The sequence below is a fragment of the Bacillus paralicheniformis genome, assembly GCF_001042485.2.
GTDB classification, from domain to species: Bacteria; Bacillota; Bacilli; order Bacillales; family Bacillaceae; genus Bacillus; species Bacillus paralicheniformis.
Window position 1 is genome coordinate 113794 of record NZ_LBMN02000012.1, and the last position, 115343, is coordinate 229136.

The following is a 115343-nucleotide window of genomic DNA, read 5'->3' on the forward strand; positions in this document are numbered from 1 at the left end:
ACAGCTGTCAGATGAGACAATCATCATCAAGGATTCTTGCGATATCCGAGTCTCTACAGAGGATACTCAAGTTGTCGCATCTGTTATGACTGCGGTGCAGACGGCAATTGTTACAATCGTTCTGGCAATCATTGACGATGCTGATCTTGCCGAGCTTGTATCACAAGACTTGCTGCAGGTAACAGCAAACAAGCAAACAAACCGTCAAAAATTAATTATCGACAATTCACGCGATGTCACAGTTACAACAGAAGATACCGATGTCGCCGTCTTGGTCTCTACAGCTGTCCAAACGCTTACCGTTGTTATAGCAACACTTATCGTCGGACTCCTTTAATACAAAAAAGCAGAGCCATCAAGCTCTGCTTTTCTTCATTTTTATAGACGATTACCCACACCAACAAGGGCACGGGTACATATGTTGTTAAAGACTAAAGTCAAATATCCCTATAAAAAGGAGCTGAAATCCATGAGCTGCGGAAAACATCATGGCCGGCATGAAAATTGTGTATGCGATGCAGTAGAACAAATTATAAAAGAACAGGATGCAGTTGAAGAAACATGTCCGACGAGCTGCTTCGGCAATCTGCTGAGTCCGACGGTTTCCGGTAAAGACACCATTCCGTTCCTTTTGTACGACAAAAAAGGCGGTTTATTTTCAACATTTGGAAATGTCGGCGGATTTTCAGATGATATGCAGTGCTTCGAATCGATTTTCTTCCGGGCAGAAAGTCTAAAAGATTGCTGTGCAACGCTTTCAATCCTGAGGCCTGTGGACATAAACGGCGACACATTAAGCGTCTGCCATCCTTGTGACCCTGACTTTTTCGGGCTTGAAAAAACGGACTTTTGCATCGAGGTTGACTTAACTTGTTTCTGCGCAATTCAATGTCTGTCACCTGAACTAGTTGATCGCGCAACAGACAAAAAACACAATCAGCACCACGGTTAAAAGGTGTCGGACTGCATCAAGCCGGCCGTTATGATCGGCTTGATGCCAGTCTTTTCACGAAAGCTGCCGGCTTTCGGCAGCTCCTTTTACCAATAGAAAAGCCAGGCCGAAAAACGAAATTTTATATCCTGAACTGGGAGGGATCATAACATGACAAAATGTTCAGCTGAAAATTGCGTGTGCGAAGCCGTTGAAAACATTCACGATCTGCAAAACGCCATTGAGGAAGAAGGCTGCCCGACAAGCTGCTTCAGCAACCTGCTTTCCCCTTCGAGGCACTTAGGCGACACCATTCCATTTATTATATACACCTCAAAGTCTAAGCCGTTCGTAGCGTTTGGAAATGTCGGAGAACTTCAGGCAGGCCCTTGCTTCAGCACTGTGTTTTTCAGAGTTGAAGACATTAAGGACTGCTGTGCTACATTAAGACTGTTGATTGCCTTTGATGAAAATCGCCGCGTTCTCGATTTCACAGAAGAAAAAGACAAAATTTGCGATGTGTTCCGCTTGGAAAAAACAAATTTCTGCGTCGAAGTGGATCTGGAATGCTTCTGTGCGATCGAATGCTTAAATCCGCAACTGATCAATCGTTCAAATTAAAAAGTCCCTGAATCGGGACTTTTTTTATCATGTAATTTAAAAGCCAAGCGGGTGCAAGGAAGTAATACTCTCGATTTGCAGTTCCGCCGGAGCCCCTTTGCTCGACGTTTTGACAAATACGGAACCGCCTTTCTTTCCGGCGATCGTTCCTCTGTATGTCTTCCCGTCTGCTTCAATGAGGCAAAGGGTTTTCGGCATATTGCCGGGAAGGCTTGCCAAAAAGTCGATTTTCTCGGCGATGGTCATCTTGCTGAGCGGCTTTTTAATCGGTTTGACTCCTTTTTCTGACCGATTCGCCTCATCGCTAAGCACCGCTTCGGCGCCATCCTTTTCGTCTGGCCGGACGGCTTCATCCTGCTGTTCCTTTCGCCGGGCTTTTTGTTCGGAAGCGTCGGGTTTTGCTTTCTTCTTTCTTTTAATCAGAATATCCTGCATGTTCGCTTCTGCCTTATCATAGTCCGGCTGCACAATATACATGAGCGGCTTTTGCTCCGCATCGTTTTTTCTGCTAGACATCTTGATCCCTCCGATCTGTTCATGGTATATCTATATGCAAAAAAGGAGAAATCAGAAGAAAAGAAAAAGCAATCCTTTAACGGATTGCTTTTTAGCGTTATGTTATCGCGCGATGATATGATAGCCTGAATCAACATGCAGGTTTTCGCCGGTCATACCGCGGGAAAGGTCGCTGAACAGGAAAGCAGCCGTGTCGCCGACTTCTTCCGGAGTCGTCGTGCGGCGAAGCGGTGCGCGTTCTTCGATTTCTTTTAAAATCGAGTTGAAGTCGCTGATTCCTTTTGCGGACAATGTCCGGATCGGCCCTGCGGAAATGCTGTTGACGCGGATTCCGTCTTTTCCGAGATCGCTCGCCAAGTATTTGACGCTGGCATCAAGCGATGCTTTCGCAACACCCATGACATTGTAGTTGGATACAACGCGCTCGCCGCCAAGGTATGTCAGCGTGACGATGCTTCCGCCTTCAGTCATAATGCCGCGCGCCGCTTTAGCGACCGCTGTCAGTGAGTAAGAGCTGATATTGTGTGCGAGCAGAAAACCGTCGCGGGTGGTATTTAAGTATTCTCCAGCCAAGTCTTCTTTGTTTGCGAAAGCGATGCAGTGTGCAATGCCGTGGATGACCCCGACTTCTTTTTTGATGTCGGCGAAGCACGCTTCAATTTCCTGGTCATTTGTGACATCACAAGGAAGTACGATTGAATCGTTCCGCTCCAAAGAATCGGCCAGCTCCTTGACCGATTTTTCAAGCCGCTCACCCGCATACGTAAAAATCAGTCTTGCGCCTGCATTGTGAAGCGAGCGGGCGATTCCCCAAGCGATGCTTCGTTTATTTGCTACACCCATGACGACGATATTCCGGCCTTCCAGTGATAAATTCATATGTATGAAATCCTCCTAATGATTAACATTTTATTAGTACCTGATCATAATATATAGTATCACAATTAATAGCAGGCTGACAATTTCAGAATATAAAAAGCGGCAGAGACCGTTTTTGATGTCTGCCGCGATATTTTTCATTTTTATTGCGGGACTACAGTTCCAACCCTGCATTGGATATCTTTTGATATGCAAAATGGTTGGTCGGTCCGTGGCCGGCTCCGAAATCAAGGCTGTGTGCAACCGCTTCGTGGACGAAAGCCTCAGCGATGCTGAAAGCTCCTTGAATGCCGTTTCCTTTCGCTGTTTGCGCGGTAAGAGCGGCGGCAAATGTGCAGCCTGTTCCATGGGTATTTTTCGTCTTAATATAGGTGTTCGTTTTTTCCGTGAACACCTCTCCATCGAAGAGGAGATCGGTTACTTTGCCATCCTCGGGCTGATGCCCTCCCTTGATGATAATGTTGCGGACGCCCATTTCATGCAATTCACGAGCCGCTTTTTTGCGGTCTTCCATTGTTTGAATGCTTCTCCCTGTCAGCACTTCGGCTTCGGGTATGTTCGGCGTTACCGCATAAGCAAGCGGAAGCAAGTGCCGTTTCAATGTTTCAACTGCTTCCTCATTCAATAGTGAAGCGCCGCCTTTGGCGATCATGACAGGATCGACAATCACACGTTTAAGCTCGTATGTTGCAATTTTTTCAGCAATGACCTCAATCATCTCCGCGCTCCACAGCATCCCTGTTTTCACGGCGTCAGGTTTTAAATCTTCCGCCACTGCATCAATCTGCGTGCCGAGTGCTTCCGGAGATAGCGGGTAGACGCCGTGAACCCCTGTTGTATTTTGCGCAGTGACCGCTGTCAAAGCCGTCATGCCAAAGACGCCAAGCTCCTGAAATGTTTTAATGTCGGCTTGAATGCCGGCGCCGCCTCCTGAATCCGACCCGGCGATTGTTAATGCTTTGTATATGCTCATGATGTTTGCACTCCCTTCGGCCTTTAGCCAATCCACCTGTGATATATCGTTTTCGCGCGATTGATATCGTTCGTTCCGTGAATCAAAGCGCGTCCGTCCCGAAAAATCACGAACTTAAAATCCTCCGTACGGCAAGATAATAAATAAGGATTTCCCGTCACATCCAAACCGGCTTTTTTTAATCTGGCGGCAAGCGGCTCCAGCTCCGGCGGCTGTTCCGCGGCCGGCCTGATCTGAACCGTTTGTCTGCCGCAAAGAACGGCTGCTTTTGTTTCGTTTTCAGCTGAAAGAAACGGAAACTCGCCTTTTCCGCACGTCGGACACGAGCCATGTTTAAGCGCGTCAGCCCGGACTTCAGAGCGCTCATTTGTCCAAATATCAAATGAGCGAAGCATTCCTGACGGTTCATGCCCTGTCAGCAGCTTCAGGGCATCTGTTACCTGGTAAGCGGCAACCTGCTGAACAACCGGACCGATCACCCCTGCTGTGTCGCACGTCATGGTATTCGCGGGCAAATGCCCCAAAAGACAGTGAAGGCACGGCGTTTTCCCCGGAATGACGGTATATGTGATGCCATAGCTTGCGACACACGCGCCGTACAGAAAAGGGATGCCTAACTTGACCGCCGCATCGTTCATGATCAGCCGCGTTTCAAAATTATCGGTCGCATCGACGATCAGGGACGCTTTCTCCGCAAGCTCGAGCGCTTTTTCCGCGGTAACATCTGCTACAATGCCGGTCACTTGAACAGAGCTGTTAATCAGGCGCAGCCTTTTTTCGGCAGCGGCTGCCTTTGGCATATGATCAACCACATCCTGTTCCGTATAGAGCTGCTGCCGCTGGAGATTGCTCCATTCCACATAATCCCTGTCGGCAATCGTCAGCGAACCGACTCCGGCCCTCACCAGCATTTCTGCGCTGGCCGCGCCCAATGCCCCCGCACCGATCACCAGGACGCGGGCGCGACTTAATTTTTCCTGGCCGTCCGGTCCGATCGGGTGAAAAAGCTCCTGTCTTGAATACCTGCCTGTCAAATCGTCAACTTCCCTTCTTCAGGACTGCTGGCGATGCCGTAGTTCTTTTCCGGAATTCGTCCAGCAAGGTATCCGAGTCTGCCCGCTTCAACGGCGAGCTTCATAGCCTTCGCCATTTGGACCGGATCTTTCGCCCCGCTCACTGCCGTGTTCAAAAGCACTCCGTCAGCGCCGAGTTCCATTGCGTATGCCGCATCTTTCGGAGAACCGATTCCGGCATCCACGATTACGGGAACTTTAGCCTGTTCAATGATGAACGACAGGTTAAGCGGGTTGACGATTCCCTGTCCCGAACCGATTGGAGAGGCCCCGGGCATAATGGCGTGTACGCCGAGCTCTTCAAGCTTTCTCGCAAGGACGACATCGTCCGATGTATACGGCAGCACAATGAAGCCTTCTTCAAGCAAGGCTTCTGACGCCTTCAGCGTTTCTACCGGGTCAGGCAGAAGCGAACGGTCACAGCCGATCACTTCGACTTTGATCATGTCGCAAAGACCGCTCGCTTTAGCAAGCTTGGCGATCCGGACGGCTTCCTCAGCCGTTTTTGCTCCGGCCGTATTCGGCAAAAGCGTATAACGGCTTAAATCAAGCTGCTCCAAAAAATTAGGCTGAGACTCTTCAAAAATATTCATCCGTCTGACGGCAAAGGTCAGGATCTCCGATTCAGATGCACTGACAGCCTCTTTTTGAATTTCAAATGACGGATACTTCCCTGTGCCGAGCAATAATCTTGATGAGAATTGACGATCTGCGATTTTTAACATAACGGTTTATCCCCCTCCGACAAAATGAACGATTTCGATGACATCGTGTTCTTCCAGTTTGACTGTTTGATATTGGTCTTTTCCGATAATCTGCCTGTTTCTTTCAACAACGACAACACGATTTTCCAAACTGTAGGATGCGAGCAAATCGTAAATCGTGCCGCCGTCATCTCTCCACTCTATTTTCCGGCCGTTGAGCTGAATGTTCACCTGTGCACAGCCTCCTTTCGCTCCGCTTTAAACGCCTCGGCCCACTCTGTTTTGACCGGATTGCCGAGGATCATGTCAGCTATCATCTCACCGGTTGCAGGTGCCAGGAGGATGCCGTTTCTGAAATGTCCGGCAGCAAACAATATCCGGTCATTTTCAGGGTGTCTGCCGATATATGGATTGCCATCCCCTGTTTCCGGGCGCAATCCGGCCCAGCATTGGTCGATGTTCATGGATTCAATGTCAGGGAGCATCGACTTGGCCTTTCGGATCAACTCCTCGATTCCGCCAAGTTCCGGCTGTTCATTCCAATCCCCGGGCTTCATTGTCGCGCCGACGACAAGCTTTCCGCTATGGCGCGGAACGATGTAGCAATGATCATGGTAAAGCGTCCTCGTCAAAGGGATGCCGTCATTCCACACAGACAGGCACTCCCCTTTGACAGGATAAAAGCTTTTGTCTATGCCGATCTGTTTAAAGAAAGCACCGCTCCACACACCGCTTGCAATGACAACGTGCTCCGCCTCCGCGGTGCATGAAGCAGCAGTGACGCGGACGGCCCCCGCTTCAGATTCGATCGATAAAACGGGGGTAAACTCGAAGACCTCGGCACCGAGAATCCGGGCCCCCCTGGCAAATGCCCTGCACACTGCGGCCGGTTCGACATGGATGTCGTCCCGAATGAAATTAGCGCCGAGAATCCCTTTTCCGGCATGCGGTTCCAGCTCATATACTTCAGCGGCTTCAAGCCATTCCACTGAATCCAGTGCAGCCATTTGCATCAGGTGTTCGCGGTCGCTTTCTGAAAATGCCAGCTTTAATATCCCTCCGTCATGCTTTCTGATATCGATGCCGCTTAAGTCTTTCAATTCGCCCGTCAGCCGCTGATAGGCTTTTTGGCTGGCTCTGGCAAATTCGAAAAAGGTACCGGGTTTATCGCATTCCGCATGGGCGCCGAGCATGCCCGCCGCCGCGCTCGTCGCTTTTTTGCCGACTTCTCCGCTTTCAAACACGGCCGTTTTTTTCCCCGCTTTCGCAAGATGGTAAGCGATGGATGTCCCGATGATGCCTCCGCCGATCACGATCGTATCATAGCGCTTTCTCATATGAATCTCCCTTCGCGAGACAGGCAAGCCGCGCGGCCGCCTCATCCGGTCTGTCATGAGAAAAGATCCCCGACATCACGGCGATGCCGTCTGCCATTTTGACTTCCGCCAGTCGTTGTTCGGTAATACCCCCGATCGCAATGACCGGAATGCGGACAGCCGCCTTCACTTCAGCCAGACTGAGAGCTCCTCTTCCTTTCCGGCCCTTTTTACAGTCCGTTTCAAAAATGTGGCCGAACAGCACGTAATCTGCACCTTCAGTTTCAGCCTGAACCGCTTCTTCTGGCGAATGGACGGACTTTCCGATTTTCAAATGCGGAAAACGGCTCCTCACACTTTTGACGGAAAAGCCGTGTGAAGGCAGCTGAACCCGGTGAATGTGATGAAACAAAGCGATATCAACCCTGTCGTTGATGATCAGTTTCCGCTTATCAACCCCTTCTTTGGCAAGGCGGTCGATTAAACTTGATATTTCACTTACTTTTTTTGATCTTTCCCTGATATGGATAAAGTCAACGGCATTTTGAATCGAGATGATTTTTGCAGCAAGCTCTTCCACAGAGTGCTTGTCATCGGTGATCGCGTGCAGATGCAAGCTGATCCACCCCGCTTTTTGACCAGCTTTCTTTTTGGTAGGCCATATCCCAGAAGCTGTATTCGTAGAAGCTGGAGATGACGAAGTTCTCCTTCATCTTCGCGCGCGTTTTCTCATCGGCGTTTTCAGCCAGCTCATCGAAGCGGTTGATCTGTTCTGTCACAAGTTCTTTAAACCAGTCGCCTCCGTATGTCGCGATCCATTCCTGATAAATCGCGCTGTCAGGCCTGCACGTTTTTAACGTTTCGCCGACGTCATAATAGAGCCAATAGCAAGGAAGCAAAGCGGCCAGTATTTCCGCAAAACTGCCGCTCACGACAGAACGGTACATATGCGATGTGTACGCATACGCTGTCGGCGACGGCTGAAACGACTCCAGTTCTTCCTTTGTGATTCCCAATAGATCGGTGAATTTCCTATGGAGCGACATCTCGGCTTCATATGTGCCTTTCGCGTGTTCAGCCATCCGGCTTGTCGTATATAAATCGCGAGCATATGCCGCACCAAAGGATTGGACTTTGGCAAAGTGGGTCAAATAGTAGGAATCCTGCATGACATAGTATTTAAATCGATCAACCGGAAGTGTGCCGTCTCCAATCCCTTGAATAAACGGATGGACAAAACTGCCTTCCCACCATTTTGCAGCGCTGTTTCGGCATTCTTCTGAAAACTTCATTTCGAGGCTCCTCCTTCGATTCTGAACATAAAAAAACCACTTTCCCGCAAGGAAAGTGGTTTGGAATTTGCATAAATACATACTCAAATACCGTGCCACTTCCCTACGCAGGTTTGAACCTGTTCAGGTTATGAGGGTCTAAAAGTCACACTTTTATCTCAGCCCTTATCAAGGACTCCCCTAGTGGAAAACATTTCTTGTTCATTCAGTTTATACTTTTATCTTATCACGAATTGCAAAATGGTCAAGCATCAGTCTCCAAGCGTTTTTCTCAATTCCGCAATATATTCGCGCGAACCGGTGGCGATCAGCCTGTCACCCAATTGCAGCCTTGTATCCCCGTGGGGCACGATGCTGTCCACCCCGCGGAAAATTCGGACGAAGATAACATCTCCCGTAAACGGAAACTCCCTTAACAGAACACCGTCAAATCGCTCATTGCTCATATTGATCTGATACAGCGACGCATCCTGGTTCGTCAGGAGTTTCATAACGCCAGGCGCCTCGATAAGCGCGCGCAGCAGCGTTTTTGTAGAAAGCAGAATAGAGAATGTATCAATTCCGTTATCTTTCAGTCTGGATTCGGCGTCTGGAGAATCTGCGCTGGCGATAATTCTCGCGACTTTCTGCTCCTTCGCAAAAAGCGCGATCCCTGTATTGCGCTCTTCGCTGCCAGTGGCCACGACGAGTATATCCGTTTGGAAAACGCCGAATGATTGAAGCGTCTCGTATTCATAATCAGGCAAAACTTCAACATCAAACACCGGATCCGCCAGATTTTCTTCCTTTTTTTCCTGCCGGACATGCAGGATTCTGACGTGATAATCTTCCGGAGAAAGTTCGAGCGTGACTGGCAGCGTCATTTGATTTGCGCCGATAAAGGTGATCGTCTTTTTCTCTTTTTCGCTTTCCGTTTTCGGCATTAATTTTTTAAAGCCGGTCGGTGTGATGATGCATGTAATGACAGCGACCAGAATCAGCGCGCCGGACATCTGCGCGTCAATGACGCCGATGCGCTCGCCGATCGTTGTCGCCGCGATCACCAAAGAAAGCGTGGAAGTCAGGAGAAAACCGGAAGCCAGCACGGTTTTCATGTCATACCACTTTTTCAAAAACAGCACCGGAACGACTTTGCTGATTAACAGAGCCACAAACAGAAGCGGGATCATCACTAAAATTTTCGGATTGCCAAACAGTGACCAAATGTCCAATTTGACGCCTGTCATCACAAAGAAGATCGGGATGAGGAATCCGTATCCGAATGAATCGAGCTGCTGAACGAGCTCCTTGTTCGGCGAAAGCAGCGAAACAAGCACCCCGGCCAAAAACGCGCCAAGTATGTTTTCTGCACCGAGCGACTCGGACAGCGCCACAAGTACGATGATCAGCGTAAATATCGCCCTTGTGCCGATCTGGATCGTTCCTTTTGACAGCACTTCGACAAAAGGCCGCTTTTTAAATATCCTTCCGAACAGGTATAAAACGACGCCGGCGGCAAATAAGATCATCAGCAGCCACATATTGCTGTTTTCGTCCCCGTAGATTGAGGCGAACACTGCAAGCAGAATCATCGTGACAAGATCGGCAATGACGGCGACAAGCAAAATAATCTGGCCGATATTTGTCTTCATGAGACGCTCTTCTTTCAGCGTCGGAACGACAACCCCGAGCGAAATTGTCGAAATGATCAGCGTCATTAAAAAGGCGTTGTCAATAAATCCTGCCATGACAAAGCTGTAAGAAAGGCCGAGCGATAAAATAAAGACGGCAATAAAGATGACCGAAGCCGTTTTAAATGTATTCGGCGCTTCCTTTCCGCTTGGAAGCAGCTGCTTTTTCTTTCCTTTTTCAAATGCGGAAAAATCGATTTCAAGCCCGCTTAAAAACATTAAAAAGATAAATCCGAGCATCGATAAAGTTTCGAGCCATGTATCGTGCTGGGCGACCAGATCGAACCCGCTTTTTCCGATAATAAGACCCATGATAATTTCAGCGACAACCACCGGTATGCTTAACCTGAAACGGTGCAGCAGGATGGGCGTTAAAAATGCGATAATCAGTACGACAACTAAAGATGAGACAGATGTGTGCTCCATAAACTGGTACCTCCTCTAAAACCGGTTTCCGGGTATGATTAGCGTTCCCTTTTTTAAAAATAAAAGGGACATCTTTTTAGACATTTTCATGTGGGAAAAGAACCGTCTGAACTCTTTTCTCACAGGTGTAAAAATCGATTTTAACAATGCTCGCTCAGAAAAAAAAGTAATATGCCTGATTTTCTCCGGCGAAAGTCGCTGAAGCTTGATTTATATATGGACTGGGCAATGTATATACATACGCAGACAGGAGGCAGAAAACGCATGAAATATGATGTAATCGGCGATATTCACGGGTGCTATGACGAAATGATTGCGCTGATTGAAAAGCTCGGTTACTCGCTGTCATCGGGGTTTCCCGTTCATCCGGAAAACAGAACACTTGTCTTTCTCGGGGATTTAACAGACAGAGGGCCAAAATCGCTGGAGGTCGTTGAATTTGTAGGACGGGCCGTTGAAGAAGGAGCTGTGCGATATGTGCCCGGCAATCACTGCAATAAGCTGTACCGTTTTTTCAAAGGCAATCCGGTGAAGCTGCAGCACGGGCTGGAGACGACGGCGGCGGAATACAGAAACCTTCCGAAACATAAACAGAAGGATATCAGAGACCTTTTCATGCGCCTTTATGAAAACGCCCCTCTTTATGAGATCCTGCATAACGGCGAACTTGTCGTCGCACATGCCGGCATCAAAGCGGAAGACATCGGCAAAAAGCCTGTCGGAAAAGTAAAACAGTTTGTGCTATACGGAGATATTACAGGAGAAACGCTGCCTGACGGACGGCCGGTCAGGCGGGACTGGGCCGCTCATTACAAAGGCGATCCGTGGGTGGTGTACGGCCACACTCCTGTCAAACGTCCGCGAATGATACATCATACGATCAATATCGATACCGGTTGTGTATTCGGCAACAGGCTGACCGCTTTCAGATACCCCGAACTGACAACCGAATCTGTCCCCTCTTCATTGCCTTATGATGAGTCAAGATTCCGTATGGAGCCATAAAAAAAGAGAGCTTAATTCAGCTCTCTATCAACTGACTCATATCATGCGGAACCGGCGCTTGAAACGTCAGCTCTTCCATTGTGAAGGGATGAAAAAACGTCAGCGTCTCACTGTGGAGCGCCTGCCGATTGATGAAGCCACGGGTTCCTCCGTACAGCGTATCACCGCACAAAGGATATCCGATATGACTCATGTGAACTCGGATCTGATGGGTTCTCCCGGTTTCCAGACGGATGGAGACATCCGTCATACCGCTGAAGCGCCTGTTCACCCAAAAATGCGTCACCGCTTTTTGCCCGTCGGGGATCACCGCACGCTCGATGATGCTCGATGATTTTCTGCCGATTGGCGCATCGATCGTTCCCTGCTCTTCTGCGATCAAACCGTGGACGACCGCCCGATATTGCCGTTTGACGGCTCCCTTTTTTTGCAGTCCCGATAAAAGCGAGTGGGCGAAGCGGTGCTTGGCTACAAGCATGACACCCGATGTGTCGCGGTCAAGCCTGCTCACCAGGTGAACGGTCGCGCGCACGCCCGTCCGCTGGTAATAATGAATCAGACCGTTCGCCAAGCTGCCTGATGGATGCTCGCGCGAGGGAATCGACGACAGGCATGGCTGTTTATTTAATACGAGGACATGGTCATCTTCGAACAAAATATCAAGCGGAATTTCTTCCGGGCGCAAAGATTCGCTCATTTTTTCCGGAGGGAACTGTATGACGAGCTCGTCCCCTTTTTGAAGAACGTATCTGACCGTTACATGCCCGCCGTTTACCAAAAGATCCCCGCCGCCGAATTTGATGTCCGTCAGCATCCTTTTTGAAATGCCCAGCCGCTGGACGTATTCTTTCAAAAGAACCCCGCTGTCCTCTTCTGTTATGATCTGTTTCATCAAAAAATCGCTCACAGCAAACCTTCCTATTCTCCTTTTCCGATAAAGGAATCCTGGACCCTTTTCCAAAACGGAAACGGCCGAAAGCGGGCAAACCTGATATTTTCGTTTGCGACGCGGCATTGAATTGACTTGACGTCTTTATGCAGCAATGTCAAATGGTCAATCGCGACTTGAAACGTCACATCATTAATCGGTTTAATTAAACAAGTGTGGTGCTCAGGCAGAATGAGCGGCGATCCGACCGTCCGAAACACCCGGTTGTTGATCGACGCCATTTCAGCCAGCTGGACCGCTCTGATGGACGGATGAATAATCGCACCGCCGAGCGCCTTGTTATATGCCGTGCTTCCCGATGGGGTCGATAAGCAAAGGCCGTCGCCGCGGAACGTTTCGAAAAGTTCCCCTTTAATTTCGACATCTGTCACAAGCGTCCCTTCGATGCTCTTGATCGTACATTCGTTCAGCGCCAAATATCTCGCTTCATCGCTGCCGTCATTGTAGCGGACGATAACTTCCAAAACCGGATATTCAACAATTTGATACGGCGTTTTCGCAATCGCGATTACGAGTTTTTCAATCTCGGTCGGCACCCAGTCGGCATAAAAGCCGAGATGTCCTGTATGAACCCCGACAAAGGCCGTTTTGTCGAGGCGGCCGCTGTATTTGTGAAATGCGTATAAAAGCGTTCCGTCACCACCGACGGAAATGACGATATCCGGCTCTTCTTCATCGCATTCAAGACCGAAGTCGAGCAGATATGTTTGAATTTTGCTTTTTAATGAATCGGAAACATCATTTCCTTTGGACGATACCGCAAACTTCATCATTCCATCTCCTTTCCCCTAACCGTCATCCTCATCCTTTTTCTTGCGTGAAAATGCCACGTGAGCCTCCTGAATCTCGCCCCTGATCTCGGACATTTCCATATCGAGCCTTGATGCTGCTTCAGAAGCTCTTTGAAGCCTTAATTTTACTTTTTCCGGAATGTTGCCGCTGTATTTATAATTTAAAGAATGTTCGATTGTCGCCCAAAAATTCATCGCCAGCGTCCGGATTTGAATTTCAACCAAAATCTGTTTTTCCCCGTTGATTGTCTGCAAAGGGTACAGCACGACGAGGTGGTAGGAGCGGTAGCCGCTCTCTTTATGTTCCGCGATATAGTCGCGCTTATCCACGACCGTGAAGTCCTTTCTCGCCAGAAGCATATCGACGACAATGCGAATATCCTCAAAAAATTGGCACATGATTCTGAGCCCGGCAATATCTTGCATGCTTTCAATGTTGTGCAGAGGAATGTTTTTCCGCTTGGCCTTCTCAAGAATACTCGGAACAGGCTTCACCCGCCCTGTCACGAATTCGATCGGCGAATGTTCCTCCTCGTATTCGTAAAGGGTCCGGATCCCTTTCAGCTTCACTTTCAGCTCTTCAACAGCCTGCCGGTACGGCGCTAAAAATTGCTCCCATTGTTTTTCGTCCATAAACCTTCCCCCAATTTCATCGCCTTTTTTTCTAGAGGAATATCCGTTTCACTCTCTCTTCCATTTCTTCGCCATAATTTGCATTATCTTTAATATTCTCTATTAAATATCCGAGCTCATCATGGAACCCGTTAAGCTCCAGCTCCGTGTTTCCGATATGTAAAAACACAGGAAGATTGGCGTCGAGGGCCGCTTTAAGATCGGACCAGATGCCTTCGTTTAAAATGACGTATTCAAAGGAATCGTCCTGTTCAAGTATGTATACAAATGCAAAATGATCGGAGTCTGTCAGCATGCGTTCGGCCGGTTTCCGCTCCGCTCCGTCATTGATTTCGCTGGTCAACACCAGCCGGTCGTTTCGCAGATTGGCTTCTGTAATCTCAATTCTGTTCTGCATAATGCTCTCCTTTACAATAAAAGTACAGATTCATTTTATCATATCAGCTTCAATATTGATAAACGTTCCTTCTCAAGAGATAATAAGGAAAATGCAATTTTACCAGCTGAGAGGATGAAAAAATTAAAGAATGAGCCAGGAACTTGAAATCGAATTTAAAAATATGCTGACAAAAAAAGAATTTGAGAAAATCAAATCATATTATCAATTTACTTCCGAGCAATTTGTTATACAAAAAAACCATTATTACGATACGTCCTCCTTTTCTTTAAAAGAAAAAGGAGCGGCTTTAAGAATTCGCGAAAAACAGCAGCGATATGTACTGACATTAAAAGAGCCGGCACCTGTAGGTCTGATGGAAACCCACCAGGAGCTGACCGGGAATCCCGAATTTGAAACGTTCACGATTCCGCATGGACCGGTATACGATCGCCTGAAGCGCCTCGGCATTCAACCGGACGAGCTCATCCTTTTCGGAACGCTTGCGACAAGCCGTGCAGAAAAAAAATTGCCGCAGGGCTTAATTGTTTTGGATCACAGCCGATACTTAATGGTAGAAGACTTTGAAGTTGAATTCGAAGTGACAGACTATGAACGCGGAAAACGGGATTTCTCTGAACTGCTGAAATCGTTCGGCATCCCTGAGCGTGAAACCAAAAATAAAATCGTCCGATTTTATGAACAAAAACTTAAAGATCAATAAGGTGGGAAAACAATGAACGTCAACCATTTGGCCGCCCTCTTGGAACTCCAGGCGATACGGTCGTTTTATCCGGCTTCAGACAGCGGTCCCGAAGATGCTGGTTTTGATTTCAGCTCGATTTTAAACCAATATTTAAGCAATGTCGGCGGTTTGGAGTCTTCACAGCCCGCGGTTGTTCCGGCCGTGTCGACAGGGTCTCAGCTCCAGGCGCCGCTGACAGCCGAAAAGCCTGCGGCAATTGCGGCCGTCCCATCTGCCGCAGCGAAACCCGTCTCTTTCGGCGGCCAAAATCAGAGCATTGACCAGATCATCAAAAACGCCGCAGAAAAATACGGAGTCGATGAGAAGCTGATTCATGCCGTCGTCAAGCAGGAATCGCGCTACCAGGAAAAAGCGGTCAGCCCGGCCGGCGCCATGGGCCTGATGCAGCTCATGCCGTCAACGGCGAAAGCGCTCGGCGTGAATAACGCTTTTGACCCCGTACAAAATATAGAAGGCGGAACAAAATACTTAAAGCAGATGCTCGATAAATACAGCGGGAATGTGAACCTCGCATTAGCGGCCTACAATGCCGGACCGGGAAATGTCCAAAAATACGGAGGCATTCCCCCTTTTAAAGAAACGCAAAATTATGTAAAAAGAATCACCTCAAATTACTATGCTTAAGCCGGAAAGGATGCTTTCCGGCTCAGATTGTTGACAAAATCCCAAAACGACTTTTAGTTTTGGGATTTTGTCATCCTTTCAGCGTGATTGAAAACCCTTGCAGTCTAGGAAGGCCGAGCATCGGAGCGAATGTTGGAATTCGTGAGCACCGACGCGCAGGCCTGACAACGAATGCGAGGGTTTGTCGACACGCTGAGCTGGAAAGGACGCTTTCCGGCTTTTTTGTCCGCATTTACTTCCTCTTTGATCCTCCCGGTATTAAAAATACACATTTAAGAAGCGAATATGATATGATATTTGAAACAAAATCAGCGATTTTCGCCCGCAGGCAGAAGTCGGTTTGTTTGTAGAAATGGAACGAGGTTGCTAAAATAAGTATATACAATCGTGAAATAATAAATGATGCACAAGATAAATATTTTTTTGCGATAGGAATCGGTATATTTTCCTATTAGCCATATTAAAAGGAGTAGTCAACATGGGACAATCGTTTAACGCACCTTATGAAGCGATTGGAGAAGAGCTTCTATCGCAACTTGTTGATACTTTTTATGAGCGTGTAAAGCGGCATCCGCTGCTCTACCCGATTTTTCCGGACGACTTAACGGAAACGGCAAGAAAACAGAAGCAATTTTTAACGCAATATTTAGGCGGTCCGCCGCTTTATACAGAAGAACACGGACACCCGATGCTGAGGGCGCGGCACCTGCCGTTTCCAATCACACCGGAACGGGCGGACGCATGGCTTTCGTGTATGAAAGAGGCAATGGATCATGTCGGTTTAAAGGGCGAAATAAGGGAATTTCTTTTTGAAAGGCTGACATTGACAGCCAGACATATGGTAAATCAGCCTAAAATGGAGGATGGTTCACATTGACACTAAATCAGCGTGACCAATTTTTCTTCCATTGCCATGGACATCCGCAAAAACCGATGGAAATTTATATGTTTGTCGACCCTTTGTCTCCCGAATGCTGGGCTTTGGAGCCGGCGATCAAAAAGTTGAAAATCCGCTACGGCCGTTTTTTCACACTAAGGATCATCGCCGCATGCAGCATCACAGCGCTGAACGTTCAGAAACGTAAAAAGCACCGCCTCGCAGAGGCATGGGAAAAGATCGCATGCAGATCAGGCATGTCTTGTGACGGGACGCTCCTGCATGACAAAGCGCTCTCCGCACCATACCTCGCTTCACTCGCTTTAAAAGCGGCGGAACTGCAAGGCAGAAAAGCAGGGCTGCAGTTTTTGAGATGCATGCAGGAAAGCCTGTTTCTCAATCGGCAGGATATCACCGAAGAACAGGTGCTGCTGGCGATCGCAGAGCATACACAGCTCGATCTGGAGGAATTTAAAAGGGATCTTCATTCGCAGAGCGCCGTGAAAGCCCTGCAATGCGATTTGAAAATCGCTGCCGAAATGGAAGTGGCATCTGTCCCGACTCTTACGTTTTTTAACAGTCTCCGCGAAGGAGAAGGCTTAAAAGTAACCGGAAATTATTCATACGAGATTTACGAAGAAATATTGTTTGAGATGCTCGGTGATGAGCCGAAGCCTTCACAAACACCTCCGCTCGAACTTTTTATCGAATACTTTCAATTTGTAGCCGACAAAGAAATTGCCGTCGTTTACGACTGGACGCTGGAAGAGGTGGAACGGGAAATGAAAAAGCTCGCGTTCGCCCGCAAAGTCGAAAGAGTGGAAGCGAAACACGGCATGTTCTGGCGCTATATAAACGGACATCATGATGCCGGACCGCTTTATCAATGCGAAAAATAGCACGGGTTTCTCCCGTGTTTTTTTTCGCGCTAAAACGAACGCACGTTCCTATTTGAAGCAGTAAGAAACCGCGCCGGGATAAGCGCGGTTTCTAATTATGTCTTAACGACAACAAAGGGGATGGGAGAAATTTTTCACGGTCAAACAAAGGGGTAAATGTTTGTTTGTGATCAATTTCACATCTTTATAATATCAAATCATGTCGAGTTTTGACAACTGATTTCATTAGTTTTCACATTTTTGTCACAAAAACATAAAAAATAGATGTCCATCATATGATCAAAGTAACAAAGAAAACGAGCCCACCGCACGTTGCCATACCGCGATTTATGCGAACTGGCGCCCGGTTTTGCTGCCTTTTTGCGCCTCGTCTCCCCCTGTGAAATTTTATCAGTCCTTAGGAGGGTTTTTATGCTTCAGATCATTTTAGGACTTGCATCAATATTATTTTTTTTCGTCTTGAATATTTTAGGTATGATGAATATGTTTCCCCTTTATATTACGTCCCCTCTCTTATTTATATCAATCCTTTTTACGCTCAGCCGCCTCAACCACCGTAAAACATTTAAAGGTTTTTGACCTCATCGAAAACAAGGCTGCCGGTATAACCGGCAGCCTCTTCTATATACTCGCCTATTATGAATGATTGACTTTTTGCAAAAGTTCTTCCATTTCGTTCAGCTGCTCTTCAAACTTTTTGCACGCAGCTTCGATCGGCTCCGAAGATGTCATATCAACACCGGCTTTTTTCAGCACTTCAATCGGATAATCCGAGCTACCCGCTTTCAAGAACTCAATATAGCGGTCAACAGCCGATTTGCCTTCTTTTAAAATCTGCTGACTGAGTGCCTGAGCTGCACTGAAGCCTGTCGCATACTGATACACATAATAATTGTAATAGAAATGCGGTATTCTTGACCACTCAAGACCGATTTCCTTATCAATCTCAATATTGTCACCGAAATATTTCTTATTCAAATCATAGTAGATGCTCGTTAACAGCTCAGGTGTCAGCGGTTCCCCTTCCTGGGCTTTGCTATGGATCTCATGTTCAAATTCGGCAAACATCGTCTGTCTGAAAACCGTTCCTTTGAAGCCTTCAAGCATATGATTCAAAATGTAGAGCCGCTGTTTTTCATCGTCGATTGTATTCAGCAAGTATTCTCCCAAAAGTGCTTCATTCGTCGTAGAAGCTACTTCGGCTACGAAAATGCTGTAGTTTCCGTACGGGTAAGGCTGATATTTTCTCGTATAGTAGCTGTGCACGGAATGGCCGAATTCATGGACGAGCGTAAACAAATTATTGACGTTGTCCTGCCAGTTCATCAAAATATACGGATTTGTTCCGTAAGTTCCTGAAGAATAAGCGCCGCTGCGTTTTCCTTTGTTTTCATACACATCGACCCAGCGGTTGTTCAATCCTTCTTTCAGGATGGATGAATATTCTTCCCCTAAAGGCGTCAAACCTTTTAGCATATAGTCCTTGGCCTGCTCGTAGGTAACTTTCATTCCAGAGTCCTTTACCAGCGGAGTATACAGATCATACATGTGTACTTCATCAAGCTCAAGCACTTTTTTTCTAAGCTCAACATAGCGGTGAAGAAGCGGGAGATGCTTGTTGATCGTGCTGACAAGATTGTCATAGACTTCTTCAGGAATGCTGTTTCGCGACAAAGCAGCTTCCCGCGCCGATTTATAATGTTTAACCTTCGCATAAAAGTTGTCTTTTTTCACAGCTCCGCTGAGCGTGGAAGCGAGCGTGTTTTTAAAGCGGCCGTATGTTTCGTAAACCGCCTTGAATGCCGCGCGGCGGACATCGCGGTTCTCGCTTTCCAAAAAGGTGACATAATTGCCGTGTGTGAGCTGTACCTTTTCTCCATTTTCATCGGTGATCTCCGGAAATTCCATATCAGCGTTATTCAGCATGCCGAACGTGTTGGAAGAAGATGAAAGAACATCAGACGCTTCGGCCAAAATTCCTTCCTCCTCCTCGCTCAGTACGTGAGGACGCTCTTTATTGATTTCTTCGAGAGCATGCGAGTAAAGCTTTAACTCCTCTTTTTCCAGCAGGAACTGCTGAAGCTTTTCTTCTTGAATCGATAGTATTTCCGGCACCATGTAGGCCGTCGCGCTCGCAGCCTGGGTATAGAGGTTGGCCGCTTTATCATTGAGACCTTGGTAAAAAGAATTTCCAGTATCCTGATCATAGCGCATGTGAGCGTAAGTATACAGCTTCCCGAGACGCTCCATCACCTTATCCTGATAAGTCAGCGCTTCATATAGATCATCGGCGGAATGGCCGAGCCTGCCCTTGAATTCGGAAAGCTTGGGCAGCAGTTCTTTAACGGCTTGAAATTCCTCGCTCCAAGCATCATCTGACGGGAAGATATCCTCAAGTCTCCACGTGTCTTCTTGCTTCACCTCTTCTCTTGAAGGCAGTTTCTTCGATTTTTTTTCTTCAGCCACTGTCAATCCCCTCGCTTTCTTTACTCCAAGTCCATTGTTGTCCAATAAACTTGTATTGTGTTTATCTTCTGTTTTTTCACCGTCTTTTGTCAAATCATATGCGAAAAAAAAGACGCAAAATCCCGCCGTTAAAAAATAAAATACATATCTTTTGATCTGAAACAGCCCGGACACCACCTTCCTTTCTTTAGGTTGAACGAAAGGCTTGATAATCATTCGGAAAAATAATGTTCATCCCTTTTTAACAGCGCCTCCAGCCGCGGCTCCGGAGCAACAGGACCCGCGGAATAATAAAATTCCTCTTTCCTCTCTAAAAATCCTTTTTTATGCAAAAAACAAATGTATTCACAAACGGCATCAGCAGCCGTTTGCTGCCCGCTCCATCTCAGCTTCAGCCTTTTGCCCTTGACGAGCCAGTCCATATAATGAACCGCAGACTGCAGGCGAAACGTATCATGCTTCGTTATAAATAAGAAAAGGTGCCCTTGCCACACATAAACCGGGTGGGCAAAAATATAGCCTGACGGCACCGGGAGAAAGACTTCTGAGGGGAAAAAAGGGAGCGGGAGCCGGAACTTTTCATAAAAGAGCGCGGCCATCTGCTTCGCTTCTTTTGATAAAAAACGCACGGTCGACATTCGAAAGCTGCGGATGTTTTCTTTCCAACCTTTAAGCTGGAGAGGCGAACAGTTTTCCCATGCGGTTAAATCATGCCAGCCTGCTTCAGCAAGTGGGAGAAAACGCAAGGATGCGGATGTTTTGTTTGTTTGAAAGGGAATCAAGTGTTCGAGGATGATGAAAGCCTTTTGTTCGGGGCAAAAAAACAGGAGCTTAGGAGGCTTATCCCTTTTCTGAGCGAACTGCCAGTGAAACCCTGAAAGCTGAAAAAAACTCCTCGTCAAGCGTCTTACCCGGTTACCGCCCAGAATCCACAACGGCTCGATTCCCAGTTTGAGAAAGCCGTCCGTTCTTTTTCGGTACGCTGCTGCATCGAGATTCGCACATTGAAATTCAACTGCAACCTGGCGGGTTCCGTATTCCAGAAGCAAATCGGGCCTTTGTCTGATCTCTTGCAAATACGGTTCAAGCACCGGGTGGAAGCCTTGTCTGCCGAGCCATTCGTACAACAGCCGTTTTCCTTTCAGGTGATAGGAGCTCTCCGGTTCATGTTGCACCGGACATGCTGCACCCTGCTTATGAGCGAAGTGCGGGAGCTTGACAGCACCGACTTTCAGGTCGAGTTCACACCGGCAAACCGGACAGTAAAATAAATGTCTTTTTCTCAACCGCTTGAGATCTTCGGTTTTGTATCCGTCGGCAAGACAGATGATCTCTTCTTGATCGATCATTGCACTGAACATATTGTCTCTCTCCTTCCTGTTTGATCAAGTATTCAACATGCGCGGAAGCTTTCCTTTTTTTGAAAACGCTTCAAAATCAGGCCGATTTTATATAAAGTAGTATTATAGAACTCGAAATTTTTAGAAAAGGAGTTTTTGACATCAAACGGAAGCTGACCACCAAGCTTACATTGCTGATTCTCACCCTGCTATTCATCTTGCTTTCTGTTATGAGCGGCCTCTATTTAATCATTTTAGAAAATTCGTTAAAAACACAAATTCAAGCCAGAGCGCTCGATATGGCGAAAACGCTCGCCCAGATGCCTTCCGTCCAGGAAGCCTTTGAAACGGACGATCCGTCCCGAATCCTTCAGCCAATTGCAGAAAACGCGAGAAAGCAGTCCGGTGCGCAATACATTGTGATCGGCTCGGCGGATGCGATTCGCTATGCGCATCCGCACCCGGGAAAAATCGGCAAACCGATGGTCGGCGGAGACAATCAGCGCGCTCTTAAAAAAGGGGAAGCATATATTTCGGAAGCCGTCGGCACGCTTGGCCCGGCCATCAGGGGCAAAGCCCCGATCCTTAATGAAAACGGCAAAATCGTCGGAATCATCTCAGTCGGTTTTTTAAAAGAAAATATTCAGGATACCGTCTCGCAATATCAGACAAAATTAATATTTTTATTAGGATTTGTCGTGCTGATGGGGGTTTTGGGAGCCGTCTATATTTCCCGCAATGTCAAAAAGTCCATTTTCGGTCTTGAACCTTATGAAATTAATCAATTATATACTGAAAAACAGGCGATTACAGAATCTGTGCACGAGGCCTTGATCGCCATCAACAAACATGAAGAAATCACGCTCTTGAATAGAAAAGCGTGTGAGCTCCTTCGCGTCGAAAGCGAAGATCAGTGGCTCGGCAAACCGATTTCCGAGCTTCTTCCAGATACGCTGCTCCCCGAAGTGATGAAAACGAAAACGGCGCAAAAAGATCAGGAATTAACGATCGGAAATGAAGAATTAATCGTCAACAGAGTGCCGATTTTCGAAAACGAAAAAATCCGCGGGGCCGTTGCAAGCTTCAGGAGAAAGACGGACATTGACGAACTCTCCAAAAAGCTGGCGCAAACTTCGCAATACGCGGAAGGTCTGAGAGCCCAGACCCACGAATATTCAAACAAGCTGAACACAATCGCGGGACTGATCCAGCTGGAAAGCTATTCTGAAGCGCTCGAATTGATCCAAAAAGAGAACAAAAGCCATCAGGAAATGCTGCGATTTCTCATCCATTCGATTCCTGATCCGCTTCTTTCCGGGTTGCTGCTGGGAAAGGTCAACCGTGCAAAAGAGCTGCACATCAACCTGGAAATCGATGAAAGCTCAAAATTGGACGCTTTGCCGGACGAAATGGACAAAGGCAAATTCATTACGATTTTAGGAAATTTGATTGAGAATGCTTTTGACGCCGTTTCCCACAAAAAAGACCGCAGCATCCTTGTCTTCTTGTCAGACGGGGGAGATCACATCTTAATTGAAGTCGAAGACTCGGGAGACGGTATTCCCGAGGAGGAACAGGAGCGGATCTTTCAAAAGTTTTATTCGACAAAAGCGGCTAATCACCGCGGTCTCGGCCTCTTTTTAGTCAAAGAAGCCGTCAATGCGTTAAACGGACAAATCAAAGCGGATAAAAGCGACCTTGGCGGAGCATTGTTTACTGTCGTGATACCAAATAGAGAAACGCTGGGGGACTGACCTATGAAAGCATTACAAGTGTTTATCGTAGAGGATGACATCAGGAACGCTGACATACATCAAAAACTGATCAGCAAAATTGAAGGATTTTCTGTTATTGGAATCGCAGAAAATTTTCAAGATGCAAAGGATTTGCTTCCGGACGTGAAGCCCGATCTTGTCCTGCTCGACATTTTTCTGCCGGACGGCTCAGGCATGGAGCTTCTCTGGCTGATCAGACAAAAGCTCAGACATACAGACGTCATGATGATTACGGCTGCGAAAGAAGTTGAGTATGTCGAACAGGCGATTCGCGCGGGAGCCGTCGATTATTTGATCAAGCCGATTATGTTTTCCAGGCTGAAAGAAACGCTGTTAAACTATCGGTCCTACCGGCTCAAGGTAAATGAAATGTCTTCAATCGATCAGACAGACGTTGACAGCTTGATGGCAAAAAGGCGAAGCATCATGAAAGAAAAACAAACCGCTGAAGCCGATTATCCGAAAGGAATCGACGGCCTGACGCTGAAAAAAGTAGCCGGCGTTTTAAACAAAAGTGAAAACAGCGATGGCATCACCGCCGAAAATCTCGGGCGCACCATCGGTGTCAGCCGGACGACCGCAAGGCGCTATTTAGAATTTTTAGCTGCGGAAAAGCATGTAAAAACAGAACTTTTTTATGGAACCGTCGGACGTCCCGAACGCCGCTACAAGCCTGTGAAAAATGAAAGTCCGGAAACGTAGCGTTCCGGACATCAAAAGCTCAGCCTTCCAAATCGATCGACTTTTTATTTTTGTTCTTCATTGCCCGGGAAATCGGCGGTACGATGAGCGACAAAAGAGCCGTAATCAATAAACCGATTGTGACGGGACTTTCAATAAACACGGACAGGCTTCCTGATGACAGCGTCATCGCTTGTCTAAACGATTCTTCCATCAAACTTCCGAGAATAAAAGCTAAAATAAACGGAGCCGCCGGAAAAGACAGCACTCTCATAAAATACCCGAGGATTCCGAAGAACACCAGAATATAAAGATGCACGACATTAAATGTCACAGCATAGACGCCGATCAGGCAGAAAACAAATATGAGCGAAATTAAAAGCTGCTTCGGAATCAGAAGAATTTTTGACAAGAAAGGAATTAACGGCAAATTTAAAATCAGCAGAAATAAATTGCCGATATACATGCTTGCGATCACGCCCCAGAACACGTCGGGATGATCCGTCAGCATGAGCGGTCCCGGCTGAACGCCGACGACCAAAAGGGCGCCGAGCAGGACGGCCGTTGTTCCTGATCCGGGAATCCCGAGTGTCAGAAGGGGTACGAATGCGCCGCTCGTTGCCGCATTGTTCGAAGTCTCAGGTGCTGCGACCCCTTTGATATTTCCCTTGCCAAACGTTTCAGGATGTTTTGAGATTCTCTTCTCTGTAATATAAGAAATAAATGATGCAATTGTCGCCCCTGCACCGGGCAGGATGCCGAGCAAAAATCCGATGACCGAATGCCTTGCGATCGGTCCCGAAATCTCTTTCATTTCGCTTTTCGTCACCTTCAGGCTGCCGACCTGAGACGCTCCTTCCGTCATCGGCTTGTTCCGCGTCTTGATCAAGAACGCAACTTCAGCAAGTGCAAACAAACCGAGAGCCACGATCAGAAAATCGATGCCTTCCAGAAGGCTTGCCACACCGAATGTAAACCGTTCGGTCCCCGTCTGCGGATCAATCCCGATGGTAGCGGTCATAAAGCCCAATGTCGCAGAAATCAGCGCCTTGACTGTCGATCCTTCGGAAAGGCTTGAAATTGCCACCAAGCCGAGCATCATCAATGCAAAATATTCTGTCGGTCCAAATGTCACCGCAATGTTTGCCATTGTCGGTGCGACGAGCATCAGCGCAACTACGGTGATCGTTCCGCCTGCAAAGGAGCAAATTGCAGCGATGGCAAGGGCTTTTCCCGCTTTCCCCTGCTTTGCCATCGGATAGCCGTCAAACGATGTTGCGACAGTGCCCGCTACTCCGGGGGCATTTAACAGAATCGATGACGTCGAACCGCCAAAGACCGCTCCGTAATAGACACCCGCCATCAAAATTAACGCGGAGGCCGGGTCCATTCCGTAACTTAACGGGATCATAATGGCAATCGCAGTGATCGGCCCGAGCCCAGGCAGCATCCCGATAACCGTCCCGATCAGCACCCCGATAAAAGCGAACATGATATTCTGCGGAGTCAGCGCCACCTGAAATCCGTATAATATACTATCTAACATGCACTTTCCTCCTTATGTTCGATTAAAAAGGCATAACCCCCTGCGGAAGCATGATGTTGAGCACATAGTTGAATGAAAAATAAATTGTGCCGCTGAAAATCAGTGAAACGAGCGCAGCCGTTGTCCAATTTCGATATCCCAACACCGCGGGCAAAACGATCAGCAGCATTACCGTAGAAAGCAAAAATCCGATGAATTCCAAAATCGAAATGTAGATCAACAGAGAAGCAACACAGAGCATCATGACCTTGACGTCTTTTTTCTTCAGCTGAAACAGCTTTTTCACCGTTGTATCTTTTTGATCTTTTTCAAAAAACAGAAATACACCCAAAATGAGAAGCAATATGCCTAAACTTTTCGGCAGCACGTCCGCATCGATCACCGCGTACGGATAGCTGTCTAAATTATAGCTGAACGCCAGGTAAATGGCTGCCACAGCCAAAATGATGACAGAAACGGCCCGGTTTGTGATTCTCATGGTTTACACCAGCCTTTCTCGATTTCAGCTTGCCGGTCGCCGGCTGTGCCGGGCAAAGCTTTTAAGTCGCTTTTCCATACCGGCAACCGCGCGGAGACCATTTTATTTGCCACCTAATCCGATATCATCAAGGAGCGCTTCCATTTCTTTATATTGAGCGTCAAGATAGTTTTTGAATTCTTGATGGCCCATAAACTTATCCGTCCATCCATAGCTGTCCCGAATCGATTTCCAGCTGTCTTTTTCCATCATCTCTTTGATTTTTTCTTCATAATATTTTACGGCGGACTCGCTCATTCCCGGAGGTCCCATAAATCCTCTCCAGACCGTAAATTCATCATCGATTCCCTGCTCTTTTAAGGTCGGAAAATCTTTGACCGTATCTCCTTTCATGCGTTCGGGAGCGGTGATGGCCAGCACTCTGACTTTTCCGGCTCGCGCCTGTTCGGCCGCTTCACCGACACCCGTCGAGTAGACGTCGGCTTTTTTACCGAGCAGCATGCTCATCCCGGCGCCGTCTTGCGCCGTAATGTATTTCAGCTCTTTCGCATCAACGCCAGCCTTTTGAACAGCGCTGACAAATTGCATGTGGTCCATGCTTCCCGGAGAAGACGTCCCTACAATAGAGGCTTTTTTCGGATCTTTTTTCAGCGCATCCACAAGATCTGTCATCGACTGATAAGGCGAATCTTTATGAACGACAAACGCTCCGTAGTCGGCAATCACGCTTGCGATCGGCGTAAAATCATTGTGACCGTACTGGGATTGTCCGTTTAAAGGCACGAACAAAATCGGCGGAGATGTAACAAACAACGTATGGTTATCACCTTTTTTGCGGTGGACATACGACCATCCCGACGCTCCCCCGCCGCCCGGTTTATTGACGACAGCCATCTTTTCAATCAATTTTTCTTCACCCATAATTTTCGAGATCGTTCTGGCCGTTGTATCCCATCCCCCGCCGGCTCCGGCAGGCGCAACGACCTCAATTGCTTTCGAAGGTTTAAAGTCTTTTTCGTTCGCGGCTTTATTTGAAGCCGTGTTTCCGCCGCATCCTCCCAAAATCAGCGCAAACACAAGCAAAATTGTAAAGCCGTAACATCTACCCCTCTTTGTCATGTTGTGCTCCCCCTTCATTGTAATCGCTTTCATTATAGCTTCCCCGACTTTTCGTGCACAGTTTAACTGCATAATATTCTTTTTGTTCATAAAGTTCACAAAAAGTCTTCCTCAAATAGAGATGTAATTTTTGTTAAAGGATAATTACGGGATCAACTTCTGACCAATTAAAAACCCCTCTCCGCAGAGAAGGGTCAGTCTTTCAATTTGATATTACATTTTTTAAGGAAGGTACATCGCAAATTTGCCGTTTGCCACAAGGCTGTTCAGCATGTAAAGACATGATCCGTAATAATCTTCTGGAATATATGTGCTGTTAAACGCATTGGCAAATCCCGTCCTTAATGATGCATCGCTTGCTGCAGTCGCGCCGCCCGCATTGGCGGCGATCAGGCCAACCGGGCTTCCTTTTTTGACGGCCGTCCCATTCAGCGTATATTCATGGGCCGTTCTCCCATAGTTTTCCCGTTTCATAAACGTCAAGAACTTGTTAAGCGCTTTTTGCTCGCTGGCGCGATATGCGTTATCTGCCGAGGACCAAAGTGTATGATCCATAGCGATATGAGACACCGTCCGCCAAGCATCATAGCTGAAATTTCGGTCTGTTTCCGTTGAGGAATGAGCCGCATCGCTTACGCCGTCAAAGCCGGCTTCGTCGGGAAACAGTCCTGTGGCCGCATTGGTGACGGTTGATCCGTTATTTAACACGCTTTTAAACGTTGTTTCTGACAAGTATGTTCGAGATTTGTTTGCTGCATCTTTCCAAAAATACTGCTGGCTGCTTCTGGCGCTTTTAGCGAACAACTCGAAAAAAGCAGGAACGTGGTAGGATGGGTCCGTCCAATTGACATAAGGGCCGAATCGAACCATCGCATAGCGCTGATCCTTGGTGTTTTTAATAAACACTCGCGATTCCTTACCGGTGTTGGCGTATTCTCCATCACCGGCCAAAGCGTCAAGCATGTCTTGAGCCCGCTCTTTGTAATCATACGGGTATTTTTTATCTCCCCAGCGGCCAGATGCCATCATGAGCGCTGCCGCAAACCAGACCTCGCCGTCAGATGCAACATTCTGATCAATGGTTTGCACGTCTGAGCCGTTCGTTTTCATATGCCAGCTATGGTAGCCGTACAAACTGTCGTTTCTGTCGGAATGGCGCATATATTTACGGACGAAATCCCACAGCTTTTGGAACTTATACTCATCATTCATTTGCAGCGTAATCATCATCCCGTAACTCATACCCTCTGTTTTGACGCTGTAGTAGCCATTTCCCAGGTTATCGTCCGTCGGCGAAGCGATGTAAGCTGAACCGTCCTTCATATAATGAAACAGCGATCCGCCTTTACCATCGCCTTTTGTATCAAAGTATTTTTTATAGGCCTGATTCAAATTGTTTTTACCCGTTGTTCCGAGAATATCCGGAGTCTTGGAATGTACGGCTGCCATGGCTGTTTGAGAATAAGCGGCACAAAAACATGTTAAACCAATAAAGACAGCCATGATCCATTTTAAACTTTTTCGCATCAAATCAATCTCACCTTTCAAAATTTGTCATAACACCAATCCATCTTAATCAATGAAACTGGAAGTGTATAGATCAGATTGACCCTATTCGGTTTGGGCCGAAATGATCGTTTTCTTTTGAAAGTGGTGAGCCGTTTGAAAGATGTAGAACGGGAGGAGGGAAGTTGTGGAGAATTGAAGCTCTTTGTTATATTTGTTCCAGAAAGTTAAAGCCGGCTTCAAAAGAAACCGGCTTTTTTATGCGAAGTGCTTTTTTATTGTATGAAGAGCATGATCCGCTGCAATCAGTGTTCCATACTCTTTCAGCATATGAATCGTCGTCTTTGATTCTGAGGCATACTCCAGCAGAATGCTCAGCTGGTTTTCCACCTCTTCATCGGGCAGTTCACTGAAATCCACGAATAAATAATAGCGGTTCTCGTGAGAGTACAATGTCGTTTGGCAGCCGCTGATAGACATTTTTGACAGTGAGATTAAATCCTCAAAATCGTCAAACTTTAAAACAAACTGCAGTTTCTGCTCTTCTGCCTGCTCTTCTTTTTGAAAGTCGTCAAGCAAAGCATCAAGGCTTTCTTCTGCTACATGCTGTTTTTTATCTTCAGGAATCGGCAGTTCCAGCTTTTGTCCGTCTTTGGACAGCTGAGCTCTTGTCACAATGATTTCCAATCCCTTATCAAGGGCCTGCACTTGAATCCAAAGGGGGCCTTCAACGGCAAACTCTTCTTCTTCGTGCACTTCGTCCATCATTTCCCAAAAAAGCTCTTCACTGCGTTCTCGATTGTACCAAATTTCTTCTCTGTCAAACCCGCGGTCTTCGATATCACCGTAGGAAATATAAAACTTAACCGTATGTTCGTTTATTCTTTCGATTTCCATTTGCCAACCTTCCCTTCTTTGTAAGATGTTGAAGGGATAACTAAGCTCCCAATTAATTGTACTTTACTACACTTTACCCATTACGTCCACTTCTTAACCTTATCCATAATCAATCTTTATTTTCTATTTTATGATAAAAAAGGCGGAAAAGAAATAAAAACGCCTCCAAAGCCAAGCTAACATATTTTCCGGCCTGCTTCATATATTAGTTGTACAAGCAGCAGCTGTAGATGCGGGTGCCTTTTAGGCAAGTCCCGATGCAAAGGCAAAGCGAGGTGCCAGTTGATGGAACACGATGTACTGATGTCGTTCCTTGTGATCATCGGAATCGATCTCATACTTGGCGGCGACAACGCTGTTGTGATTGCAATGGCAAGCCGTCATTTGCCTCCACGGCAAAGACAAAAAGCGATCATCATCGGCACATTGATCGCCATCATGATGAGAATCGCGCTAACAATGGCAGCAGTGTACCTGCTCGCGGTTCCTTATCTGCAATTTATCGGAGGAATCTTCCTGTTGTACTTAGGATATCAGCTTTTGATTGAGAAAAAAGATGCCCAGCATGTCAAAGGCGGGACATCTTTATTTAAGGCGATCCGTATCATCGTGATTGCCGATTTGTTCATGTCGCTCGATAATGTGATTGCGGTCGCTGGAGCTTCGCACGGACGCCTGATGCTAGTCGTTGTCGGCTTGATGGTCTCCGTCCCGGTCATCATTTGGGGCAGCAGGCTGATTCAAGCGGCCCTTGCAAAGTTTCCGCTCTTCATATACGCGGGAAGCGGACTGCTCGCTTATACCGGCGGCGAAATGATCGTCAGGGAGCAGGAGTTGTCTTCCTTTATGGCGCAGCACAGCACCCTCGAAATGCTGCTGCCCGTCCTGACGGTGATTTTTGTGATTCTAGCCAGTATTTATTATGAACAGACGAGTGAAAAGCATTAAAAAAAGAAGGCTGAAAAATTCAGCCTTCTTTTAGTTTGCGAGACGCTGCGCTTCACGAAGCTGGAATGTGCGCACTTTGCGCGGCAGGAAGCGGCGGATTTCGTCTTCGTTGTATCCAACCTGCAGGCGCTTTTCGTCAATGATGATCGGACGGCGCAAAAGGCCCGGATGTTCATTGATGAGCTGGTACAGCTCTTGAAGCGGCATTGTTTCAAGGTTGACGTTCAGTTTTTGGAACACTTTGGAACGGGTTGAAATAATTTCGTCTGTTCCGTCCTCCGTCATTCGTAAAATCTCTTTTATTTCATCAATTGATAAAGGCTCTGAAAAAATATTTCTTTCCGTATACGGAATATCATGTTCTTCTAACCATGCGCGCGCCTTTCTGCAAGACGTGCAGCTTGGGGATGTATATAATGTAACCATATTGCTTCACTCCTTAAAAAGTAGAATGAAATTAGCGTATTCTTAAATTGAAATAAATCTAAAAAAGTAATCTTTATTGAGTATTATACTATAAAAAAGTAAGTGTGAACAGTCTGTAACAGAAATTTTTTGACAATCCAGCGACTTTTGCTTTTTTATGCCATCTGTTATTCTCATTTAGCTCAATTCATCGAAAATGTTCTTTTGTTTATGATCGTCAACAATCGTAAGGACGTCATCCACATCTTCATAAGATTCTCCATACCACTTCTCATCTTTGTATGTATGGATTTTTTCGTACGTTTCTTTCATCGCGTCAAACACTTCTTTCTCTGTGTTTGATTTTGGAGACCAATACAAAATCTCCATTTTGTTCACTTTGCCGGTTGCGAGTGACCGGCGACGGTAACCAATCGACTCAGCGTGTTTAAAGTTTTCCTTTTGATAAAATTTAAGACGTTTCGCCGTATCGGCATCATCTTCATCCACGGGCTCGACTTCGAGGAGGATCGGTTTGTTTTTCTTTTTCAGCTTCTCAATCAGCTTGGAACCAAGTCCCTGTCCTCGCGCGTCTTTAGAAACGAATAAATAGTCGATGAAAATAAAAGAGTCGAATTCGGCGTACATCAACACATGATGACGGCCTTCTTCTTTATGGTAAATATCGTTTTGTTCCTTTAACAATGCTTCCATGTGCTCTTTTGATTTCATTTCTTCAATTGGGAAATACTCGCTAAGCTTCTCATACCAGTTCATTGATTTGCTCCTTATGGATGTTCTAATTTCACACTTTAGATATACCCGCTTTCTTTTTAGTTTAAACAAAATCTTTTTAGAAAGGAGCTTCAGTGAAGCTGAGCATGTTACCTACATATACTAAGACGGTTGTCTCCCGCGAAGGTTTCAAATTTTTTCTCAAAAAATTGCCGGCGGTTGTTCGGCATAAAAAAAAAGACAGCCTTGTGACGGCTGTCTTCCTGCTTCGTTTATTTGGTTTGATAGGCTTTAAATTCTTCCTCTGTACACATGACGAAATGGCCGGGCTTTACTTCGCGAAGCTCCATCTGTTCGTCGCCTTTCAGCTGGTGGACGCTTGGATCATACGTCTTCCGCACGCGCGTGCGCTCATAATCCGGATCAGGGAGCGGAATGGCGGAAAGCAATGATTTCGTATACGGATGAAGCGGATTTTCATACAGTTCATCTGCCGGCGCCAATTCAACAAGCTTCCCAAAATACATGACGCCGATCCTGTCGCTGATATATTTGACCATCGACAGATCGTGAGCGATGAAAAGGTATGTAAGCCCTCTTTCCTTTTGCAAATCCTTCATTAAATTAACGACTTGCGCTTGAATGGACACGTCCAGAGCGGAGATCGGTTCATCGGCAATGATGAATTCCGGCTCGACCGCAAGCGCCCTTGCGATTCCGATCCGCTGGCGCTGTCCGCCGGAAAATTCGTGCGGATAGCGGTTCGCGTGCTCTTTATTTAAGCCGACGAGTTTGAGGAGTTCATGAACGCGCTCAAGCCGCTCTTTTTTCGTTTTGGCCAAACCGTGGATGTCAATTCCTTCTGCGATGATGTCGGCAACCGTCATCCGCGGGTTCAAGGAAGCATACGGGTCCTGAAAAATCATCTGCATCTTCCGGTTGAATTCGAGAAGGTCCTTGGCAGACTTTTTGTCGTGGACATTCTTTCCCTTAAACAAGACTTCTCCGGAAGTCGCTTGATACAAACGAATGATCGAACGGCCAGTCGTCGACTTTCCGCAGCCGGATTCACCGACAAGACCGAGCGTCTCTCCTTTGAAAATGTCAAAAGAGATTCCGTCAACAGCTTTCACAATCCCTTTCGGCGTTGAAAAGTGCTGTTTTAAATTCTTGATTTCGAGCAGTTTTTCTGCCACATCATTCACCTTCTTTCACTTCAACCGGTTTTTCATACTGATTTTTAAACTCCTTCATCTTGCTTTTGACAGCGGCCGGCGGCTCAACTTTTGGAGCGTCCGGGTGCAAAAGCCATGACTTCACATAGTGTGTATCAGATATTTTAAACATCGGCGGTTCTTGTTCAAAATCGATTTTCATTGCGTAAGGGCTTCTTAATGCAAAGGCATCGCCCTTCGGCGGATTGGTCAAATCAGGCGGAGAGCCCGGTATCGCCATTAATTCTTCATCACCGTCGTTGTCAAGGCTCGGCATTGATGCCAACAACCCCCATGTATACGGATGCTTAGGGTTGTAGAAAATCTCGTCGACCGTACCGATCTCCACAATTTGTCCCGCGTACATGACGGCGACTCTGTCTGCGACATTCGCGACAACGCCGAGATCGTGCGTAATAAAAATGATGGATGTCTCGATCTTTTTCTGCAATTCTTTCATCAGCTCTAAAATCTGCGCCTGAATCGTCACATCAAGAGCTGTCGTCGGTTCGTCCGCGATTAAAAGCTTTGGATTGGCTGCAAGCGCCATCGCGATGACGACGCGCTGCCGCATCCCGCCGCTGAATTCGTGCGGATACTGGTTGACGCGGCGTTCAGGCATCGGAATTCCGACCAGGCTGAGAAGCTCTACCGCCCGCTTATTGGCCTCTTCTTTTGAGATCTTTTCATGCTTAAACAGCACTTCTGTGATTTGACGGCCGACTTTCATCGTCGGGTTCAAAGAAGTCATCGGATCCTGAAAGATCATGCCGATCTCTTTTCCCCTGATTGACTGCATTTGTTTTTCCGTTTTCGGAACCAGATCTTGTCCGTCAAATAAAATTTGTCCGTTTTTAAAATAGCCCGGCGGCATCGGAATCAGTTTCATAATCGCCTGCGAAGTGACGCTTTTGCCTGATCCGGATTCTCCGACGATCGCAAGCGTCTCTCCTTTGTCAACATGAAAGTTGACGCCGCGGATCGCCTGTACTTCTCCGGCGTATGTTTTAAAAGAAATGGCTAAATCTTTCACTTCAAGTAAGTGTTTCATCTTTCTCACTCCTTTATTTACGCAGCTTCGGATCTAAAGCGTCGCGCAGTCCGTCGCCGATAACGTTGAATGCAAACATGGTCAGACAGATAAAAGTAGCCGGGAAGAACAGGCGCCATGGGTAATATTCCAATCCCTGCACACCGTCTGTAGCCATCGTTCCCCAGCTTGCAAGCGGCTGCGGAACCCCGAGGCCGAGGTAGCTTAAAAACGCTTCATAGAAAATAGCCGTAGGCACGGTTAATGTCATGGTGACCAAGATCGGGCTCATAATGTTCGGCAGCAAGTGCTTTCTGATGATGCGCGAGTTTTTCGCTCCCAAAGTTCTTGAGGCGAGCACAAACTCCTGATTTTTGAGCTGGAGTACTTGTCCACGGACGATTCTTGCCATGTTGATCCATCCCGTAATAACCATCGCGACGATCATCGTGATCAAGCCTTTTCCCATCACTACGAGCAGCAGGATCGTCATTAATAAGGAAGGAATCGCCCATAAAACATCTGCAATTCTCATCATAATTTCGTCAGTACGTCCGCCTCTGATGCCTGATATCGCACCCCATATCACACCGATCAAAACGTCGATCAGCGCGGCAGCCAGTCCGATTGTCAGCGAGATGCGTGCGCCGACCCATGTACGGACGAATACGTCCCTTCCAAGGTCATCTGTTCCAAACCAGTGCTCGCCGCTCGGCGGCTGGTTCGCATTCGTTAAATCCGTTTCTTCATATTGAAAGCTTGAGAATACCGGCGCGAAAATAGCCATCAGAGCGATCAGGATCAGAACCACCAGTCCAAACAGCGCCAGCTTGTTTTCTTTAAATCTCAAGAATACGTCTGTCCAAAATGAAAGGTTTTTCTTTGAGATCTTTTCGGCTTCGCTATGGTCAACAGCTGCAGGTTCAAACATGTCTTTTGGTATTTGCTGCATCCTATTACTCCCCTTTCTTAGCGCCAAACAGTTTAATGCGCGGATCAATTAAGCCGTATAAAAGATCGACAATCAAGACGCAAAGCAGCAAGATTGCCCCGAAGAAGACGGTAACACCCATGATCACCGTGTAGTCTCGGTTCGTAATGCTGGTGACAAAGTGCATGCCGAGTCCCGGTATACCGAATACTTTTTCGACGACAAACGTTCCTGTCAAAATGGACGCCGCCATTGGCCCCATATATGTAACAACCGGCATGATGGCATTTCGTATCGCATGCTTAAACGTAACGGCCGGTGTGCTCAAACCTTTTGCACGTGCCGTGCGGATATAGTCGCTGCTCAACACTTCAAGCATGCTCGAACGCGTCAAACGGGCGATAAACGCCATCGGCATCGAGGCGACTGCGATGGCAGGAAGCACAGTATGTCCCCATGACTCCCATTGTGCGACAGGGAACATGCCCAGCTTCATTGCCAGCACGTATTGAAGAAGTGCAGCCATGATGAAGTTCGGAACAGAGATCCCGACAACCGCAATGATCATCGCTGTGTAGTCCTGCCACTTGTTTCGCTTCAGCGCGGCGATCACGCCAAACAATACGCCGAAAGCGAGCGCAAGGCAAATCGCTTCCAATCCAAGTGTAAAAGAAATCGGAAAACCTGAGCTGATCAAGTCGTTCACAGTTTGTCCCTTATATTTAAATGACGGCCCGAAATCCCACTTTGCTACCGATACTAAATAATCGAGATATTGTTTAAAAAGAGGCTGGTCTAAACCATAGTAGGAATTGAGACTGGCTTCAATTGCAGGGGGAAGTTTCCTCTCGCCTGAAAAGGGTCCGCCCGGTATCGCTCTCATCAGGAAGAAGGTAGCTGTGACGATAACCCAGAGAGAAATTAACATATAAACAAGACGACGGCCTAAAAATTTAATCAATTTTACACACCTCCGAATATTCAGTCTATTAACTTCTTTTCATAAATAAAAGTATATGGGGGGAAAGTCTAAGCCCCATATACTTTCATGCAATTTTATTCAAAATGCGCGGTTTTGAAATAGATCTCACCAGTACCAGTTAGAACAAAGTCTTTTAAGCTTTCATCATGAAGATACGGCATTGTGTAGAAGTAGATCGGTGCGACCGGCAGCTCATCCATGATGATGCTTTCTGCTTCTTTCATCAGCTCGATGCGTTTCGCTGAATCAGTTTCTCTCGATGCTTTATTCAGCAGCTCTTTATACTTTGCGTTTTCCCAGTTCGTATCATTGTTTCCGCCTTCTTTGTCGCGGTATGTTTCAAGGAAGTTCATTCCGTCGTTAAAGTCGGCGGTCCAGCCTAAACGGCCGATTTGATAGTTTCCTGCATGGAGCTTATCGATGTATACGTTCCATTCTTCATTGCCTAATTCGACATCTAAGCCCAGTTCCTTGTTCCACATTTCCTGAACGGCTTGAGCGATTTTTTGGTGTGCTTCATCCGTGTTGAAGGAAAGCGTGATTTTCGGAAGGTCTGACGCTTTTTTCAAACCGAGCTCTTTCAAACCTTTTTCCAAGTATTCTTTCGCTTTATCAACATCATGGTCTTTGAAATAGCCTTTATTTGACTCAAAGCCGTGGACTGCCGGCGGCACTAATCCCATCGCAGGCAGCTGTTCCGCTTGCGTGATGTTTTTGACGATCGCTTCGCGGTTGATCGCGTATGTCAGCGCCTTACGGATGTTGACATTGTTCAGCGGAGCCGCTTCAGTGTTGAATTTGTACAGGTAAACCGATGCGAACGGATCAATGTTCAGGCCTTCTTTTTTCAGGCTTGGAATCGCATCCGTTGAAATCTGGTCAAGCGGCTGTCCTACAAAGTCTAGCTCGCCTTTTTTGTACATGTTCAGACCAGTGTTCGGATCGTTGACCATCGCCATATTGATTTTCTTCAGCTTAACAGCGTCTTTATCCCAGTACTGGTCGTTTTTCTCCAGTACGATGTTTCCGCTGTGCTTCCATTTCGCCATTTTGAAAGGTCCGTTAGATACGTAGTTCTCATCTGCGTTTGTGTACCATTTCGCATTCTTCTCTGCTACCTTTTTATTGACTGGCATATATGTGTAGAATGCTGTCAGTTCAGTAAAATACGGTGTCGGTTTTTCAAGCTCGACTTTTAAAGTCTTATCATTAACAGCTTTAACGCCGACATCTTCAATTTTCCCTTTGCCGGTGTTCGCTGCTTCTCCGCCTTTTAAGTAGTAAAGCTGATACGCATATTGCGATTCGTTTTTAGGGTCGAGCGCCCATTTCCATGCGTATTCAAAATCCTCTGCTGTTACAGGATCTCCATTTGACCATTTCGCGTCGCGGAGCGTGAATGTGTATGTTTTTTGGTCGTCGCTGACTTCGATTTTTTCGGCTGCCGCTTCAACCGGCTTTCCATCTTTACCGATTGTCGTCAATCCTTCAAAAGTCTGACGAAGCACGTTTGCAGACACCGAATCGTTTGCGAGTCCCGGATGTAGTGAAAACGGTTCTGTTTTAATGTTGACATTTAATGTGTCTTTCCCTTTGCTGTCTTTTTTACCGCCGTCACCGGAGCTTGAGCCGAAGCCGCAGGCGCTGAGGACGAGTGTGAAAATGAGCATTAAACTGATAAATGACAAACGCTTCTTCAAAGAGAAACCCCCCCAATTTCTTGTTTTTTTAGTTCCTTACTCCTGAACATTCAGATTTATCATAAAAAAGTAATAGGCCCACTTGCCATACTTTTTCCTCTGTTTCGTCTTTTCTGAATATTTGTTATGTAAGAAACCTGTAACACCGAGGTGAACAAATTCATTATAATTAATAGAATAATTTATTGCAATATTAATTTTCAATTATTTTTTTATTCAAACTATTTATGATTGTCAGGTTTTCTGCCAAATGTACAAATACACTTCTCTGTTTTAAAGCGTAACCACATTAAAAGGAAAGTTTATGTTTTACAGGTTAAAACGTTTTACACGTATAACATTAACCATTCTTTATATCGAACCAGATGCCGCCGCGCCAACTTTATTCAGCCCGGTATTCGTTTTCTTTTCCCCAAGGCTGTCGACTTTCATTTAAAATTTATATATAATAAAATTATGAATAACATGCGATGAAGAAGAAGAGTACACATTTCTTCCCATTTAAAGAGAGTCCGCGGTGCTGGGAGCGGATAATGGCGAATGTGGAATGGGCTTCGGAGCAGCTGACCGAACACGGATAAGTAGGCTCAGCCGGAGAAGACTCCGTTACAAACGTCTAAAGCGATTTCATTTTGACCATAATGAAATAATCAGGGTGGCACCACGGTTCATTCGTCCCTTTTCTTTTAAGGGAAGAATGGGCCTTTTTATTTTGAAATGGAAAGAGGGATTCACATGAAAAAAACGATTTTTTCCGGTATCCAGCCGAGCGGCTCTGTCACCCTCGGCAACTATATCGGAGCGATGAAGCAGTTTGTCGACTTGCAGGATGACTACAACTGTTACTTCTGCATCGTCGATCAGCACGCGATCACAGTACCGCAGGACCGGCTCGCGCTGAGAAAGAACATCTGGAACCTTGCCGCGCTGTATTTGGCGATCGGCCTCGATCCGAAAAAAGCGACGCTGTTTATCCAATCGGAAGTGCCTGCACACGCCCAGGCGGGATGGATGCTTCAGTGTGTCGCCTACATCGGCGAGCTTGAGCGCATGACGCAGTACAAAGATAAATCAGCCGGAAAAGAAGCTGTCGTCTCCGGGCTTTTGACATATCCTCCATTAATGGCTGCGGACATTCTGCTTTATGGAACAGACGTCGTCCCTGTCGGAGAAGATCAGAAGCAGCATCTTGAATTAACCCGGAACTTGGCGGAGCGTTTCAATAAGAAATATAATGACATTTTTACGGTTCCGGAGGTTAAAATACCGAAGGTCGGCGCCCGCATTATGTCACTTGCCGACCCGCTCAAAAAGATGAGCAAATCAGATCCGAACCAAAAAGCGTTCATCACCCTGCTCGACGAACCAAAACAGCTTGAGAAAAAAATCAAAAGCGCTGTCACGGATTCCGACGGAATCGTCAAATATGATAAAGAAAACAAACCCGGTGTATCCAACCTTCTGACGATCTATTCGATTCTCGGACAAGCCTCAATCGAAGAGCTTGAAGCAAAATACGAAGGCAAAGGCTACGGCGAATTTAAATCAGACCTTGCCGAAGTCGTCATCGGCGCGCTGAAACCGATTCAAGACCGTTACCACGAATTGATCGAATCTGAAGAGCTGGACCGGATTTTGGACGAAGGCGCCGAACGCGCAAATCAAACAGCAAACAAGATGCTAAAAAAAATGGAAAACGCGATGGGACTCGGCCGAAAAAGACGCTGATCCAAAAACACCTTCCGATTGTACGATAATCGGAAGGTGTTTTTCATAGAGAACAGCCGCAGCTCCGCATTCACTTGCCTCCGGATCACGATATTTCTATAATAAATGATTCAAAACACATGTCTCCAGTCCTTCATTGACCGCTTTGTCAGAAAGACAGCTCATATTTTTTATTTTTCAATATAGAATTTTCGCTTTTACAAATAAAAAGACCGCCGTACTTCCGGCAGTCTTGATTCTTAATTTAGTTGACTTTAGACTCATTCTCAATTTCCCAAAGCTTTTCAAAAAACGGCTGTCCTTTAATCAAATTTTCACAAAAGTCCCTGTGTTTGTCTGACCATCCGTCGATCGTCTCATTGAAAAGCATGTCCCAGATTTCTTCAAATGTCATGCGCTTGATCTGTTCATACATATACGGATTCCATTCGGTGTACCAATAAGCGATCTCGGCCCGATTTTGGAGCCCTTTGAGCTGATCGAGCGCCATGAACAGCAGCTGTTTGAGCTGGCGTTCTTTTCTCGTTAATCCTCTGACATGCTCCGGTGATAAAGATAAAATGTGGTATTCTTTGGAAGATTGCAGCTTCTCTGGTGCAAACTCGTAAGTTTCCGCTTCAACGTCCTTCACCATTTCATAAACGAGCTGCTCCTGTCTCGGAATGAGGCGGCTTTTTCTTACCGGTATTGTGTAACCGGCCGTATCGACCGCGAGAATACCAATGCCGTCCGTTACGACGAAACAATGATCAAGCTGTGTCCGCTCATGATTTTTACGAATATACGCTTTTTGATGAACCTCGTTCAATAATTCGGCCGGAAGCTCTGACAAATCATTTTCTATGTAGTGAAACAAAACGGACGACACCCTTAACAAAGGCACCTGGTCAAGCAATTCAACACTGTCTTCCTTCCGCCATTCATGAAAGTGGCAGACGTTGTAGCCATTTTCTTCTCCCTCAAACCAATTCACCCACACATCATGAAGAAACAACATTTCTAACCCCTCACTTTTAATAAAAACTGTTGTCCACAGTATAGGCAAGGGGGCAGGAATTTATTCCAAGCGGATGAGATTATGGCAATCGCCGTTAAAAAAAAGCCAAGGGCGGCAATCCCTCAGCTTTTTATTTCATATTCTTCGGATCAAGCGTATCGCGGAGTCCAGACAATGGGCAAAATCATGATGACTGAATGAAGCAATTCACACATTATTTATTCAACACGTTTGTAAAAAAGCTGTATTCTTTAGCGTTTATTTTTTCTGATGAAGGAATTGATCTTAAAGAAGACTGAAACACCCAATAAACAGATACAAACAGCATGGCAATTCCTCCTATAAAGAAAACCTTATCGCTGCCGATCAATGACGCGGTAAACCCTCCCAGCAAAGATCCAAAAGGAGCTGCTATGCTTGTCAAACTTGCGATAAAAGAAAAAACTCTCCCTATAAACTCTTCCGGCAGTATGCTTTGCAAAATGGACATGAAAATGACGTTTGTCACGCCGATGGATATTTGAGACAAACCAAATAAAATAATCGATATGTATGAAGAGGTGGCGATCGCCGAAATACTCCATAAAACCCCTGAAATGAAAAATCCGTATATCGTAAGTGATCCTATCGCGAATCGGCCAAACACTGTTGCGAATATTGAACCTAACAGTAAACCGCATGACATGGAAGCCAAATAATATCCATAGTATTCTTCTCCTCCTCTAATCGAAGAGAAGCTTGGCAAAATCACAATCGTCGCACTAAGCATGAAGTTAGAAATCATCGAGCCCAAGAGGATTTTTGGAATGAGGGAATGACGAATGAGTGTAAATCCCTCTTTTATATCCGTTGTATAATTGTGTATGACTTTTTTGAAGTGGAATCGGGGCTTATGTTCTATCTCATTTTTTTGTTCTAATTTTACGCACTTAAAAAACAGCGCCGCTAACAAAAAAGTGAAAGAGTCAACTAAGTATATGCTTATAGCTCCTGCCGAAGCAATCACAATACCTGCAATACCAGTAAATATAATATCTGTACCTTGATATGAAAATGACATAAGTGAGTTTGCTTTAACTAGATCTTGACTTTTGATTATTTTAGGCAGTGCGGCAGATTGCGCAGGATAAGTAAATTGCTCAATGAATACGATAAGAGGCATAATCATCATGATGATCCAAATGTTCAAATATCCAATGAAATAAAAAAGCGGAATAATCAACACCAAAATAGCTTGGATGAGTTGACTCCAAACCAAAACTTTATTTAATCTGACTTTATCAACAATCGGACCTGTTAAAAATTGCAAAACAGTTGGGAACATCGTCAAAAAACCAGCTAATCCGGAATAAAATGTACTTTTTGATAAATCAAACACAAGCCACATTGCCGCAACTGTATACATACTGTCCCCAATATTGGTTACCAAACGCCCTAATATCAAAAATAAAAAGTTTTTATTTTTCAATACGCTTAACATCGTTAAAACCTCTATTCATTTAACAAAGCGATTTATTTTTTTGCTACAGCACCCATTTGTTCATCTAACAGTTCCAAAAGATCTTCAGGAGTTGGAAGACCTGCTTCTGTTTGAACAAAGTGAGATACCAAAGATTTACGAATGATATTCCCTTTGGTACCTCATTTATGAAAGTGTTCTTTATCGACTAACAGGAAACATTCGTTCAATGTCCACTACATACATTCATTGAAACTAAATCTATTGACCTTCCATTTTGTTAAAATATTTCCTCTGTAATACACTGCATAAATCATTTAATATTCTTCGGATCAAGCGCATCGCGGAGTCCGTCGCCTAAGAAGTTAAAGCACAGCACAGTGAGCAGGATCATCAGGCCCGGGAACAGCGGATACCACCACGCCTGGATCATGATCGTAAAGTTCTGTGCATCCTGAAGCATGTTTCCCCAGCTTGCCATCGGCGGCTGAACCCCGAATCCAAGATAGCTTAATGCCGATTCCGCAAGGATTACGGTACCGACGGAAAGCGTCGCGGCAACGATAATCGGCCCCATCGCATTCGGAAGGATATGAGAAAAAATGATTTTGTAATTTCTTGTACCGATCGTTTTCGCCGCCAAGACGAACTCCCTCGACCTCAAGGACAAAAACTCGCTCCGGACAAGGCGCGCTGTCGTCGTCCATCTCGTCAAGGCGAATATTAAAATCAGTTTATCTATGCCCGGCTGGAAGATGGTGACCAGCGTGATTAACAGAAAGATGTCGGGTATGGATAATACAATATCCACCAGTCTCATCATAATAGCGTCGATTATTCCGCCAAAGTAGCCGGCGATTGCGCCGACCACCGTACCTATCGTAATCGATCCAAGTACAGAGGCAAAGCCTACAAGTAAAGAAACCCGAGCCCCATAAAGTAAACGGCTGAAAATATCTCGGCCAAACTTGTCTGTTCCCATTAGATGTTCACCACTTGGCGGTTTTAGCTTATTCAGAAGGTTTTGCTGTTCCGGCGGGTATGGAGCGATCACCGGAGCAAAAATCGCTGATAGGATAATAATAAATAATAAAACTCCTCCAATTACCGCCAGCTTGTTTTTATAAAACTTTTCAAAAAAGATTTTTGTCATTGTCTCGGGCTTTGGTGCGACATTTTCCTGCAATGTGATCTCCGGCGAAGGTGTCGATGGATTTGTCTGTGTCATGAATCAATTCCCTCCTTCATTAATACTCAATCCGCGGATCGACCATTGCATAAAGAATATCCGCAACTAAATTCCCAATGACAACAAGTGTGGCTGAAATAACCGTCATTGCCATAATGACAGGATAGTCCCTCTGGAAAGCAGAGTCGACAAACAGCTTTCCAAGTCCTGGCCAACTGAAAATCTGTTCAGTAACGACAGCTCCGCCGATGAAAGAAGGAATCATCAGACCAAAGATCGTAATAACCGGAAGCAAACCATTTCGAAGCCCATGCTTGTACACGACACGATTTTCTTTAAAACCCTTTGCTCTCGCTGTCCGCATGTAGTCTTGCCTGAGCACATCAAGCATGCTCGATCTCGTGTAGCGGGTGAGTCCCGCCATATCTGCGGTCGCCAGGACGAATGCAGGCAAAATTAGATGATGAATGCGATCCCATAAACTAAAATCGGCATTCAGAGTCATAACGCCCCCGGTTGGAAACCATCCTAAATTAACAGCAAGAAACATGATTAGAATCAGTCCAAGCCAAAAATTTGGGACAGCAAGACCGATAAATGATGTGAATGTGATGCCATAATCCAATTTAGAATATGGCCGCCTAGCTGAAAGCACTCCAAGCGGGATCGATATGAGGAGAGCCAAAATGGTTGAAACGAGCATTAACAATAACGTATTCGGCAGCCTCGCCATAATCAAATCAGTCACTGGCGTTCCTTTTCTAACGATTGAAGTACCGAAGTCACCTTGAACCATATTTCCGAGCCACTTTAAATATTGAACGTGTTCAGGTTCATCCAACCCGTATTTTTCAATGAATTTTTCACGGTCTCCCGCGCTGATGGTCGGATCCATCATCAATGCCATTGGATCTCCCGGCGCTGCTTTCATAATCGCAAATGACAAAATTGTAATACCAAATAATATTGGAATCGACATGAGCGTCCTTCGAATGATATATGTAATCATTTTTTATCCCCTTTTTTAAAAGTCATTAAGAAGGAAGGGAAGGAAGCTGCAAGCTACACTTCCCTCAAGGGATTCTCGTTATTTTTGATCCAGCCACCAGTCTTCGGCTTTATAGAAATCTTCTTTCGGATGGAATACGTAGCCTTTCATATTTTTAGGCATCGCTCTATGGTAATTCGTATAATACAAGAATGTATACGGCTGATCTTCCGCCAGAATTTCGTAAATATCTTCATACGCCTTTTTATATTCTTCACGGTCCTTCAACGTTTTAGCTTCATCCAGCAGTTTATCAAGCTTTTCATTTTGATACCAAACATAGTTTAGTCCTTTTTCAGCTTCTTTCGAATGGAAAATGTTGCTCTGATCAGGGAACGTAGCAAGGCTCCAGCCCATGATCATCGCATCAAAATCCCAATTCGGCGGGTTCATTTGTTCAATTAAAGCACTCCATTCAACAATCTGCGGTTTTGCTTGAATCCCAATTTCTTTTAATTGCTGCTGAACAACAACCGCGAGGTCTTCCCGTGTTTTGTTTCCTTGGTTCGTTTTAATAACGAAAGAAAACTTTTTGCCGTCCTTATCTAAAATCCCATCACCATCTGAGTCTGTCCATCCTGCTTCTTTGAGCAGTTTTTTTGCTTTCTCTGGATCGTATTCAAACGTTTTAAACTTATCTTTGTTATCCGGGTAGTTCCATGAAAGCGGGCTTTCCGGGATGTTCGCGATTTCCCCATCTCCATCTAGAACTTGGTCAACGAGCGCCTGGCGGTCAAGCGCATGTGTCAGCGCTTGGCGAACCTTTTTATCCTTAAACAGCTCATTTCTTTCGTTCCAGCCGATATACGTATAATTCAAACCTAAATCGGTTTCCATCTTCACATTGTTAAATTTCTCGGCCGTTTTATAGTCTGGTCCTGGTGTAACGACCAAGTAATCGACATCTCCAGCTTGCAGCTGTGACAGCGCTGCATTTGAATCCGGAATAATTTTATACGTGATCGAATCTAAATGAGGACGCCCGGCATAATAATCATCAAAAGCCTCAACCTTTACATATTGTCCTTCTTTCCATTCTTTAAATTTAAACGGTCCTGTTCCAATCGGATTCTTTCGATTGAATTCGTGTTCACCGAGTTTGCTGATTGGGACATCTTTTAAAATGTGCTTAGGCAGAATACCGTAACTGGCAAGTGTAACATTGTAAAAATACGGATCCTGCTTCTTTAATTTAAACTGCACTTCATATTTACCTTTTTTCGTGACAGACTCTATCATTTTAAAGTTTGAGCCGCGTTCTCCAACGTATTCATCACTCATCGGAATGCTGTAAGTAAAAACGACATCGTCGGCTGTCATTTCTTCACCGTCGTGAAACTTGACACCTTCTTTTAGCTTCACATCGAATGTTAACCCATCCTCCGATTCCTTTACTTCATCAGCGAGTTGGTTTTCCACTTCAAGTTTCTCATTAACGTCTAACAAAGTGTTGTAGATCAGTCTTTCAATATCTGAACTTGCTGTATCAGTTGAATACAGTGAATTAAACAGCGTCGGTTCACCTGTGGATCCAGCAATCAGATCTCCGCCCTGCTGCGGCTTCCCGTCAGATTTGCCTTCTTTTTCATCCCCTCCGACTTCGCCGCTGTTGCAGGCCGTTAGAAAAATCGATAAGATCAGCAGCAAGCTTAAAATTGAAAATCCTGTTTTGCGTTTATTCATTTTATGAATTCCCCCTTATTAAACTGTTGTCCTTCTTTCCACCCGATTGACCCCCGTTTTTTAAAGAAGACATTCCCCCTCTCAAGGATTTAATATGTGACGGCCTTCCCCTTTATTCGTAAAGGTGACATGCCACGAAATGGTTTGTTTTCACTTCCTTGAAAGCAGGTTCGGCTTCCGCGCAAATCGCTTTTGCGGCCGGACACCTCGTATGAAAGACACAGCCTTTCGGAGGGTTGGCGGGACTCGGCAGCTCGCCTTTTAAAACGATTCGCTCCCGCTTTGTTCCGCCTTTCTTCCTAGTGACGGGAACGGCGGACAGAAGCGCCTGCGTGTATGGATGAAGCGGGTTGCCGTACAGCTCATGCTTGTCTGTCAGCTCCATCATTTTGCCGAGATACATGACGCCGACCCTGTCGCTGATATGGCGGACGACGCTCAAGTCATGGGAAATGAACAAATATGTCAGATTGAATTCTTCCTGAAGCTCTTCCATCAGGTTGATCACTTGAGCCTGGATTGACACGTCCAATGCGGATACCGGTTCATCGGCGATAATAAGCTCCGGATTTAAAGCCAGCGCCCGCGCGATTCCGATCCGCTGGCGCTGCCCTCCGGAAAATTCGTGGGGATAGCGGTTCGCAAACGACGGGTGCAGCCCGACCTTAGCCAAAAGCTCTTCGGCTTTTTCGTTGCGCTCTTTGAAATTGTACATATGATGCGTGTTGAAGGGTTCTTTGATGATGGAACGCAGCGTTTTTCTCGGGTTCAGTGAGGCAAACGGATCTTGGAAAACCATCTGGATGTTTTTGCGGACGCTCTTTCTCAATGCTTCTTCCGACAAACTTGAAATGTCGCGGCCTTTGTAAAAGATCTGTCCTGTCGTCGGTTTATAAAGGCGGATCATCGTCCGTCCGGCGGTCGACTTTCCGCAGCCCGATTCACCGACAATGCCGAGCGTTTCGCCGCGTTTAAGCGAAAAGCTGATGCCGTCCACCGCTTTGACGTCGCCGATTTTTTTCTGAAATATCCCTGAGCGGATCGGAAAGTACTTTTTGACATCTTTCAGCTCCAGAAGGGATTCTTGCGGATTCATTTCCTCTCCGGGCTGTAATCGTTCAGCTGATGAAGTCATCCCTTATTCTCCCTCCTCATATAAAAAACATCTGACAGACCGGCCGTCCGGACGCGTCTTCAAGTCCGGCTGCGCGCCCCAGCATTTGTCGCCCGCACTCGGACACCTTGGAGCAAACCGGCAGCCGGCCGGAAGGTTGTCAGGTGTCGGCACATTTCCTTTAATGGCTGTTAATTTTTCAATGGAGCCTTCAATAACAGGGATGGAGTTTAACAGTCCTTTTGTGTAGGGATGCAGGGGTTCATCGAATAGTTCATCTACTGTGGCATTTTCAACAACTTGTCCGCAATACATGACGATCACGCGGTCCGCAATTTCGGACACAACGCCGAGATCGTGGGTAATGAGAAGTATGGAGGTATCGAATTTGTCGCATAGGTCTTTCATCAGTTCCAGCACTTGCGCTTGAATGGTGACGTCAAGCGCTGTAGTCGGTTCATCCGCGATGAGCAGCTTCGGATTGCAGCTTAAGGCAATGGCGATCATCACCCTCTGCCTCATGCCGCCCGACAGGCGGTGCGGATATTCTTTCATCAGCTCGCCTGCCCTCGAAAATCCGACAAGCTTTAATAATTCTACCGCTTTTTTGGCAGCTTCTTTTTTCGATAGCTTTTTATGATAGATCAGCACCTCTGTGATTTGTTCGCCGATCGTCAAAACCGGATTGAGCGAGGTCATCGGCTCCTGAAAAATCATCGAGATTTCATTTCCGCGGATCTTGCATAAATCTTGTTCTTTGTATGTAACGAGATCCCGTCCTTCGAGCTTGATGGAACCGTTCATGATCTTTCCGCCCGAGCCCTCGACGAGTCCCATGATTGACAGAGACGTGATGCTTTTACCGGATCCCGATTCACCGACCAGCGCCACGGTTTCTCCTTTTTTGATTGAAAAATCGACGCCGTCCACTGCGGGTATCGGCTGTTTTTTTCTGAAAAAATAAGTTTTTAAGTCATTGACTTCCAGCAATGCGCTCATCCAGATTCCCCTTCCATAGACCAGAAGTTAAATATTACGAAAAACTAATATATTACTTTTTTAGAATTTTCTTAATATGACTGAATTATCTTAAAATTTTATAGTTGTATATTATTACATAATCATTACAAAAGCAAGGAGTTTTTTTATTTTTTGTAATAATATTAATTTAATCCCATAATTTTAGTATTTTAAAGCGATAGCTTTATAAAGTCTTCTGACGGGAAGGATAAAATGTCGGCAACCTTCAAATTTCGAGCCGATAAATATTTTTTTACAATACTGTAACCGACAGCATATCCGAGCATGTCGGGGTAATGCCCTTTTCCAAATAAAATATTGGAGAATAGTCGGCTATCATGTCGGCGCAGCTCGAAATGAGGCTTTACGAACCGATCCTGAAAATGACGAAGCTGTTTTTCGGAGTAATATGACGTCCATGCAGCTGTTTCGGCTTCCCCCAACCGTTCGAAAACGGCATATTCCGCGATGCCTTCGAGAATGATTGTATCAAGCAGCGTCATCTTTTTTTCTTCTTTCGGCATATTTTCTAACCGGCAAACGTGATTATATTCGTGTGTCATGATCGCAGAAATCGATGAACGGGGAAGATCGGCCGATAAAAACAAAAATAATTTGTCGCTGAACGCAAGGCCTGATTTCGAGCCGAATTCGACGCGGATTTTGCGGTTTCTTTCATCGACCGGCAGGATGAAAATCGGAACATCCGGCCCATTCCATCTTTTGCAGAGCAGCTGTTCTTCCCGTCTGACATGCTGAAATACGCTGTTTTTCTTAAGCTGCTTCATCGTACGCTCGCCGTCCGTCCACGAACGGAACATGCCGTGGGTCTGCAGGTGGCTGACAATCGCCGCCGCATCCGCTTTTGAAGCGCCTTTAAAATACGGCAGGAGAAAGCTTGACAATTCCCGCACGGATGAAGCCTGTTCAAGCCATTCATACGTGCTTGCTATACTCATTTAGATCACACTCCTTTTTCATCTGTATGGTATGCACGCTAAAAAAAACGGCCACCATCTAAAATGGCAGCCGTTTATATTGCGGTTATTCATATTTTTTGAAAATCAGCGTTGCGTTGTGTCCGCCGAAACCGAGCGAGTTGCTGAGCACAACATTTACGTCCTGGCGGCGGGCTTGATCCGGTACATAGTCCAGATCGCAATCTTCATCAGGCGTTTCGATATTGATTGTCGGAGGAATGATGCCTTCCTTAATGGCAAGGACGGAGAAAATCGCTTCGATGCCTCCGGCAGCCCCGAGCAAGTGCCCTGTCATCGATTTTGTCGAGCTGACGGCAAGCTTGTAGGCATGCTCTCCGAACACTTCTTTAATGGCGATCGTTTCAAATTTATCATTGTACGGCGTGCTTGTTCCGTGCGCATTGATATAATCAATGCTATCAGGAGACAGACCCGCATCTTTGATCGCTTCTTTCATGGCTCTGACGCCGCCTTCCCCATTTGGCGCAGGGGCCGTGATATGATAGGCGTCTCCCGTTGATCCGTAGCCGACCACTTCCGCATAGATTGTCGCTCCGCGGTTTAACGCATGCTCAAGCTCCTCAAGAACGACGATTCCCGCTCCTTCTCCCATGACGAAGCCGTCGCGGTTTTTGTCAAACGGGCGGCTTGCCGTTTTCGGATCCGGATTAGTGGAGAGCGCTTTATTGGCGGAAAAGCCGGCAAACGACATTCTTGTAAGCGGGGCTTCCGTTCCTCCGGAGATCATGACATCTGCATCGCCGCGCTGAATGACTTTAAAGGCGTCGCCGATTGAGTTCGTACCCGTCGCGCAAGCCGTCACCGTACAAGAGTTGACACCTTTTGCACCGAGAGAAATCGAAATCTGGCCGGTCGCCATGTCAGGAATCATCATCGGTACAAAGAACGGGCTGACGCGCCGCGGTCCTTTTGTTAAAAATGTTTCGAACTGCTGTTCAAGCGTTTCAAGGCCGCCGATCCCGGAACCGACCCAGACGCCGACCCGGTCTGCGTTGCTCTCATTAATGTCGAGCCCCGCGTCTTCCACGGCCATTTTCGCCGACACAACGGCATATTGTGTGAAGCGGTCCATTTTTCTTGCGTCTTTTTTATCCATGTAATCTTCTATCTTAAAATCTTTCAGTTCCGCGGCTACTTTAGCTGGATACTCGTCCGCGTTCACCCTTGTAATCGGGCCGATTCCGGAAACCCCGTTAACCGCGTTGTTCCAGCTCGTTTTGACGTCATTACCAAGAGGTGATAAAGCTCCTAATCCGGTAATGACTACTCTTTTACTATTCATAAGTTGCACCTCACCTTTCTTTTATCGGCCCCAGCGCATGGCGATGGCTCCCCATGTCAAACCTCCGCCGAAGCCGACCATCACAATGACGTCACCGTCTTTTATTTTACCAGCTTCAAGCTCTTCCACAAGAGAAATCGGAATAGAAGCAGCTGATGTGTTTCCGTATTTATGAACCGTTTTAGACATTTTTTCGACTGGAAGCTCCAAACGTTCGCGCGCCGCTTCCATGATCCGGATGTTGGCTTGATGCGGCACCAAAAAGTCGACATCCTCTTTGGATAATCCGGCTTTTTCAATGACATTCACACTGGATTCACCCATTTGGCGGACGGCAAACTTGAACACTTCTCTGCCATTCATGATTGTATGATCTTTTTCATCCAAGTACAAGTGCTTTCCGCCTCTGCCGTCTGCACCGAGCTCAAAAGACAAAATCCCTTTATCGTCGCTGACAGGCCCGACAACTGCGGCGCCCGCTCCGTCTCCGAACAGAACAGCGGTATTGCGGTCATCCCAGTCCGTAATGCCTGAAAGCTTTTCAACTCCGATGACAAGCACATGCTTATACGTCCCGGCTTCGATAAACTGTTTTCCAGTGACTAAACCGTACATAAAACCGGCGCACGCTGCGCTGATATCCATTGCACAGGCATTGAATGCACCGAGCTTTTCTTGAATCATGCAGGACACTGTCGGGAATGCCTGGTCAGGAGTAACGGTGGCGACGAGAATCATATCAAGATCTTCCGCCTCGATGTTTGCGTCTTCCATCGCTCTTCTAGCGGCGGCCACAGCCATGTCGGATGTTTTCTCATCTTCAGCTGCGATTCTTCTTTCTTCTATGCCTGTTCTTGTACGAATCCACTCGTCAGAAGTTTCAACCATTTTTTCCAAGTCGAAATTGGTCAGCACCTTTTCAGGGATGTACCGGCCGATTCCAATAATTCCAGCTTTCATAGGAAAGACTCCTTTATTCATGATTTTTTCCAACTAATGTTATGAGTTATTATTAGTATCTGGTACTAATCCTACCCTATTTTTTTTTAGTTGGCAATATATTCGTCTAATCTAGCAGATCAAAACATTCATATAGTAGTGATATATATGAAAAAGGAGGGATGAAGAGTGGCGAACGACGATTTTTTCACAAAAATGATGTTTGGCGCAAACGCACCCGGCAGGCATGAAGAGACGGAGACGGATGCGGAAGCGGAAACCGTCGAAGACGCTGAAGTATCCCAGGAAGCCGATTATATGCACGTGTTGAATCAGGTTGGAGAAATTATGGATTCGCTCGATGAGCTGAAGCCTGTGTTTAAAGAAATCGGCTCAATGGTCAGCGCTTTGAAAAATAAGATTTCCATATAAAAAAGCCACTTCTTCTGAAAAGTGGCTTTTTAAGCGTTTGCGGGCGTTTAAGTCAGGCGTCTGAACCAGCTTCCGCTTTACCGAGCTCGTAAGCCTCGGCCATCACTTTCGTAAACAAGTTCATGAATGGCTCAAGCATTTCCGGGGAAAGTTCGATTCCCGCTTTTTCCATCTCTGCTTTCGCTTCCGGAACGTATTTCATGGCAATTTGCAAAAATTCCATTGATTTTTCGTGCATCTTGATCACCTCAATGTTCGTTTGGCAGTTTGTTTGTTTTTTTGTATTCGTCAATCAGCCGATTCATCTTTTCTTGAAATGACTGATCGACAACAGGGCTGAATTCTCCCATTTCGATGACGCCGTCTTGAATGTCAAATGAGCGCTTGCCGCCTTTAAGCGTTCCTTTATTAAACTCGTCGGCGGTGAGTTCATAAGCGTCGTCTACATGCTGTATGGTGCTTGTCAAAACGACATTCTCACCCAATTCCGACTGGTCGCTTACATAGCCGATAGCGTACAGCCCGTCCTTTTTGATTTGTTCAATGACAGGGACATTATACCCGTCTCCGGCCGGATACACAACATCCGCGCCTGCCTTCTTCATTTTTTCATACAGTTTGACGGCATTTTCGCTGTCGTCCCACTGGCCGACATATTCTGTCATCACCTCAATGTCCGGATCGAGGTATTTAGCCCCTTCGGAAAATCCTTCTACTTCAGGCTGCCATTTATACGTTGCGAGCACGCCGATTTTCTTTGTTTTTGACTGATGGGCCGCCGTCATTCCGCCGAAGAACCCCATCGCTTCTCCTTCAAGCGATATGCTTGTCACATTTGGGTGATCGGCTTTCGAGTTCATTAAAACAAAATGAATATCAGGATAATCTTTGCATATCTCATTAAAGGCTTTTTCATATTCGCTTCCGTGCCCGTAGATGAGGTTGACGCCTTTTTTGTGAAAATCTTCTACAGCCATTTTAATGGCAGCGTCATTATCGATTCCCTCTTTATAATAGACGTCGACATTGTAGACGGATTGTATTCTTAATAATCCTTTATATCCTTTGGTTCCCCATACTTGGTCATTTATCGTATCAGGGACAAGCAAACCGACTTTTTCAATTTTCCCTTTCAGCGGCGATTGTCCGCAGCCGCTTAGCGCCAGGAGAATGAAAAAAATCGCGACAAGCCTGTACACCATGCCATGTTCAACTCCCTTTCGAAAAACAGCAATTCAAATCTATCTTTATTGTATCCTTTCAAGTGTAAATTAGGAAGATCTTTCTTATTTTTTGTCGAAAAATGTAGACATTTGTCTGATCCATTCTTCAATGATCTCATCGGCTTTATCGTATGGCGTCTTCTGTACAAACTGCAAATCTGAAAAATCTTTTTCAACAGCACAGGCAGCGGCTTGTGCTGCCGCGTCGTTCACAAAAAGCGCTCCGTCCCTGTTTTGTTTATCCTCTGCCCTGACGTCCCACGGACCGAACAGATCCGGAAGCACGATCAGTTCAACACCCTTTTCCTCCATGCCGGCGCGTAAATCCTCTTCGAATTGTTCCTGGTAGACAAACAGAATAACAGGCTTGTTTTCAACGCCTGCAGCCAGCGCTTCTTCCGGCACTGAGCCTGTGTATTGGATGAAGACTTGTTCGTACGGGGCTTCAAGCTCTTTTTCGATGAGACGGAAATGCTCGTTTCTTCCCAGCCACATCAGCCGCTCTTCGAGGTACATCAGCTTTTTTTCGTCGCTTGTCTGTTCCAGCTTTACATCTATGTCAACACCCTCTTCAAGTAGATGTTCACAAAATGAAAGGCCGAAGAACTCATCTGCTCCATATACAAGTGCCGGCTTCATTCGATGGACCACCTTTCGTTTCAGCTTTTTTAACCAAGCAAAAAACAGCCCTTTTCATCATTTTCGGGCTGCTATTATTCTATTCTCTATAAGACTTTTTCATGCGTTTTGAAAAAGTTCGCGATTGCTGAATGAATGCGCTGAGGATGTTCGGACAGGTGCAAGGTAAGCCCCACGCTGTGACGGCCTTTAAGCTGGCGCTCCTCAAACGTTTTGGCATGGATCATATACGGATACGGTGAGCCGTTCAGTCTTTGCCAAATATGAACGGGTACGAGATTGTGGTAAGGGGATATGCTTTTGAACGGATAATCGGCTGCCTTCCGCTCCGTAATTCCGTAGCTTTCGGCAATTTCTTTAATAAACTGTTTGTAGAAAAACTTGTTTTCTTTTTCTCGTTTATGATGAGCCTGAAGATCGAGGCAAGGATTAACCATCGCTGCAGAACGTATTTGGTTCGGGATCGAGCGAAGGAGCTCATCTGCAATGAGGGCCCCTGTGCCTTCCGCCAATAAATGAATTTTTTCATTTAAAATCTCTTGTTTGAACACGTAATGAATCAGCTGTTTGGCGTATGCAACCGCTTTTTCGGAGCCCCAGTGCCTGCCGAACAAATTGCTGTTTACCAGGGTATAGCCTTTGTTTCTCAGGCTCGTTAGAAGCTGATTTCTTCCGTAATGCTGAAGCCAGAAGCTCGAATCTTCCCCGACAAAATGGTTCCGGTCGCCGAAAATGAACACCAGAAAACCGTTCGGCTTGTACGGAAGATGAACCACGTTCCATTCTGAATCCATTTGAAAAAAACGTTCGGTTATTTTCATCACTTGCCTGCCTCCTTCCTGCCGTAATCTGCTCATTATTTTATGTCGTACGTGCAGCAAACGAATAAGGAAAAGTCCCAGTCTTCATGATGAAAAGTAAACTTTAATGAAATACCCTTTCTGATATTTCTGAAAACAGAGTTGAAAGCCCTGTCTTGTTCACTAAAATGTCTTTTCCAGCTGGCTATGTATATGGTATGATAAGTTTTAGAATTGAATGAGAAGGACGAGGTGGGAAACGTGCGATTTGTGGTCGCTTTTTTCTGGACATTTCTTTTGACGCAGATGGCCTGCTATATTGTCGGCGCCATGAACGGTGCTGGGTATGACCTTCAAACCAGTGTCATTATGGGCTTTATCATCACCGCAGCCGTTATTGTTCTTGGAGAAATTATGCCTGTTAAACAGGATGCAAGTCAACATTAAAACCCCGGCTTTTGAAAGCGGGGTTTTTTGCTTTAGATAGACAGCCGTCCGACGGCTGTTTTTTTAAGGCTTTCTTTTATATGTCCAGAGCCGGTTATGGTTGGAGGTTTCAGGGAAGAACTCGCCGGCGCTCAATTTGATTTGTTGAGGGTTCTGAACCATGCTTCCCGTTTCGCCGATCTCCACATACACTCCATTATTGGGCGCTTTTTGGCCCGGCCGGAATTGACGCTGCTGTCCCATTTGCTTCACTCCCTTTTATTATTAGATTGCCCCACTCTCCCAAAAAACATGTCGATTTTATCTTTACATCTGTTTGCTTTGTATAGTTTAATGAGAAAAGTGTTCCGAAAATTAAAACGAACCGCCCGTTCATTCCGTCTTTTAAAAGGGCGTCACAACTTGTGGGAAACGGAGGAGTATCATGGATTTTTTAATGTTGATCAAGTATATCCTTTTAGGGTTGCTTCAGGGACTCACAGAGCCGATTCCTGTTTCTTCAAGCGGCCACTTGGTGCTGGCACAGCACTTTTTAGGCTTGAACATTGAAGGCTTCAGTTTTGAGCTTTTAATGAATGCCGGTTCTTTAATTGCCGTATTGCTCGTCTATAAAAACGATATTTTCAGGCTGGCGGTAAACGGACTGTCTTATGTCACATCAAAAAATGAAAAAGGAAAAGCGGACTTCAGGTTTATCATCTATCTGATCATCGCCACGATTCCTGCCGGTGTCATCGGTGTTTTATTTGATGATGAGATTTCGGCTTTCTTTAAAGACGGCGTCCGGATCACCGCGGTTACTTTGCTGATCACGGGTCTGGCATTGTTTCTCATTCGCAATTTGCGCGGCCGCAAAAACGACGGCGAAATCAGACTGAGAGACGCCGTGATCATCGGCTTGTCGCAAATGGTTGCACTTGTTCCCGGCATCAGCCGTTCGGGAGCGACGATCGTCCCTGCGATGGCGCTCGGCCTCAAATCTGAAACCGCGCTCAGGTTTTCATTTTTACTGTACATACCGGTCAGTCTTGGCGGGACCATTTTAAGCATTACCGATATTTTTCATGATCCGCGTTTAGGGGAGCTTTTCCTTCCTTATTTGTTTGCGTTCATCGCATCGATTATCGCTACATACTTTTCATTGCGCTGGTTCATGAATATTATGGCGAAAGGAAACTTGGTTTATTTCTCGATTTACTGCTTTGTCATCGGCATCGCCGTTTTGATATTCGCCTAAAAAAACAGCTGATCAATTGTGATCAGCTGTTTTTTATTTAAGATAACAGTGCTTTTAATAAAGCTTTTTGGACGTGCAGGCGGTTTTCAGCCTGCTGGAATACCGCTGAATTCGGGCCGTCGATGATCTCTGCGGTGACCTCTTCTTCCCTGTGGGCAGGAAGGCAGTGCAGAAAGACGTAATCCGGTTTGGCATGGGAGACAAGCGCTCTGTTGACCTGATAAGGAGCAAAGATATTCATCCGTTCTTCGGCTTCTTTCTCTTGGCCCATGCTTGTAAACACATCAGAATAGATGACATCCGCTTGTTGAACGGCTGACACGGGGTCATTTGTGATTGTGACGGCCGCTCCGGACTCTTCGGCGAATCCCTCGGCCAGTCTTACCACTTCCTGATTCGGCTCATACCCTTCAGGCGAAGCAACCGTAATGTCGCATCCCACTTTCGCACAGCCGATTAACAGCGAATGCGCGACATTGTTTCCGTCTCCAACATAAACGGCTTTCAGCCCTTTTAATGTTCCTTTCGTCTCTTGAATCGTCAAGAGGTCACTAAGCGCCTGACACGGATGGAAAAGATCGGTCAATCCGTTGATCACGGGAATCTCGGCGTGCTTGGCAAGCTCTTCGACTTTTTCGTGTTCGAATGTGCGGATCATAATCGCGTCGACATAACCCGAAAGCACTTTCGCGGTATCTGCGATCGTTTCCCCTCTGCCCAGCTGCATGTCTTTACTGCTTAAAAACAGGGCGTTTCCGCCGAGCTGCGCCATTCCGGCTTCAAACGATACGCGCGTTCTCGTCGACGACTTTTCAAAGATCATCGCCAATGTTTTTCCTTTAAAGATGTCTTGAATTTTATTTTGCTTCATCGCTGCTGCCTCTTTCAGCAAATAAACGATCTCTTCTTTTGAAAAGTCTTTCAGGCTTAAAAAATCCTTACCCGTCAGATTGATTTCCCGGGTCGCCCCGATGTTTACAGTAGACATGTCTCCACTTCCTTTTTATATAAATCTTTAAGCGACACGGCTTTAGTCGTTCCATGCCCGCTCGTCAAAAATGCCCGCACCGTCTCTTCCTCTGTCATCACCGCCACACCGTGGGTGACGGCTTCCATTCGCTGCTTGCTCGCCTCTTTTGATTCGGCTAAATGGATGTGCAGCGCTTTGTCTTTCCGTTTGATCCAGCCTGGAAAATCGTCCGACTGTACGGTGAAACCCGCCTGTTCTGCGAGAGAACGAAGCTCGCCGGCCCCTTCCATGTAAATGCAGCCTTTCGTTTGCCAGATTCCCGCAAAGATTTTCTTCAGGGCGCTTTCCGGATTGAAGCCGACATACATGCCTTCTCCGGTCGATTTCATTTCCGGTCCAAGCTTCAAATCGACATCCTGAATAGCGTGCGATGAAAAGACCGGAAACTTCACGGCAACGCCGCGTGAGTTTTTGGCGGCGGGCTTCAACTCTTTGAGTGACGAACCGGCCAACAGCTGCGCCGCAAGCGGGATCATCGGAACCCCCATCACCTTGCTGACAACCGGAACCGTCCGGCTCGCCCTCGGATTGACTTCAAGGATGAGCAGTTCATCCGCGTCCGCTATAAATTGAATGTTCATAATACCTTTAAATCCGAGCTTGCGGACGATTTTTGCGGCAGCATCCCGCGCGGCGCTTTTCATCTCCGGAGTGACCGAAGGCCCCGGCAAAATCGCGTAGCTGTCACCTGAATGCACGCCCGCTTTTTCAATATGCTCGATATAAGTCGGGATGTAGAGATCGTCGCCATCGCTGACAAGGTCGATTTCAAACTCTTTTCCCGATACGTATTGATCGATCAGAATCGGGTAAGGCATTTGCGACGCTCCGCCCAGCAGCTCTCTGAGCTCTGCTTCGGAGTGAACGATCATCATGCCCATGCCGCCGATCACATATGACGGCCTGATCAGCACAGGATAGCCGATTTCGTTTGCTTTCTGCACCGCTTCCGCTTTTGATGAAGCCGTTTCTCCTTTAGCATGAGAAATGCCGAGCTCGTCAAGAAGCTGATAAAATTGATCACGGTCTTCAAGTATGTCAAGGGTTTCCGATGATGTCCCAAGCAGGGTGATGCCCGCTTTTTCAATCGCTTCAGCCACATTGATGGCGGATTGGCCGCCGAATTGAACAATCGCAAAATCGATATCTTCCGCTTCAGCGACATTGAGAATATGCTCGGGTGTAATCGGTTCAAAGTACAGGCGGTCTGCCATTTCATAATCCGTGCTGACGGTTTCCGGGTTGTTGTTCAGCATGATCGTTTCAAACCCGAGGTTTTTCAGCGTCATGACGCCGTGCACGGCGCTGTAGTCAAACTCGACTCCCTGGCCGATCCGTATCGGGCCGGAACCGATGATCAGGGCGCGCTTTTTCGTTTTTTGAGAGATGTCTCCGTCGCTTTTCCCAAAATACGTCGAGTAAAAATAGTTTGTCTTCGCATCAAATTCAGCTGCGCATGTATCGACGATTTTAAAGGATGCGGCTATGCCCATTTTCTTGCGGAGCGCGCGCACTTCTTCTTCCGTCTTTCCGGTGAGGGAAGCGATCGTAAAGTCGGTAAATCCCTTTTCTTTTACCTTTTTCAAAAGGCTGACGGACAGCGCGTCTCCCTGTTCCATCAACATGTTTTCCAGCTGAATGATGTTAGAAAACACATGAAGGAAATAGTTATCGATTTTCGTTTTCTCGTGTATCTCGCTGATGGAAGCCCCCCTGCTCAGCAGCTCCATGACCGCAAAGAAACGGCGGTCATCAGGAGTCTCAAGCAGCTTCCACAACACTTCTGAAGATGCGCCGCCAAGTTCGGGCAAATGGGTTCCTGACGTTTTCAGCTCAAGGGATGCGACCGCTTTTTGCAGGGCCGCTTCAAGATTGCGGTCAATCGCCATGACTTCTCCCGTCGCTTTCATTTTCGTGCCGAGCTTACGGTCGGCTTGTTTGAATTTGTCGAACGGCCAGCGCGGAAATTTGACGACGACATAGTCAAGAGCAGGCTCGAAGCTGGCGTATGTCGAATCTGTGAGCGGATTTTTCAGCTCGGCAAGCGTGTAGCCGACAGCCAGTTTAGCCGCCATTTTTGCGATCGGATAGCCGGTCGCTTTTGAGGCGAGTGCCGATGAACGGCTTACTCTCGGATTCACCTCGATGACATAATAATTTTTGCTTTCCGGGTCCAGGGCGAATTGAATGTTGCAGCCGCCGACGACATCGAGCGCGGAAATGATCTTTAAGCTGGCAGAACGAAGCATTTGATAATCCGCATCCGTTAATGTCTGCGACGGGGCGACAACGATCGAATCCCCCGTATGGACGCCGACCGGATCGATGTTTTCCATATTGCAGACGGTAATGCATGTATTGTTTCTGTCACGCATGACTTCGTATTCGATTTCTTTAAAACCGGCAATGCTTTTTTCGACAAGACATTGGTGAATCGGGCTTGCGAGGAGGGCGCTTTCGATTAAAGGCAGGAACTCCTCTTTCGTCGCCGCGATGCCGCCTCCTTTTCCGCCCAATGTATAGGCCGGCCGCACGATAATCGGAAAACCGATTGAGAGCGCAAAACGAAGCGCATCATCTTGATTGTCAACAATTTCTGAATCCGGCACAGGTTCGTTCAGCTCCTTCATCAAGGCGCGGAACTTTTCCCTGTCTTCGCCCTTTTCGATCGTATCAACAGATGTTCCAAGCAGCTTTACCCCGTATGTTTTAAGAATGCCGGCCTTTTCGAGCTCGACAGCCAAATTCAGCGCTGTCTGTCCGCCCAGATTGGCGAGCAGTCCGTCCGGTTTTTCGCGCTTGATGATTTGTGTGAGGCTTTCCACTGTCAAGGGCTCAAAATAGATTTCATCTGCAAAAGATTCATCGGTCATGATGGTCGCCGGGTTGCTGTTGACGAGAATCACCCGGTAGCCTTCGCTTTTCAGCGCCATGCAGCCCTGGGTTCCGGAATAGTCGAATTCAGCGGCCTGCCCGATGATAATCGGCCCCGACCCGATAACGAGAATGCTTTTGATGGTTTGATCTTTAGGCATGGGCGATCTCTCTCCTTGCTTCGTTCAATTTCTGCAAATATTCGCCGAATATCCACTCGCTTTCAGCCGGTCCCGGATGGGCTTCCGGATGAAACTGAACGGATATGACAGGCAGTGTTTTATGCATCAGCCCTTCTACTGAACCGTCGTTGACATGATAAAATCTGACGGAAAATTCATTTTCGCTGATGGTGTCCCGATCGACGACATAGCTGTGGTTTTGGCTTGTCATGAACACGCGTCCGGTCTCTTTGTCCATGACCGGATGATTGGCTCCCCTGTGGCCGAACGGAAGCTTATACGTGTCGCTTCCGAATGCGAGCGCGATCAGCTGGTGCCCGAGACAGATGCCGAGAGTCGGATAGGAAGAGATGATATCCCGGAGTGCATCCATATATGGAAGGATCGCTTTCGGATCGCCCGGCCCGTTTGAAAGGACGATCCCGTCCGGATTCAGCTTTGAAATGCCGTCCATCTCTTGATAGGGAACGACCGTTACTTTACAGCCCCGGTTTGCAAGCGATGAAGCGATCGACTTTTTATAGCCGAAATCGATCACCGCAATATGCGTATTGCCTTCCCTAAAGGCGCCGTTTTCGTTTTGTCCGGCAACCTGTGCCGCATAGTTTTCCAGCTGGCGCGGAGCCGGAATGCCGTCCTTTTGTTTCGTCAGTCTGGCATTCAGCGTCCCCTTTGCCCTGATATGCTGAACAACTGCTCTTGTGTCCACGTGCGATAAAAGCGGAACATCCCACTTCGCCAAGTATTCCCGAAGGCTTTCTGTCGCCTGATGATGGGAAAACCTGTCGCACGCTTCATAGACGACAACCCCTTTCACCTGAGGCCGTTTGCTTTCATCATCGCTTTCGTTTATTCCGTAGTTGCCAATCAGCGGGTACGTAAAGACAATAATCTGGCCTTTATAAGAAGGGTCTGTCAAAACCTCCTGATAGCCGGTCATGCCCGTAAAAAAGACGACTTCACCGGTGCAGCCGTCAAGACCGTCCAGTTCACCGCTGAAGGATGTACCATCTTCAAGAACTAAATATCCTTCCATCTTATGCCCACCTTTGATGAATAAATAATGATATTCATGAATTTTTATACTTACATATCGAAAAAAAATTACTGTTTTACAGCTGAATGATCTGCCATGACAGCTTTCAGTTTTTCCACGGCCGCTTTGATTTCACTTTTCGCAACCGTCAATGGCGGCAGAAGTCTGATGACGTTCGGACCCGCGGGAAGAACGAGCAAACCTTCCTTTTGAAGCGCTTCGATCAGCGGCTGTACAGGTTCCTTGCACTCGATTCCGGCGATCAGCCCTTTCCCGCGGATATCTTTTACAAGCGGAAATTGAAGCTTTTCTTTCAGCTGTTGATGCAAAAATGCTCCTTTGGCGCTCACTTCTTCAAGAAAGCTGCTTTCAAAAATGGTCTCCAACGTGGCGTTTGCCGCAGCCATCGCCAGCATGTTCCCTCCGAATGTCGAGCCGTGGGAACCCGGAGAGAACGCTTCTGAAAGCTCTTTTTTCCCGATCACGGCTCCGACCGGAAAACCGCTGCCCAGTCCTTTCGCGACGGTGATGATATCAGGTGACAGCCCTTCGTATTCATATCCGAAAGCTTTACCGGTGCGTCCAATTCCTGTTTGAACTTCGTCGACGATAAGGAGAGCCTGCTTATCGCGGCAAAAATCTTGAACGCTCTGCAGAAATTCCCTGCTCGCAGGGATGACGCCGCCTTCGCCTTGAATCGGCTCGAGCATCACTGCCGCGATATCTTTTTCATCCTGCAATTCGGCAAATGCTTTCGGCTCGTTGTAAGGTAAGTAGTGGAATCCTTCAAGCATCGGTCCGAATCCGAGCTTGATCTTTTCCTGTCCGGTTGCGGCCATTCCCGCATACGTGCGTCCGTGGAACGATTGCTGAAACGTTATGATTTTTGTTTTTTGCGTATGTTTTCGTGCGAGCTTCACCGCCCCTTCATTCGCTTCTGCCCCGCTGTTGCAAAAGAAGACGAGATCGCCTGCACTGTTTTTGGCAAGAAGCTGTGCAACCTTTTCTTGAAGCTCATTTTGAAACAGATTGGAAACATGCCAGACATCATCAAGCTGTTTTTTGACAGCAGCTGTCACTGAATCGGGGCAATGCCCGAGATTGCAGACCGCGATTCCCTGGACGAAATCAAGATAAGCGTTCCCCTTCTCATCCTGAACGATCGTGCCTTTCGCTTTTTTAATATTGATATTCCAGCGGCTGTACGTCTGAAATAAATGACTCACGATACGGCCTCCTTTTGTTTAATGATTTTCGTGCCGATGAAATCGTCTTTCGTGAGGAAAGATCCTTTTCCGCTCACGATCATCACTTCATCCACTTCATCTGTGAGGGCTTCTTTTGCAGAATGCACTTTTGGTATCATGCCTCCCGAGATCACGCCTTCAGCAATCAGGCTTTCGATGTCTGCCGGCGTCAGCTCTTTCAGCATTTCTTCGTTTTTCATAATCCCTTTAACGTCTGTCACAAACATTAATTTGTCAGCGTGCAAGGCTGCCGCAACAGCCGACGCCGCCAAATCGGCGTTCACATTCAAAGTCTCACAGCCATCCGTCATCGAGAGGGGGGCGATAACCGGAATAAAGCCTTTTTCCATGAGCGCTTCGGCCATTCGGCCGTTTACTTTTTTAATGCGCCCGACCTGACCGTATTCTTTTTCATTTAAATAGTCGGCAAGGAGCAGTCCCCCGTCTTTTCCTGATACGCCGACAGCCGGAAGGCCGTGCTTTGTCAGCTCGGCAACGAAAAATTTGTTGATCGAACCGGATAAGACCATTTCAGCGACTTCAAGAACCGCTTTTGTCGTCTTGCGCTGTCCGTTGACGAATTCGCTTCGAATATTGAGTTTCTTCAGCATCTTTGTAATATCAGGCCCGCCCCCGTGGACGAGTGCGATTTTCCAGCCGCTTTCGGTCAGCTCTTTCAGATTTTGAAAAAATTCGTCCGATAGTTCGCGGATGACGCTTCCGCCGCATTTAAAAACGATTGTTTTATCCATTGTGATCCCCTTTTTACGTCCGATAGCTCGCATTGATTTTGACGTATTCATAAGTTAAATCGCAGCCCCAAGCCGTACCCTTTCCGTCACCTTCCTGCAAGCGAACCTCGATTTTCACTTCGCTGTTTTCTAAATATGTTTTGGCCAGCTCTTCTGAAAACGGCTGCGGTTCGTTATTTTTAAAAAGGCATTGGCTGCCCAGGTAGATTTCTACCTTCTCCGGTGTCACAGCAGCCATGCTGTCTCCGATCGCGACAATGATTCTGCCCCAGTTCGCATCCGTTCCGTAAACCGCGGTTTTTACAAGGTTTGAGCCGACGATTTTTTTGGCGATGATTTGCGCTTCAAGATTGCTTTTCGCACCGTTCACTTCAACCTCGATCAGCTTTGTCGCCCCTTCCCCGTCTCTCGCGATTTGTTTGGCGAGGTCTGTGCAGGCAAGCTGCAGGCCTTTTTTGAAAACCGGCCAATCTTCGTGTTCTTCATGGAGGCGCTCATTTCCGGCGCATCCGTTCGCCATGACGAGCACCATATCGTTAGTCGATGTGTCGCCGTCGACTGTGATCTGGTTGAATGAAACGTCCGTAATTTCCCTTAATGCCCTTTGCAGCGCGCTTTCTTCGATGCATGCATCTGTTGTGACAAAGCCGAGCATCGTCGCCATATTCGGGTGGATCATCCCCGACCCTTTGGCTGCTCCGCCAATCGTCACTCTTTGACCGCCGATCATCAGTTCATAGCACGTTTGTTTGATCACCGTGTCTGTCGTTAAGATCGCTTCTTCGAAATCGCCTTCGGCAGGCTCAGTCTCGGCGAGAAGGCTGATGCCTTTTGTAATGCTCTCCATATTGAGGTATTCGCCGATGACGCCGGTTGAGGACACGGCCACCAGTTCCGGCTCGATCCCAAGCATATCAGCGCTTTGACGGCGCATCTCATATGCATCTTTTAAGCCCTGCTCTCCCGTACATGCGTTGGCATTTGCGCTGTTGACGATGACGGCTTGCAGATGCGCGCTTTTTTTGAGACTTTCCTGCGTCACCTTGATCGGCGCAGCCTGAAAGTGGCTTTGCGTATAAACGGCGGCGCTCACCGCCGGTCTTGAGCTGATGATAATTCCAAGATCCTTTTTTGAATAGCGGAGGCCGCAGTGAACCCCTTTTGCCAAATAGCCTTTAGGCGAAGCGACATTTCCGTCTGTTTTTTTTATGCTGTCTTGACTCACCTGAATCATATGTTTGTTCTCTCCCGTCTTATGGATAAATTGGCGTAAATTCAAGCCCGGCGGTTTCGCTCCAGCCATTCATAATGTTGAAGTTTTGAACAGCCTGACCCGCGGCTCCCTTCATCAAGTTATCGATCACTGACACAATTGTCACTCTGTTCGTCCGTTCATCAACGGTAACGCCGATATCGCAAAAATTGCTGCCGTACACCTCTTTAGTTGCAGGGAACGAACCGGGTTCTCTCACTCTGACAAAGTATGAATCTTTATAAAATTTTGAAAAAATAAGTTGGAGCTGTTCGGCATCCATGCTGTCTTTCAGTTCTGTGTAGATGGTCGCCATAATGCCCCTTGTCATCGGAACTAAATGCGTGCTGAATGTGATCGGTTTAAATGCGGAGTCCCATTGTTTAACAATCTGCTCGATTTCAGGCGTATGCTGGTGTTCGTTTACCTTATATATTTTGAAATTGTCATTGATCTCTGAAAAGTGAGTGCCCATCGACGCCTTTCTGCCTGCTCCCGATACCCCTGTTTTCGCATCGATGATGACAAAAGATTCGTTGATGCTGCCGCTTTTGACGAGCGGCGCCAAGCCGAGAAGAACCGCTGTCGGGAAACAACCTGGATTGGCTATGTACTGCGCCGTTTTAATGTCTTCCCGATTCAGCTCAGACAGTCCGTATACCGCTTTTTGAAGCACGTGTTCAGGCGCGGCTTCCCTTTTATACCACTTTTCATAGACGCTCGGGTTCTGCAGCCTGAGATCGCCGGACAGGTCAATGATCGGTATGTCATATGCATCAAACTGTGGCGTCAGCCGGCTGGATACCCCCGGAGGCGCAGCCATAAATAAAAAATCGATTTCGTTCGCAATTTTCTTTACTTCGATCGGTTGCAGGTGTTGATCTGTCAGTTTCATAAGGTGCGGGTATGCGGCATCATAGCGGGCTCCCTCATCACTCGATGAATACAATATGCATTCATCTGCATAAGGGTGCAACTTCATAATCCTCATAATCTCTGCCCCTCCATAGCCAGTAGCACCTATAATACCTATTTTCAAAACAAGTTCACCTTCTTGGTCTTTGTGAAATTATTTAACATTATAACATGAATAAAAATTAATTCAATTGTATATTTAATATTTTTTGTTCATCTTTCATATTGGTTCTTTCCTCCCGCCGGCGGTCCTTTTTCAGCGGCTTGGTCGTGCTCCGTTCCCATCTTCCCGGATTCTCCGCTTTTCAAACCGGAGAATGTGCCGGCTGGCGTTTTTGCAATAAAAAAAGAACGCTTGTACAAGCGTTCTTTTTATAACGGGAGTAGCGATCTGCCTTGATACGCCCGTGTTATCTATTACGGCGGCTCCCTTTTCAAAACAGAAAGAGCCTGTCAACGGTTGAGCAGGCTCTGGAAACGTTTATTGGATGCCAAGTGCGATTTTCGCATATCGCGACATTTTGTCCCGTGTCCAAGGCGGATTCCAGACGATATGAACGTCAACTTCCTTGACTTCGGGAATATCTGCGAGCGCTTTTTTGACTTCATCCACAATGATCGGCGCCAGCGGACAGCCCATTGAAGTCAAAGTCATAGTCACGTCAGTTTTGCCGTTTTCATCCATATCCACGTCATATACAAGGCCGAGATTGACGATATCGACGCCCAGTTCAGGGTCAACGACCTGTTCAAGGGCACCCATGATGTTCTCTTTTAATGCTTCATCCACTCTTCCTCACTCCTTTTTTCATCAGTATAACGCACTTCTTTCATTTTCTAAACCGATAGCACTTAAAGGTGCGCATCAAACCATTCGACTGTTTTCAAAAGGCCTTCCCTTGATACTTTATGCCCGGCCCGCTCATCTTCGATAAAATGCAGCAAATCAGGCCGAGTTTCATACAGCGGAATCGTCGATTCATAGAAGCGGCGCGCCAAAGCAAACGGAACGGTGCCATCCTGTTTGCCGTGCCAAAATAAAAGCGGCCTCATCTTCAATTTGTCCGGCTGCAGACTCAAGTCAAAACGCTTCAGTTTATCGCGCTGCTGTTCGATTTGTCCTTCTGTGAAAGGAAGTTCAATTTTCTTTTCACGCATAAAAGCGAGCTGTTGATCAAAAAATTCTACATAGGCGGGACTGCCCATTAAACTGACGGCAGTTGTAATCCATTCGTATTGTGTCAAAGCGCCGAGCGTGACAATACCGCCCATCGAAGTTCCGGCGGCGCCGATACGGCCCTGTTCAATCAGGTTTTCTTGTTCAAAGTGGTTTTTCAGCACTTCGAGCTCTTTGATTTCATTCGTGACGATCTCCCAAAACCTCGGGGCGAGCTCTTCCTGAGTGAGCTGTTCTTCCCTCTCCCCGTGATAAAGAGCCTCAGGCAGGACCACGCGCATTCCTTTTTCGGCAAGCAGATATGCGAAGTGAAGGTTATGCTCTTTTGCGCTTGTAAAACCATGTATGAAGAAAACAAGAGGAAGAGCTTTCTCTTTTTTCTCCTCTTTTACAATATGCAAAAGAGGAATGTTTGAAATATATTGCTTCTCGATTATGATCACGACTGTTTCTTCCTCCTTTTAGGATGTCCATCATCATAAGTTTAACATGTAGACAATAAAGAAGGTAAAAAGATACACTATAGGTAAGTCAGAACTTTCAAATTCACAACAAAGGAGCATTTATGGAGACAAAACCATATTTAATTGCATTGGACTTAGACGGTACATTATTAAAAGACGACAAGACCATCTCGGAAAGCTCCAGCGACGTCATCCGCAAGCTGCTGGAAGATGGACATTACGTGTGCATTTCTACGGGAAGACCGTTCCGAGCAAGCTCCGTGTATTATGATCAGCTCCAGCTCGATACGCCGATCGTCAATTTCAACGGAGCGTTTGTCCATCATCCTAAAGATCAAAGCTGGGGACGCTTCCATACATCTCTTGATCTCGAGGTGGTCAAACAGATCATTGAAGTCAGCGAGACATACAACGTACATAATATCCTTGCTGAAATTGTCGATCATGTTTATTTTCATTATCATGACGAAAAACTGATTGATGTCTTTACGATGGGCAGCCCGAATATTACGGTCGGAGATTTAAGGACAAACCTCGGCCAGGATGTGACAAGCGTACTGATCCACGCAAAAGAAGAGGATGTTCCGGCGATCCGCTCCTACCTGTCAGACGTTCACGCGGAGATGGTCGATCATCGAAGATGGGCGGCTCCGTGGCATGTGATCGAACTGATTAAAAGCGGCATCAATAAAGCGGTCGGCTTAGAGAAAATCACGGACTATTACGGGATACCGCCTGAGCGGGTCATTGCCTTCGGCGATGAAGACAACGACCTTGAAATGCTTGAGTTCGCGGGCTGCGGCGTGGCGATGGGCAACGGCATCGAAGGGGTAAAAAGCGTTGCAAACAAGGTTACAAAATCAAACGAAGAAGACGGAATCGCAGTCTTTTTGAAGGACTACTTCGCTTTATAATATTATAATTTGCCATTCATAAACGGCTTTTCAAAACGGCAATACTATGAGAAGACGGCCGCACCGGACCGTCACTCGTGTTAAGGGGGAATTTCAAGATGGGTAAACGCAGCAAATCAAAACGGTTTATTCAGCAAGGCAAGGATTCGCTTAAACAGCATGCCGCCAGGTTCCCTTACCGCTCCACATTAGAAGAGGCTGAACAAAAGAGCGGCCCGACGGAATGCGGAGGGCTGTAACATGAGAAACGAACTGTTTCAAATGGCCAAAGCAGCCGTTCATGAAGCTGAAGCTTCGACGGATTCAGGCGAAAAGGCGAAAGCCGTTGCAAGAGCCAAAAACGCCCTTTCCTCGGCATACGCCAATTCAACTGATGCCGAACGGCGCCAGCTTCACGATCTTCAGGAGCAGCTAGATCAACGATCATAACAACACGCCGGCTTTTTGACAGCCGGAGAGGAGTCTGTGCCATCGGCACGGCTCCTTTTTTATGTTCAAATTTCAAAACATAAAAATTTGACATCGGAAGCAAAAGGAAGTACATTATAAAAGGCGAACATTTTATATAACAAACAAATAAATATTCGTTTTTGGGGGTTTTTATATTGGAAAACGTGTTTGATTATGAAGATATTCAACTAATTCCTGCAAAGTGCATCGTCAAGAGCCGCTCTGAATGTGATCCGTCCGTGCAGTTCGGCGGAAGAACATTTAAACTGCCTGTGGTGCCCGCCAATATGCAGACCATTATAGATGAAAAGCTGGCTGTTTCATTAGCGGAAAACGGTTACTTTTATGTGATGCACCGCTTTGAGCCGGAAACACGGATCGATTTTGTAAAAGACATGAAGGCGCGCGGTTTGTTTTCTTCAATCAGCGTCGGAGTCAAAGATGACGAATACGCGTTTATCGAAGAGCTGGTGAAAGAGAATCTCACGCCTGATTACATCACGATCGATATCGCTCACGGTCACTCGAACGCCGTCATCAATATGATTCAGCACATTAAAAAACATCTTCCGGACAGCTTCGTGATCGCAGGAAATGTCGGAACGCCCGAAGCTGTGAGAGAACTTGAAAACGCCGGCGCCGACGCTACAAAAGTCGGCATCGGTCCCGGAAAAGTCTGCATTACAAAAATTAAAACCGGTTTTGGAACGGGCGGCTGGCAGCTGGCTGCGCTGCGCTGGTGTGCAAAAGCGGCGAGCAAGCCGATCATTGCAGACGGCGGCATCCGCACTCACGGGGACATCGCCAAATCGGTCAGATTCGGAGCGACAATGGTCATGATCGGTTCGCTGTTTGCCGGACACGAAGAATCGCCGGGGGCAACGATCGAAAAAGACGGCAAGCTTTACAAAGAATATTTCGGTTCGGCTTCTGAGTACCAAAAAGGTGAAAAGAAAAATGTCGAAGGCAAAAAAATGTACGTGGAGCATAAAGGCGCGATCATGGATACGCTGACAGAAATGGAACAGGATCTGCAGTCATCCATTTCTTACGCGGGAGGAAACAAGCTCGATGCGATCCGCAACGTAGACTACGTTATCGTTAAAAATTCTATTTTCAATGGGGATCAATATTAACGGTCACAGGGCGGTGTTCAGGCAGCCGCCTTCCCTTCTGCCTGACAGCATACAAAAAGGCATCCTTCCCGGGATGCCTTTTTTGACGGCTATTTCACTTCAAACGATTTGCCGGCCCTCAAAGTTGCAAACTGTTCCGATCTTCCCAAAAATGTCACGTTTACTTCATATGTGCCGGGTTCAGGCACCTCTTTCCATACATCAGTAAAATCGTAAGACTCTTTCGGTTTGAGCGTCATCGTCTGGAACGCCTGCGTAAACATTTTTCCTTTCGAATAGCGGTACCTTTCATTCCCTTCTTTGTCGCTGACGATCAGTTCAAATTTCTGTCCGCTGCTGAATTCAAACTCTGCCACATCATCCGTATGGTTGACAACCGACATCCGAAATTCGATTTCTCCCTGCTTCTGAACGGGTTCAACCGTTAATGTTACACTCCCGTTATTCACTTCCCCTGATACCTCCTTATCGGGGACTTGATCCCCGTTTTGCCCGCATCCACCGACAAACAGCAACATTACAATCATGGAAATCAGCCGCATTCATTCACCCTTTCATTAATCTTTGCGGAAAAACCCTAAAACCTGCGTTGTCTGCACGACGTTTGTGAAAGCATTTGGATCCACTTCATTAATGATTTTTTCCAAGTCGTATAATTCGTATCTTGTAATCACAATGATCATCATTTCTTTCTGTTCATTCGTAAAGGCGCCTTTCGCCGGAACGGTTGTAATGCCGCGGACCATCTTTCCGTAAATCGCTTCTTTGATCTCCTCCGCTTTCTTTGTGACAATCATAACGGTGAGCTTGGCGTGACGGGTGTGGATGGCATCGATCACCCTGGTTGTCACATATAGTGTAACGAGCGTATATAATGCTTTCTCCCACCCGTTCAATAATCCTGCTGTTAAAATGATCGCACCGTTTAAAATAAAGAAATAGGTGCCGACCGGTTTGTCTTTCCACTTCGCCAGGATCATCGCGATAATATCCAAACCGCCCGTTGAAGCCCCGTATTTAAGGGTCAGGCCGATTCCGACCGCGGCGATCACCCCGCCGAACACGGCGTTCAGCAAAATATCGTTTGACAGGCTCGCCTCAGGGAGCATTCCTAAAAAGACCGTCGTCAAGGCTACGCTCAAAATGCTGTAAACCGTAAATGAGCGCCCGACCTTCAGCCAGCCCAGAATCCCGACGGGAATGTTTAAAATAAACAATAGCGTCCCCGTTGAAAAGTAAATCGGGCTGTACTGGTCAAGCGCACTCGATAAAAGCTGCGCCACCCCCGTAAAGCCGCTGGCGTAAACATCGGCGGGAATCAGAAACAGATTCAATCCGATGGCATTTAACAAGGCGCCGATGATGACAATGAACAATTTTTTTGCTTCAGCTATGACCATATTTAGTTCCTCCGCTACTTTCGTATATATTTGGTTTACCCTTAAAACAATATTTTGAAAACGTCAATGTAAAAATATATGATATAGTTGACCTAAAAAACGAAATATACCGAAGGACAGTTTGGCGTCCTTTTCCACCATTTTTTAGAAAGAAGGGGTTCAAATGAACGTTCACCTTTTAGCAGACAGTGCGGCAGATTTGCCGAAATCTTTTTATGATGAACATCACATCTCATTTATTCCGTTAAAGGTGCTGCTTGATGAAAAAGAGTACGATGACCTTCTGACGATTCAGCCTCTGGACGTTTATGAAGCGATGCGCGAAGGCAAAGCGCCGAAAACGTCCCAGCCGTCCATGATGCGGTTCAAGAATGCATTCAGGGAGCTGGCCGGCGAAAACAAACCCGCTCTCTATATCGCCTTTTCTTCAGAGCTTTCCGGAACATACCAGACGGCTGTGATGGCAGCAAACGAAGTCAAGGAAGAGTTCCCTGATTTCGATCTGCGGATCATCGACTCAAAATGCGCTTCATTAGGCTATGGGCTCGCGGTTAAGCACGCCCTTAAACTCGCAACTAACGGCAATACAATACAAGAAATTGAATCGTCTGTAAAGGACTTTTGCGAACATCTTGAACATATTTTTACCGTAGATGACCTGACTTATTTGGCAAGAGGCGGTAGAATCAGCAAAGCATCGGCTTTTGTCGGCGGTTTGCTGAATATTAAACCGCTCCTGCATGTTGAAGACGGCAAGCTTGTCCCCTTGGAAAAAATCCGGGGCAAAAAGAAGCTGCTCAAACGGATGATCGAATTGATGAAAGAAAGAAGCGTCGATTTGAGCGGACAGACGGTCGGCATCAGCCACGGAGATGACGAAGAGACGGCCGAAGAGGTCAAACGGATGATCGAAGCCGAATTTCAGCCGGGGGAAATCGTCGTCAACATGGTCGGTTCAGCGGTCGGCGCCCATTCCGGCCCCGGAACATTGGCGGTCTTTTTTCCGGGGAAAGACAAAAGATAAGGTAAAACAGAGGCCTGCTTGATAAAAGCAGGCCTTCTTCGTCAGCTGTCTTCGGTGACTGTTCCTTCAGCGGCGGCCGGTGTAAGCGCTCCATCAAGAAAACCGGCAGCCGCTGTCGCGACATCAGGACCTCCAGACCCCTCGACCACTTTTTCCATTGTGATCGGACAAATTTTGAACGCACCGCCAAAATTGACGACTCCTCCTGCCGAAACACTTTGAATGTAAACTGAGCAGCAATGTTTCATACCAAGTCTCCTTTTTTTGGGTCTTATGATATGTGTATGCTGGCGGTACAAGGAGGCATAAACTTCCCGGCAAAAAACATCGCGGTTGGGAGAGTACATAGTTTTGCCGGCAGTGTGCAAGCTAAAAGCGACATTTTGACAGGAGGTGCTTCCTCATGAAAGATGATGATAAAAAGCCAGTTGACAACAACGCCGTCAACCAGCAGAAAAACCGGCTCGCTGAAAAGAACAGACAAGCCGGTAAACACCAGGAATCAAAGAAGCCTGATCACTTGTAAAAAACCGGCGGCGTCCTCATCGGACGCCGCCTCATATTTATTTTTTCTCGTATGTCCAGCCCTCTTCCTGATAGATTTTATCCTGTTTCATCAGATGGCCGAGCGCCCTTTTAAATGCTGCTTTGCTCATGTTGAAGCGCTCTTTGATATCCTCAGGGTCACTTTTATCCCAGAACGGCATCGCGCCGTTTCTCGTTCTCATATAAGTCAAAATTTGTTCTGCATCAACCGACAAGGCATCCTGCTTTCTTGGCAGAAGCGACAGATTAACAGAACCGTCTTCTTTTACTTTGATCACCCTTGCGGTCAGCTTTTCCCCAAGCCTCGGCTCTTCCTTTCGCTCAGAAGAATGGATAAAGCCTCTGATGCCGGTTTCGGAAATCATAAAAGAGCCTGATGCGATCAAGCGGTAGATCGTTCCGGTGAGCTCTTTATTCATCAGACCGGGTGAAGCTTCACTAAACAGCTCGCTGATCTTATCCTCCGGCGCCGGTTTGGCAAACATCCTTCCGTGCCCCGTGATTTTCAGCATACAGTACAGCCTGTCCCCTTTTTGCGGCCATACTGATTCATACGGCGGGAGATGCTCTGTCGCAACGAGGGCGTCCTTCGAGAGCCCGACATCGACGAAAACCCCCATGCCGCTGACGGCATCAACGACTTCCACCCAGCCGTACTGTTCAGCGCTGATCATCGGCTTTCTCATCGTAGCCGCCAAGCGATCTTCATGATCGACATATAAAAAGACATCGACCTCTTCTCTGTCTTCAATATCCTCCGTGATCTCGCTCTGATGCAGAAGGACCGCCGTTTCGCCGTCCGTCAAAAAGTAACCGTAATCGGCTTTATGATCTATTTTCAATGTTAGCTGCTGTCCTGGTTCCATACTGTTTCTTCCTTTCTTATCCGCCTGTTTTTCTTTTTCTTATTATTCCTCCAATGTTAAAATTATTGCCGGATCGCGGCCAGGCAAACCGCTCGATATTGGAAGTTTCACCTTATTCTACTATAATTGACTCATAAGTAAAATGGATGGAGGTTTTCACATGGCGAAAGAAAGCTCATTTGATATCGTCTCAAAGGTTGAACTGCCTGAAGTTCAAAACGCAATTCAGACCGCTCTCAAGGAAATCGGCACACGCTATGATTTCAAAGGGTCAAAAAGCAGCATCACACTCGAAGGAGACGAGCTCGTTCTCGTATCGGACGACGAATTTAAAATGAACCAGCTGAAAGACGTGCTTGTCGGCAAACTGATCAAGCGGAACGTCCCGACGAAAAACATCGAATACTCAAAGCTTGAGAACGCTTCAGGCGGCACGGTCAGACAGCGCGGAAAACTAGTTCAGGGCATCGACAAAGAAAACGCGAAAAAAATCAATAACCTGATAAAAAAATCGGGTCTGAAAGTTAAATCGCAAGTGCAGGATGATCAAGTCCGCGTAACCGGAAAAAATAAAGACGACCTTCAGCAAATCATCGCGATGGTGAGGGAAGCCGACCTGCCGATTGATGTCCAATTTATAAATTTTCGATAAATTCTTAATTTACTGTTGATTATTCTCCCGATTTTCGGTAAATTGAGTAAAAGTAATCAATAGAAACTAAATAGCTGTTCTTATCAAGAGAGGCAGAGGGACTGGCCCGATGAAGCCTCAGCAACCGGTGAATGAATATTCATGACCAAGGTGCTAAATCCAGCAAGCAGTCTGCTTGGAAGATAAGAAGACGGACAATGTCGATGAAAAGTCTTCTGCTTCACAGAAGACTTTTTTGTTTATCAAAAATGCTTAAGGGGGAAAACGATGGGTTTTTTGGAGGATATAAAAAGCAAAACGTTAATCGCGGACGGCGCAATGGGCACACTTCTGTATTCCTACGGGATCGACAGGTGTTTTGAGGAACTGAACATCTCCAAGCCCGAAGAAGTGAGACGCGTCCACGAAGCGTATGTACAGGCCGGCGCCGATATCATTCAAACGAACACGTACGGCGCAAACTTCATCAAGCTGTCCAGATACGGGCTCGAAGACGAAACAAAACAAATCAACGAAAAAGCGGTCCGTCTCGCCCGCTCCGCCGCCGGTTCTGCTTATGTTCTCGGTACGCTCGGCGGAATCCGGACGTTCAACAAAAACTCGTATTCTCTCGAGGACATTAAAAGAAGCTTCCGCGAACAGCTCTATCTTCTGTTAAATGAGCAGCCGGACGGACTTCTGCTCGAAACCTATTATGATTTAGAAGAAGCGCGCGAAGTTTTAAAGATTGCCAGAAAGGAAACAGAGCTGCCGATCATTTTGAATGTCTCAATGCACGAAGAGGGCGTTCTTCAGGACGGAACCCCGCTTGCGGACGGTCTGAAGCAGCTGGCATCCCTCGGCGCAGAAGTCGTTGGCATCAACTGCCGCCTCGGCCCTTATCATATGATCAGAGCGCTTGAAGAAGTCCCGCTTTTAGAAGACGCCTATCTTTCCGTCTATCCCAACAGCAGCCTCCCGTCCCTTGTCGAAGGCAGGCTTGTTTATGAGACAGATGATGAATATTTCAGGGAAAGCGCGGAGGAATTCCGCAATCAAGGCGCACGGATCATCGGCGGCTGCTGCGGAACCACGCCGAACCACATCAGGGCGATGGCTGAGGCAGTCAAAGGGCTTCCTCCAGTCACCGAAAAGCACGTGAAAATCAGAAAGAAAGCGGCGCTTGCTGTTCAAAACGAAAGGACAGAGCCCGTTCTCGACGATCTGGCCAAGCAAAAACGGTCCATTATCGTCGAACTCGATCCTCCAAAACAATTAAACTTTGAGAAATTTTTGCACGCCGCTAAAGAGCTTCAATCAGCCGGAATCGATGCACTGACATTGGCGGACAACTCGCTTGCCACACCGAGGATCAGCAATGTCGCCTGCGGCGCGCTCTTAAAACAGCGCCTCGATATGAGGTCGCTGATCCATATTACATGCAGAGACCGCAACCTGATCGGCCTGCAGTCCCATCTAATGGGGCTCGATACACTGGGGCTGTCAGACGTGCTGGCGATTACCGGCGATCCGTCGAAAATCGGCGACTTTCCGGGAGCGACTTCCGTCTATGATCTGACATCGTTCGATTTGATCAGCCTGATCAAACAGTTTAACGAAGGCTTGTCATATTCAGGTAAACCGCTCGGCAAGAAAACAAATTTCTCAGTGGCGGCCGCCTTCAATCCGAATGTCAGACACATTGACAAAGCGGTGAAACGGCTTGAGAAAAAAATCGCCTGCGGCGCAGACTATTTCATTTCCCAGCCTGTCTATTCAGAGGAGCAGCTCATCAAAATCCACGAAGAAACAAAGCATCTTGAAACACCGATCTATATCGGCGTCATGCCGCTGACCAGCAGCCGCAACGCGGAATTCATCCACAACGAAATCCCCGGCATCAAACTGTCCGATTCAATCCGCGAAAAGATGGCGCTGGCGGGAAATGACAAACAAAAACAGGCCGAGGAAGGGCTCGCGATCGCCCGCTCCCTGCTTGATGCGGCGTGCGACCTGTTCAACGGCATTTATCTGATCACACCGTTTTTGCGGTCTGATTTAACCGCCGAACTGACGGCATATATCCACCAGAAAGAAAAGGAGAAAACAAATGTCTAACATCAATGACCAGCTGAAGAAAAAAATCCTCGTCCTTGACGGTGCGATGGGAACGATGATCCAGAATGCCGGTTTGTCCGCCGCTGACTTCGGCGGCGAGGCCTATGAAGGGTGCAATGAATTTCTAAGCATCACGGCACCTCATATCATTCAGGGCATCCACGAAGCCTATCTGGCCGCTAAAGCCGATATCATCGAAACCAATACATTCGGAGCCACACGGCTCGTTCTGGACGAGTACGACCTCGGGCAGCGCGCCTATGAAGTCAACCTCGCTTCAGTCAAACTCGCCAAAGCGGCCGCCGAAAAGTTTTCCACACCTGAATGGCCAAGGTTTGTCGCCGGCGCGATGGGTCCGACGACAAAAACCCTTTCCGTCACCGGCGGCACGACCTTTGACGAGCTGATCGATAATTACGAGGAACAGGCAAGAGCGCTGATCACAGGGGGAGCCGACCTCTTGCTGCTCGAAACGAGCCAGGATATGCTGAACGTTAAAGCGGGCTTTATCGGCATCAGGCAAGCCTTCGAAAAAACCGACAAAACCCTTCCCCTCATGGTATCAGGCACGATCGAACCGATGGGCACGACACTGGCCGGCCAGGATATCGAATCGTTCTATATCTCACTCGAGCATATGAAGCCGGTCAGCGTCGGTTTAAATTGCGCGACGGGCCCGGAATTTATGACAGATCACATCAGAACCCTTTCTTCCCTTGCGAGGACGGCCGTCAGCTGCTATCCGAATGCCGGCCTCCCCGATGAGGAGGGACAATACCATGAATCACCGCAATCGCTCGCGAAAAAAATCAAGGCGTTTGCAGAAGAAGGCTGGCTGAACATTGTCGGCGGCTGCTGCGGAACGACGCCCGCCCATATTGAAGCGCTGGCCGATGAAGTAGCCTCGCTGCCGCCGCGGACGGTCCCTTCGGAAAAAAAGCCGCACACCGTCTCAGGGATCGACGGACTAATTTATGAAGAAACGATGCGTCCCCTTTTTGTCGGGGAGCGGACAAATGTCATCGGATCGAGAAAATTCAAGCGGCTGATCGCTGAACAGAAATTTGAGGAAGCATCCGAAATCGCGAGAGCCCAAGTGAAAAACGGCGCCCATGTCATCGACATCTGCCTTGCAGACCCGGACCGCGATGAAGCGGAAGATATGGAAGGCTTCTTAACAGAAGCGATGAAAAAAGTAAAAGCCCCGTTTGTCATCGACTCGACGGACAAAACGGTGATTGAAAAGGCGCTGAAATACTCACAGGGAAAAGCGATCATCAATTCGATCAACCTTGAAGACGGCGAAGAACGGTTCGCTGACATCCTCCCGCTCGTCAAACAGTTCGGAGGGGCACTCGTCGTCGGTACGATCGATGAAGAGGGAATGGCGGTCACCGCGGAAAAGAAGCTGGCCGTCGCCGTCAGGTCGCATCAGCTGCTCACCGAAAAGTACGGAATACCGGCCAGCGATATCATCTTCGATCCGCTCGTCTTCCCTGTCGGAACAGGTGATGAACAATACATCGGCTCAGCTAAAGAAACGATCGAAGGCATCCGCCTCATCAAAGAGCGGCTCCCTGAATGTTTAACGATTCTCGGCGTCAGCAACGTCTCATTCGGTCTTCCGCCCGTCGGCCGGGAAATCTTAAATGCTGTATTCTTGTACCACGCAACACAGGCCGGGCTTGATTACGCGATCGTCAATACGGAAAAGCTTGAGCGGTTCGCTTCCATTCCTAAAGAAGAAGTCGAAATGGCTGAAAAACTTCTGTTTCACACTGATGACAAAACGCTCGCATCCTTCACTGACTTCTACCGCGGAAAGAAAAAAACGGACAAACAGCCGAAAACATCTCTTTCCCTGGAAGAGCGCTTGGCTGAGTACGTCATCGAGGGTACAAAAGAAGGCTTGATTCCCGATCTCGAACAAGCGTTGAAAAAATTTGCCGCCCCGCTCGACGTGATCAACGGTCCGCTTATGGACGGCATGGCGGAGGTCGGACGGCTGTTTAACAACAATGAGCTGATTGTCGCTGAAGTGCTGCAGTCGGCAGAAGTCATGAAAGCTGCCGTTTCCTTTCTCGAACAGTATATGGAAAAGAAAGACGACAGCGGCAAAGGAAAGATCGTTTTGGCAACCGTTAAAGGCGATGTCCATGATATCGGCAAAAACTTAGTCGACATCATTTTAAGCAACAACGGCTACAAGGTTGTCGATCTTGGGATTAAAGTGACACCGCAGGAATTAATTGAAGCGGTCCGCAAAGAGAATCCCGATATCATCGGTCTGTCCGGCCTGCTCGTCAAATCGGCGCAGCAAATGGTCGTTACAGCGCAGGACCTCGACAAAGCGGATATTTCCATCCCGATTATGGTCGGCGGAGCCGCGCTTTCAAGAAAGTTCACGAACATGAAAATTTCGCCTGAATATAAAGGGCCGGTTTTATACGCGAAGGACGCCATGGACGGCTTATCGCTCGCCAATCAGCTGCGGACGGACCCGTCGCAGTTTCTCGAGAAAAAAGAAGCCGCTGCACCCGCCGCCGTCGCGGAGAAAAAGCAGACGAAAGCCGTGATTGAAATGCTTGAAAAACGGGCGCACGTTCCGCAGGCGCCGGTCTTTCAGCCGGAAGACTTGAAGCGGCACTATTTGAAAAACATCGACCTTTCCTATATCGTGCCGTATGTCAATGAACAAATGCTGCTCGGCCATCACCTCGGCTTGAAAGGAAAAGTCAAAAAGCTCCTGGCTGAACAGCATCCGAAAGCACTGGAGCTGAAAGAGCTGATTGACGAGTTGCTGAGAGACGGGAAAGAGCACGGCTGGTTCGACCCCGCCGTCGTCTATCAATTTTTCCCCGCGTACAGCGACGGGGATTCGCTCCATATTTTAGACCCCGGGAACAAAGACAGCATCCTTGAAACGTTTGTTTTTCCTAGGCAGGAAAAGCTTCCGTACCGCTGTATTTCCGATTATGTCCGACCGAAAGGAGAGCTCGATTATGTCTCGTTCTTTGCCGTGACAGCGGGCAGACATGTAAGAGCAGCCGCAAACCGCTTTAAGGAGGAAGGCGACTACTTGAAAAGTCATGCGGTACAAGCGCTTGCTCTTGAGCTGGCCGAAGGACTCGCCGAACGGACGCACCAAGTTATCCGCGACCGCTGGGGCTTCCCTGATGCACCAGACTTCACGATGGAACAGCGTTTTCAGGCGAAATACCAGGGACAGCGCTACTCCTTCGGATATCCGGCCTGTCCGAATCTCGAAGATCAGGAAAAACTCTTCAGACTCATCCAGCCTGAAGGAATCGGCGTTCATTTAACAGATGGCTTTATGATGGAGCCCGAAGCTTCCGTATCAGCGATCGTTGTCTCCCATCCGGAAGCCAGATATTTCAATGTTCATTAACCCGAAGACCCTGCTTGCCGTTTGCGGCCTGCAGGGTTCATTTTGTATGGACGTAACATATGCCGCGAATACTTCAGGATTTATAATGAGCAACAATGGATTCAGCCATGTTGAGTATCTTCCCGTGCAGTTCTTTAGGTTCAATAATCCTTATGTGCTCTGCGAACCCGAGTATATACCTTTTCGCTTCTTCTTCCGTATCAAAAGATAATGTAACGGGGATCCACCCCTCCTGATCGACCTCATTTGTTTCGATGATCCGCACAAAATAATTGGTAAACGACAGCCTCGGCAAGATGTCCTGCGCCGCCTTCACCCGCACTTCATACGTCGGCAGCCTTTCGATAAATTCCTTTGTTGAAGACTGCCATACGTGAGCAATATCAAAGTTTTCGGGCCTTTCAAATGTTTCGCGGACAGGAGTGGCAGAATGAATCCGTGAAGCCCTGTAATTTCGAATCTCCCCATTTTCTTTAGATGCAATCAGATACCAGTTTGACCCTTTAGCTACCAGTCCAAGCGGTGCTACAATTCGATCAGCTGTTTGTCCATCTGCCCGCTGATAAACGATTTTTAATTTTTGATCTTTCCATATGGCATCTTTCAGCACTTCAAAGGATGCTGCTTTTTCTTTCTTATGGCGCCATGCACGGGTATCAACATATATTCGGTTCCACACGTCTTTTGCGTTTTGACGATATACCGAAGGCAGCGAGGCTATCAGTTTATTTCGGGCTTCTTCGGATATGCGGGTTAATCCGAGATCGTCCAGCAATTGTTCAGAAAGCGGGACAAATAATGCGCGTATTTCAGATTCTTTTAAACCGGTTAAAGTGGTTTGGTAATCATCAAGCAATGACCAGCCTCCGTTAATCCCGCGCTCGGCCACAACGGGAATTCCAGCTCCGCTTAACGCTTCCATATCTCTGTAAATCGTCCGCTCCGAGACTTCCAGCCTTTCCGCTAATTCTTTCGCCGTCATTTGTCCCTGCGCCTGAAGCATTAAAAGAATAGATATCAGTCGATCTCCTCTCATATGACCACCTTTTTTATCAATGGATGAACTTATTTAATAAAATATGACAATGGTTGTCAAGATTCAGCTTTTATAATGAGCATATCTTTTATAATGAAAGGAATGGGATGAATGAAACCGCTGAAAGGAAAAATCGCTCTCGTAACAGGCGGAAGCAGAGGCGCCGGCCGCGCCATCGCTGTCGAACTTGGAAAAGCCGGTGCAACCGTGTATATGACAGGCCGCAGCATCAGGGGGGCTTCCACGAATCAATGGCCCGGTACAATTGATGACACCGTGTCACAAATTGAAGCTTCCGGCGGAAAGGGTATTGCTGTAAGATGTGATCATACGAACGATTCAGAAACAGAGGCTGTCATCGCTAAAATTCGCGAAGAACAAGGAAAACTGGATATCTTGATCAACAATGTATGGGGTGCGCACGATCTGGGTGTCGAGGCAAAGCCTTTTTGGGAATTGTCATTAAAAAATTGGGATACGATGTTCACCGCAGGGGTGCGCGCCCAGCTGGCGACGAACCACTTCGCCGTGCCGCTCCTTCGCGAAAATAAACAAGCTCTTATCATTCATACGACCTTTTGGGATGAGAACAAATACACCGGACAGTTTTATTACGATTTGGCCAAGAACGCCATCGTCCGGATGGCGTACGGTCTTTCATTGGAATTAAAACGGGACAACATTGCCGTTCTTGCCGTTTCGCCGGGATTTATGAGAACCGAACTTGTGCTGAAGTACCATAAATCAGATGAGGCGGATTGGCAGGAGTCAGAAGATTTAAGGAAAACCGAAACGCCTTATTATGTCGGACGCGGAATCACAGCATTGGCCAAAGATCCGGATGTGATGGAGAAAAGCGGACGTGCGTTAAGAGTTGGTGATTTAGCCAAAGAATATCAGTTTACAGATGTGGACGGACGGTATATTCCGCCATTTACGATATAGGGATTAGGGATCGCCTCTCGGGGGAAATGATTCTTTAAAGGCAGATCAGGTGAAGGCGTTTATCCTGCTTTGATCGTTTCCGCCAACGTTATATAATGGAATGACAGTCATGATTTCAACAGCACGCGGAATTTCGTTCGCCCAATCTGAACTGCAACTGAAGGAGGAATCATATGATTGAAGTCAAACCTATAAACGCGGAAGATACGTATGAGATCAGGCACCGCATTCTCCGGCCGAATCAGCCGCTGGAAGCATGCAAGTATGAAACCGATTTGCTCGGGGGCACGTTTCACCTCGGCGGATATTATCGGGACAGGCTGATCAGCATCGCCTCCTTTCATCAAGCCGAACATTCAGAGCTTGAAGGCCAAAAACAGTATCAGCTGAGAGGGATGGCGACACTTGAAGGGTACCGCGAGCAAAAAGCGGGCAGTACGCTTATCCGCCATGCCGAAGAGCTTCTTCGGAAAAAAGGCGCAGACCTTTTATGGTGCAACGCCAGGACATCTGTGAGCGGGTACTATAAAAAGCTCGGCTTCAGCGAACAAGGCGGGGTCTACGATATACCGCCGATCGGACCTCATATTTTGATGTATAAGAAATTGACATAAAAAACCCCCGCCGGAAGCGGGGCATTCTCTGCCGCATGAGCATTAAAGCTTTGCGGCCTCTTTTTTAAATTGCGCAAGCGCGTTTGTCACTTTTCCGAATTCGGAGGCATGCGGGCGGTCATCTCCGTCCTTATAGCCGTAGTCGACCATCCGGTTTCTGTTGAGGCAGAGCTTCGTCAATTCCGGCTTGAATAAGTCGAACAATTCGAAGCGCTCATGCAGTTCAGGGAATCTCTGCTGATATTCCAAAATCGCATCAGCCAAAGCTTTCCACAGGCGCTTTTCAGGAAGCAGACCGTCATTTTCCAAAATGTTGGCCACATAGCGCAAATGGCAAATGAAAAGCCCTGTAAAGATAAACTGCACAAGCCCTTCCGGCGGCTCGCTTCTGAGAACGACTTTTAAATCTTCTGTCAAACCGCTCAGTTCAGGCAGCGGCTGGTCGCTGATATTGACGTCATCTACAAAATCTTTAATCGCCAGCCTGTGCGGCTGATAATCTTTTAAGACGAGAATCGTATTTTGTCCGTGCGGCGAAAATACGGTTCCGTAGCGGTACATGAAATGCAGAAGCGGCGGCATCACGGTGTTAAACAGCTTTCCGATCCACTCCTCCGCTGACAGCTCCGACTTTTCGATCAGGCGCCTGATAAACGGCACGCCGCCTTGATCAATGTATGTTAAAGAAGCGAGCGTAACAGGCTGCTCTCCATCTTCCAAATACGTATAAATGCTTTCTCTGAAAATAGCGCCGAGCATTTCCAAATATTGATACGGGGCTTTTTCAAGAGCATGATAGTATTGGTGATCAACGTTCAGACTGGCATTTTCGCCCGGCAGGATCACCCTGCATTCATCTTTTAGAAATGCGTCGTTTTCGGCGATCCCTTTAATATGCTCAGTAATTCTCGGCGCGATCACCGTCCGCTCCGACGGCAGTCCTCTGTATACAAGCGTATTTAAAATGCTCATCGGCAGTTTAATATGATGCTTGTGTTTGTTTGTGATGTTTGTAAAGGTCCTGATCGACTGCTGCGGCAGGTACTCGTCTCCGCCTTCCCCTAAAGGAATGATCGCTTTTGAAGCAATTTCTTCCGGAAACTGCTGAATGATTGTATTTGTCCACTGCCATTTGTGGACGGGCAGATAATAATAGTCTTCACTGGCTGCGTCCTGCTTTTCTATCACTTTAGCGAACTGCCTTAAAGTCAGCTCATCAAGCTCTTTATGAATCAGCGTTTCATAATCGAGTCCTTCAACTGAGTGGAATGACGCGGTCTCTTTGTGTACAGCGATCCACAGCAGCCGTTCGGCTCTCTGATTTTCCGGTGCAAACCGGAGGTAGTCATCATAGCCAAAACCGATTCTTCCTTTGTTGTAGACGATCCACGGATGGCCTGTCATCTCGCCTTCAATGACGGCATAATCGGCTTCGGTCAGCTCGTCAGCCGTAAGCGCATCCTTTGCCAAAAGATGAGCATCCGCCAGCATCGTATGGTTGAACTCTTTGATCAAATGCCCCGCTGTTTCCGGACTCATCGGGATATGCGGCTGGATATCGAGGAGAAATTCAATCGCGCTCACTTGTTTTGTCCATTGTCCGCTCTTGAAGACTTCAATCGTCTCCGGCATCGCGTCAAAACTGTCAAACATGCGGGGTTTGGCGGCAAACCGGTACACCTTATCCTCCGCCGTTCTCAGCTCATACCGGTTGATGCCGTCTTCAGTTTCAATGAAATCGGGCTTGATGATATCCTCATACATATACTCAGAAAGCATCTTCGCCAGTAATCGCCGATTGACTTCTGTCCACCTGTCCGGATTGAGGACCCTCTTTAATTCATCTTGAAACAACATGAAAATGCCTCCTTTATTAGCCGTTTGGCACCGCGGTTTTTTCGGTGATTCCTGTTCCGAATGTCTGGAAAACCGTTTTGTGGCTGACGTTGTATACTTCTCTCCCGGCTAGCTGATTGATGATCACCGAGTTCCGGTAAGCGCCGAGTCCCAGGTCAGGCGCTCCGACGCCGTGCGTGTGCAGCTCTCCGTTTTGAACGAAAATATGGTTTTTTGATGTTGCAGCTGTCACCAGTCTATAGTCGCGCGTAATGACATAGCGGCCGCCCGCGTCCTTTTCAATCAGGCTGTCAACAGGTGCCAGACACTCCGGCAGCCTCTCTTTATAGCCCGTCGCCAGGACGACCACATCTGCCTGCCGCTCAAACCGTTCTTCATTCACCCGGTTTGCGCAGTGCAGAATCAGCGTTTCTCCATGCTGTTCGATCTGCTTGACTTCTGTCATGGACTGAAGATCAAAAGCCGCTTCCCGCCCTCCGCAGGTCCGCTCATACAGAAGATGATAAATATCGCTGATCGTCTTCGCGCTGATTCCTTTATAAAGGAGATCCTGCTGCGTTAGCAATTCATCTTTTTTCCACTGTGGAAGCTGATAGAAAAAATCGATATAATCAGGCGAAAAATATTCGAGCCCGAGGTTCGAATATTCCATCGGGAAGAAGCCTTTTGAGCGGGTGAGCCAGCTGACATGCTCCGCTTCATCTTCACCGACGAGGTCATAAAACACCTCGGCTGCGCTTTGACCGGAGCCGACGACGGCCACCCTTTTCCCTTTAAATCCGTCGGGCTTTCTCATTAAATACTCAGCTGAATGGAACACCGAGCCTCCCAAAGCGTCTGAGAGCGTTTCGGGAACGTGCGGGCCCGTCCCAATGCCAAGCGCAACATGCCTCGTGTAATAAACGGCTTCCCCGCCGTTTTCCCGATTCACGACCCGCACTTTAAAAAGCGCCTCCGGATTCGATTCAATGAGCGATATGCTTTCAACATTCATCCCGAAGCGGCACGAGTCAAGCTGTTCTGCCACCCAGCGGCAGTAGTGGTTGTATTCCTTTCTCGGAATATGAAAGTCTTCCAGAAAATAAAAAGAATACAGACGGTTATGCTGCTGGAGATAGTTTAAAAAGCTGTATTCGCTTGTCACATCGGCCATGCTCACCAAGTCGGCCAAAAACGGCACCTGCAGTGTCGTCCCTTCAATCAGCATGCCGGGATGCCAGTTAAAGCTTTCATTTCGTTCAAAAAACAGCGCATTAATCTCAGGCACGGAATCGGCTAATGCGGCAAGGCCAAGGTTAAACGGCCCGATGCCGACGCCGATGACATCATATACATCAGTGGCTCTCTTTGTAGAGTTCATCTTTTTTCCCCTTTTCAAAAAAACGTTCTCGTTCGCAAAACATCAATAATCCGGTTTTATCAGGGAGATTCACAGGTTTAATCGGGCGAAACCCGCATTTTTCAAAAACATGAATCATTTTTTTGTTGCGGATATCCGGCTCTGCGATGACCTTTTTTGTGTTAGGCTCGGCAAATTGCATACAGACCATCGCTTTTAAAAGCGGAAGGGCCAGCCCTTTTCCCAAGTACTCTTTTTCTCCGATCAACAGGTGGATGCCCTGGTCAAAAGGTTCATTATCATAGTGGTGTTCAATGACGTCCCCCTTGACCCAGTACGACTCCCAGTAGCTCATGGGCACACCGTCGATAGAGCCGATGTACAGCGTTTGGTGGGGGTCTGTGATGGCCTTGTGAAAATGGTCTTCAAATTTTGCAAACGGCATGTTTAAATGCCAAAACGGGATGACGTGCTCCTCCTGCATCCAGCGATAGACGAGCGATACGTCTCTTGCATAGTCCGCTTTTTGAAATGTGATCCGGTCGTTCATTGGACGGCCGCCGCCTCCTTTAACAGCGGATTGCCGACAGACGTATAACGAGACTGGGTTTCAAGCGAGCCCGTCAGCTCATCCATGTCGTAAAATCTCGTCAGCAGATTGGCCTTGCACGGAAGCTCCGAAAACCGAAGCAGGCTGTCCGTCAACTCAGTGATGCCGTAAATGTGTTCCGCTTTTTCAAGCCGCTCTCTGATCATGGACAGGAGCGTTTCTTCCCGGATCAGCCCTTCGCAGCCAAACCCGTTCACCAGCCCAAACAGATGGTTGAAGAAGAAATAATAGCGCAGTCTCTCAACAGCCACGCCGTCCGTGCAGATCGTCTCGCTCCTTTCGCTCAAGTCTTCGATCAGCTTGGAAAGAATCCCGGCTTTTGATTCGCTGTAGTAATAGCCTTGATTATCCCTGTAGTAAAACGTCTCCGGATAGCCGTTTTTTAAGCGGATAACGGCGTTTTGCTGGTGCGCTTCAATCGCCAGCCCGTATGTTTCAAACAGCCATAAAACAGGCTCTATCGAAATGGATAAATATTTGTCAAACCAATCAATGCTCACTTCTTCCGTTGTCCGCCCTTCTTTTAACGCCAGCCCGCGGATCACAGAGGACAGCCGTGACTCTTTCCCGAAGGCGTGATCTTGGCAAAGCCCGGCGACCAGACATGCCGAACGGTCGTCTTCATAAAACGGATTCTCCCTAATCACGACTTCAAAGCCGGACTCCCCGTTCTCCCCCCGAATCGAGATGTAGGCAGGATCTGTGATAACGCGAAAGCCCGGAAACTCCTGTTTTAACCTTTGACCGAGTTCTGTCTGAAGCAGCCGGGCCATTTCAACACCTCTGTCCAATTCTTTCTGCTTGTTCACACGAAGCGAATTCGTGATTTTGATCGGGACCGAGAATTTGTACATATAGCGCGAGTGCTTGCTGTAAACCGTGCGGACAGAGGATGTCGCCGTGAACGTCCTGCCCTTTGCACCGAGATATGTAAGGAGACCTTGATCGATCAATTTTTGAACATACGGCTCCTCCAGCAAAGCTCTCGCCTGGAGCGGGTGTGCGGGAAGAAGCGCAAAATTCGGATCGGCCGTTTGCTCGTCTAGCCACGCATTATCAATCATCGGGTCGTTTCTCAATTCCTCTTGTATGACTAGCGGCGCTTTTGTTCCAGTACTTGAATCGTGCAGAACGAGCGAGGCATGCGCCTTAAAGTAATGAAGCTGAAACTCCCCTTTCAATTCAGGTGAGAAAATGTTTTCCTCTTCAGGTTTCATGCCCTGCCTGCTTTTTGGCGTCGGGTGCATCAGATGACCGAGCAAGAGCGACTGCTCCGCTTCGATAAACGTAAAATCAGCGCGGCTAAGCTCATTTTGATCACCGGCCCGTTCTTCCACATAACGGCTGATATTGCGGCAGCTCAAAATGACTCTGAGCATGAATTCATCCTCGGCACCCCCGCGGTTTTGCTGAAGAAGCAATTCTTTTGAAGCGAGGGAGACGAGCGTGACATAGTCGAGCGGAAGCGGCTTGTTTTGGGTTGTTTGATAGTAAAGCGGAAATGAGAAAAGGTGCCTTCCCGTCTTCGACCAGTACTTGATCGGAACGATCAGCTCGATTTGCTGGCGTTTTAGCGGAACAATCAGCGTTTTTTGAGAGCCGTCCGCGATCTCACGGGTTTTGATGCCGGTTTCACGCAAATAGCAATTTAAAAAACTTTGAATCGTAGCGTTTTCTGCTATTTCTTTAAATGAACTCATCTTGTTACCCTCCTGCTATTCGTATAAAGACTTGCCAGCTCTTGAATCCTGCCGAGAATGTCGTCAAGATCCGAAAGCGTCGTCCGCGGATTCAGCAGCGTGAATTTTAAATACGTTTTCCCGGCTGCTGCCGTCTTGGCGATCACCGCCTGTCCCGTTCTGAACAATTCTCTGTGGATACATTTATTCAAACGGTCGTTCTCTGCGTCGTCTTCTGAGGCGAGGCAGCGGAAGACGACAGCGTTCAGTTCAGGGTGCGGATTTAGCAGTTCGAACCGATCGCTTGCTGAGATTTTTTCCGCTGTCGCTTCGGCCAATGCGAATGTCCAGTCAATCATCTCTGCGAATGTATCTTCTCCAAGCACACGCAGCGAGACAAACAGCTTTAAAGCGTCAAAGCGCCTCGTCGTCTGAATCGATTTATTGACGAGATGAACGATTCCCTCCGCTTCATCCTCTTCAGGATTTAAATAATCGGCATGATAACCAATCAAGCGGAAATGCCTTCTGTCTTTGACAAGAAAAGCGCCGCAGCTGACTGGCTGATAAAACTGCTTGTGGAAGTCGACGCTGATGGAGTCGGCCCTGTCGATACCGGCCAATTTATAGCGGCGGGTTCTGCTCAAAATCAACGCCCCTCCATACGCGGCATCAACGTGAAGCCAAAGCCCGCCGGCATACGCGGCATCCGCAAGCTCGGAAAGCGGATCGATGCTTCCGAAGTCCGTCGTACCGCATGTGGCAACAATCGCAAATGGATGTAAGCCCGATTCCTCAAGCAGCGTTGTTTTTCGCTTTAAATCGTAAAGGCTCATCCGCTTTTCATCATCTGTATCGACGAGTACGACGGCGCGCTCTCCGAGTCCGAGCTGGGAAGCCGACTTTTTCACGGTAAAATGAGCATCCTTTGAACAGAGGATCCGCAGCCTGTCCGCTTCCGGCGGCAGTCCGTCCTTCTGTACGTTCCAGTTCCACTGCTTTTCACAGAAAGCATCGCGGGCCAACAGAAGCCCCATGTAATTAGACTGTGTGCCTCCGCTCGTAAATGTTCCGTCAGCATCCTTTCCGTACTCGAACTTTCGGCAAAGCCACTGCACCATTTCTTCCTCGATCAATGAAGCCGCTCCGCTTTGATCAAACGAATCCATCGACTGATTCAGCACACTGATCAGCATCTCTGCAGCGAGTGCCGGGATGAGCGGCGGACAGTGCAAGTGTGCGGCGCATTTTGGATCTTCAACATGAATCCGGTGCGGCAAATAGGCTTCTTTTAGATCGGCGAGAACATCCGCAAGCGGTTCTCCCGCTTCCTTAAACGAAAACAAGTTTTTAATTTCGTGCTTTAATTCATTCGGCATCTTCCCGCTGTAGGGCTTCATTTTATTTTCCCAATCGGCCCACAGCGTCTCTACAGCGGCCTCGGCCGCGTCACGGTATGCTTTGATCCCCTGTTCGCCGTTGTGCATAAACAGGGAATCAAAGTTTTTCTGTTTACTTGACTGCTTCATAGACGGCCTCTTTGAAGATCGTGATGATATCGTCGATTTGCGCCTCTGTTACGATGAGCGGCGGCAAGAAGCGGATCACGCTTCCATGGCGGCCTCCCGTTTCAACGATCAGTCCTTTTTCAAAGCATTTTCTTTGAATCACGCTTGCAAGCTCCGCATCAGCCGGATAGCTGCCGTTTGTGTTTTGTTTTTTATGCGGTGCGACAATTTCGGCGCCGATCATCAGCCCCCGTCCCCGGACATCACCGATTTCAGGAACGTGTTCCTGAATGTCTTGCAATTCCTGCATGAGCTTCGTGCCGACTTTTTCTACATGTGACAGTACATCGTGCTCTTTTATATATTTTAACGTTGCACTTCCGGCCGCCATCGCCATCTGGTTCCCTCTGAATGTACCGATATGCGCCCCCGGTCCCCACTGATCAAGGTCTTGATCATAGATGACGACAGACAGAGGAAGACTTCCGCCGATCGCTTTTGAAAGGACGATGACATCCGGTATAATGCCGGCGTGCTCGAACGCAAACATTTTTCCGGTTCTGCCGATGCCGGTCTGCACTTCATCAATGATTAGAGGGATTCCGCGTTCTTTTGTAATTCTTTTCATTTCTTTTATCCATTCAGCCCGAGCAGGAACTGAGCCTCCTTCTCCTTGTACGGCTTCAAAGATCATCCCGGCCGGCTGTAAAATTCCGCTTTCCGGATCATCCAGCATATTTTCGATATATGCGCTCGACAGCTTGTGGCTCGCCTCTCCTCCTCTTCCAAACGGGCAGCGGTATTCATACGGATATGGCAGGAAATGCACATCAGGCATAAGTCCCTGGACATTTTCCTTTGGAGATAAATTACCGCTCAGCGCCATCGTTCCATGAGTTGCACCATGATAGGCACCGTGAAACGACAAGATGGTTCTTCTCCCCGTTGCCGTTTTGACAAGCTTGAGAGCGGCTTCGATCGCATCGCCGCCGGTCGGACCGCAAAACTGGATCTTCGCCCGTTTGGCAAACGCCTCAGGAAGGCTTGCAAATACTTCGCTGACAAACTCTTCTTTGATTTCGGAAGTGATATCAAGCGTGTGCAGCGGGCGTTTTTCATCAAGCATTTTTTGAATCGCTTCAATCACAACTGGATGATTATGACCAAGCGCAAGCGTCCCCGCTCCTGCCAGGCAGTCATAATATTGCTTTCCATCCGCATCAGTCACCAAGACGCCTTCCGCGGTTTGCATGGCGAGCGGAAATCTTCTCGGATATGAACGCGCATTAGACTCTCTTCTATTTTGCTGCTCCAAAAACACTTGATTTTTAGAACTCGTTTGTACAGGCATAGAAAGCATCCCTCCAATTGATAAAGATTATCATTTTCAATGACAAAAAAAGTGTATATTTTGTGACACCGGCATGTCAATAAGATTCAGAAAAATAGGGCGTTTCTCACAATGAGGCAACATGAAGATTTCCTCTACTGCAAATCCAGCTGCTAATATGAATCAATAGTTCCTTGAATGATATGTTAATGGAATTTTTTGGACTGTTTTTAAATAACCCGAGGCCTGAAATAAAAAGGAGCGGCTGCTGAACGTCGATTTTTCAGCAGCCGGTACAGCCGGGACTCACATGAGCTTCCCGGCGAGTTCTGCGATCGTTTGAATGCCGTAGCGAAGCTCTGGCAAAGAGGCGTACGAATAGGACAACCTGATGCTGTATTTAGCTTCTTTATCGTAGAGGGTGCCGGGATTGATGAGGATGTTTTTCTGTAATGCTTGTTCGAACAAAGCGCTGAGCGAGAGCGGCTTTAGAAATGTGACCCAAATGTAAAACCCGCCTGAAGGCTTTTCCCAGCGGGCGATTCCTCTGCAATAGGTCTCAAGACACCGGAGCGCCTCATCCCGCCTTCGTCTCAGTTCATCTTTGATCCAGCTGAGATTTTCATCATAAAGTCCGCTTGAAAGCCACTTTGCAGCCACCCATTGCGACAATGAACTTGAGCCGTAGTCAGTCTGCATTTTAATATCGGCCAGCCTCTCGATGACGGGCTCCGGGCCTGCGACCCAGCCGATGCGAAGGCCGGGGCTGACGGTTTTCGATAGTGTACTGACATAAAGAATGCTGCCTTCTCTGTCCATGGCCTTCAGCGGCGATGACGGCGGACCGTCAAGCCGCAAGTCGCCGTATGCGTCATCTTCAATAACCGGGAGCGACAGCCTTTTGCTCATTTGAATCAGCTCACGCTTCCGGTTTTCCGACATCAGTTTGCCCGTCGGATTGTGAAATGACGGAATCGTGTACAGTAAATCGGCGCCATGCCGTTTTTTTACCGCCGGAATGACGGACGGGTCTAATCCCCCGCCATCCATTGGAAGCCCGCAAAGCCGCATGTCCATCGATTGAAAAACGTGCAGCGAGTATAGGTATGACGGCTTTTCCGTCAACACGACGGCTCTCCGCTTCAAAAGACCGATCGATATGAGCTGCAGCGCTTGGAGCGCTCCGGAGACAATCAGAATCGAGTCGGCCGATACACGCACACCCTTCCGGCCCAGATGCTCCGCCAGCACCTCTCTTGTATAGCGGCTTCCTTTCGCTTCTTCATACCCGAGCATCAGCCTATCAGACGGTGCGCGGCGAAGAATCTCTTCCATCTGTTGATAGGGCAGCAGTTCAGGCGCTAATTCACCTGTGCCGAGCCTGATGATCCCTTCTGTAAACTCCTGCCTGTTGATTTCCTGAACCGTCATTGAATTGGGACGGTGAATTCCCGAACGTACATAACTCGTCCAGTCAAGCGGCGGCCCCGCCGTCAATTGTGACCATGTTTGATTGGCCACCTTTGTGCCTCCGCCCCGGTTGCCTTCAAGAAATCCTTGGGCTGTCAGCTCGTCCAGAGCCGCGGTAACCGTGCTTCTATTCACTTGAAAGATGGAGGCCAGCTTGCGTTGTGAAGGGATTTTCGTCCCGGCCGGCCATTCCCCCTGCAAAATCTTCTCTTTTATAATCTGTTCGATTTGCTGGTATAGCGGAATATCTGAATGTCTGTTCAGCTGTCTGTGCACTTCATGTTCAGCTCCTTTTTTAAAGGATAACATTTGGCTGGGCAATTAGACCAGCCAAATGGCCGGAGACATTCCCCGTTTCTTGCTCTACAATAAAACGGATGTTTTGAATGAAAGGGGTTTTTGCAGTCATGAACGCAGCTATTCACGGAATGATTCTCGCTTTTGGACTGATCTTGCCGCTCGGCGCGCAAAATGTCCTGATTTTTCAGCAAGGGGCTGCATCATCGAGCATTTTGCGTGTCATGCCGCTTGTGATCTCCGCATCGTTGTGCGATTCCCTCCTGATTATACTGGCAGTCACAGGTATTTCCGCGGCTGTCGCCGGCCTTCCTGAAGTTAAATTTGTCCTTTTGACCGGAGGACTTTTGTTTCTCATTTATATGGGATGGATCACATGGAGGAGCAAACCGGCGGTAGGAAACGCGTCCGAAGCTATGCCGCCCAAAAAGCAAATCGCTTTTGCTGCGGCCGTATCGCTCTTAAATCCGCACGCCTTGCTCGATATCGTCGGCGTGATCGGCACCAACTCTTTAGCGTATGAAGGTGCGGATCTTTGGCTGTTCACCTGTGCATGTATGATCGTTTCGTGGCTATGGTTCCTTGGACTTGCCGCAGCGGGAAGACTTCTCAAACAGCTCGATTCACAGGGGATCGTCATGACCTTGTTCAATAAAGGATCTGCGGCTGTCATGTGGGGGCTTGCCGCCTACCTCGGCGCCTCGCTGTTTACCTGATCCTGCGGGAACGCGGCTTCTGTCCGCATAAACCTGAGAAGCAGCGAGCACAATAAGGACATCCGGTAACGCGGTGATCGAAGAGCATGAAACAAAAGGCGGACAAAAAGCAGTATTTTACTATTTACATACCATCATTGATCGGGTCATGCTGCAACAGTCGATCATCAGGCCTCTGATCATGAGCGCCGAAGAAGAGTCAATATATCGCTGTTTAAAAACCTTTGTTTTGCACGTTGAACCGATCGTATCTTTAGAAACCGCAAAGGAGTGGCTGATGTCCGGTTCGATCATCATCCATGATCCGGACAGGCAGCAGTGGTTTGCCATTCCCATTGAAAATCGGGTCGGCCGGCAGATCGAACCGTCTCAAACCGAAACGGTGATGTACGGTCCGAAAGACAGTTTTACCGAGCAGCTCGACGTCAATCTTTCTTTGCTGCGGCGCAGGCTGCCTTTAACCAATTTAAAAGCGGAAAGGCTGACGGTCTGTTCGCTCAGCAAAACATCTGTTGTTATCGTTTATATTGCCGGATTAACCAATCCGGAATTGATTGAGGAAGCCAGAAAAAAAATCGCGGAAACCGATTTTGACATGATCTTCGATTCCGCACAGCTCACTGAATTGATTGAAGATCATCATCATTCGATTTTTCCGCAGTTCCAGCAGACCGAGCGTCCCGACATTTCCGCATACAATTTAAGCATTGGCAAAGTCGCCATTTTGGTCGATCAGACGCCGTTTGTATTACATGCACCGATCACGTTTTTTCACCTTTTTCACTCCGCTGAAGATTATACGACGCGCTGGCCGGTTGCCAGCTTTTTTAGAATGCTGCGCTACGCCAGTTTTTTTCTATCTATTTTGCTCATCCCTTTTTATGTGGCTTTGTCGACTCATCATTATCATATGTTTCCGCTCCAGATCCTTTATGTGCTGATCGAATCAAGGAGCAAAGTGCCGTTCACCCCGTTTTGGGAAGCGGTTCTTATGCTACTCGTCATTGAAATTATTAAGGAAGCCAGCGTGCGGATGCCGACAAAATCAAGTTCAACATTAGGGGTTATCTCAGGGATTGTGATTGGAGAAGCGGCGGTGCAGGCGGGCTTTGTCAGCAAAGTACTGATCGTTTTGGTCGGCATCTCAACGGTCGCGTCATTTTTGGTGCCTAACTACATCGTAGCTAAAGGGCACACTTTGATTCATTTTACGATGCTCTTGTTCTCCGCCTGCCTCGGTTTTTTCGGATTGATCTTCGGAATGATCGGACTGTTTGTTCATTTGAACGGGCTTACTTCTCTCAAGCAGCCTTATTTTGCGCCGATTACTCCGTTATATTGGCGCGATTGGCTCGATCTTTTTATACGAAGTCCTTTGATCTGGCTGAAAAAGCGCCCCGAATATCTGCATACCTTGCAAAAATGGCGGTACGTTAAAAGGAGATGAAGCGGCTTGAGTTCTTTTCAATTATTCCACAAGACACGGCCTCTCGGCGGAATTTACATCGCCCTCATCGCCAACCGTATGCAAGTTCTTTTTTTCATCTTGGTTCTGCCGATGTATCTGGTTCACCCTTACATGATGTTCGTTATGCTCGCTGTCGGAATGCTGTCACAGTTCAACTTGTACCTGTTGTCCAAATGGCTGTCTTCTCCAGCGGCCGCAAAAGGCTATGAAGGCTTTGCCGCTCTCTTCGGCGAACGCAAGCTGCGCTTTTTTATCCTGATCGGCTTAATTCAGCTCGCGTTAAAGATCGCGATCATGATCACAAGCTACGCCGAAACGGTAAGACACTTCATCTTTCCCGCCATCAATATCAACTGGCTTGTGATCTTGATTCTGGTGATCAGCGGATATGCGGCCTCCCGCGGCATGGAAAATACGATGCGATTTGTCATCATTGCCTTTATGTCATCATTTTGGATCGTGTTCATTTTTATCAGGTTTTATATCCCCCCGATCGCTTCCTTGACCGATTTATACCCGTTGATTCCTTTTGACTGGACTGAACATTCTTGGAAGGCGCTGCTCGTCATGTGGTCTTCTTTTTCCAGTCCCGAGTATTTGATTTGTCTGGCTCCATGGTTCAGCAAGGAAGCTAATGTGCTGAAATGTTTATCGGTCGGTAATGCGATTTCACTCTTCGAATATTTGTTTTTGTTTATCGGTGCATTATTTTTCTACGGCTCCTCTTATTTGCTGGAAACCATTTTTCCGGTGATAAACATGCTCCGCTATTTGCAGTCGCCGATTTTGGAGCGGATCGATACGTTTCTACTGTCTGCCCATATGTTTCATTTTGCGTTTGTAATCGCGATTTTTTTACTCTGCTTTTACGGAGGCCTCCGCATTTTGTTTAAAAGAACGGCCAAGCCTGTGACGCGAAGAGGATTTCTGTTCAGCTTCCTATTGCTCATGGGATGTTCGCTCATGTTAAGCACCTGGTTTTGGCAATCCGGAAAGCAGCAAGATATGTGGTTTTTGATCGAAGTATCCATCGGAGCCGTCACTTACGCATTGATTCCGGCTATTCTTGTCATTGCCGGAAAACGAAAGGGGCGCATGCAATGATCAACGGGAAACGCCTCATATTAAACGGCTGTATCGCACTTGTGATTTTCATGACGATTGAGGGCTGCTCTCCATTTGTTGAAAACAATGAGATTGAAGAAATCTCACCGGTTACCTTTTGGTATATCAAAGAAGGAAAAAAAGGAAAGATCTCAATGAGCACCACCGTCCCTCCGGTGGGCCTTGAAAAGAAGCGGCTGTTCAGCACCGAAGTCAATATGATCAAACAAGTCGGCAAGCGATTTAATTTAAATTATTACAACGAGCTGAAAAACGGGCAGCTGAGAATGGTGATGATCGAAGAAAATCTCGCTGAAAAAGGCATACTTCCGATTATCAACACGCTTCTGTCAGACCCGAAAATCGGCCCTCGCCTTTATCTCATCGTCGTCAACGGCGATTTTGACAAATATATACTGAACGAATTGAAGCAAAGCGAAAATTTTGACTTTTATCTTTATCAGACGTTAAGGCATTTTGAAAGAGCCAACCAGGGTGAAATGAGCATCGTTAACCTGCATCAATTCAAAAACCAGCTGTACACCCACTATTCAGATCCTTACGTACCTGTTTTCAGAACCGATGGTAACCAGTTCACATATGAAGGAACAGGAATTTTCCGAAACGACAAATTCTTGAAGACACTGACCGGCATAGACGATCAAATTTTTCAGCTGCTCAACAATAACAGATATCTGAAGTTCCTCACGATTCCCAACTTGTCAATCATAATCGGCCAAGCCCGCTCAACCGTCACATTTGACTTGAATCAAAACAATACAGCTTTATCAATGAAAGTCAGCATAAACGCGGGCATTGAAGAATACACAGGCGACAAAAACCTGCAGGATCAAAGCGAGTTCAGCGCACTTGTCCATGATGTGGAATCCGAATTGGAAAAGAAAACAGCGGACATGATAAAGGACATGCAAAACATTCGGGTTGATCCGCTTGAAGTCGGCGGTGAAGCGCTTTTTCCGTTTACGAAGCCGATGAGCGACAAAGCGTGGCTGAATCGGTGGGAGAAGATGGATGTCGAGGTGGACTATCAGGTGAGTCTGAGACCGAATGTGAATGTGCAATAAGGGACATACAGTTGATTGAATACGCTGAGAGAAAGCGGCATCGGGCGGAGAAATGCTTTCTTCCGCCCTTCTTTCTGTTGATCCTATTGACCGCAGGATGATCTCCGGCATACTTTGTCTTTATCACAGCCCGTTTATGAGCCCCGTTTCATACCGTAAGCTGTTTCGTCTGATACTGAATCTTGACGGTCTTGCCTGTTGACCAGGATTCTGTGGCCGCAAGCGCGATTTCCAGATTGACTGCCGCATCCACTTCAGTCACAATCGGTTTCGTTTTGTTGCGAACACACTTGGCAAAGTGCTGCATCTCTAAGCAGTACGCTTCATGGAACCTCGCCTGGAAATCCGGAATGATATTATAGCTGCTCCCCTGCCCGGTCCGCACGGTAACCGCCGGGTTCCGCAGCGCCCCGATGGAGATGCAGCCGTCCGTCCCGATAATTTCGGCGCGTATATCGTGGCCGTAAGACGAATTGCGGCTTGCTTCCGCATCACCCGCCGCCCCCGAATCAAACTCCATATAGGTGAGCGCTTGATCGACATCATGGCACCCCGGCATGAACGCGTGCTTCAAAACTCTTCCGTGGCCGGAAACAGCAGTAATTTCAGCCCCCATTAATAACGCGCGATATCATAATTGTGAATCGAACAATCGACAAAAATACCGCCGCTTTTTTTAATGAATTCGGCCGGAGGAGAGCCAAAATCGCGCGTAAACCCTTTATAATAGATCGGTTTGCCGATCTCTCCGGCATCGATCCTCCTTTTGGCATCCGCATAAGCAGGATCAAACCGCCTCATAAACCCCACCTGGCAAATCACGCCCGTTTCTTTGACTTTAGCAATGACTTCAATCGATTCTTCAAGATTTAATGTCAGCGGCTTCTCGACGAAAATCTGTTTGCCTCATTCGGCCGCCTGTTTGATCACTTCGGCATGGGTAGATGTCGGTGTAACGATGACGACGGCATCAATTTCTGGATCGTGGAGACATTCAAACGGATCTTCAAACCACTTTTCAACACCCAGTTCAGCGGCAATCTCCCTCGCCCTCCCCTCTGTCGGATCGGCCACAGCGGCGAGCAGGACCCCGGGCACCTCGGTTTTGAGGTTTTTCGCATGGTAATAGCCGAGCCTTCCGCGCCCTAATACGGCGCATCTCACTCGTTCTGTCATTTTCTTCTCTCCCTTCTTACATATTGAAAGCGCTTTATTAATTAGAGAAAGCGCTTGCTCATTTCAATTTTGATTTTACCCTGTATTTATTTTATCCGCAATGCTTTTTAGGATTTAACGAGAGCAAGCGCTTGCTCTTATTTTTTAAAAAAAGAGCGTTTTTTTCTATCAAAACCCGCTCTTTTCTGCATGTGCATCTTTTTTAAATGGAGGTGCCGTCGACTGTCTGACGACAAGTTCAGGCATGAGAATGATTTTGTTTTTCGAACTTTTCTCGCCGCTGATTTCTTCGGCCAGCAGCTCGGCCGCACGGCGGCCCATTTCTTCAATCGGCTGCGACACTGTCGTAAGCGGCGGATCGGTCATTTCGGCTAAAAACGTATTATCAAAGCCGATGACAGATAAATCCGTTGGAACTTGGAGCCCCCATTCCCTTGCAGTCTGAATGACTCCGCACGCAAGCACATCATTCATGGCGAAAACGGCGGTCGGAATGTTGCTTTCGAAAATCTGAGCGGCTGCTTTTTTGCCGCATTCCAGGGAAAAACCGGTACCGGCGATGAGCGATTCATTCACTTTGATGCCGGCTTCATCCATCGCTTTTTGGAAGCCTTTCAGCCTGTCTTTTTCTCCGGTTGTCGATCCGTCGCCGGCGATGCAGGCGATTGTCTTATGGCCGAGCGAAATTAAATGCCGCGTCGCTAAGTATCCGCCCATAAAATCGTCGATGACCACGACATCCAGCGGAACAAGGGCGCGGTCCTGAGAAATCATCACGAGCGGTATGCCCTCTTTTGCAATATCCTCGAGCGCATCCATGCTCTCCTGATTTTCGATGCCGGTCGCAAAAATGATGCCGTCGACGCTTTTTTGCTTGAGCACCGAGAAATACGTTGCCTCCTTTTTCGGATCGCGGTCGGTACTGCATATCATCATGCTGAATCCAAGCTCGCCCGCCCGCTCTTCAACGCTTTTGGCAAGCTCTCCGAAAAAAGGGTTTGCAATATCGGGCGTCAACAGGCCGATAATGTTCGTGCGCTTTCCGGTAAGCGCAGAAGCGTGAACATTCGGCTGATAATCGAGTTCTTTCATGACGGCATGCACTCTTTGCCTTGTCGACCTGCTGATTCTCCCGGTATTGTTGATCACCCGGGAAACCGTGGAAATCGAAACGCCTGCCGCTTCCGCTACATCATAAATGGTTTTTTTCATTTTGGTCCCCTCTAGTCCGCTGATGAAAGATATCTAATATTACATTATAGAGCGTGTCAGCTACCGCCGCAAATCAGCTCCCACTCCTCCCGCAATATTCCGTATCTGATTGAATCATAATAGACTCCGTCATAATATCTGACTTTGCGAATCCGGCCTTCCATCTTAAACCCCGCTTTTTCGGCGCACCTCATCATCCGCCTGTTGCCGGACCACGTCGTCATTCCGATTCTCGGCACATCGACGTTTTCAAATAGGAAGCCGACCCATAATTCTACGGCTTCCGTGCCGTAACCTCCGTTCCAGAACCGCGGATCATAGATGCCGATCCCGCATTCCAGCCAGCGTGTCGGCCGGCACTCCCAATAGTAAGAAACGGTTCCTTTCAGCTCTCCTTCGATCTCAATCGCCAAATAGCGCGGCGGTTTTTCTTTTAAAGCCGGCACAAAAGAGTCGAGAAAATATTGAAACGGTTCGGGCTGAAGCGGAAAATAAGGGGCATCCCATTTTTTCCATTCAGGGTTTCGGGTTCCGTAAATCATTCTCCATAATCCGGGCAGGTCATCCATTGTGATCGTGCGCAGCTTTACTTTTTCACCATTGATGGATGCCAAACTTTTCTCCTCCTATGCTTTGAAAATATCACTCAATATTTCTCTTCATCATCTTTCTGTATTCAACAGGCGAAATCCCTTCTATTTGTTTAAACAGCTTTGAGAAATAAGTCGGATCATCGATTCCGACTTGTTCGGCAATCGATGACATTTTGTCGTTTGTCGAAGAAAGGAGCCGCTTCGCTTCAAAAACCTTCGCCTTATTGGCGTATTGGCCCGGTGTGATGCCGAACGCCTTTTGCATGCAGCGGGTAATGTAGTCCTGGTGATAGTGAAGGGCAGCCGAGAGCTGCTCCATGCTGAGCTTCTCCTTATAGTGGCGGTCGATGTAATGCTGCACTTCAGATGCCACACGCTCACTCGCCGAAGGAATGTGGAACGCCTCCTTCTGCAGGTGAATCAGCAGCTCTTCGAACAAGAGCTGCTTCCGAAGAGGCAGGTCGGAATTTTGGGCAGAATCGTCAATCAAACGTCTAAACTGCTGTTCAATAAACGCTTTTTGGTCGATCTTTCCCTTTCTCGGAATCTTTAAATGATATAATGTCGGCGTTTCAAACGTCCCCTTCTTCAGCTTGAGCTCGGTCCAGTTCTCACCTCCCTGCTGTGCAAAGCCATAAGACGGCTCCTGAAAGTGCAGCCAAAAATAGCGGGTATCGTCTTGACAGCCTTGGTGTCCATAATGCTCAAGCCCCGGTACAAGGATGATATATTCCCCTTCCCGGATCTGATGGGGGTCGCCGTCCTCAGTCAAAAATAGTTCCCCCTGTATTACATATAAGAGATCAAACACGGAATATTCACGCCTCACATGCTTTTCCCCTTTTTTGAACAGTCCTTCTCCGCCGGTAATCAACACAGGGAGCGGCGGAATTGTAAAGATGATATGTTCCATGTTCTCTCCCCTTTTCATCAAGTCGTATTTCTCCAAGAAGTATCGGTTTCGTCTCTTCTTATTATAAGAAAATGGCGTTACACTATAAAACGGATTTTTTAAAAGAAAGGGGTCAAACGCCATGAAAAAAACAGCACCTCAAAACCTCTCTTTATTCGCATTGACCTGGCCTATATTTATCGAGGTTTCATTATATATGTTAATGGGCAACGCAGATACCCTGATGCTCAGCCAATATTCCGATGAGAGCGTGGCAGCCGTCGGCGTCAGCAACCAAATGCTGAACTTGATCATTGTGATGTTCGGTTTTATCGCCACAGGAACAACCGTTATTATTTCTCAATTTTTAGGAGCGCGGCAAAAAGCCGAAGCGATGGAAGTCGGCTATGTTTCCATCAGCGCCAATTTTATCATCAGTCTATTCATCAGCGCGGTGATTTATATATTTGCCAAACCGCTTTTATTGATGATGGGCCTGTCCGCCAACCTGCTGGCCGAGGCCGGCATCTTTCTCCAGATCGTCGGCGGACTGTCCTTTATTCAAGCGCTCATTATGACGTTCAGCGCCATTTTGAAAAGCTACGGGCATACAAAGGACACAATGGTTGTAACCATCGGCATGAATATCCTGAACATCGCCGGCAACTATCTTGTCATATTCGGGCCGTTCGGCTTTCCGGTTTTAGGCGTGGCCGGCGTAGCAATGTCCACTTCGATCGCGCGCATCATCGGCCTGTTCGCGATCGCTCTGCTCGTCAAAAAGCGCGTCGGCATGCCGATGTTGTCCAAACGGCTGTTTGTCTTAAAGAAAAGCCATCTGAAAAAACTGCTGAAAATCGGGATACCTTCAGCAGGGGAGCAGCTTTCGTATAACGCGTCACAGATGATTGTCACCTATTTTATCACGCTGATGGGCGCGCAGGCGCTGACAACAAAGGTCTATACCCAAAATTTGATGATGTTCATCATGCTTTTCGGCACAGCGATCAGCCAGGGAACGCAAATCTTAATCGGACGCCATATCGGCGCGAAACAATTTGATGAAGCGTACAGCCGCTGTCTGAAGAGCCTCTGGTGGGCTCTGGCCATTACAACATTTACTTCCGTTCTCTTCGCTGTGTTTTCCAAACAGCTGATCGGCATTTTCAGCAGCAATCCCGATATTATCGCAACGGCCAGTATACTGATCCTTTTGACGATTATCCTGGAGCCTGGCCGCTCGTTTAACGTGGTCATCATTAATTCTCTCAGAGCTGCTGGAGACGCGAAATATCCGGTTTATATGGCGATTGTCTCAATGTGGGGAATCGGCCTTCCGATCGCTTATATTTTCGGCATTCAGCTCGGATTCGGCCTGGCGGGAATATGGTTTTCCTTCATCGCCGACGAGTGGGTCAGGGGAATTTTGATGTACAGAAGATGGAGATCTAAAATGTGGCTACAAAAAGGCTTTGCGGCATAACCTGCTTTCAACTGAAAGCAGGTTTTTTCATGTTATAAAACATCACAAGGATTTCATTCTGTGAATACAGACCTCTCTGATAATAGGTCTAATAGATTAATTTTTTTAAAAATTCGTATTGATTTTCAATTTGATATTACGTATGATAATAAACATAACAATACACGTAATAAAACCTTACACCAAAAGGAGGATTTACATTGTGAAAAAAATCGAAACGATTATACGCCCTGAACAGTTTCCCCGCCTCCGCAAAAAGCTTGAAGAGGTTGGCATAAACGGATTAACGGTCTCAGAGGTTGCCGGCTGCGGGCAACAGCGCGGGAAACAGGCTTTGTTTCGCGGCACCTCCTACGAAATCAAGCTGCTGCCTAAAGTGAAAGTCGAAATGGTGATTGAATCGGAGAGCGTTGATGAAATTATCCAAATCATCGAAAGCACATGTTCGACAAATACGGTTGGCGACGGAAAAATCTTTGTGCTCCCGATTGAAAATGCGGTTCGAATCCGGACAGGGGAATCCGGAAAAGAAGCGATTGTGTAAAACGACCGGCTCCATCCCGCCTCTTTTTGCCGATACTTTAAGAAAGGATGATTCTTATGAAAACCAAGGTATCTTTCGTCCTGTTCCTCAGTTTTTTCCTCGCAGCATCAGCTCTGGCCGCCGAACCGACGGCGCAATCGGTCAATGATTCGGTCAACATGACATGGGTGGCCATCGGCACTCTGCTCGTCTTTTTTATGCACGCCGGTTTCGCGATGGTTGAATCTGGCTTTACGAGAGCTAAAAACACGTTAAACATTTTAATGAAAAACTTTCTGACGGTCTCTATCGGCTCCATCCTTTATTTCTTCGCCGGATACGCGTTGATGTTCGGGGACAGCGCCGGCGGGTTCATCGGCACAAGCGGTTTTGCTTTAGCAGGTGATCAGGATGTCGGATTTTTCGTCTTTCAGGCCGTGTTTGCCGCTACGTGCGCGACCATTATTTCCGGCGCTGTCGCTGAACGGATGAAGCTTGGCAGCTATATGATTTTGACGCTGTTTATGACCGGTCTCATCTACCCGGTTGTCGGCCATTGGACTTGGGGGGAAGGCTGGCTGTATGACCTCGGATTTGTTGATTTTGCCGGATCTGCGATCGTTCACATGACAGGTGCTGCGGGCGCGGTTGCGGCTGTCATCTTTCTCGGGCCGCGGATTGGAAAATATGCAAACGGAAAGGTCAATGCCATTCCAGGACACAGCATTCCGCTGGGCGCACTCGGCGTCTTTATCCTGTGGTTCGGCTGGTTTGGGTTCAACGGCGGAAGCACGCTTGCGGCTGATCCCGCCGCCGTCCCGCATGTCATCACCACAACCCTTTTAGCCGCGTCGGGCGGAGTCGTCAGCTCGGCGCTGTTCACTTATTTCCGCTACGGCAGGATCGACCCTTCCCTGACGCTGAACGGCGCGCTTGGCGGCCTTGTCGGAATTACCGCGGGCGCGGACGGCGTTTCATTTACAGGCGCGATATTAATCGGATGCATCGCAGGTGTCATTTTAGTTGTCGGCGTTCAGTTTATCGATCAGGTGCTGAAACTTGACGATCCCGTCGGCGCCATTGCCGTTCACGGTGTTTGCGGTGTTTGGGGGACGCTTGCAGTCGGGCTTTTCAATACATCGAGCGGTCTCTTTTACGGAGGAGGAGCCGCACAGCTCGGCATTCAAGCCGTCGGCATTTTGGCGATCGCAGCCTGGACCCTCGCTGCTACATCGGCTGTCACTGCAGTAATGAAAGCTTTCACTCCGATCCGGGTATCAAAAGAAGAGGAAATATCCGGACTCGATTATGCCGAACACGGTTCTTCGGCGTACGAGTATAAAGAAAGCTACATCGAACAGGGCGATGTTGACGTCAGCTCCGCTTTCGGAACCGATCTTGTCTCACGGCTCAACAATTTAAAGCCGGGACCGTCTTCCAAAACAGAACAGGTTTGACTCTCTTCCATCCAGTCTGCCGATCATTGAAATCAGCGGCGGTGTTCAAATAACGCCGCCGTTTCTTTTGCCAAAACGCAGAACACCCGGCTTATGCCGGGTGTTTTATGTTATTCCTCAATATCAATTCGATAATTCTCAAACCAAGTATGGATTTGGGCAAGGTGTGCGATCAACTGCGGTCCCTTCATCAATTGTCCGTACCAGGGAACTTGAAATGATGCGCCCTCCGTCTCAATCAGCCGCTCCAGTTTTTTCTTGTCTAAGAAAACATAAAGCGCCGAGTCTTTTTGCTCCAGCAATGACTCCAGCCAACGAATGACGGCCTTCGTATAAGCGGGGTGGTGCGTTTTCGGATATGGACTTTTTTTGCGATACAGCACTTCATCAGGCAAAATGCCTTCAAGAGCCTTGCGAAAGATGCCTTTTTCACGGCTGCCATGCATTTTGACATCCCACGGAATATTCCAGACATACTCGACAAGCCTGTGGTCCGCAAACGGAACCCTGACTTCGAGGCTCGCCCCCATGCTCATTCTGTCTTTTCGATCCAAGAGCGTTGTCATAAACCAGAGCATATTTAAGTAAAACAGCTCTCTCCTTCGTTTCTCCGCACCCGTTTCTCCTTCAAGCAGCGGTGTTTCTTTAACCGTTTCCTCGTATTTCGCCTTCACATATTCGCCGAGGTTCAGTTTTTTCTGCCAGCCGTCCTGCAGAAGTGCGATCCGTTCTTCCATTGATCTCATCCATGGGAAACCTTTCACATCTTCTGCCGAATGGAACCAAGGATAGCCGCCGAAAATTTCGTCCGCGCATTCCCCGGAAAGACTTACGACAAAGTCCTTTTTAATCTCGCGGCAAAACCACAGCAAAGAAGAATCGACATCAGCCATCCCCGGCAAATCACGGACCAGTACGGCTTCTTCCAAATAAGCGGCCAGCTCCTCTTGGGAAATCACGCAGTTGTGGTGAACCGTTGCGAATGCATCGGACATTTTTTTAATCCACGGGCCGTCGGCGTTTGGCTGAAATGAACTTGACGTAAAATATTGTTCATTGTCTTCATAATCGATCGAAAACGTATGAAGCGGCCCCTTCCCTTCTTCCTCAAAATGCTTGGCGGCCGTTGCGGTAATGGCGCTCGAATCAACCCCTCCTGATAAAAACGTGCAAACCGGCACATCAGACACAAGCTGCCTTGTGACGGCGTCCTGAAACAGCGACCGCACATTTTCCACCGTTTCGTCAAAGCTGTCGGTATGCTTCTCGCTTTTCACATTCCAGTAGCGCCAAACCGTTAAACCGTCTTTTGAGAAAATCATCGCATGCCCCGGGCGGATCTCTTTTATTCCTTTAAAAACACCGCTCCCCGGCGATCGCGACGGCCCGAGGCCGAAAATTTCGGCCAGCCCTGAACGGTCGACCTTTGCTTTCACTTCCGGGTGAGCGAGAATCGCTTTGATTTCAGATCCGAACAGAAATGATGAGCCCTGTTCGGTGTAAAAGAACGGTTTAACGCCGAGCCTGTCGCGTGCCGCAAAAAGAAGATCGCGCTTTTCATCCCATACCGTAAATGCAAAAATTCCGTTCAGCCTGTCGATGCATTCCTCTTTCCATTCCATGTATGAATGAAGCAAAACCTCTGTATCTGAGTGGCTCTTGAATTGATGCCCCCGCTGCCTAAGCTCTTTCCGCAAATCCTCCGTATTATAGAGTTCGCCGTTATAGCAAATCGTATAATCGTACCCTTGGTGTGTGCGGGTCATCGGCTGTCTGCCGCCTTCCAGATCCACAACTGCCAAGCGTTTATGTCCGAATAAAACATGGCGCTTTCCCCAAATATTCGTATCATCAGGTCCTCTGTTCGAAAGCGTATCAGTCATTTTCTCCATGACAGACTGCTCCTGAACAAGCGGCTTCTTAAAATCGACCCACCCCGTTATTCCACACATTGTCGATCAGCTCCAATTCTAATGTTCTTCCTCTGCTTTAGGCTTCACTTCCTTTGTCACTTTACCTATTTTATGCACCTTAAAATAATAGTTGAATTGTCCAACAGAGTCTTGTATGAGACAAGCCCGTTTTGGAAAAAACGAAATAAGAAAGGAGACCGCCCATGGACACCGAACGCCAAAAACGAATTTACGCCGAAAAGCGCAAATGGATTTACGGCAAAATTTTAATGGAAGACGGGATTTGCCTGATTGAAAACGAAGAAGGAGATTTATTTTTGGTTGAAAGCCTGAACAGTCCCGGAGTTTTCATCAGCATAGACGGAGAATGGCAAAAAGCCGAACTGTTTGATCAATTTGCCGTCACGGAAAAGCCGGAGACCGTGAAGCTGACAGGCGGAGAATCGATCCGTTATCTGAAAACGGTAAAACAGGCATTTCTCGAATTTTTGAACGATCTGGAAGACGGACAGTTCTATTCTTTTTTGGATCAGCTGAACAGCCTCGGCTTTTCCGTCTTTGACTGCGTCTTCGCCTATAACGGCTTGAGCTTTTGGCCCGGGAAAAAGGATGTGAAGGGCGTTTCGTTTTATCAATTTTCTCATGATATGAAACAATGCGCCCTGCAGCATCATTACGAACGAAAAGAGGAATGGAAGGACAGATTCGAATGGACCGCTTCAGACGGGGAACGAATCGTGATGATTTCAACCTTCAAGCCGCCGACATAAAAAGACACCAGTTCTCATAAAGAACCGATGTCTTTTAATTAAAACACTTTAAAGCCGAGTGGAAGACGGAGCCCAAGCACAACCGTCAAGAGCAGAACGACAATAAAGCCGATCCAGATCCCGGTGGCCGCTTTTCCGTTTTTCCTGCGAATTAAAAGCATTTCCATGAATCCGATGGTGATGAGGCCGAGCAAGGCCTTCGCTATGTATTCTCCGTTCCATGCCGTGAACTTTAAAAAGAGCTGCGCCCCGGTAATGATAACGATAATATAGAATAAGCGGAGAATCATATGTGTAATTTTTGCGCCTTTGCTGTTTCCAGATGAGTAAAGTCCGTAAGCAACGAACACTAAAATGAGCGCGATCACCCAAGACGTGATATGCATATGCGTCATATTCATTTTTCCCCCTATCAAATCAGGTATCGTTCTTATCTTATCATGAACCGGTCCATTAAACAAAACAATGTGAACGCTGTCATTTCCGCAGCAAAAAAGACGCTGAGATCATTCATCAGCGCCTTTTTCATTTATTTGCGTTTGTTCTTTTTCATGCTTTTCGTTATCTGTTTCCACCGCTTTTTTTCCTGCTGCGCCGCCCGTTTATCCGTTTTTCTTTCGAGGTATTCGAGCTCTTTTTTTAATTTCAGGTAGCTTTGGAACCGGCCGGCATCGAGTCTGCCGTCAGCCAGCGCCTCCTGCACGGAGCAGCCGGGTTCTGTTTGATGCATGCAGTCTGAAAATCGGCAGTTTTTTGCAAGCTGGTCAATATCGCTGAAGCTCTGTCTGAATCCTTCTTCCGATTCCCAAAGCTCCAATGCCCGCATCCCCGGCGTATCGATTAAAAGTCCGCCTTCAGGCAGCAAGAACATTTCCCTGTGTGTCGTCGTATGCCGCCCTTTGTCGTCATCTTCACGGACGGATTGGACCACCTGCCTGTCTTCATTCAGAAAAAAGTTGATGATCGTTGATTTGCCAACGCCTGACGACCCTAAAAGGGCGACGGTTTCTCCTTGTTTCACATACGCTTTCAACTCATCCATCCCATTGCCTTCATGAGCGCTGATGACATGAATCGGCACCCCGAATGCCACGGATTCCGCCTGGCGCACCTTTTCTTCAATCCGGTCAGCGATGTCGGCTTTGCTCAAGACAATGACGGGATTGGCTCCGCTTTCCCAAGCCAGCAGCAAATAGCGTTCGATTCTTCTCACATTAAAATCCAGACCGAGCGCATTGACGAGAAAGATCGTGTTGACGTTTGCTGCGGTGATCTGTTCCTCTGCCGGCTCCCCCGCCGCTTTGCGCGAAAATTTGCTGAACCGGGGAACGACCTCCGTGATCATCCCTTTCTTTTCGCCACCGCGTGGGCGCATATACACCCAATCGCCGACAGCGGGGTAGTCTCCGCGGCTCTCCGCTTCAAACCTCAGCCTGCCTGAGATTTCGGCCAGCCACTCTCCCTCTTCCGTCCATACCCGGTACAACCTTTTATGCTCAAGGGCGATCCTTCCTAAAATCAGACCTTCCTCGTCCTTTAAAGCTTCCATGATATATTTGATGCCTAATGCAGATAAATTCAATGTGGTTTCCTCCTAAAGATCTGATGATTTTTCAAACAAAAAAAGAGCCGCAAATACACGGCTCTCTCAACATATAAACACTCCATGAGCCGCTTCGACAGCCCATGGAAATATCACCAGATCCATTTGAAGAATACCAGTCGAAATATTACATGGGCTGTGCAATGATCGTTTGTTGGGCAAAAAAGACAATATCCATTCTCATCACACATCCCTCATTTCTAAAAAGTTTGACAGCTTCATTATATGCTAAAGCCAATCTTTTGACAATCCTTTATTTCACTGGATTGGAAAGCGTTTCAGCCAAAACTCTGCCTGAACCTTCCTTCGAGATCCTCCTTTATCAGGCAGGGATAACATTTCACCCAGTGTCTCAAATCATTTTACAGATCGGCTGAGCGGCTTGTCTGTCTTCCATTTCATTTTAGCCAGTGATTTTATTGAATATGAAATCACTGGTAAAAAATACGATTAAACCAGCCATTAAAATCAAAAATGAAATATTAAATCCTGATTCTATAAAAAATGAATATGCGGAACTTACCGATAAAGCAATCATATAAAAAACAAATCCTACTTTTGTCGCTTTTTCAGTACTTTTCTTTTCCTTTTCCGTCATTTTTCTAAAGAACAATTTCTTTCCTCCCAAACATCAATCATTATTGATAAACAATCTGCGAGCAGCCATAACACATGTCGAAAACAGGCTGTGTACTTGCCGTTGATTCGAAAAATAGCCCCCTGGCAATCTCGCATATTTTTATAAAAGTTTTTTATTTCACTGGATTGGAAAGCGTTCCGATCGGTTCGATCGTAATGTCGACTTGATCGCCTTTTCGGAGGAACTTTGGCGGATTAAAGCCTTTGCCGACTCCTGACGGCGTACCGGTTGCGATAATATCCCCCGCTTCAAGCGTCATTCCTTTAGACAGCGTTTCAATCATGTCCGCAATCGGAAAAATCATGTCCTCTGTGCTGCCCGACTGGCGGAGTTCGCCGTTCACTCTTGTCTCAACCCTCAAGTCGCCTGCGTCTTCAATCATTGATTTATGTACAAGAAACGGCCCCATCGGGCAAGTCGTATCAAGGCTTTTGCCGATAAAAAACTGCTTGTGCCTCTTTTGCAGATCGCGCGCCGTCACATCATTGATGATCGTATAGCCGAACACATAGTCGAGGGCTTCAGCTTTCGGGATGTTCTTTCCCGTTTTGCCGATGACAACCGCGAGCTCGCCTTCATAATCGAGCGCCTCTGTCACGCCTTCGTGGGCATCAATCCCTTCCATGTGGCCGATAACCGAAGTCGGCGCTTTTGTAAACACCATGATATGTTCGGGAATATCTGCTTCACTTCCCATTTCAATCGCATGATCCCGATAATTTTTTCCGATGCAGATCACGTTTTTCCGCGGTTCGGGAATCGGCGCAAGCAAATCAACGTCTGACAGCGGATAAATATACGAACCGCTCTCTTCGCTGTTTTTCTTTTTTGACCATTCCACTAGCTGTTCGACATGGCGGACAAACTTCTCTCCCTCGCTTACGCATTCGATAAGCGTTTCAGGTATCGTTTCAAGCTCAAACAGCTTTTTTTCCGCCTTTTGCAAATCCATTATCTTCTCATCCATGACAAGCCCTACAAATGTACGGCTGTGTAGCTTTGCTGTCGCAAACTTCATAAATATTCCCCCGCAGTATGATTTAAAACTATTCTACATATTCTCTAAAAAAACGAAAATTCCTTTTCGCTTTCAGCAAACAGCTTCGAAAGTCCCGGGCGTTCCTTCCCGGAAAAGAAAATGGCGGCTCACCATGCAGTAAGCCGCTTCTCTTATTTTTTCCGGTAGATGACTTCGGTCAGATTTCCGTCAGACCATTTTGTAATGGTTTCATAGCCGCCTCGTTTATGATGGTGAGTCTTCTTGCAGCGATGATGATCGGGGCGTTTACTTCTGCATTTATCCCGTTTTTTGCAATCGTGAGGCTTTTTGCTTTTATCCGGTTTTTTACAGCCGTCAGGTTTCTTGCTTTTGTCAGGCTTTTTGCAGTCATCAGGTTTCTTGCTTTTGTCGGGTTTCTTGCTTTTGTCGTGCTTGCTTTTATCCGGTTTTTCATGGTCGTCATGCTTCTTGCTTTTATGATGTTTTTTGCTTCTGTCCGGCTTGATCCCCCACCAAAGATCCCAAATGTTATGCGGACGCCGCTCTTTTCCCGAGCCGGCGGATTCTTCGGGTTCCCGGTCTAAATAATGGTCTCTGCCTTCGCTCTTCAGCTGATCTACCGCCTCTTTAATGTCATGATCATGGACACCACTCATCTTGTAACCTCCTGTTCTTCCTTTTTTATGTCCTGATTTATCATACGCACCGTAAAGACAAGTGTACTGAGGCAAATGACTGTTTTTGTTCAAACTTAGGCGGTCCGCTTCCGGGACTGGCTGTTTTCACATATGATATGTCAGCTGAAAAAGGAGGAAATGATGATGAGTGCCACTGCCTTGCCGGCCTTCAGGCTGCACATTCATCCGAAGCATCTGCTTGAGTTGAAAAAAGACGTCTGGAGTGATGAAGCCGTTCCGGGCATGCTCTTGACCGGTTCAGCAAAGACGCCTGTCGCAGTGTCATACAGAGGGGCCCATACCCGCAAACTGACAAAGAAGTCCTATTTCATTCAATATCCGGACAGAAAAGAAAAGGCTGAAGAAGCTGCGTTTCATTTGAACGCCGAATATCACGACCCGTCTTTCATCAGAAACAGGCTATCCTTTCATTTTTTTGAACAAATCGGCGTTCTTGCGCCAGCAGCATCGCACGCTTTCCTTTATCTCAACGAAAAAAAAGAAGGCATCTATTTAAAAATCGAATCTGTTGACGATCATTTCTTAAAGAGGAGAAATTTAGAAAGGGGGGCCATTTATTATGCCGTTGATGACGATGCTAATTTTTCTCTGCTGAGCTCCTTCGATAAAAAGGCTAAGCAAAATCTCATGCAGGGATATGAAAGAAAAACGGGGTCAAGCCGACACGATGATTACCTCCAGGAATTTATCTACTTTATTAATACCGCCAAAGACGACATATTTGAAAAGGAAATCAAACGCTATCTCGATGTCAAACAATATTTGCTATGGCTCATCGGCGCCGTCTGCACCCAAAACTTCGACGGCTTCGTCCATAACTATGCGCTTTATTTAAACGATCGCACAAAAACGTTTCAAATTATTCCATGGGATTATGACGCGACATGGGGATGGAATATTCACGGGGAAGAAATGGAACATAACAGGATTCCGGCGAAAGGCTATAATACACTGTCTGCGAGACTGCTCGACATCCCGGCTTTTCAGTCCCAATACTTCAATTTAATGAAAAACGTCTTGCACCGCCAATTTACAATCAGCCGGCTTTCGCGGTTTGCGGTAGACTGGCATGAGACAATCGCGCCTTTTCTTGAATATGATCCTTATACAACCGTCACATACAGCCGACTCGAAGATGAGCAAAAACAAATTTTCCATTTTATCGAACAGAGGAAGCGGTTTCTGCTTTTCGAGCTTTCCCGATTATAAACGGGCGCTCTCCTTCAAAAAAAATGTCACATTTTTTGTCATATTGGCGAAAAAAATCCCTTTAACACAAAATAAGGTATACTAGCAATATCAAGGAACATCATTGCTGAATACCTGAAATCACCGACTCAAAATACAAATCGAAAGTTGGAGACTGCCATGATGAACAATAAAATTGAAGCAAAAAGACTGGCCTTATTTGAAGCTGCCGAAAAATTCGGCATCAACTCCAAAGAGGCCATTCAATGCAGTCAGGAATTGGACAACTTGCTGAACCAACGAATGCAAAAGGATGAGAACTGCGTGATACATGCGGAAGAAAGAAAAGGCCGCCATACATCATGACCTCCGACTGCAAGCTGCGCCTGATGCCCGGCCTTCCCTCTCCTCCGTTTCCTCATCCAATGATTTCAGGTCGCAGCTTTGGCTATTCGGCCATTGTTTTTTGAACATAAATCATCGTGCACACACCGTAGGCAAGAATGATCGAAGGTGTAAAGGACTCTTGATACGGAATATAAACAAACCCGTTCAAGAATAACAAAAATCCGCTGTTCAAAAAGAAATACCCTGCGATTTTGGCCAGCTTATCCTGATCCCTTACTCTTTCCCGGCGAAATCCCCGCAATATCCAAGTTTGTTTTTTTATTCCGACTGCATAGGCTGCTGAAAAGAACAGCAGGGCTGCAGCGATTGACACCAAATTCCATTGAAAATACATGTCTCCTACCCCTTCCCTTATCGCACCGTTTTTTTATTCATACGTTTTCCCCTCTGATGAGTTTCACCCGCATGTGATCAGCACTCACGAAAAAACCTCTTTTTTTATCACAAAAGCGCCTAAGCAACATAGGATATGGTGTATAGCCCATAAAAAACGTTTGATTATTTAAAGGGTGTGCCATCATGCCAGCTATTGTCGGAGCTTTTAAAGTAAATGCCGTCGGTACGAGCGGCGTTGTTCATGTCGGAGACTGCATCACGATTTCTCCTTATGCAGAAGTTAAAACTTTCGCAGGCGCCGGCAGTTTCAATACCGGAGACGGACTAAGCGTATATAACCAGAACAGCATCACCAACACATATGACAACGATATGATTGATCAGCCGATCGCAGGCAACCTGTAAGGAGGTGGGGGCATGAATTTTTATATCAACCAATCGATTCAAATCAACTATTTAAGAGTCGAAGGCATCAGCAACTCTTCCGTCTTGCAGATCGGGAGCGCGGGCTCCATTAAAACACTTTCCAACCTTTATAATACAGGGAGCTACACGGAAGCAGCCCCGCCTGTCGCCGGCGGCGGAGCTTTCCAAGATGCTTTTGAGGAGGGGCCGTCATCGACTTTCGTTCCTCTCATAGCTCCATCTGTTACAACAGGCTAAACGGGGGTGTGATCACTTATGAAGCAAAACAATCCCTCATATTCTCAAAACTGGTACAGCTATGTGCAGCAGCAGGCTGCTCTGATTGAAAATCTCGAAAGGCGAATGGCCGTATTACAGGCAGAATTGAACAACCTGAAAGAAAATCCCGGCACAAGGATTGACCGGATTGAATACAAATTTGACCAGCTGAAGATCGAGCGTCTTGAAGGAACGCTCAACATCGGGCTTAATCCGACAGATCCTGACCAGGTGGAGAACTTTGAAATCAGCCAGCAGCCGCCGGGTATCGGAATGCTGCAGCAGGAACTCGACGGCCAGCTGATGCAGCAAACGAGACAGCTCGTCGATGCCTACTTAAACGAAGAAACCCCTCGTTTGCTGGAACAGCTGGAAGACCGGTATGACAGTAAACTGGACGATACAAACCGCCACCATATCATCGAAGACATCAGAAAGCAAATCGACAGCCGCATCCGCTATTACGTCAAACATGTGCAGCCTGACGAAAACATCCAGCCCCGCGAGCATGCAGAACGGCTGGCCGATTATGTGAAGCGTGATATCGCGCGGGCAATCGAACACTTTCTCAAATCGATTCCTGACGAAATGAAAGGAAATGAAAACGAATGAATTTTACCGTTGTGAACCGCTGTTTCGATGTAGGCAATATTAATATTACCGCAGTTTCAAGCTCATCTGTTTTTTTAATCGGAGATACAGAATGCATTTCCCTGTCATCAATTTTTGATACACCGCCTGAATCTCTCATTGTCGGGCCGTTTGTCCCGCTGGCGCCGGAATCAAGATGATCAGAACGTCAAAAGTAAAGTTTATGAAAGTTCATTCAGTAGGGATCACCAGCACGCTGCAAATCGGGGATGTCGAAGAGATTATTCCTAAAGTGAAAATTCTCGCTGTTCAGCGCTACCTTTCACTTTTTTTCGGAAATGAAGGCTCATTTAATCAGGAAGATTTCCCTCTCTTTCAGCAGCCGATACCACATTTATTACCGGAAACCGGCGTCTCATCAGCTTTTTTCCATGAGGTTCCCGTCATTCGAGTCAGAGCTGTAAAAATTGCCGGGGTATCTTCTTCTTCAGTTTTTCAGGTTGGTTCGACGCGCCGCATGATTTCCGAGGCGAGAGTCAAACATATCAGAAAGCTTCCTCCTGCAAGGAACTCACAATAACCGCCCGGCCGACATATACTAGTTCAGAGACTTCTATAAAGGATGTCGATCAATCATGCCAGCCATTGTCGGACCCATTAAAATCAATGAAATCTCAGGAGGAGTAGTGAATTTCGGCGATTCTTTTTATCTATCTCCAAAAAGCTCTTCAAAGTCTGCACTCGGTTCTGGTGCTGGTAATACTGGAGATTTCCTTATCGTCAACAATGGTATAAACGCGACAAATTATATAGACCCGGATGTAAGCGACCAGAATGTTGTCGGAAATGCATAAAGCAGCCTCTTCCACTAGAAGAAGGCTGCTTTTTGGTTACCAGGTTAAATCATTTCAAGCGATACAGCTGTGCCTTTGCCGCTCGGTTCAGCCGGATGGACAATCAGCTTCTTCGGCAGCCTGGCCCGAAGTTCCTGAACGTGGCTGATCACACCGACCGACAGATTGTCAGACTGAAGCTTCTCCAATGCGGTCACGACCGTATCCAGCAAATCCTGATCAAGCGTGCCAAACCCTTCGTCCAAAAAGAAGAATTGGAGCGGATACTCTCCGCGAAGCTGGATCTGTGCCGAAAGTGCAAGCGCAAGCGCCAGTGAAGTCAGAAACGTCTCCCCACCTGACAGACTCGTAACAGGGCGCTTGACTCCGCCGTTGGCATCGTCCCTCATCACAAAACCGCCTTCTGAGTCGACTTCAATCGCATACCTCTGTCTTGTCAGTTCGCCGAGTCTTGCAGATGCGTCTCTTGTGACGCTTTCAAGCTGCTCTTCTGCCAAGTATTCAACAAAGCTGTTTCCTTTAAAGACGGCTTGGAGTTTATCAAGACGGTCGATGTATGTCTGCCATTCAGCCAATGATGCTTCAAGTTCCTTAAACCTTTTATGGTTCTCGCGGATGACGGCGAGAGCTTTGCCGGCCGCGCCCCTTTCTTCCAAGGCTTTGCTGAATGCCTCCTCAGCTTTGTCCTTCGTGACGGCGGCTTTTTCCCAACTCTCCTCAGAAACCGATCTCCCATCAAGCTTTTCCGTAATCCGCTTGATATTGGACTCGCACTGTTTTGTCTGATCCCAATGCATTTGAATGTCTTCTTTCAGCCGGGCAAGATCATCGCGGTCTAAAATGCTCGCTTTCACTTCAGAGGCCTTTTCAAACGGTGTACCTCCGGATTTTTCCTGCCAGATGTCCGCCGCTTTCGCAAGCCTTGCTTCCGCTTCACGCAAAGCGAGCTCACACCCTTTTGTCTGTCCTCTTAAACGGCTGACTTCGGATTCGGTCTCTTTGAGCCGTCCGTAAAGCGTCTGTTCCTGCTCATGCAGCTTGGCCAATTGCGTTTTCACGTCTTGAAGCTTTTTGTCGATTGCAGCTGTATCGGGATAGCCCATCAGCTCTTTTTGATAATCGTTTATTTCTTTATTAAGGCTTTCGACAGCATAGCGGAGGTCGAGCTTTTCTTTATCAAGCGCAAACAAGCGCTCGGTGAGCTTCTCTTTTTGCTGTTCATGTTTTGTGAGAAAGCCGACGCTCGTTTCGATACGCTTTTCGAATTCCTCTGCGGCCAGATCTTTTTCTTCAATCGTTTTTTGCCATTTTTCAGCCTGTTCATAAGAGAGGCCGTCGAATTGTTCGCCGAAGCTTTTTCGGCGTTCATTTAACTGGTCATTTAATTCGCGGACGCGGTTTTGAAGCCTGTTACGCTCCTTTTCTTCATGGCTGAGTCGCTCGCTGATTTGGTCGCGTTTCTTGCAGAGCTCTTTATATGTGTGAAGGAGCTTGGACATCCTGCTTTTTGTCTCTGCGAGATCCTGTCT

General features: G+C 47.2%; 117 protein-coding genes, 3 pseudogenes, 2 riboswitches and 1 other annotated feature (2 of these 123 only partly in view). Of the genes and pseudogenes, 43 read left to right on the top strand and 77 right to left on the bottom strand.

All coding sequences use genetic code 11. The annotated features are described in order from the left end of the window. From ACH97_RS09715 to ACH97_RS09725, 3 genes are all read left to right on the top strand, one after another. Positions 1-337, top strand: the 3' portion of a protein-coding gene (locus ACH97_RS09715) for a spore coat protein (RefSeq protein ID WP_003180696.1). It extends 170 nt beyond the left edge of the window; 337 of the gene's 507 nt are visible here — the last part of the coding sequence; its start codon lies beyond the left edge, outside the window; its stop codon occupies positions 335-337. 132 nt (positions 338-469) lie between these two features. Further along, positions 470-952, top strand: coding sequence for a CotY/CotZ family spore coat protein (locus ACH97_RS09720; RefSeq protein ID WP_020450961.1), 483 nt, complete (start codon positions 470-472; stop codon positions 950-952). A 150-nt stretch (positions 953-1102) separates the two neighbouring features. Then, positions 1103-1552 (top strand): CotY/CotZ family spore coat protein, encoded by a 450-nt coding sequence (locus tag ACH97_RS09725; RefSeq protein WP_020450960.1) that lies wholly within the window; start codon positions 1103-1105, stop codon positions 1550-1552. A gap of 36 nt (positions 1553-1588) precedes the next feature. Here the strand turns inward: ACH97_RS09725 and ACH97_RS09730 are convergent, their stop codons facing one another. From ACH97_RS09730 to ACH97_RS09775, 10 genes are all read right to left on the bottom strand, one after another. Continuing rightward, positions 1589-2068: a CotO family spore coat protein gene (locus tag ACH97_RS09730; RefSeq protein ID WP_003180690.1), complete on the bottom strand. Its 480-nt coding sequence runs from the start codon at positions 2066-2068 to the stop codon at positions 1589-1591. A gap of 102 nt (positions 2069-2170) precedes the next feature. After that, positions 2171-2947: an enoyl-ACP reductase FabI gene (fabI, locus tag ACH97_RS09735; RefSeq protein ID WP_003180687.1), complete on the bottom strand. Its 777-nt coding sequence runs from the start codon at positions 2945-2947 to the stop codon at positions 2171-2173. A gap of 154 nt (positions 2948-3101) precedes the next feature. After that, entirely contained in the window at positions 3102-3920 is an 819-nt protein-coding gene (gene thiD / locus ACH97_RS09740; protein ID WP_020450959.1) for a bifunctional hydroxymethylpyrimidine kinase/phosphomethylpyrimidine kinase, read from the bottom strand. 23 nt (positions 3921-3943) lie between these two features. After that, positions 3944-4954, bottom strand: a complete 1011-nt coding sequence (locus ACH97_RS09745; RefSeq protein ID WP_020450958.1) for a thiazole biosynthesis adenylyltransferase ThiF — start codon at positions 4952-4954, stop codon at positions 3944-3946. Then, positions 4951-5718: a thiazole synthase gene (locus ACH97_RS09750; protein ID WP_020450957.1), complete on the bottom strand. Its 768-nt coding sequence runs from the start codon at positions 5716-5718 to the stop codon at positions 4951-4953. Before ACH97_RS09750 ends, ACH97_RS09745 begins: the two co-directional genes overlap by 4 nt. Before the next feature lie 6 nt (positions 5719-5724). Then, positions 5725-5928 (bottom strand): sulfur carrier protein ThiS, encoded by a 204-nt coding sequence (thiS, locus tag ACH97_RS09755; protein ID WP_020450956.1) that lies wholly within the window; start codon positions 5926-5928, stop codon positions 5725-5727. Then, positions 5925-7034 (bottom strand): glycine oxidase ThiO, encoded by a 1110-nt coding sequence (thiO, locus tag ACH97_RS09760; RefSeq protein ID WP_020450955.1) that lies wholly within the window; start codon positions 7032-7034, stop codon positions 5925-5927. Before thiO ends, thiS begins: the two co-directional genes overlap by 4 nt. Then, entirely contained in the window at positions 7018-7629 is a 612-nt protein-coding gene (tenI, locus tag ACH97_RS09765) for a thiazole tautomerase TenI (protein WP_020450954.1), read from the bottom strand. Before tenI ends, thiO begins: the two co-directional genes overlap by 17 nt. Further along, the gene (tenA, locus tag ACH97_RS09770) at positions 7604-8305 is read right to left on the bottom strand and encodes a thiaminase II (protein ID WP_020450953.1); all 702 of its coding nucleotides are present in this window, start codon (positions 8303-8305) and stop codon (positions 7604-7606) included. The genes tenI and tenA overlap by 26 nt, the downstream gene beginning before the upstream one ends. 83 nt (positions 8306-8388) lie before the next feature. Further along, positions 8389-8497: riboswitch (TPP riboswitch) on the bottom strand. Between the two features lie 59 nt (positions 8498-8556). Then, the gene (locus ACH97_RS09775; RefSeq protein ID WP_020450952.1) at positions 8557-10401 is read right to left on the bottom strand and encodes a monovalent cation:proton antiporter family protein; all 1845 of its coding nucleotides are present in this window, start codon (positions 10399-10401) and stop codon (positions 8557-8559) included. Between the two features lie 264 nt (positions 10402-10665). On the opposite strand from ACH97_RS09775, the gene prpE reads away from it, so the two are divergent. Further along, positions 10666-11406 carry a bis(5'-nucleosyl)-tetraphosphatase PrpE gene (prpE, locus tag ACH97_RS09780; RefSeq protein ID WP_020450951.1) on the top strand — a complete coding sequence of 247 codons (741 nt, stop codon included), beginning with the start codon at positions 10666-10668 and terminating at the stop codon, positions 11404-11406. 16 nt (positions 11407-11422) lie between these two features. Here the strand turns inward: prpE and ACH97_RS09785 are convergent, their stop codons facing one another. Genes ACH97_RS09785 through ACH97_RS09800 form a run of 4 tightly spaced genes read right to left on the bottom strand, consistent with a single transcriptional unit; the run spans position 11423 to position 14176 of the window. After that, positions 11423-12298 (bottom strand): RluA family pseudouridine synthase, encoded by an 876-nt coding sequence (locus ACH97_RS09785; RefSeq protein WP_020450950.1) that lies wholly within the window; start codon positions 12296-12298, stop codon positions 11423-11425. 26 nt (positions 12299-12324) lie between these two features. Continuing rightward, positions 12325-13125, bottom strand: coding sequence for an NAD kinase (locus tag ACH97_RS09790; RefSeq protein ID WP_023856668.1), 801 nt, complete (start codon positions 13123-13125; stop codon positions 12325-12327). 18 nt (positions 13126-13143) lie between these two features. Beyond that, positions 13144-13779: a GTP diphosphokinase gene (gene yjbM, locus ACH97_RS09795; RefSeq protein WP_003180661.1), complete on the bottom strand. Its 636-nt coding sequence runs from the start codon at positions 13777-13779 to the stop codon at positions 13144-13146. A gap of 31 nt (positions 13780-13810) precedes the next feature. After that, positions 13811-14176 carry a UPF0738 family protein gene (locus ACH97_RS09800; RefSeq protein ID WP_048350055.1) on the bottom strand — a complete coding sequence of 122 codons (366 nt, stop codon included), beginning with the start codon at positions 14174-14176 and terminating at the stop codon, positions 13811-13813. Between the two features lie 130 nt (positions 14177-14306). Between ACH97_RS09800 and ACH97_RS09805 the strand changes: the two genes are divergently transcribed. The 5 genes from ACH97_RS09805 (at position 14307) to ACH97_RS24020 (ending at position 17900) form a co-directional block, all read left to right on the top strand. After that, positions 14307-14879 carry a CYTH domain-containing protein gene (locus ACH97_RS09805; protein ID WP_020450948.1) on the top strand — a complete coding sequence of 191 codons (573 nt, stop codon included), beginning with the start codon at positions 14307-14309 and terminating at the stop codon, positions 14877-14879. 12 nt (positions 14880-14891) lie between these two features. Further along, positions 14892-15545, top strand: coding sequence for a lytic transglycosylase domain-containing protein (locus tag ACH97_RS09810; protein WP_020450947.1), 654 nt, complete (start codon positions 14892-14894; stop codon positions 15543-15545). Between the two features lie 478 nt (positions 15546-16023). Next, positions 16024-16422, top strand: a complete 399-nt coding sequence (locus ACH97_RS09815) for a globin domain-containing protein (protein ID WP_003180652.1) — start codon at positions 16024-16026, stop codon at positions 16420-16422. Then, on the top strand, positions 16419-17321 hold the full coding sequence (spxH, locus tag ACH97_RS09820) for a protease adaptor protein SpxH (protein WP_048350054.1): 903 nt from the start codon (positions 16419-16421) through the stop codon (positions 17319-17321). The genes ACH97_RS09815 and spxH overlap by 4 nt, the downstream gene beginning before the upstream one ends. A gap of 411 nt (positions 17322-17732) precedes the next feature. Next, a complete protein-coding gene (locus ACH97_RS24020; RefSeq protein WP_020450945.1) occupies positions 17733-17900 on the top strand; it encodes a hypothetical protein in 168 nt (55 codons plus the stop codon). 57 nt (positions 17901-17957) lie between these two features. Here the strand turns inward: ACH97_RS24020 and pepF are convergent, their stop codons facing one another. Together pepF and ACH97_RS09830 are read right to left on the bottom strand one after the other, a co-directional pair. Further along, positions 17958-19787 carry an oligoendopeptidase F gene (gene pepF, locus ACH97_RS09825; RefSeq protein ID WP_023856662.1) on the bottom strand — a complete coding sequence of 610 codons (1830 nt, stop codon included), beginning with the start codon at positions 19785-19787 and terminating at the stop codon, positions 17958-17960. A gap of 212 nt (positions 19788-19999) precedes the next feature. Continuing rightward, positions 20000-21148: a competence protein CoiA family protein gene (locus ACH97_RS09830; RefSeq protein WP_020450943.1), complete on the bottom strand. Its 1149-nt coding sequence runs from the start codon at positions 21146-21148 to the stop codon at positions 20000-20002. A 170-nt stretch (positions 21149-21318) separates the two neighbouring features. Here ACH97_RS09830 and ACH97_RS09835 point away from each other — a divergent pair, with 170 nt between their 5' ends. Both ACH97_RS09835 and ACH97_RS09840 read left to right on the top strand, forming a co-directional pair. After that, entirely contained in the window at positions 21319-22881 is a 1563-nt protein-coding gene (locus ACH97_RS09835; protein ID WP_020450942.1) for an ATP-binding protein, read from the top strand. Between the two features lie 3 nt (positions 22882-22884). Continuing rightward, positions 22885-23604 (top strand): response regulator, encoded by a 720-nt coding sequence (locus tag ACH97_RS09840; protein WP_020450941.1) that lies wholly within the window; start codon positions 22885-22887, stop codon positions 23602-23604. Between the two features lie 19 nt (positions 23605-23623). Here ACH97_RS09840 and ACH97_RS09845 read toward each other — a convergent pair whose 3' ends face one another. From ACH97_RS09845 to ACH97_RS23420, 6 genes and pseudogenes are all read right to left on the bottom strand, one after another. Further along, on the bottom strand, positions 23624-25129 hold the full coding sequence (locus ACH97_RS09845) for a tripartite tricarboxylate transporter permease (protein ID WP_020450940.1): 1506 nt from the start codon (positions 25127-25129) through the stop codon (positions 23624-23626). 22 nt (positions 25130-25151) lie between these two features. Further along, positions 25152-25607 carry a tripartite tricarboxylate transporter TctB family protein gene (locus tag ACH97_RS09850; protein ID WP_048350052.1) on the bottom strand — a complete coding sequence of 152 codons (456 nt, stop codon included), beginning with the start codon at positions 25605-25607 and terminating at the stop codon, positions 25152-25154. 102 nt (positions 25608-25709) lie between these two features. Continuing rightward, positions 25710-26726 carry a tripartite tricarboxylate transporter substrate binding protein gene (locus ACH97_RS09855; RefSeq protein WP_041817434.1) on the bottom strand — a complete coding sequence of 339 codons (1017 nt, stop codon included), beginning with the start codon at positions 26724-26726 and terminating at the stop codon, positions 25710-25712. Positions 26727-26948: 222 nt separating this feature from the next. Continuing rightward, a complete protein-coding gene (locus tag ACH97_RS09860; RefSeq protein ID WP_020450937.1) occupies positions 26949-28253 on the bottom strand; it encodes a family 8 glycosyl hydrolase in 1305 nt (434 codons plus the stop codon). Between the two features lie 237 nt (positions 28254-28490). Continuing rightward, positions 28491-29129 (bottom strand): adaptor protein MecA, encoded by a 639-nt coding sequence (gene mecA, locus ACH97_RS09865; protein WP_003180627.1) that lies wholly within the window; start codon positions 29127-29129, stop codon positions 28491-28493. Next, positions 29111-29236 (bottom strand): annotated as a pseudogene (locus tag ACH97_RS23420) (hypothetical protein). The gene mecA and the pseudogene ACH97_RS23420 overlap by 19 nt, the downstream one beginning before the upstream one ends. 178 nt (positions 29237-29414) lie before the next feature. Here ACH97_RS23420 and ACH97_RS09870 point away from each other — a divergent pair. Further along, entirely contained in the window at positions 29415-30077 is a 663-nt protein-coding gene (locus ACH97_RS09870; protein WP_020450936.1) for a TerC family protein, read from the top strand. Positions 30078-30107: 30 nt separating this feature from the next. On the opposite strand, the gene spxA is transcribed toward ACH97_RS09870, so the two are convergent. The 7 genes from spxA to ACH97_RS09905 form a co-directional block, all read right to left on the bottom strand. Then, positions 30108-30503 carry a transcriptional regulator SpxA gene (gene spxA, locus ACH97_RS09875; RefSeq protein WP_003180621.1) on the bottom strand — a complete coding sequence of 132 codons (396 nt, stop codon included), beginning with the start codon at positions 30501-30503 and terminating at the stop codon, positions 30108-30110. Positions 30504-30680: 177 nt separating this feature from the next. Next, positions 30681-31259 (bottom strand): GNAT family N-acetyltransferase, encoded by a 579-nt coding sequence (locus tag ACH97_RS09880; RefSeq protein WP_003180619.1) that lies wholly within the window; start codon positions 31257-31259, stop codon positions 30681-30683. Between the two features lie 230 nt (positions 31260-31489). Further along, the gene (locus ACH97_RS09885; RefSeq protein ID WP_020450935.1) at positions 31490-32413 is read right to left on the bottom strand and encodes an ABC transporter ATP-binding protein; all 924 of its coding nucleotides are present in this window, start codon (positions 32411-32413) and stop codon (positions 31490-31492) included. A gap of 1 nt (position 32414) precedes the next feature. Next, positions 32415-33482, bottom strand: coding sequence for an ABC transporter ATP-binding protein (locus ACH97_RS09890; RefSeq protein ID WP_020450934.1), 1068 nt, complete (start codon positions 33480-33482; stop codon positions 32415-32417). A gap of 13 nt (positions 33483-33495) precedes the next feature. Continuing rightward, positions 33496-34413: an ABC transporter permease gene (locus tag ACH97_RS09895; RefSeq protein ID WP_020450933.1), complete on the bottom strand. Its 918-nt coding sequence runs from the start codon at positions 34411-34413 to the stop codon at positions 33496-33498. A 4-nt stretch (positions 34414-34417) separates the two neighbouring features. Beyond that, on the bottom strand, positions 34418-35353 hold the full coding sequence (locus tag ACH97_RS09900) for an ABC transporter permease (RefSeq protein ID WP_020450932.1): 936 nt from the start codon (positions 35351-35353) through the stop codon (positions 34418-34420). A 95-nt stretch (positions 35354-35448) separates the two neighbouring features. Further along, entirely contained in the window at positions 35449-37074 is a 1626-nt protein-coding gene (locus tag ACH97_RS09905) for a peptide ABC transporter substrate-binding protein (RefSeq protein WP_020450931.1), read from the bottom strand. A gap of 461 nt (positions 37075-37535) precedes the next feature. Next, positions 37536-37757 (top strand) — a binding site (T-box leader). Positions 37758-37809: 52 nt separating this feature from the next. Between ACH97_RS09905 and trpS the strand changes: the two genes are divergently transcribed. Beyond that, on the top strand, positions 37810-38802 hold the full coding sequence (trpS, locus tag ACH97_RS09915) for a tryptophan--tRNA ligase (RefSeq protein WP_048350051.1): 993 nt from the start codon (positions 37810-37812) through the stop codon (positions 38800-38802). 244 nt (positions 38803-39046) lie between these two features. Here the strand turns inward: trpS and ACH97_RS09920 are convergent, their stop codons facing one another. The 10 genes from ACH97_RS09920 to ACH97_RS09965 all read right to left on the bottom strand — a co-directional run bounded on the left by ACH97_RS09920 (position 39047) and on the right by ACH97_RS09965 (position 50555). After that, entirely contained in the window at positions 39047-39799 is a 753-nt protein-coding gene (locus ACH97_RS09920) for a YjbA family protein (RefSeq protein ID WP_003180605.1), read from the bottom strand. Positions 39800-40013: 214 nt separating this feature from the next. Next, positions 40014-41279, bottom strand: coding sequence for an MFS transporter (locus ACH97_RS09925; RefSeq protein WP_011197766.1), 1266 nt, complete (start codon positions 41277-41279; stop codon positions 40014-40016). A 292-nt stretch (positions 41280-41571) separates the two neighbouring features. Further along, positions 41572-42486, bottom strand: a complete 915-nt coding sequence (gene opp4C, locus ACH97_RS09930) for an oligopeptide ABC transporter permease (RefSeq protein WP_003180601.1) — start codon at positions 42484-42486, stop codon at positions 41572-41574. A 19-nt stretch (positions 42487-42505) separates the two neighbouring features. Further along, entirely contained in the window at positions 42506-43456 is a 951-nt protein-coding gene (locus ACH97_RS09935) for an ABC transporter permease (RefSeq protein ID WP_011197765.1), read from the bottom strand. A gap of 78 nt (positions 43457-43534) precedes the next feature. Further along, complete coding sequence (locus tag ACH97_RS09940) at positions 43535-45178, bottom strand: peptide-binding protein (protein ID WP_003180598.1); 1644 nt, start codon at positions 45176-45178, stop codon at positions 43535-43537. Positions 45179-45290: 112 nt separating this feature from the next. Then, on the bottom strand, positions 45291-46274 hold the full coding sequence (locus tag ACH97_RS09945; RefSeq protein WP_173636676.1) for an ABC transporter ATP-binding protein: 984 nt from the start codon (positions 46272-46274) through the stop codon (positions 45291-45293). Between the two features lie 42 nt (positions 46275-46316). Continuing rightward, positions 46317-47291, bottom strand: a complete 975-nt coding sequence (locus ACH97_RS09950) for an ABC transporter ATP-binding protein (RefSeq protein ID WP_003180594.1) — start codon at positions 47289-47291, stop codon at positions 46317-46319. Positions 47292-47482: 191 nt separating this feature from the next. Beyond that, a complete protein-coding gene (locus ACH97_RS09955; protein ID WP_020450929.1) occupies positions 47483-48271 on the bottom strand; it encodes a DUF2268 domain-containing putative Zn-dependent protease in 789 nt (262 codons plus the stop codon). Positions 48272-48356: 85 nt separating this feature from the next. Further along, entirely contained in the window at positions 48357-49595 is a 1239-nt protein-coding gene (fabF, locus tag ACH97_RS09960; protein ID WP_003180590.1) for a beta-ketoacyl-ACP synthase II, read from the bottom strand. A 21-nt stretch (positions 49596-49616) separates the two neighbouring features. Further along, positions 49617-50555, bottom strand: a complete 939-nt coding sequence (locus ACH97_RS09965; protein WP_003180588.1) for a beta-ketoacyl-ACP synthase III — start codon at positions 50553-50555, stop codon at positions 49617-49619. 168 nt (positions 50556-50723) lie between these two features. Here ACH97_RS09965 and ACH97_RS09970 point away from each other — a divergent pair, with 168 nt between their 5' ends. Next, positions 50724-50966 carry a hypothetical protein gene (locus ACH97_RS09970; protein ID WP_020450928.1) on the top strand — a complete coding sequence of 81 codons (243 nt, stop codon included), beginning with the start codon at positions 50724-50726 and terminating at the stop codon, positions 50964-50966. Positions 50967-51018: 52 nt separating this feature from the next. On the opposite strand, the gene ACH97_RS09975 is transcribed toward ACH97_RS09970, so the two are convergent. The 4 genes from ACH97_RS09975 to ACH97_RS09990 form a co-directional block, all read right to left on the bottom strand. Continuing rightward, the gene (locus tag ACH97_RS09975; protein ID WP_011197761.1) at positions 51019-51204 is read right to left on the bottom strand and encodes a ComZ family protein; all 186 of its coding nucleotides are present in this window, start codon (positions 51202-51204) and stop codon (positions 51019-51021) included. Between the two features lie 10 nt (positions 51205-51214). After that, positions 51215-52168 carry a BMP family ABC transporter substrate-binding protein gene (locus ACH97_RS09980; protein ID WP_020450927.1) on the bottom strand — a complete coding sequence of 318 codons (954 nt, stop codon included), beginning with the start codon at positions 52166-52168 and terminating at the stop codon, positions 51215-51217. An 84-nt stretch (positions 52169-52252) separates the two neighbouring features. Then, complete coding sequence (locus ACH97_RS09985; protein ID WP_003180580.1) at positions 52253-52828, bottom strand: hypothetical protein; 576 nt, start codon at positions 52826-52828, stop codon at positions 52253-52255. Positions 52829-52914: 86 nt separating this feature from the next. Beyond that, complete coding sequence (locus ACH97_RS09990) at positions 52915-53649, bottom strand: hypothetical protein (protein ID WP_020450926.1); 735 nt, start codon at positions 53647-53649, stop codon at positions 52915-52917. 231 nt (positions 53650-53880) lie between these two features. Between ACH97_RS09990 and ACH97_RS09995 the strand changes: the two genes are divergently transcribed. Continuing rightward, positions 53881-54075, top strand: coding sequence for a YjzD family protein (locus ACH97_RS09995; RefSeq protein ID WP_009328851.1), 195 nt, complete (start codon positions 53881-53883; stop codon positions 54073-54075). Positions 54076-54138: 63 nt separating this feature from the next. On the opposite strand, the gene ACH97_RS10000 is transcribed toward ACH97_RS09995, so the two are convergent. After that, complete coding sequence (locus tag ACH97_RS10000; protein ID WP_003180573.1) at positions 54139-54318, bottom strand: YjzC family protein; 180 nt, start codon at positions 54316-54318, stop codon at positions 54139-54141. Between the two features lie 181 nt (positions 54319-54499). On the opposite strand from ACH97_RS10000, the gene ACH97_RS10005 reads away from it, so the two are divergent. Further along, complete coding sequence (locus ACH97_RS10005; RefSeq protein ID WP_020450925.1) at positions 54500-55312, top strand: undecaprenyl-diphosphate phosphatase; 813 nt, start codon at positions 54500-54502, stop codon at positions 55310-55312. Between the two features lie 37 nt (positions 55313-55349). Here ACH97_RS10005 and argF read toward each other — a convergent pair whose 3' ends face one another. The 9 genes from argF to ACH97_RS10055 all read right to left on the bottom strand — a co-directional run bounded on the left by argF (position 55350) and on the right by ACH97_RS10055 (position 66220). After that, complete coding sequence (gene argF / locus ACH97_RS10010; protein ID WP_020450924.1) at positions 55350-56300, bottom strand: ornithine carbamoyltransferase; 951 nt, start codon at positions 56298-56300, stop codon at positions 55350-55352. Then, on the bottom strand, positions 56288-59377 hold the full coding sequence (locus ACH97_RS10015; RefSeq protein WP_020450923.1) for a carbamoyl phosphate synthase large subunit: 3090 nt from the start codon (positions 59375-59377) through the stop codon (positions 56288-56290). The genes argF and ACH97_RS10015 overlap by 13 nt, the downstream gene beginning before the upstream one ends. Next, entirely contained in the window at positions 59370-60434 is a 1065-nt protein-coding gene (locus tag ACH97_RS10020; RefSeq protein ID WP_020450922.1) for a carbamoyl phosphate synthase small subunit, read from the bottom strand. Before ACH97_RS10020 ends, ACH97_RS10015 begins: the two co-directional genes overlap by 8 nt. Positions 60435-60502: 68 nt before the next feature. Continuing rightward, positions 60503-61660 carry an acetylornithine transaminase gene (locus tag ACH97_RS10025; RefSeq protein WP_020450921.1) on the bottom strand — a complete coding sequence of 386 codons (1158 nt, stop codon included), beginning with the start codon at positions 61658-61660 and terminating at the stop codon, positions 60503-60505. Then, positions 61657-62433: an acetylglutamate kinase gene (gene argB, locus ACH97_RS10030; protein ID WP_020450920.1), complete on the bottom strand. Its 777-nt coding sequence runs from the start codon at positions 62431-62433 to the stop codon at positions 61657-61659. Before argB ends, ACH97_RS10025 begins: the two co-directional genes overlap by 4 nt. A gap of 13 nt (positions 62434-62446) precedes the next feature. Next, positions 62447-63667 carry a bifunctional ornithine acetyltransferase/N-acetylglutamate synthase gene (gene argJ, locus ACH97_RS10035; protein WP_020450919.1) on the bottom strand — a complete coding sequence of 407 codons (1221 nt, stop codon included), beginning with the start codon at positions 63665-63667 and terminating at the stop codon, positions 62447-62449. 19 nt (positions 63668-63686) lie between these two features. Then, complete coding sequence (gene argC / locus ACH97_RS10040; protein WP_023856640.1) at positions 63687-64724, bottom strand: N-acetyl-gamma-glutamyl-phosphate reductase; 1038 nt, start codon at positions 64722-64724, stop codon at positions 63687-63689. A gap of 357 nt (positions 64725-65081) precedes the next feature. After that, entirely contained in the window at positions 65082-65390 is a 309-nt protein-coding gene (locus tag ACH97_RS10050; RefSeq protein WP_003180552.1) for a metal-sulfur cluster assembly factor, read from the bottom strand. Between the two features lie 62 nt (positions 65391-65452). Then, complete coding sequence (locus tag ACH97_RS10055; protein ID WP_050820922.1) at positions 65453-66220, bottom strand: prolyl oligopeptidase family serine peptidase; 768 nt, start codon at positions 66218-66220, stop codon at positions 65453-65455. A 122-nt stretch (positions 66221-66342) separates the two neighbouring features. Here ACH97_RS10055 and ACH97_RS10060 point away from each other — a divergent pair, with 122 nt between their 5' ends. From ACH97_RS10060 to guaC, 4 genes are all read left to right on the top strand, one after another. Continuing rightward, the gene (locus tag ACH97_RS10060) at positions 66343-67155 is read left to right on the top strand and encodes a Cof-type HAD-IIB family hydrolase (protein ID WP_057957831.1); all 813 of its coding nucleotides are present in this window, start codon (positions 66343-66345) and stop codon (positions 67153-67155) included. 98 nt (positions 67156-67253) lie between these two features. Continuing rightward, entirely contained in the window at positions 67254-67394 is a 141-nt protein-coding gene (locus tag ACH97_RS23750; RefSeq protein WP_003180548.1) for a hypothetical protein, read from the top strand. A gap of 1 nt (position 67395) precedes the next feature. Then, positions 67396-67584 carry a DUF3813 domain-containing protein gene (locus tag ACH97_RS10065; RefSeq protein ID WP_020450915.1) on the top strand — a complete coding sequence of 63 codons (189 nt, stop codon included), beginning with the start codon at positions 67396-67398 and terminating at the stop codon, positions 67582-67584. Between the two features lie 176 nt (positions 67585-67760). Then, complete coding sequence (gene guaC, locus ACH97_RS10070) at positions 67761-68741, top strand: GMP reductase (RefSeq protein WP_020450914.1); 981 nt, start codon at positions 67761-67763, stop codon at positions 68739-68741. Positions 68742-68830: 89 nt separating this feature from the next. Here the strand turns inward: guaC and ACH97_RS10075 are convergent, their stop codons facing one another. Both ACH97_RS10075 and ACH97_RS10080 read right to left on the bottom strand, forming a co-directional pair. Then, positions 68831-69283, bottom strand: a complete 453-nt coding sequence (locus ACH97_RS10075; RefSeq protein ID WP_020450913.1) for a BsuPI-related putative proteinase inhibitor — start codon at positions 69281-69283, stop codon at positions 68831-68833. Positions 69284-69298: 15 nt separating this feature from the next. Next, the gene (locus ACH97_RS10080) at positions 69299-70141 is read right to left on the bottom strand and encodes a YitT family protein (protein ID WP_020450912.1); all 843 of its coding nucleotides are present in this window, start codon (positions 70139-70141) and stop codon (positions 69299-69301) included. Positions 70142-70304: 163 nt separating this feature from the next. Between ACH97_RS10080 and ACH97_RS10085 the strand changes: the two genes are divergently transcribed. Continuing rightward, complete coding sequence (locus ACH97_RS10085) at positions 70305-71165, top strand: DegV family protein (protein ID WP_020450911.1); 861 nt, start codon at positions 70305-70307, stop codon at positions 71163-71165. A gap of 41 nt (positions 71166-71206) precedes the next feature. Here ACH97_RS10085 and ACH97_RS10090 read toward each other — a convergent pair whose 3' ends face one another. After that, positions 71207-71413: a spore germination protein gene (locus tag ACH97_RS10090; protein WP_020450910.1), complete on the bottom strand. Its 207-nt coding sequence runs from the start codon at positions 71411-71413 to the stop codon at positions 71207-71209. 155 nt (positions 71414-71568) lie between these two features. Between ACH97_RS10090 and ACH97_RS23425 the strand changes: the two genes are divergently transcribed. Further along, positions 71569-71691, top strand: coding sequence for a DUF3941 domain-containing protein (locus ACH97_RS23425; RefSeq protein WP_023856637.1), 123 nt, complete (start codon positions 71569-71571; stop codon positions 71689-71691). A gap of 37 nt (positions 71692-71728) precedes the next feature. On the opposite strand, the pseudogene ACH97_RS10095 reads toward ACH97_RS23425, so the two are convergent. Then, positions 71729-72597: pseudogene (locus ACH97_RS10095) on the bottom strand (CvfB family protein). Positions 72598-72737: 140 nt separating this feature from the next. Here ACH97_RS10095 and ACH97_RS10100 point away from each other — a divergent pair. The 3 genes from ACH97_RS10100 to metH all read left to right on the top strand — a co-directional run bounded on the left by ACH97_RS10100 (position 72738) and on the right by metH (position 78735). Further along, positions 72738-73229: a YajQ family cyclic di-GMP-binding protein gene (locus tag ACH97_RS10100; protein WP_003180528.1), complete on the top strand. Its 492-nt coding sequence runs from the start codon at positions 72738-72740 to the stop codon at positions 73227-73229. A gap of 77 nt (positions 73230-73306) precedes the next feature. Next, positions 73307-73418, top strand: a riboswitch (SAM riboswitch). A gap of 78 nt (positions 73419-73496) precedes the next feature. Further along, a complete protein-coding gene (locus ACH97_RS10105; RefSeq protein WP_020450907.1) occupies positions 73497-75326 on the top strand; it encodes a bifunctional homocysteine S-methyltransferase/methylenetetrahydrofolate reductase in 1830 nt (609 codons plus the stop codon). Further along, positions 75319-78735 (top strand): methionine synthase, encoded by a 3417-nt coding sequence (metH, locus tag ACH97_RS10110; protein WP_020450906.1) that lies wholly within the window; start codon positions 75319-75321, stop codon positions 78733-78735. The genes ACH97_RS10105 and metH overlap by 8 nt, the downstream gene beginning before the upstream one ends. Before the next feature lie 73 nt (positions 78736-78808). Here the strand turns inward: metH and ACH97_RS10115 are convergent, their stop codons facing one another. Then, positions 78809-79771, bottom strand: coding sequence for a helix-turn-helix transcriptional regulator (locus tag ACH97_RS10115; protein WP_020450905.1), 963 nt, complete (start codon positions 79769-79771; stop codon positions 78809-78811). 111 nt (positions 79772-79882) lie between these two features. On the opposite strand from ACH97_RS10115, the gene ACH97_RS10120 reads away from it, so the two are divergent. Together ACH97_RS10120 and ACH97_RS10125 are read left to right on the top strand one after the other, a co-directional pair. Beyond that, complete coding sequence (locus tag ACH97_RS10120) at positions 79883-80716, top strand: dehydrogenase/reductase SDR family member 1 (protein WP_020450904.1); 834 nt, start codon at positions 79883-79885, stop codon at positions 80714-80716. Positions 80717-80889: 173 nt separating this feature from the next. Then, a complete protein-coding gene (locus tag ACH97_RS10125; protein WP_020450903.1) occupies positions 80890-81330 on the top strand; it encodes a GNAT family N-acetyltransferase in 441 nt (146 codons plus the stop codon). Positions 81331-81372: 42 nt separating this feature from the next. On the opposite strand, the gene ACH97_RS10130 is transcribed toward ACH97_RS10125, so the two are convergent. The 7 genes from ACH97_RS10130 to ACH97_RS10160 all read right to left on the bottom strand — a co-directional run bounded on the left by ACH97_RS10130 (position 81373) and on the right by ACH97_RS10160 (position 91432). Beyond that, entirely contained in the window at positions 81373-83187 is a 1815-nt protein-coding gene (locus ACH97_RS10130) for an IucA/IucC family protein (protein WP_020450902.1), read from the bottom strand. A gap of 16 nt (positions 83188-83203) precedes the next feature. After that, positions 83204-84547, bottom strand: coding sequence for a lysine N(6)-hydroxylase/L-ornithine N(5)-oxygenase family protein (locus ACH97_RS10135; protein ID WP_020450901.1), 1344 nt, complete (start codon positions 84545-84547; stop codon positions 83204-83206). Further along, entirely contained in the window at positions 84522-85076 is a 555-nt protein-coding gene (locus ACH97_RS10140; protein WP_020450900.1) for a GNAT family N-acetyltransferase, read from the bottom strand. The genes ACH97_RS10135 and ACH97_RS10140 overlap by 26 nt, the downstream gene beginning before the upstream one ends. Then, positions 85073-86836: an IucA/IucC family protein gene (locus tag ACH97_RS10145; protein ID WP_020450899.1), complete on the bottom strand. Its 1764-nt coding sequence runs from the start codon at positions 86834-86836 to the stop codon at positions 85073-85075. The genes ACH97_RS10140 and ACH97_RS10145 overlap by 4 nt, the downstream gene beginning before the upstream one ends. Next, on the bottom strand, positions 86833-88344 hold the full coding sequence (locus tag ACH97_RS10150; RefSeq protein WP_020450898.1) for a pyridoxal phosphate-dependent decarboxylase family protein: 1512 nt from the start codon (positions 88342-88344) through the stop codon (positions 86833-86835). The genes ACH97_RS10145 and ACH97_RS10150 overlap by 4 nt, the downstream gene beginning before the upstream one ends. Next, positions 88328-89674, bottom strand: coding sequence for an aspartate aminotransferase family protein (locus ACH97_RS10155; RefSeq protein ID WP_020450897.1), 1347 nt, complete (start codon positions 89672-89674; stop codon positions 88328-88330). The genes ACH97_RS10150 and ACH97_RS10155 overlap by 17 nt, the downstream gene beginning before the upstream one ends. A 285-nt stretch (positions 89675-89959) precedes the next feature. Then, complete coding sequence (locus ACH97_RS10160; protein WP_044803154.1) at positions 89960-91432, bottom strand: aminotransferase-like domain-containing protein; 1473 nt, start codon at positions 91430-91432, stop codon at positions 89960-89962. Between the two features lie 98 nt (positions 91433-91530). On the opposite strand from ACH97_RS10160, the gene ACH97_RS10165 reads away from it, so the two are divergent. From ACH97_RS10165 to ACH97_RS10180, 4 genes are read left to right on the top strand one after another with little or no spacing between them, the layout of a single operon-like run. Continuing rightward, the gene (locus ACH97_RS10165; RefSeq protein WP_020450895.1) at positions 91531-92136 is read left to right on the top strand and encodes a LysE/ArgO family amino acid transporter; all 606 of its coding nucleotides are present in this window, start codon (positions 91531-91533) and stop codon (positions 92134-92136) included. 52 nt (positions 92137-92188) lie between these two features. Continuing rightward, entirely contained in the window at positions 92189-93583 is a 1395-nt protein-coding gene (locus tag ACH97_RS10170) for a spore germination protein (RefSeq protein ID WP_044803152.1), read from the top strand. A 6-nt stretch (positions 93584-93589) separates the two neighbouring features. Next, positions 93590-94708, top strand: coding sequence for a GerAB/ArcD/ProY family transporter (locus ACH97_RS10175; RefSeq protein ID WP_020450893.1), 1119 nt, complete (start codon positions 93590-93592; stop codon positions 94706-94708). Then, a complete protein-coding gene (locus ACH97_RS10180; RefSeq protein ID WP_020450892.1) occupies positions 94705-95793 on the top strand; it encodes a Ger(x)C family spore germination protein in 1089 nt (362 codons plus the stop codon). Before ACH97_RS10175 ends, ACH97_RS10180 begins: the two co-directional genes overlap by 4 nt. Before the next feature lie 148 nt (positions 95794-95941). On the opposite strand, the pseudogene iolX reads toward ACH97_RS10180, so the two are convergent. From iolX to ACH97_RS10200, 4 genes and pseudogenes are all read right to left on the bottom strand, one after another. Further along, a pseudogene (gene iolX / locus ACH97_RS10185) lies at positions 95942-96969 on the bottom strand (scyllo-inositol 2-dehydrogenase). A 168-nt stretch (positions 96970-97137) separates the two neighbouring features. Beyond that, complete coding sequence (locus ACH97_RS10190) at positions 97138-98181, bottom strand: LacI family DNA-binding transcriptional regulator (RefSeq protein WP_048350081.1); 1044 nt, start codon at positions 98179-98181, stop codon at positions 97138-97140. Between the two features lie 56 nt (positions 98182-98237). Next, positions 98238-98795, bottom strand: coding sequence for a GNAT family N-acetyltransferase (locus ACH97_RS10195; protein ID WP_020450889.1), 558 nt, complete (start codon positions 98793-98795; stop codon positions 98238-98240). 28 nt (positions 98796-98823) lie between these two features. Beyond that, entirely contained in the window at positions 98824-99687 is an 864-nt protein-coding gene (locus ACH97_RS10200; protein WP_041817179.1) for a helix-turn-helix transcriptional regulator, read from the bottom strand. A 121-nt stretch (positions 99688-99808) separates the two neighbouring features. On the opposite strand from ACH97_RS10200, the gene ACH97_RS10205 reads away from it, so the two are divergent. The 3 genes from ACH97_RS10205 (at position 99809) to ACH97_RS10215 (ending at position 103129) form a co-directional block, all read left to right on the top strand. Beyond that, positions 99809-101149: an MATE family efflux transporter gene (locus tag ACH97_RS10205; RefSeq protein ID WP_020450887.1), complete on the top strand. Its 1341-nt coding sequence runs from the start codon at positions 99809-99811 to the stop codon at positions 101147-101149. A 202-nt stretch (positions 101150-101351) separates the two neighbouring features. Further along, entirely contained in the window at positions 101352-101693 is a 342-nt protein-coding gene (locus ACH97_RS10210) for a P-II family nitrogen regulator (RefSeq protein WP_020450886.1), read from the top strand. 56 nt (positions 101694-101749) lie between these two features. Beyond that, a complete protein-coding gene (locus ACH97_RS10215) occupies positions 101750-103129 on the top strand; it encodes an ammonium transporter (protein WP_020450885.1) in 1380 nt (459 codons plus the stop codon). A 110-nt stretch (positions 103130-103239) separates the two neighbouring features. Here the strand turns inward: ACH97_RS10215 and asnB are convergent, their stop codons facing one another. After that, entirely contained in the window at positions 103240-105081 is a 1842-nt protein-coding gene (gene asnB / locus ACH97_RS10220) for an asparagine synthase (glutamine-hydrolyzing) (RefSeq protein ID WP_020450884.1), read from the bottom strand. A 164-nt stretch (positions 105082-105245) separates the two neighbouring features. On the opposite strand from asnB, the gene ACH97_RS10225 reads away from it, so the two are divergent. Then, complete coding sequence (locus ACH97_RS10225) at positions 105246-105812, top strand: DUF2777 domain-containing protein (RefSeq protein WP_020450883.1); 567 nt, start codon at positions 105246-105248, stop codon at positions 105810-105812. Between the two features lie 38 nt (positions 105813-105850). On the opposite strand, the gene ACH97_RS10230 is transcribed toward ACH97_RS10225, so the two are convergent. From ACH97_RS10230 to ACH97_RS10250, 5 genes are all read right to left on the bottom strand, one after another. Continuing rightward, a complete protein-coding gene (locus ACH97_RS10230) occupies positions 105851-106207 on the bottom strand; it encodes a YisL family protein (protein ID WP_011197750.1) in 357 nt (118 codons plus the stop codon). A gap of 134 nt (positions 106208-106341) precedes the next feature. Next, entirely contained in the window at positions 106342-107394 is a 1053-nt protein-coding gene (rsgA, locus tag ACH97_RS10235; protein WP_020450882.1) for a ribosome small subunit-dependent GTPase A, read from the bottom strand. 424 nt (positions 107395-107818) lie between these two features. After that, complete coding sequence (locus ACH97_RS10240) at positions 107819-108028, bottom strand: hypothetical protein (protein ID WP_020450880.1); 210 nt, start codon at positions 108026-108028, stop codon at positions 107819-107821. A 139-nt stretch (positions 108029-108167) separates the two neighbouring features. Continuing rightward, entirely contained in the window at positions 108168-109073 is a 906-nt protein-coding gene (locus tag ACH97_RS10245; protein ID WP_020450879.1) for a fumarylacetoacetate hydrolase family protein, read from the bottom strand. A 152-nt stretch (positions 109074-109225) separates the two neighbouring features. Next, the gene (locus ACH97_RS10250; RefSeq protein ID WP_048350691.1) at positions 109226-109711 is read right to left on the bottom strand and encodes a CotG/ExsB N-terminal domain-containing protein; all 486 of its coding nucleotides are present in this window, start codon (positions 109709-109711) and stop codon (positions 109226-109228) included. A gap of 165 nt (positions 109712-109876) precedes the next feature. Between ACH97_RS10250 and ACH97_RS10255 the strand changes: the two genes are divergently transcribed. Together ACH97_RS10255 and ACH97_RS10260 are read left to right on the top strand one after the other, a co-directional pair. Next, positions 109877-110962, top strand: coding sequence for a CotH kinase family protein (locus ACH97_RS10255; protein ID WP_048350692.1), 1086 nt, complete (start codon positions 109877-109879; stop codon positions 110960-110962). 162 nt (positions 110963-111124) lie between these two features. Next, the gene (locus tag ACH97_RS10260; RefSeq protein ID WP_020450876.1) at positions 111125-111307 is read left to right on the top strand and encodes an aspartyl-phosphate phosphatase Spo0E family protein; all 183 of its coding nucleotides are present in this window, start codon (positions 111125-111127) and stop codon (positions 111305-111307) included. 82 nt (positions 111308-111389) lie between these two features. Here the strand turns inward: ACH97_RS10260 and ACH97_RS10265 are convergent, their stop codons facing one another. Then, on the bottom strand, positions 111390-111683 hold the full coding sequence (locus ACH97_RS10265) for a DUF3784 domain-containing protein (RefSeq protein ID WP_020450875.1): 294 nt from the start codon (positions 111681-111683) through the stop codon (positions 111390-111392). Positions 111684-111868: 185 nt separating this feature from the next. Between ACH97_RS10265 and ACH97_RS10270 the strand changes: the two genes are divergently transcribed. From ACH97_RS10270 to ACH97_RS10295, 6 genes are read left to right on the top strand one after another with little or no spacing between them, the layout of a single operon-like run. Beyond that, positions 111869-112090 carry a spore germination protein gene (locus ACH97_RS10270; RefSeq protein ID WP_020450874.1) on the top strand — a complete coding sequence of 74 codons (222 nt, stop codon included), beginning with the start codon at positions 111869-111871 and terminating at the stop codon, positions 112088-112090. 12 nt (positions 112091-112102) lie between these two features. Next, a complete protein-coding gene (locus ACH97_RS10275; RefSeq protein WP_020450873.1) occupies positions 112103-112348 on the top strand; it encodes a spore germination protein GerPB in 246 nt (81 codons plus the stop codon). An 18-nt stretch (positions 112349-112366) separates the two neighbouring features. Next, positions 112367-112981, top strand: coding sequence for a spore germination protein GerPC (gene gerPC, locus ACH97_RS10280; protein WP_020450872.1), 615 nt, complete (start codon positions 112367-112369; stop codon positions 112979-112981). Beyond that, complete coding sequence (locus tag ACH97_RS10285) at positions 112978-113160, top strand: hypothetical protein (protein WP_003180439.1); 183 nt, start codon at positions 112978-112980, stop codon at positions 113158-113160. The genes gerPC and ACH97_RS10285 overlap by 4 nt, the downstream gene beginning before the upstream one ends. Then, positions 113157-113540 (top strand): spore germination protein GerPE, encoded by a 384-nt coding sequence (locus tag ACH97_RS10290; RefSeq protein ID WP_003180437.1) that lies wholly within the window; start codon positions 113157-113159, stop codon positions 113538-113540. The genes ACH97_RS10285 and ACH97_RS10290 overlap by 4 nt, the downstream gene beginning before the upstream one ends. A gap of 55 nt (positions 113541-113595) precedes the next feature. After that, the gene (locus ACH97_RS10295) at positions 113596-113814 is read left to right on the top strand and encodes a spore germination protein (RefSeq protein WP_016885923.1); all 219 of its coding nucleotides are present in this window, start codon (positions 113596-113598) and stop codon (positions 113812-113814) included. Between the two features lie 44 nt (positions 113815-113858). Here ACH97_RS10295 and sbcC read toward each other — a convergent pair whose 3' ends face one another. Further along, a protein-coding gene (gene sbcC, locus ACH97_RS10300) for an exonuclease subunit SbcC (RefSeq protein ID WP_020450871.1) crosses the window boundary here: on the bottom strand, positions 113859-115343 show its 3' portion. The gene runs 1908 nt beyond the window's last position; 1485 of the gene's 3393 nt are visible here — the last part of the coding sequence; its start codon lies beyond the right edge, outside the window — the gene reads right to left on this strand; the stop codon is at positions 113859-113861.

What these genes read in the sequence shown, in the direction of transcription:
- ACH97_RS09720 (WP_020450961.1), top strand. Translation starts at nt 470, where the DNA reads ATGAGCTGCGGAAAACATCATGGCCGGCATGAAAATTGTGTATGCGAT.
- ACH97_RS09725 (WP_020450960.1), top strand. Translation starts at nt 1,103, where the DNA reads ATGACAAAATGTTCAGCTGAAAATTGCGTGTGCGAAGCCGTTGAAAAC.
- ACH97_RS09730 (WP_003180690.1), bottom strand. Translation starts at nt 2,068, where the DNA reads ATGTCTAGCAGAAAAAACGATGCGGAGCAAAAGCCGCTCATGTATATT.
- fabI (WP_003180687.1), bottom strand. Translation starts at nt 2,947, where the DNA reads ATGAATTTATCACTGGAAGGCCGGAATATCGTCGTCATGGGTGTAGCA.
- thiD (WP_020450959.1), bottom strand. Translation starts at nt 3,920, where the DNA reads ATGAGCATATACAAAGCATTAACAATCGCCGGGTCGGATTCAGGAGGC.
- ACH97_RS09750 (WP_020450957.1), bottom strand. Translation starts at nt 5,718, where the DNA reads ATGTTAAAAATCGCAGATCGTCAATTCTCATCAAGATTATTGCTCGGC.
- thiO (WP_020450955.1), bottom strand. Translation starts at nt 7,034, where the DNA reads ATGAGAAAGCGCTATGATACGATCGTGATCGGCGGAGGCATCATCGGG.
- tenA (WP_020450953.1), bottom strand. Translation starts at nt 8,305, where the DNA reads ATGAAGTTTTCAGAAGAATGCCGAAACAGCGCTGCAAAATGGTGGGAA.
- ACH97_RS09775 (WP_020450952.1), bottom strand. Translation starts at nt 10,401, where the DNA reads ATGGAGCACACATCTGTCTCATCTTTAGTTGTCGTACTGATTATCGCA.
- prpE (WP_020450951.1), top strand. Translation starts at nt 10,666, where the DNA reads ATGAAATATGATGTAATCGGCGATATTCACGGGTGCTATGACGAAATG.
- ACH97_RS09785 (WP_020450950.1), bottom strand. Translation starts at nt 12,298, where the DNA reads ATGAAACAGATCATAACAGAAGAGGACAGCGGGGTTCTTTTGAAAGAA.
- ACH97_RS09790 (WP_023856668.1), bottom strand. Translation starts at nt 13,125, where the DNA reads ATGAAGTTTGCGGTATCGTCCAAAGGAAATGATGTTTCCGATTCATTA.
- yjbM (WP_003180661.1), bottom strand. Translation starts at nt 13,779, where the DNA reads ATGGACGAAAAACAATGGGAGCAATTTTTAGCGCCGTACCGGCAGGCT.
- ACH97_RS09800 (WP_048350055.1), bottom strand. Translation starts at nt 14,176, where the DNA reads ATGCAGAACAGAATTGAGATTACAGAAGCCAATCTGCGAAACGACCGG.
- ACH97_RS09805 (WP_020450948.1), top strand. Translation starts at nt 14,307, where the DNA reads ATGAGCCAGGAACTTGAAATCGAATTTAAAAATATGCTGACAAAAAAA.
- ACH97_RS09810 (WP_020450947.1), top strand. Translation starts at nt 14,892, where the DNA reads ATGAACGTCAACCATTTGGCCGCCCTCTTGGAACTCCAGGCGATACGG.
- ACH97_RS09815 (WP_003180652.1), top strand. Translation starts at nt 16,024, where the DNA reads ATGGGACAATCGTTTAACGCACCTTATGAAGCGATTGGAGAAGAGCTT.
- ACH97_RS24020 (WP_020450945.1), top strand. Translation starts at nt 17,733, where the DNA reads ATGCTTCAGATCATTTTAGGACTTGCATCAATATTATTTTTTTTCGTC.
- ACH97_RS09830 (WP_020450943.1), bottom strand. Translation starts at nt 21,148, where the DNA reads ATGTTCAGTGCAATGATCGATCAAGAAGAGATCATCTGTCTTGCCGAC.
- ACH97_RS09840 (WP_020450941.1), top strand. Translation starts at nt 22,885, where the DNA reads ATGAAAGCATTACAAGTGTTTATCGTAGAGGATGACATCAGGAACGCT.
- ACH97_RS09845 (WP_020450940.1), bottom strand. Translation starts at nt 25,129, where the DNA reads ATGTTAGATAGTATATTATACGGATTTCAGGTGGCGCTGACTCCGCAG.
- ACH97_RS09850 (WP_048350052.1), bottom strand. Translation starts at nt 25,607, where the DNA reads ATGAGAATCACAAACCGGGCCGTTTCTGTCATCATTTTGGCTGTGGCA.
- ACH97_RS09855 (WP_041817434.1), bottom strand. Translation starts at nt 26,726, where the DNA reads ATGACAAAGAGGGGTAGATGTTACGGCTTTACAATTTTGCTTGTGTTT.
- ACH97_RS09860 (WP_020450937.1), bottom strand. Translation starts at nt 28,253, where the DNA reads ATGCGAAAAAGTTTAAAATGGATCATGGCTGTCTTTATTGGTTTAACA.
- mecA (WP_003180627.1), bottom strand. Translation starts at nt 29,129, where the DNA reads ATGGAAATCGAAAGAATAAACGAACATACGGTTAAGTTTTATATTTCC.
- ACH97_RS09870 (WP_020450936.1), top strand. Translation starts at nt 29,415, where the DNA reads ATGGAACACGATGTACTGATGTCGTTCCTTGTGATCATCGGAATCGAT.
- spxA (WP_003180621.1), bottom strand. Translation starts at nt 30,503, where the DNA reads ATGGTTACATTATATACATCCCCAAGCTGCACGTCTTGCAGAAAGGCG.
- ACH97_RS09880 (WP_003180619.1), bottom strand. Translation starts at nt 31,259, where the DNA reads ATGAACTGGTATGAGAAGCTTAGCGAGTATTTCCCAATTGAAGAAATG.
- ACH97_RS09890 (WP_020450934.1), bottom strand. Translation starts at nt 33,482, where the DNA reads ATGAAACACTTACTTGAAGTGAAAGATTTAGCCATTTCTTTTAAAACA.
- ACH97_RS09895 (WP_020450933.1), bottom strand. Translation starts at nt 34,413, where the DNA reads ATGCAGCAAATACCAAAAGACATGTTTGAACCTGCAGCTGTTGACCAT.
- trpS (WP_048350051.1), top strand. Translation starts at nt 37,810, where the DNA reads ATGAAAAAAACGATTTTTTCCGGTATCCAGCCGAGCGGCTCTGTCACC.
- ACH97_RS09920 (WP_003180605.1), bottom strand. Translation starts at nt 39,799, where the DNA reads ATGTTGTTTCTTCATGATGTGTGGGTGAATTGGTTTGAGGGAGAAGAA.
- ACH97_RS09925 (WP_011197766.1), bottom strand. Translation starts at nt 41,279, where the DNA reads ATGTTAAGCGTATTGAAAAATAAAAACTTTTTATTTTTGATATTAGGG.
- opp4C (WP_003180601.1), bottom strand. Translation starts at nt 42,486, where the DNA reads ATGACACAGACAAATCCATCGACACCTTCGCCGGAGATCACATTGCAG.
- ACH97_RS09935 (WP_011197765.1), bottom strand. Translation starts at nt 43,456, where the DNA reads ATGATTACATATATCATTCGAAGGACGCTCATGTCGATTCCAATATTA.
- ACH97_RS09940 (WP_003180598.1), bottom strand. Translation starts at nt 45,178, where the DNA reads ATGAATAAACGCAAAACAGGATTTTCAATTTTAAGCTTGCTGCTGATC.
- ACH97_RS09945 (WP_173636676.1), bottom strand. Translation starts at nt 46,274, where the DNA reads ATGAATCCGCAAGAATCCCTTCTGGAGCTGAAAGATGTCAAAAAGTAC.
- ACH97_RS09950 (WP_003180594.1), bottom strand. Translation starts at nt 47,291, where the DNA reads ATGAGCGCATTGCTGGAAGTCAATGACTTAAAAACTTATTTTTTCAGA.
- ACH97_RS09955 (WP_020450929.1), bottom strand. Translation starts at nt 48,271, where the DNA reads ATGAGTATAGCAAGCACGTATGAATGGCTTGAACAGGCTTCATCCGTG.
- fabF (WP_003180590.1), bottom strand. Translation starts at nt 49,595, where the DNA reads ATGAATAGTAAAAGAGTAGTCATTACCGGATTAGGAGCTTTATCACCT.
- ACH97_RS09965 (WP_003180588.1), bottom strand. Translation starts at nt 50,555, where the DNA reads ATGAAAGCTGGAATTATTGGAATCGGCCGGTACATCCCTGAAAAGGTG.
- ACH97_RS09975 (WP_011197761.1), bottom strand. Translation starts at nt 51,204, where the DNA reads ATGCACGAAAAATCAATGGAATTTTTGCAAATTGCCATGAAATACGTT.
- ACH97_RS09980 (WP_020450927.1), bottom strand. Translation starts at nt 52,168, where the DNA reads ATGGTGTACAGGCTTGTCGCGATTTTTTTCATTCTCCTGGCGCTAAGC.
- ACH97_RS09985 (WP_003180580.1), bottom strand. Translation starts at nt 52,828, where the DNA reads ATGAAGCCGGCACTTGTATATGGAGCAGATGAGTTCTTCGGCCTTTCA.
- ACH97_RS09990 (WP_020450926.1), bottom strand. Translation starts at nt 53,649, where the DNA reads ATGAAAATAACCGAACGTTTTTTTCAAATGGATTCAGAATGGAACGTG.
- ACH97_RS10000 (WP_003180573.1), bottom strand. Translation starts at nt 54,318, where the DNA reads ATGGGACAGCAGCGTCAATTCCGGCCGGGCCAAAAAGCGCCCAATAAT.
- ACH97_RS10005 (WP_020450925.1), top strand. Translation starts at nt 54,500, where the DNA reads ATGGATTTTTTAATGTTGATCAAGTATATCCTTTTAGGGTTGCTTCAG.
- argF (WP_020450924.1), bottom strand. Translation starts at nt 56,300, where the DNA reads ATGTCTACTGTAAACATCGGGGCGACCCGGGAAATCAATCTGACGGGT.
- ACH97_RS10015 (WP_020450923.1), bottom strand. Translation starts at nt 59,377, where the DNA reads ATGCCTAAAGATCAAACCATCAAAAGCATTCTCGTTATCGGGTCGGGG.
- ACH97_RS10020 (WP_020450922.1), bottom strand. Translation starts at nt 60,434, where the DNA reads ATGGAAGGATATTTAGTTCTTGAAGATGGTACATCCTTCAGCGGTGAA.
- argB (WP_020450920.1), bottom strand. Translation starts at nt 62,433, where the DNA reads ATGGATAAAACAATCGTTTTTAAATGCGGCGGAAGCGTCATCCGCGAA.
- argJ (WP_020450919.1), bottom strand. Translation starts at nt 63,667, where the DNA reads ATGATTCAGGTGAGTCAAGACAGCATAAAAAAAACAGACGGAAATGTC.
- ACH97_RS10060 (WP_057957831.1), top strand. Translation starts at nt 66,343, where the DNA reads ATGGAGACAAAACCATATTTAATTGCATTGGACTTAGACGGTACATTA.
- ACH97_RS23750 (WP_003180548.1), top strand. Translation starts at nt 67,254, where the DNA reads ATGGGTAAACGCAGCAAATCAAAACGGTTTATTCAGCAAGGCAAGGAT.
- ACH97_RS10065 (WP_020450915.1), top strand. Translation starts at nt 67,396, where the DNA reads ATGAGAAACGAACTGTTTCAAATGGCCAAAGCAGCCGTTCATGAAGCT.
- ACH97_RS10075 (WP_020450913.1), bottom strand. Translation starts at nt 69,283, where the DNA reads ATGCGGCTGATTTCCATGATTGTAATGTTGCTGTTTGTCGGTGGATGC.
- ACH97_RS10080 (WP_020450912.1), bottom strand. Translation starts at nt 70,141, where the DNA reads ATGGTCATAGCTGAAGCAAAAAAATTGTTCATTGTCATCATCGGCGCC.
- ACH97_RS10085 (WP_020450911.1), top strand. Translation starts at nt 70,305, where the DNA reads ATGAACGTTCACCTTTTAGCAGACAGTGCGGCAGATTTGCCGAAATCT.
- ACH97_RS10090 (WP_020450910.1), bottom strand. Translation starts at nt 71,413, where the DNA reads ATGAAACATTGCTGCTCAGTTTACATTCAAAGTGTTTCGGCAGGAGGA.
- ACH97_RS23425 (WP_023856637.1), top strand. Translation starts at nt 71,569, where the DNA reads ATGAAAGATGATGATAAAAAGCCAGTTGACAACAACGCCGTCAACCAG.
- ACH97_RS10100 (WP_003180528.1), top strand. Translation starts at nt 72,738, where the DNA reads ATGGCGAAAGAAAGCTCATTTGATATCGTCTCAAAGGTTGAACTGCCT.
- ACH97_RS10105 (WP_020450907.1), top strand. Translation starts at nt 73,497, where the DNA reads ATGGGTTTTTTGGAGGATATAAAAAGCAAAACGTTAATCGCGGACGGC.
- metH (WP_020450906.1), top strand. Translation starts at nt 75,319, where the DNA reads ATGTCTAACATCAATGACCAGCTGAAGAAAAAAATCCTCGTCCTTGAC.
- ACH97_RS10115 (WP_020450905.1), bottom strand. Translation starts at nt 79,771, where the DNA reads ATGAGAGGAGATCGACTGATATCTATTCTTTTAATGCTTCAGGCGCAG.
- ACH97_RS10120 (WP_020450904.1), top strand. Translation starts at nt 79,883, where the DNA reads ATGAAACCGCTGAAAGGAAAAATCGCTCTCGTAACAGGCGGAAGCAGA.
- ACH97_RS10125 (WP_020450903.1), top strand. Translation starts at nt 80,890, where the DNA reads ATGATTGAAGTCAAACCTATAAACGCGGAAGATACGTATGAGATCAGG.
- ACH97_RS10130 (WP_020450902.1), bottom strand. Translation starts at nt 83,187, where the DNA reads ATGTTGTTTCAAGATGAATTAAAGAGGGTCCTCAATCCGGACAGGTGG.
- ACH97_RS10135 (WP_020450901.1), bottom strand. Translation starts at nt 84,547, where the DNA reads ATGAACTCTACAAAGAGAGCCACTGATGTATATGATGTCATCGGCGTC.
- ACH97_RS10140 (WP_020450900.1), bottom strand. Translation starts at nt 85,076, where the DNA reads ATGAACGACCGGATCACATTTCAAAAAGCGGACTATGCAAGAGACGTA.
- ACH97_RS10145 (WP_020450899.1), bottom strand. Translation starts at nt 86,836, where the DNA reads ATGAGTTCATTTAAAGAAATAGCAGAAAACGCTACGATTCAAAGTTTT.
- ACH97_RS10150 (WP_020450898.1), bottom strand. Translation starts at nt 88,344, where the DNA reads ATGAAGCAGTCAAGTAAACAGAAAAACTTTGATTCCCTGTTTATGCAC.
- ACH97_RS10155 (WP_020450897.1), bottom strand. Translation starts at nt 89,674, where the DNA reads ATGCCTGTACAAACGAGTTCTAAAAATCAAGTGTTTTTGGAGCAGCAA.
- ACH97_RS10160 (WP_044803154.1), bottom strand. Translation starts at nt 91,432, where the DNA reads ATGTTATCCTTTAAAAAAGGAGCTGAACATGAAGTGCACAGACAGCTG.
- ACH97_RS10165 (WP_020450895.1), top strand. Translation starts at nt 91,531, where the DNA reads ATGAACGCAGCTATTCACGGAATGATTCTCGCTTTTGGACTGATCTTG.
- ACH97_RS10180 (WP_020450892.1), top strand. Translation starts at nt 94,705, where the DNA reads ATGATCAACGGGAAACGCCTCATATTAAACGGCTGTATCGCACTTGTG.
- ACH97_RS10190 (WP_048350081.1), bottom strand. Translation starts at nt 98,181, where the DNA reads ATGAAAAAAACCATTTATGATGTAGCGGAAGCGGCAGGCGTTTCGATT.
- ACH97_RS10200 (WP_041817179.1), bottom strand. Translation starts at nt 99,687, where the DNA reads ATGGAACATATCATCTTTACAATTCCGCCGCTCCCTGTGTTGATTACC.
- ACH97_RS10205 (WP_020450887.1), top strand. Translation starts at nt 99,809, where the DNA reads ATGAAAAAAACAGCACCTCAAAACCTCTCTTTATTCGCATTGACCTGG.
- ACH97_RS10215 (WP_020450885.1), top strand. Translation starts at nt 101,750, where the DNA reads ATGAAAACCAAGGTATCTTTCGTCCTGTTCCTCAGTTTTTTCCTCGCA.
- asnB (WP_020450884.1), bottom strand. Translation starts at nt 105,081, where the DNA reads ATGTGTGGAATAACGGGGTGGGTCGATTTTAAGAAGCCGCTTGTTCAG.
- ACH97_RS10225 (WP_020450883.1), top strand. Translation starts at nt 105,246, where the DNA reads ATGGACACCGAACGCCAAAAACGAATTTACGCCGAAAAGCGCAAATGG.
- ACH97_RS10230 (WP_011197750.1), bottom strand. Translation starts at nt 106,207, where the DNA reads ATGACGCATATGCATATCACGTCTTGGGTGATCGCGCTCATTTTAGTG.
- ACH97_RS10245 (WP_020450879.1), bottom strand. Translation starts at nt 109,073, where the DNA reads ATGAAGTTTGCGACAGCAAAGCTACACAGCCGTACATTTGTAGGGCTT.
- ACH97_RS10250 (WP_048350691.1), bottom strand. Translation starts at nt 109,711, where the DNA reads ATGAGTGGTGTCCATGATCATGACATTAAAGAGGCGGTAGATCAGCTG.
- ACH97_RS10255 (WP_048350692.1), top strand. Translation starts at nt 109,877, where the DNA reads ATGAGTGCCACTGCCTTGCCGGCCTTCAGGCTGCACATTCATCCGAAG.
- ACH97_RS10260 (WP_020450876.1), top strand. Translation starts at nt 111,125, where the DNA reads ATGAACAATAAAATTGAAGCAAAAAGACTGGCCTTATTTGAAGCTGCC.
- ACH97_RS10265 (WP_020450875.1), bottom strand. Translation starts at nt 111,683, where the DNA reads ATGTATTTTCAATGGAATTTGGTGTCAATCGCTGCAGCCCTGCTGTTC.
- ACH97_RS10270 (WP_020450874.1), top strand. Translation starts at nt 111,869, where the DNA reads ATGCCAGCTATTGTCGGAGCTTTTAAAGTAAATGCCGTCGGTACGAGC.
- ACH97_RS10275 (WP_020450873.1), top strand. Translation starts at nt 112,103, where the DNA reads ATGAATTTTTATATCAACCAATCGATTCAAATCAACTATTTAAGAGTC.
- gerPC (WP_020450872.1), top strand. Translation starts at nt 112,367, where the DNA reads ATGAAGCAAAACAATCCCTCATATTCTCAAAACTGGTACAGCTATGTG.
- ACH97_RS10285 (WP_003180439.1), top strand. Translation starts at nt 112,978, where the DNA reads ATGAATTTTACCGTTGTGAACCGCTGTTTCGATGTAGGCAATATTAAT.
- ACH97_RS10290 (WP_003180437.1), top strand. Translation starts at nt 113,157, where the DNA reads ATGATCAGAACGTCAAAAGTAAAGTTTATGAAAGTTCATTCAGTAGGG.
- ACH97_RS10295 (WP_016885923.1), top strand. Translation starts at nt 113,596, where the DNA reads ATGCCAGCCATTGTCGGACCCATTAAAATCAATGAAATCTCAGGAGGA.